Origin of the sequence: Hugenholtzia roseola DSM 9546, from assembly GCF_000422585.1 — a bacterium.
Classification (GTDB): Bacteria; Bacteroidota; Bacteroidia; order Cytophagales; family Bernardetiaceae; genus Hugenholtzia; species Hugenholtzia roseola.
Window position 1 is genome coordinate 143,057 of sequence record NZ_KE383881.1, and the last position, 91,916, is coordinate 234,972.

Here is a 91,916-nt window from a genome sequence, read left to right on the forward strand (position 1 = left end):
AAAAGAACTTTCTGAATCCTATCCTTCCAACGTGGGCTTTAAAAATGGACTGGCGATTTCCTACCAATATTTAGGTAACACGCAGAGCAGTTTGGGCAATTTGGAACAGGCTTTACAGTTTTTTGAAAAATACAATAGTTTAGAAAGAGAACTTTATGAAGCCTATCCGAGTAATGTGGGCTTTAAAAACGGTTTGGCAGTATCTTATCTTTATTTAGGTCAAACAGAAGAAAAATTAAATAATATTGCCAATGCCAAAAAGTATTATTTGCAAGGGCAAAAACTTTATCAAGAGTTGGTAAAAGATTTTCCTACTTATCACAATTTTAGACAAAACCTGCAATGGGTAGAAAACCACCTAAAAACCCTCGCATAGCCAAGTGCAGCTCCCTTGGGCGGTTGTTTTTTGCAGGGCGTAAAAAAATGTGTAAGTTTGCAGTGCTTAATATTTCACCTTATACCCTCTCCATTTTTGCGCATGGACTACAATCCGCAAGAGTACGAACCCAAATGGCAGCGTTATTGGCAGGATAGCCAAGTGTATCGCGCCGAAGATGCCAGCTCACAGCCCAAGTGTTACGTCTTGGATATGTTTCCCTACCCTTCGGGGGCAGGTCTGCACGTGGGACACCCCCTTGGCTATATCGCTACCGACATTTTTAGCCGCTTCAAAAAGCTCAAAGGCTACAACGTGCTACACCCCATGGGCTTCGATTCCTTCGGACTCCCCGCCGAACAGTACGCCATCGAAACAGGGCAACACCCCGCCCTAACCACTGCCGAAAACATCGATACCTTCAAAGCCCAATTAGCCAAAATCGGCTTCAACTATGATTGGAACAGAGAAATCCGCACCTCGAATCCCGACTATTACCGTTGGACACAGTGGATTTTTATACAAATTTTTGAGTCTTATTTTGATAAAAAAGAGCAAAAAGCAAAGCCCATCAGTCAGCTAATTGCCCTTTTCGAAAAGGAAGGCAACGCCAACGCCAATGCCGCCTGCAACGAAGATACACCTCTTTTTACTGCTCACGAGTGGCAGCATTTTTCCGAAAAAGAGCAATCGGATAGGCTTATGCACTACCGCTTGGCATATTTGGCTGATGCTTACGTCAATTGGTGTCCTGCCTTAGGTATGGTGCTTGCCAACGACGAAGTAAAAGACGGTCTTTCCGAGCGCGGCGGACACCCCGTAGAGCGCAAACTGATGAAGCAGTGGATGATGCGCATCACCGCCTACGCCGACCGCCTTTTAGAAAACCTCGAAGACTTACAATGGTCTGATGCCCTCAAAGAAATGCAGCGCAATTGGATAGGAAAATCCTACGGCTGTGAGATTGATTTTGAGCTACAAGGTGGGGTAAAACTCACTGCCTTTACCACACGCATCGATACGATTTACGGCGTTACGTATTTAGCCTTAGCTCCTGAATTAGAGATAATTAGCGAACTTACGACGGCAGAGCAGCAGCAGGCTGTTGCCCAATATGTGGCGTATGCTAAAAATAGGTCGGAAAGAGAGCGTCAGGCGGAGGTCAAGACCGTTTCGGGAGTCTTTACGGGTAGTTATGCGCTGAATCCTTTTTCGGGTGCAAAAGTGCCGATTTGGGTTGCCGATTACGTCTTGTCGGGCTATGGTACAGGCGTTGTGATGGGCGTTCCTGCCTCTGATGAGCGCGATTTTCGCTTCGCTACGCATTTCAATTTGCCGATTGTGCAGGTACTCGATAAGACGCAGGTAGATGAAAACGGCAATGTCGTAGAAGCCTATTCTGAAAAGGAAGGCAAGATGGTCAATTCTGCCTTTTTAGATGGTTTGGAAGTAAAGGAGGCGATACAAAAGGCAATAGAACACGCTGAAAGTCAGGGTGTTGGCAAAGGAAAGGTTAATTTCCGCTTGCGTGATGCCGCTTTTAGTCGCCAAAGATACTGGGGCGAACCTATGCCGATTTATTACCAAGAGGGTATTCCCAAGCCTTTGAAAGAGGAGGAGCTACCTTTGCTTTTGCCTACCATCGACGAGTACCGTCCCACAGCCGACGGACAGCCGCCCCTTGCACGCGCCAAAGATTGGAAATACAAGGGTAAATATGAGTACGAAACCACTACCATGCCCGGTTGGGCAGGCTCTTCGTGGTATTTCTTGCGCTATCAAGACCCCGACAACCGCCGCGAATTTGCAGCGCGTAGCCACACCGATTATTGGAATCAGGTGGATTTGTATGTAGGTGGCACTGAACACGCCGTAGGGCATTTGCTCTATTCGCGTTTCTGGACACAATTTTTGTACGATAGAGGGCATATTGCCTTTAAAGAACCCTTTAAAAGGTTAGTCAATCAGGGTATGATTCAAGGCAAGTCGAGCCTGATATACCGTTTGAAGGAAGAAAACAAGTATATTTCTGCCGATTTGGTAAAAAATTATACCAAAGAAGAGAAAGAAAATCTGCAACAGTTACACGTCTGGATTGAACTTGTAGAAAACGACACTTTGAACATTGCCAAGTATAAAAAATGGCGCAGCGAAGCCGCACAAGCCGAATTTGTGTTCTCGAAAGATGGCAATTTTTACTGCGATTCGCAGGTAGAAAAGATGTCGAAACGCCTACACAACGTTGTCAATCCCGACGACATCGTGCGCCAATACAGTGCCGATACGTTGCGTTTATATGAAATGTTTTTAGGTCCTTTGGAATTTTCAAAGCCTTGGGATACAAGCGGCATCGAGGGTGTGAGCAAGTTTTTGCGCAAGGTTTGGCGACTTTTCTACGACCGCGATACGCTTTTGCTCACCGAAGAAGCTCCCACCGAAGCCGAATTGAAGGTTTTGCACAAGACCATCAAAAAGATAGAAGACGACATCGAGCGGCTTTCTTTCAATACCGCAGTGAGCGGCTTGATGATTTGTGTCAATGAATTGCAGGATTTGAAATGCCACAAACGCGCTATCTTAGAACCGTTTTTGGTCTTGCTTTCGCCCCTTGCGCCACACCTTTGCGAGGAGCTATGGCAAAATGCTTTGGGCAAAAAAGATAGCATTGTATTGGCAAAATTTCCTACCTTCGAGGCACGTTATCTGGTTGAAAATCAGATAGAATACCCCATTTCTATCAATGGCAAAGTGCGCGATAAAATCACCCTTGCTGCCGACATCAGTGCTGCCGAAGCCGAAAAAATTGTACTACAATCTGAATCAGTACAGAAATGGTTAGAAGGGAAATCGCCTAAAAAGTTTATTTTTGTACCCAAAAGAATTATCAATTTAGTGGTCTAAAAAATAAGCTGCTTTGCATTTATGTAGGGACAAGGCACTGCCTTGTTCGCCTTGTTCGCCTTGTTCGCCTTATCCGTAGGCACTGTCTTGTCTGCATAGATAAGATTGAAATATAAAACTGAAAATCGTTTGTTCATTGCTATTTATATTCCCAAAAGCGATTGAAGCAAAAAAGCCCACAGACTTTTTTTTGGTCTGTGGGCTTTTTAAATGGTCTTTAAATAGGCTTTAAATCTCTAAAAACGGATATTTGTAATCGGTAGGCGGCACAAAATTTTCCTTGATGGCACGTGGGCTTACCCAGCGGAGTAGGTTGAGATACGAACCTGCTTTGTCGTTTGTACCCGAAGCGCGACTGCCCCCAAAAGGTTGCTGCCCTACTACTGCTCCTGTGGGCTTGTCGTTGATGTAGAAATTGCCTGCTGCATGGCGCAATTTTTTGATGCCATATTCGAGGGCGTAGCGGTCTTTGGCGAAAAGCGCACCCGTTAGGGCGTAGGGCGAGGTCTTGTCGGTGAGTTCCAAAACGCGCTCATAGTCGTCCGCAGCATAGACATAAATCGTCAGCACGGGACCAAAAAGCTCCTCGCACATGGTTACGTACATCGGGTCGGCTACCTTCAAGACGGTAGGCTCGATGAAATAGCCCACAGATTTATCGTAGTTTCCGCCTGCAATAATTTCTACATTTGCATCTTTTTTCGCATTGTCTATGTATTTTGCCAATTTGTCAAAAGATTTTTCATCGATAACGGCATTGACAAAAGTGCCAAATTCTTCGGGCGACCCCATCTTGATTTCGGCAAGCATGGCTTTCATTTCCTTTTCAATCTCTGCCCAAAGGTTATCAGGCAGATAGGCGCGTGAGGCGGCTGAACATTTCTGACCCTGATACTCAAAAGCTCCGCGCACTAAGGCGACGGCTACTTCTTTGGCATCTGCGCTGTGGTGGGCAACCACAAAGTCTTTGCCCCCTGTTTCGCCTACAATGCGTGGGTATGATTTGTATTTGTGAATATTATTGCCGATAGTTTTCCATATATTCTGAAAAACGCCTGTACTTCCTGTAAAGTGTATCCCTGCAAAATCGGCATGGTTGAAGATGACCTCGCCTGTATCTACGCCTTCGGTATAAATTAGGTTGATAACCCCCGCAGGCAGCCCTGCCTTTTGGAAAACTTCCATGATGACGGCAGCGGAAAAGATTTGGGTGAAAGCAGGTTTCCAAACTACTACATTACCCATCAGGGCAGGTGAAGCGGGCAAATTGCCTGCAATGGCGGTGAAATTGAAGGGCGTAAGTGCAAAGATAAAGCCTTCTAAGGGGCGATGCTCCAAACGATTCCAAATCTGGGGCGAAGAGATAGGCTGTTCGCTATAAATTTGCTGCATATAATAGGCATTGAAGCGCAAAAAGTCTATCAATTCGCAAGCCGAGTCTATTTCGGCTTGATACGCATTTTTAGACTGTGCCAATACCGTTGCCGCATTGATTTTGGCGCGATAAGGACCTGCTAAAAGGTCGGCGGCTTTTAAAAAGATGGCGGCGCGTGCTTCCCAAGCCATATCTTCCCATTCCGCTTTGGCATGCAGGGCGGCGCGAATGGCTTGCTCTACGTGGCTCTTGTCGCCTTTGTGAAAATAGCCGATAACGTTTTGATGGTCGTGAGGCGGCGCAATGGCTACTTTTTGCTCTGTTCTAACTGCCTGCCCACCAATGTACATGGGAATATCGGTAAGGGTAGCGCGAAAAGCGGCGATAGCTTCTTGTAGTGCCTTGCGTTCGGGCGAGCCTGCCCCATAATTCAAAACAGGTTCATTCTTCGGGGGGGGGATTCGGAATATCGCGTTAGACATAAAAAGCGGTGTTTTAGGTGTGTGATGGCTTCTGTGAAAAAGCGAATGACTAAAAGCAAAGGTACATCTTTTTTCACTTGCTACCAAGATAGCGGCTTCGAAGGCGTGGCAAAATCGCTTTGCGAGCTGAAAAGCAGCCCTATTAAATTCTAAAAAACAGATGAAATGTAGGACAAGGCACTGCCTTGTCCTAAATTAGATTGAAATAAAATGATGCAGGGAGGCGCAAAGTAGAGTTTAAGCCAAATTTTATTTCGTAAAAATTGACAAGATAAGGTTTTGTAAAATTTAACATTTCTGTAAATGTAGGGACAAGGCACTGCCTTGTCCGAAGTGAGATTGAAACAGAAACGGTGTATAGATTAAATAGTTTTAATAACTTTTATTGCATGGGATTGCATGCAACAAAATCGCTTCCTACAGATACTAAGTTTTTTATATTGCTGCCTAACTTTATATTTTACACTGTTACGTGCGCTGCTTTTTGCATCAAGCCAAAAAAAAGAGTATCTTTGCTTGTCATTTTGTAGATAAAAATATTGATGCCCGCCCTATGATTTTTCAAAATAGCTGCTTAATTTCTTCCTTTTTTGCCCTTTTTTTGTGGGCAGTTTCGTTTTTTAGCCTATCTGCCCAAGAGTTGCGTTGGAACGTCATCATCAACGACGGGCAGGTGCAGACCCAAGATAGGCAGGTGGTAGCACAACTCAAAAGCACCATCGAGACCTTTTTGAATACTACCGTCTGGACAAGCGACGAATTTTTGGAAGCCGAGCGCATCGATTGTACGCTGCTGCTCACCTTAGACAAAAAGACTACGCCCGAACAAGGTTTTTTTTCGGGAAAAGGGCAAATTCAGTATAGCCGCCCTATTTATGGTACAAATTACCAATCGCCTGTTTTAGATTATTTCGACAACTTTTTCGAGTTTAGCTATCGCAATGGCGACCAAATGAACTTTGTAGAAAATGCACCTTCACCGCCACTGCCTGCACTTTTGGCGTACTATGCGTATTTGATTTTGGCTCTCGATTACGACACTTTTTCGAAGTTGGGTGGCAATCCTTATTACGAAAAGTTGCAAAATCTTATCAATAATGCCCAAAGTTTGCCTACAAAAGGCTGGACAGCAAGCAGTGATGTGCGCTCGCGTTATTGGCTTTTCGAAAATCTAAATAACCCCCAATATGCAGATTTCAGAGAAGGGCTTTACACCTACCACCGCTTGGCATTGGATAAGATGGGCGAAAATCCGTTGGCAGCACGTAGCGAAATATTGAAATTGCTTAAAAAGTTTCCCAATATCGCCCGTATTCAGCCCAACTCTATTCTATTGCAGACCTTTTTCAATACCAAAGGCGAGGAATTGATACAAATTTTTATGGGTGCAGAGCCTGCCATTCGCCAAGAAGCGGCTACGGTTTTGCTGCAATTAGACCCCAGCAATGGCAACCGCTACCGCCAACTGACCAAGTAGCGTTAGAGAAAGTACATCAATTTTATTATTCATTTTTAAACAAAATCTTAGAAAATGGCAAAAACAGCTCTCATCACAGGCAGCACACGTGGCATTGGCTTGGGTATCGCACGCGCATTTGCGGCGGCAGGCTATAATGTGGTCTTTAATGGTTTGGAGGAAAATGGCGAGGAAATTGCGCAAGGCGTGGGGCAGGAATTTGGGGTAGGTACGCTTTTTTCACCTGCTAATATGCTTGAAGGGGAGCAAATTCGCCAGATGGTGGCGCAGGCAGAGGAAAAATTTGGCGGTGTAGATGTGCTTATCAATAACGCAGGGATTCAGTTTGTTTCTCCTGTCGAGGATTTCCCCGAAGCGCGTTGGGAAATGATTATCGGCATCAATCTTACATCGGCATTTCATACCAGCAAAGCCGTTTGGAAGGGCATGAAGGCGCGTGGTTTTGGTAGGATTATCAACATTGCTTCGGCGCATGGGCTTCGTGCGTCCGAATTTAAGTCTGCTTATGTGGCTGCCAAACATGGCGTGGTGGGGCTTACAAAGGTCTTGGCTTTGGAAGGTGCGCCTTACGGCATTACGGCAAACGCCATCTGCCCTGGATATGTGCTTACGCCCCTTGTAGAAGGGCAGATTAAAGACCAAGCCAAAGCGCATGGCATTTCAGAAGAGGAAGTGGTACAAAAAATTATGCTCCACAAACAGCCCGTCAAAGACTTTGTTTCAGTGGAATTATTGGCAAATATGGCGTTGCTTATCGCTTCGGAAAGCTCTAAGACCCTCACAGGGGCAGCTCTGCCCATTGAAGGCGGCTGGACGGCGCAGTAGGTAGCCCAAAAGAAGTTGCGCAAAATTGGTTTAAAAGTCGGATAAAAACAACTGCAACAAAAGACCTCATTTTTCCAAACCTTTTCGCTGCCTTTGATGCAGTGAGAAGGTTTGGTAGTAACAATTTTCGTCCTTTTGCGTATATTTTTGCGCTCGGAATTGCTTTTTTGAAAAAAATACGTAATTTTGGTATTCTCAATATGCGATTGTATAAAGGCAAATTTCTTACTTAGGCAAGAACTTTGTACCCTTTTTTAAAATTTTCACCACTTCAACCTCCGACCACCACAAAAAGCATTAGAAAATGACTAAAAATCTAAACAATCTCAATCCATACGGATACGTGAAAGACGGCAAAGTATTCTTGAAAGGCTACTTAGATTTGCCTGATAGAGAGATTGGCGTAGTTCGCGAAACAGAAGAAGCCAGTATCCAATACTTTGTAGACCGTTACGACAAGTTCAAAGAAAAATTAGAAGTTTTGGAAAGCCAACTCAAAGAAACGAGCAACAAAGGCTCTTATTTGATGAAGCTCACCCACATGCGCACACACCTACATAGCTACAATGCCTTAGGCGATTTCGTAGCCTTACTCCAGCAAATCGAGAGCATCGAGAACTACATTGTAGATTACATCAAAGACAATCGCATCAAGAACAAGCAAATTAAGGAGCAACTCTTGATGGAAGCCGAAGAACTCAAAGAGAGCAGCGATTGGGAAGAAACAACCGAGAAAATGCGTGAAATCAAGATGCGATGGATACGCACAGGAAGTATCGGTGACAATGAGGAAGCCTTTTCAGAACGCTTCGACGAGGCTATCAATCACTTCTTCAAACGCCGCAAAGACTTCTTCGAGCGCGAAAGGCAGGAATCTGACCACCGCGTAGATTTTTATACCAAGATTATTGAGGAGTTAGAACACATCAACCGCCGTCTGGAGCGTGTCGGCGAGGAGGAGCAGAAAGAAATGCGGGCGCGTGTCATTACCTTGCAGCGCGATTGGAAAACAGTAGGGCAAATTTCGAAGTGGAAATACCTCAAACTATGGAAGCGTTACAAGCGCGAAATAGACGACTTTTTCAATAACAAAGCCATGCAAGAGCAGGGCGGACGAGGTTTTGGCAAAAGGCAGCAACCGCGTCCCCACAAGATTTTCTTACAGCCCACGCCTACTACGCCTGCGGGTATTTTGAAGCGAAAAGAGGACGTTTGTAAGTTTGTCGAGGATATAAACGAAAACTTTAAGCCCATCAATCTCAAAGACATCAAGACCCTACAAGCCGAGTGGAAGCAAATGGGCATTATCCGCGACAATGAATCTGACAAGGAATACAACCACCGCTTTCATTCTACTTGCAGCGAAATCTTTACCCATGCCTTTTTGGAAGCGCAGGTAAAACAAACTTTCGAGGGCTATACCGAAAAGACGAGTTTTGAGCAGGTCAAACTCAAAATCAAACTCCTCAAAGATGCCATTCGCGACGACGAAACACAACTGCAAGAAATTACGCGCGGTGTCCAGACCGACTCTTTTGGCAGACCTCAATTCGAAATGCGCAATCCTGCCCATGAAGCCCTCAAACTTTCATACATGAACACGCTCAATAAAATCAAGACCGAAAAACGTATCTTGAAGCGTTTTCAAGCCTTACTCACCAATCACTATTATTAAGAGATAAGGTGGTTGTCGGAGGCTTTGTTCATAGCTCCAATAGAAGGCAGTATTTTTGGAAAAGCCTTTTATTGGGGCTTCTTTTGTGGTTCGGCTACAAAAACAAAGGCAACTTTTTGTTTTTTTTATCGTAGTAAAAGCCGCTAAGGAAAACCAAAACGCGCTTTTGGCGTTTATGATAAGAAAGAAAAATAACGCTTTTTGACTTTTTGGTATAAGGTTTGGAACTTTCGCTGCTCTTGCCTATCTACACAAGGAAGGAAACGAAAAAAACAAAATATTTTACACCCAAAGAATAGGTACAACTTGCTTGTGTAAGAAAAAAAGAGTATTATTCCCCAAACAATAGCTCGAAGGTCGTATCTTTGCGCACTTTATTCGAACCGCCCTGAAAAAGAGTGCCTTTTTATCTTGATTTTCCTTTTTCTATTGTCCTTATCATTTCACTTAAAATCTTGCCAACGTATGTATTGGACTCTCGAACTTGCTTCTTATTTAGAAGATGCTCCCTGGCCTGCCACCAAAGATGAGCTTATCGATTACGCTACGCGCACAGGTGCGCCGATGGAAGTCATAGAAAACCTCCAAGATTTGGAAGATGATGGCGAGCCTTACGAAAGCATCGAGGAGATTTGGCCTGATTATCCCACCAAAGAGGATTTCTTTTTCAACGAAGATGAATACTAAGCGAAAAACTAACATTTCTTTGGGAAATGTTAGTTTTTTTTAGCTCCCTACCCAAAAAGGTGCGATTTGGCGACGCTGCAAAAGCCTGCTTTCATTTTTTTTCCTATTTTTGTGAAGCCAAAAAACGCGCTCTTTTTTTATCGCTTTTTCAAAAGTAGGCGGCTTGGGCTTTTCTGTAGCTGCTCAAAAAATGCAATCATGTCTGAACAAAAAAATTCTACTGCTATTTCCAATAAGGCTGCTACAAGCCTGCAAAACGACTTGCTCCTTCGTGCTGCCAAAGGCGAACAGGTAGAGCGTCCCCCCGTCTGGGTCATGCGACAGGCAGGGCGTATTTTGCCTCAATACCGCGCTGTGCGTGAGCGGCTTTCGGGTTTTATCGAGCTGGTTACTACGCCCGAATTAGCTGCCGAAGTTACTTTGCAGCCCGTTGATATTTTGGGCGTAGATGCGGCTATTATTTTTTCAGATATTTTGGTTGTCCCCGAAGCGATGGGGCTGCCCTATGAGATGATAGAAAAAAGGGGACCTTATTTTCCCAACACAATCCAAACGGTTGAAGATTTAGACAAACTCCCCACTCAAATAGACGTTGCCGACCGCCTAAGTTATGTCTTTGAAGCGATTGCGCTCACCAAAAAAGCCTTAGCAGGGCGCGTGCCGCTGATAGGTTTTGCAGGCGCACCCTTCACTATTTTTGCTTATATGGTAGAAGGCAAAGGCTCTAAAACTTTCGATAAAGCCAAAAAAATGCTTTATACGCAGCCCGATTTGGCACACGCGCTTTTAGAAAAAATCACCCAAACGACGATAACTTACCTCCGTTTGCAGGTAGAAGCAGGTGCAGATTTGTTACAAGTATTCGATTCTTGGGCAGGTTTGCTCTCTTTGGAGCAGTATCGCATTTTTAGCTTGCCTTATTTGCAAAAAATTTGTCAGGCAATTCCACAAGTCCCCAAGACGATTTTTGCCAAAGGCGCAGTGGCGGCGCGTCAGGACATTGCTCATTTAGATTGTCAGGTGGTGGGGCTGGATTGGACAATGCCCATTGCCGAATCGCGTGCCTTAGCAGGTGAAAAGACCTTACAAGGCAATTTAGACCCTTGTGCTTTGTATGCTTCCTTTGCCGAAGTAGAAAAAATGACGCGCCAGATGCTCATCGAATTTGGCAGGCAGAAACATATTGCCAACTTAGGGCATGGCGTGTATCCCGATACGGAATGGGAAAAGGTGAAATGTTTTATCGATACGGTCAAGGGTTTTTAAGACTCGAAACCGCGCTTGCCGTTTTGCCACTGTTTGTGTTCTTTTTTTTCGACCTTCGTAAAAATTTAAACCCAAAATTAAACCCTAAGCGTCGTAAAGATACTTAGGGTTTGTTTTGGATTTTGCTTCAATCCAACTTCGGACAAGATAATATTTTCCTCTACAAATTTGGGCTACCAAGTAGCGATAACCGTTTTTCCTGCCTTCGTAACTTGCTGTAAATCAACTTCAATTTTGGCATCTAAGGGAAGAAACAAATCCACACGTGAGCCGAATTTGATAAAGCCAAATTCTTGTCCTTGCTCTACAATTTGCTCCTCTTTTACATACCAACAAATTCTACGCGCAAGTGCGCCTGCTATCTGTCGCATCAGTAGTTCTTTTCCGCTGCGGTGCTGCAATACAACAGTGGTGCGCTCGTTGTCGGTGCTTGCCTTTGGATGCCAAGCGACTAAGTAAAGACCGGGGTGATATTTAAAAAACTTTACCTTTCCTGTAATGGGGTTGCGATTGACATGCACATTGATAGGCGACATAAAAATTGAAACCTGTTTGCGTTTGCCCTTGAAATATTCAGGCTCTTCTACTTCCTCTATCACGACAACTTTTCCGTCGGCAGGAGCTAAGATTTGGTTTTCATTTTTTTCTATCACGACAGTTGGGTTGCGGAAAAATTGCAACACAACCAAGAAAAAGAACAATCCTATTCCGATGGCGATATTGTGAATCCAGACGTTTTCGGTAAAGTAGTGTGCTGCGCCAATGAGAGCGGCGAGAGCTAAGGTGGTTATCAATAAGGAGGGATACCCTTCGCGGTGAATAGTCATAAGAGTTGGGATTGGTGTAAAAAAGCAAATTCGAGCGTGCTGCCAAAAGGAGGCTAAGAATGGGGTTTGAGGCAAGTTCTTCAAAGAAAGAAGCGGCAAATTTAAGCCTTCTACAACGAATCTCAAAACATCAAGATTTAAAAAATGTAAAGGCGAGCTTTTCTTAGCCCAAAACTAAACTCATAGCTTGTAATTTTCGTTTAAGAAAAACAACTTATGCCCCAAATTGGCTACTGCGGCTGCCTTGCAGAAAGGCGGCACACTTCAAAAATTGTCTATCCTTATCTTCTCTATTACGATACAATTCGTTGATTATGAGCAACTTAACCCTGCCTCCCAATTTAGTCCAGCAGTTGCCCCTAAGTGTAGGCGTGCAGCTTTCTCAAATGCCACAGGCAGCGCAAGAAGAATTTTTCCACCTCTATACCAGCCAAGCACGTTCTACTTCGGTTTCCTATATTCTGCACCTTTTGGTCATGGGTACGCATTATGCTTATCTGAATAAATGGATTTCCCAACTTTTTTATTGGCTTACGGCTGGCGGTTTCGGCTTCTGGTGGCTCATAGATTTGGCGCGTATTCCGAGTATGGTACAAAAGTATAATAATCAAATCGCTGAAACGATTATGAAAGATTTGCTTATCAAATACGAAACCAAATCGGAAGCCTATTTGCGCAAGCATGCCTATGCGCACCCCGATAGAGAGCGCAATTTGAAAAGCACACATCCGATTGTCAGCAGCAAACCCAGCTTGCCGCCCCTGCGTCCGCGCCCTTTGAAGCCTGCCCTCAAAGACGCGCTCAATCCTTCGCTCGAACACCTGCAAATGGATAGCCTCTTAGACTACGACTTCAAAACTTGGCGGGTAGCCCAAGAGTGGCAATACGATTGGGAAGATGGCGAAAGTCTGCGCGAATTTAAGTTGGTTTCTGAAATGGAAGCCCAAAGTCTGACTCTTTACCTTAAAAAAGAAGGCGGACATTTGGAGGTCTTTGTGGCACAAAAAATAAACATTCACCTTTTAGATGAAGAATTAGAAGAGGAAATCCTAACCAAACAAAAACCGCGCAATGTATTAGCCTATAAAGAGCAGAATTTTTATAGAGAGCCGCAGCGTAAGGGCTTTTGCTTCGATATGAGCCTGCCGAACCCCGTAACCAAGCTCATGGCATGGGAATATTTCAATGAGGCACAAGACCAAATCCTACGCCTCGAAACTTACGACCAAAATCAAGGCTATCGCGCCCTTATCGGAGAGCGCGTTTCGGTTTATGAATTTAGCAATATTTTGCTCAAAGGGATTCAAGATTTTGACTAACTTGCTGCCTTTATCGGCACAGTGCCTCTTTTCTTTATCTCTTTTTTATGAGCTTTCTCAAAAAATTAGCTTCTGACACCGCTATTTATGGCGTGAGCAGCCTTTTGGGGCGTTTCCTAAACTACGTCTTAGTGCCTTTCCACACAGGCATCTTCAAACCCGAAGAATATGGTATCGTTTCGGTTTTTTATGCCTATGCAGTCCTCTTAAACGTCGTTTATACCTACGGCTTCGAAACGGCGTTTTTTCGTTTTGCTACGCTTGCCAAACAAAACAACACAAACGATACAGCAGGAAAAACAGCCTCGCCCGAACAGGTCTTCAATCTTGCCCTAACTTCGCTTTTGCTTAGTAGCCTGATTTTTTCGAGCCTTCTTTTCTTTTTTGCCCCTGAAATTGCGACTTTTTTAGGCTATCCCTCTGCCCAAAATTACCTCTATTGGTTCGCCCTGATTTTAGCCATCGATGCAGTGGTGGCGATTCCCTTTGCGCGTTTGCGCTTGGAAAATAAGGCGAAAAAGTTTGCTTTTATTAAGTCTTTCAATATCGTACTAAACGTTTTTTTTAATTATTTTTTCCTTTATTTTCTAAAAAATGCTGCCGAAGGAACTGCCTTTGAAGGGCTGAAACCCTTAGCCGATTGGCTTTATGACCCCAATTTAGGACTTGGTTATGTTTTTTTAGCCAATCTAATTGCTAATTTTTGCTTTCTGCCCTTGCTCTATGCCGAATGGCGGCGTTTTCGTTGGGTTTGGCTGCCCAATTTATGGAAAAAAATGTGGCTTTATGGCTACCCTATCCTATTGATAGGCTTGGCATATAGCGTGATGAGCGTGGCGGATAGGACATTTTTGGAGTGGTGGCTGCCGCCTAATTTTTATCAAGGGCGCAGCAGCCTTGATGCCGTTGGGATTTATTCGGCTTGCTACAAGTTTTCCATTTTTATCAATTTGGCGGTGCAGGCTTTTAAATATGCTGCCGAACCTTTCTTTTTTGCCAAAGCCGCCGACAAGGATTCGCCACAGACCTTTGCCACTATTTCCACTTACTTTTTATGGGCTTGTTTGGCAATGTTTGTAGCGGTGAGCCTTAATATTGGTTGGCTCGCGCAGTGGCTTATTTCGCGCCCTGATTATAGAGAAGGACTGGAAATTGTGCCAATTTTGTTATTATCCAATACCTTTTTAGGACTTTATTACAATATTTCAGTAGCTTTTAAAGTTTCAGACCGTACTTATTTGGGCATCTACACAACACTAATCGGCGCACTGGTTTCAATTGGAGTCAATTACGCCCTTATTCCTCATTTGGGCTATATGGGCAGTGCTTGGGCTACTTTGGGGAGTTATGCCCTGATGCTGCTAACGGCGTATTTTTTGGGGCAGCGTTATTTTCCAATTCCCTATCCTTGGGGGCGCATGTTGGTGTTAATAGGCGTTGCTTGTAGCATTATTTTATACTTTCATTTTTTACAAAGAGAAATTTATACTTCTATACAATTCGTAGATTATATTTTACCTAATTTTGTATTGCTTATTTTTGTAATAGTGAGTTATCTTTTCGTAAAAAAGTCATAAACTTGATGATAGGATACGATGATGTAAAATTCTAAAAAATAGATTCAAATGTAGGGACAAGGCACTGCCTTGTCCGAAGTGAGATTGAAATAAAAAAGGTTTTTCAAACCCAAAAATTGGGTTCAGCCCAAATTTTATTTCATTTCTAATTTGACAAAACTTTGACAAAATAAGGCTTTTTACAGAACTTAACATTACTGGGGTTTGGGGTGGGGTGCATTTAAGACTTTTATCGTTGCAACAACGCCCAGAAATTAACATTATCTTCCTTTGTAGCAGGGTGCATTTTGAACTTTTGTCGTTACAACAGCAGTCGGCAGGCTTACTCAAAAACGCTTTTGAGTACAGGCAGCGAGCGCAAAAAGTGCATTTCTTCTATTTGGCTTTTGTAGAAGCGCAAAATGCTATCCAATAAAATACGCCTTTGTCGCAGGCTAATGGGAGGAATTGCCTCCTGATAGGGCGAACGCCAAAGGAGTTCCATATAAAGCAAGCCTTCTTCATCTAAGGGAAAATGGTTGGGTGCCATCTCTAATAAATCTTGCACTTTTTCTATGCCAAATCCTAAAAAAGTAATGAGTTTGAGCAAAAATTGTAAGTGGAAATTTTCGTATTGTGTAGGCAGTTGGTCTAAGGTTGTAAAACTTTGTACTAAAAAATGGTATAAGTCGGGTTGTCTTTCTTCTTCTTGCAAGCATTTTCGCAGTACCTCTGTTAGGAAAAGTGAGATGGTAGTTTTGCGAATCTCGAAAGGCAGTTCGGCGTAGGCATACAAAATTTGGGCATCAGAAATATAGTTTAGTCCTTTATTGGGGCGGTTATAGACGACCAAATCTAAGATATAAAGCGGCTGATAGAGGGCTAATTTTTTTTGTGCCGCCTTACTTTTTTGTTTCACCCCCTTAATTAGATAGCTTTTATTTCCGAATTTTTCTGTAAAAATTTTGCAAATAATAGAACTTTCACCGTAAGGGGTATAGCCCAACACGATACCAGCCGTTTTTTCGAGCATGTATGATTTCCAAGTTAAGAGGTAAGGGGTTCGGTTGTTGTATTTTTCAAATCCTGACGATTTGCGTCCTTGTTATTCGCCTCATATTTGGCAGGTGCGTAGAGAAAGCCAAAGGCTTCGCCGCCTTCTTTGCTATGATAGCGATGATGCACGCCATGCGCTCGAATGATGCGTTTTAGGTAGGAATTTGAGATTTTAAAGCGCAGGAAAGGCACGCGATTGTGTGCCAAAACGTCGTGAAAAATGGCGTAGAAGATGCCATAAAGCGCGATACCTGCGCCAATGGGAAAGAGCCACGCCCATTCTTGCACCTGCCACCCTACTACAATAAAGGCTACCGATTGTAGGGTAAAAAAGACGGCAAAAATATCATTGACTTCCCACCAATGTTTGCGCGGCGTGTGATGACTTTTGTGAATAAACCACAAAACCCCGTGCATTAAGTATTTGTGAGTAGCCCAAGCGATTCCTTCCATCGCGACTGCGGTCAGGATAATAACCAAGATTTGAAGAGAAACTGCCATCAGAAAGTAGGGAATAAGGTTCGAATTTTTTGCGTTTTCAAATCATAGAACTCGAAACTTATTAAAAAGTTTGACTTCAATAGCCTTTCTTGAAACGCTGCGGACAAAGTACCCTATCAAAGGAGTAGGCTAAGGAGATGCCAAAAAAGTAGTAAATGTCGTTGTTTTCAGGGTTAAAAAACTGAAACTTTGGTAAGTTGGCATCAGAGGCAAAGCCGTCGATTTGGTCGGTAAAGGTAAAACGTGCGCCAAATTCTGCGCCAATGTTCCAGCCATAAGGCAGGGCGTATCGAATCCCCAAACCGTAGGGCAGGACAAGCCCCTGTGTAATTTGGGCGTTGTTGCTGTAATTGGTCTTGGTTTGCCAACGGCTTGCGCCTGCGCCCAAAAAGAGGTAGGGCGAAAGGCGTTTGGTTTCCGATAAGGCTCTAAAATTGCGGAAATTGTATTCCATACGAATGGCAATTTCTATCACATCTGCATCAAAGGCGCTACCGCGTATGGCTTGAAAATTATCGTCTGATTCGCGCTCGTCGGCGTGAAGTTTGCCTCCCAAAAGGCTTGCTTGCAAGCCAAAAGTAGGCGAAAAATTATATTTTACCCAGCCCGAAAGGGCAGGACGAGCGTCGAGGGGACGTATTTGGGGGGCTAAATCGCCTGTGTAATGCAGCGTGCCAAGCGTTGCGCCTACTTCCCATTGTGCCGAAAGCGAGGTAGGCAGCAGAAAGCCCAAAAGGAATAGGACAGAAAGGCGGTAAGTATTTTTTTTAAGCCAAGTGGTGTTATTTCTTAAAAAGCCAACAAGGGCAGCCAAAACAGAGAAGGACATCATGTAAAATGCGAATAAAATTAAAGATTACTTAAAAGAAAGTGTATAGTTTTTTCAAAAGAGGTAATATTAAGTTAGGTATAAAAAAGCGAAATTTGATATGTTTTTAGTGATTATTCTGAAAGCACCTACTTCAAAAATGTCCCTTTCGAAGATTTTTAGGGCTATAAAAAAACTTTGTCGGAATAGAAAAATAGGTCATTCCGACAAAGTCTTGAAATAGTTTTTTAAAACAAAGGCTGCAATAGAAAGGAAATGTAAAATTTTGTATCGCAAGTTTTCGTGTAGAAAATTTCTAAATTTCCTATCTGAAACGAACAGGACACCTTACGCCATGTGGCGGAATGATGTAAATAAAGTGGAAACCTGTTAGGATATACACGTCGTTGTCGCGGCTATTGCCTCTGATGCTCCAATATTGAGGGTAAGGGTCGCTACCAAAACCGTCGAAGGTCTGATACTCTCTGCCGTCGCGTTCGCCACGGTAGGTGTAAAGGTTAGGCAAATAGGCAAGTTCGCCCTGCTGATATTTTTGTTGTAGGTGCAAAAGGCGGTTGTCTTCCAAAGAGCGGTCGTGAAAGGCGCGTGCCAAGTTGTCGTCGCCAAAGACGCTCATATCTACGTACTTTTTGCTCACATCATCTAAATAGTCGGTGAGTAGGAAGCGATAAGATACTTCAAAGGCAATGTCGATGCGGTTAGAGATTTTTTTGCGAACGCCGATACCCAAAGGAAAAGCCACTTGAATAGCCGAGTAGTTTTTAGAAGGTAGGTTTCTTTCTGCCACATCTACGCCATTGTAGGTGTAATAAGTGCCTCTGCCTTGTCCCTCTGTGCCTAAGTTGCGTAGCGCAGTCCATTCGCCCGGCTCCCAATCCACAGGGTCGTCGCCTATGCCTGTTGCGGGTGCTTTCGCTTTGGGGTTGTGGTAGAAAACGCTCACCCCACCTACTAAATAGGGGATAAATTCTTTCGGACGACGGTAAAATTCTTTGTTGAGGCGTTCTGCACTCATCAAATCGAGCTGCATAGTAGCCGAAAGTTCAAATATATCATTTCTGAAATGCGCATTGCGGATATAGCGATATACGTCGTGCGAATTTGTAGGGTCTGCCGTTACTGTATCTGCCGAAAGGAGTCTGCCCCAATGGAAGGCAAGGCGCGTAGAAAATTGAGGTCGCCACTTTTTCTGCACAAAAACGGCAATGTTGGGGCGTGTAAAGCGCAGGTCTGTACTCCAAAAGCCCGGACGCGGCGTGATGTCGCCAAAATAGTTCATGGCATTGATATTCAAGCCTACACTTACATATTCGCGTCTTTTAGACCATACCCACTTGTGTCCGTGCGGACCGCGCAGGGGTGTATTTTTCTTGTAGTAATACTTTTTCCCTACCTGTGCCTTTGCAGTTTGCTGGTCTGAACCTATCATGAAGGCAAAGAGAAGGAAAAGGGAAAAAAGCAAAAAAGCTATTTTTTTCATAAATGATAAGGATTTGACGATGAAGGTGAGAGGCAAAGGTTTTGGCAAGGGGTTATGTTATCTAAACAGCAAAGTGGCTAAAAAATTTTATGCCTTCGGCAAAATTAGTTAAAAATTCTCAATGCGCAAATTGTAGAAGCCTTTTTCTTTTAAATATTGCACAAAATTAACAAAATCCTCGCGCCACCTTTGTTTGCGCCTTTTTGAATAGTATGCGCAAAAATCGGGCAAAAAAGAGAGAAAGGGCGGCTTGGAAGACGTAGAATTTTTTTTCTTTACAATCCTACCCCAAATCGCAGTAATGTTAAGTTCTGCGAAAATTCTTGTTTTGTAAAATTAGAAACGAAATAAAGTTTGGGCTGAACCTTATTTTTGGGTTTGAAAACCCTTTTTTATTTCAATCTTGCTGCGGACAAGGCAGTGCCTTGTCCCTACAGTTGAATCTAATTTTTAGAAATTAACATCACTACCCCGAATCGGTAGCAGCCTAAGATGTGGCTCAACCTTGTTTTTTGCTCTGAAAGCCTCCTTTTGTTTTAAGCAAACTTGTGATAAAATCTGTTTTTTTAAACTATTCTCTGCAACGTCAGTATTTTTTAGCCCTCTCTTAGCCCTCTCTTAGCCCTCTCTTAGTTCTTCTCTGTTTTTCGTTTGTTTTGATGTATTTGCGGTCATTTTCTGACTTTTGTTTTTTTTCTAAAAACAACTTTTTCAACTCTTGGTTTTATTTAAGTGGGGGTAGCGAACAAAAAAGCAAATGAAATGTTATGCAAGCAGCATATTTTTCAAAAAAAATTGGAAGCTATGCCAAAGTAGCGTATCTTAGCAGCGTCAAAAATATTTGTTCACCGTATCTTTTGTACGATAAAAGAAGCTACTTTTGGCTTATCAAAGCGCAAAGGCGTTTCTTTTTACCACCTTCAAATCGCATTTTAAATATGAAAATATTGGTTTGTATCTGTCATGTACCTGATACCACTGCAAAAATCAAGTTCAATGGTTCAGAATTAGATAAAGCAGGCGTACAATTTGTGATTGGTCCTTACGACGACTATGCCTTGGCACGCGCCGTAGAATTGAAAGAAAAGTTAGGCGGTAGTGTTACGGTGCTAAATGTAGGCGAAGCCGACACCGAGCCTACTATCCGTAAAGCCTTAGCGATTGGCGCAGACGACGCAGTGCGCGTCAATGCACACCCCAAGGATTCACTCTTTGTAGCCAAACAAATTGCGACACACGCCAAAGAGGTAGGCTACGACCTTATCCTAATGGGCAGAGAAGCAAGCGACTACAATGGCGGACAGGTGCATGGCATGGTCGCCGAACTATTGGGCTTACCTTGTATCGTACCCTGCATGACGCTCGAAATCGAGGGCAGTGTAGCCAAGATGGGGCGCGAAATCGAGGGCGGAAAAGAGTATGTAGAGTGCAATTTGCCTTTGGTGGCAGGCTGCCAAGAGCCAATCGCAGAGTGGAAGATTCCCAACATGCGCGGCATCATGACGGCACGCACCAAACCGCTTAAAGTGGTAGAGCCTACGGCAGACCAAGCCGCAGTAGAAACGGTTAGCTATGAATTGCCCCCTGCACGTAGCAACTGCAAAATGATAGATGCCGACGACTTAGACCAGTTAGTAAAACTTTTGAAGGAAGAGGCGAAGGTCATCTAAACCAAATCTTTCTGCTTTGTGGTTGGGTCTAATTTGTCTTTTTTACTCTTTTTAGGGAGCGGTATTTATTTCTCCACCAAAACATCGAAATCAAAATATGTCAGTTCTTGTATATGTAGAAGCCGACGGCGGGCTTATCAAAAAATCTTCACTTGAAGCTGTTGCCTATGCCGCACAGGTAGCCAATATGATAGGCGGCTCTGTGGTTGCTTTGGCTACGGATAAAGCCGACAACTTAGCCGATTTGGGCGGTTATGGTGCTAATAAAGTCTTGCAGGTGAGCGAACCGCGCTTGGAAAGCCGCCCTGTGGCAGCCATCGCTACCGCTATTGCACAGGCAGCCGAAAAAGAAGGCGTTTCTTGTATCGTCATGTCGCGCTCTTCCCTTGTAGATGCCGCAGCACCGCGCGTAGGTATCAAATGGAATGCGACAGTGGCTTCTAACGTTACGGCTCTGCCTACCCAAGAGGGCGGTTTTTCCGTACAAAGGGGCGTTTATACAGGCAAAGCCTTTGCAAAAGTGGTCTTGAATGGCGAAAGAAAAATCCTCACCATTGCCAAAAATATCCTACCTGCGAATCACAATGGCGGCAGTGCTGCCATAGAGCCTTTTAGCGTAGATTTTGGTGCCAACGATTTTGCAATCAAAGTCTTAGAAGTCAAAAAACAAGAAGGCGATATCTTACTTCCCGAAGCAGACCGCGTAGTATCGGCTGGACGTGGCTTGAAAGGTCCCGAAAATTGGGGCATGATTGAAGATTTAGCCAAAACTTTGGGAGCGGCTACCGCTTGCTCTAAACCTGTTTCCGACTTAGACTGGCGACCGCATCACGAACACGTAGGGCAGACGGGCATCAAGGTAAGCCCTACCCTCTACATTGCTGTAGGCATTTCGGGTGCAATTCAGCACTTAGCAGGCGTGAGTTCGTCTAAAACGATTGTCGTTATCAACAAAGACCCTGAAGCTCCCTTCTTTAAGTCTGCCGACTATGGCATCATAGGTGATGCTTTCGAGGTAGTGCCTAAATTGAAGGCTGCTTTGGAAAAAGTAGTGTAGCATTTTTATAGAATACCTAACAAGAGTAAAATTTTGTTAGGTATTTTTTTGTCTAATCTTGTCTAATGTAGGGACAAGACATTGCCTTGTCCGCAGTGAGATTAAAACAAAAAATGGTTTTCAGACCCAAATGTTACTTCTACTATCAAAGCTACAAAATCGTATCTTGTATTTCTTTTTTGCTATTTTTGTAGTATCTTATAACGCAAATCAAAGATTTGCCATACTGATAGGGCATAGTCGGAAAGTACGCCCAACGGGGGCTACAACAGAAAAATGTTTGCGAAGGGCGGGATTAAATAGCACTTCCCTTGCCCTACGCACAAAGTTTATAGAAAGTACAAAAGCCGAAATTTAGCACATTAGCCCGCCTTTTGGCTTCGCCGACTTTCAGTTCGCAAACATAATGTTGGCTGAATTTGTTATTCTTTCGGTGCGTAATTATCCCAGTATTCTCTTGGGGTCAAAATTTTTGTGTACTCAAACTCCGTTATCGTGAAGTCAAGCGTGTTACCTGTTGTCAAGAAGTCCGCAAAACTTACTGCTGCCAATTCTAAAAACTTGTTGTCACTTGTATCCGTCAAAATTTCTACCTTTCTGTCTGTTCGGTAGAAAGTTGAGATTTCACGTAATTTGCTCAAAACTACTTCCGCTTTCGTCTTAAAGTTAGCGAATTTTGCAAATTTATCTCGATTCAATACTTCCACATACTCGGAAAATATCTCTTCTGAAAGACAAGTTTCCACTTTCTTGGTTAGCACCAATTCATACAAAATATTGCTCGGAATAGAACTTGAAATAAGTGCCGAAACAATAATATTGGTATCAAGAATGAGTTTTTGCATCTCTTACAGCTTTTATTTCGGCGTTGATTTCGTCCATTGTCATTTTGGAAAGCCCAACCTGTTTGGCTATTTCGTTACATTCCAAAAGTGCTTTTCGGGCATACTCCCTACTTATCATCTCTACCAAATCGGTAAATTTGATTTCCTCATTTCCAAAGTTGTACTTTTGGAAGTCGGTTTCGCTTATTTTTATCTGAATTGCTCGCATATCGTATTTTTTAAAGTTTCGTTTCTTACAATTTCAGCCAACATGTAGCTATACGCAAGTTTTTGCGCATTTTCAAAGTTTTTTCGTGTTCATCATCGTGTCCAAAGGGCTTTCCACCCTTCTATAATACGACCAACGCAGGCAACTTTCGAAGCCCAAGTCTTTATATGTTTTAACAGTTGCAAATTACACCTTTTTCCAAAAAGGCGCAAGTTTTTTTTGCTTTTTTGTGATTAAAATTTGTAAGCCCCCCTTGTGCGCAGTATTCCAATAACCAAATAAGAAAGTAAAAGTTAGGCGTAGTTCTCCAACTACGCCTAATCAATTCCGCAAATCCAAGATTTGCCGCACTGATAGGGGAAACTGAAGCCTCGCGCTACGTTTTTTGAAAATACAAAATTTTTCATAGCAGGCAACGTCATTTGCTATCGCTTAACTTTATTACCTATCTACTTCACCCAAGACAATATCAACCGAGCCGATAATGGCAATTAGGTCAGCCAAAAGGACACCTTCGGCAAGTAGGGGCAGGGCAGAAAGGTTTGAGAAAGAGGGCGCACGAACTTTCATACGCAGAGGGCGGTCGCTTTTGCCGTCGCTTCGAATAAAAAAGCCCAACTCGCCACGTGGCGTTTCGCCGCTAAAATAAAAGTCGCCCATTGTGGGTTTGATGCGGCGCGGTACGGCGGCTTGTGGGTCGAAATCGCGCGTTCTTTTTTCTTTTTGGGTTAGAATTTCCAAACATTGTGCAATAATTTTCAAAGACTCCTGACATTCCAAAGCCCTCACATAAGTTCTATCCCAACAGTCGCCCGTTTTTCCCTTGATGCCTTCGCCTATGGGAACATCAAAATCTATTTGGCTATAAAAAGAGTAAGGTTTGGCTTTTCGCAAATCATAGCGCAAGCCCGAAGCGCGTAGCATTACCCCCGTAGCTCCACAATTAAGAGCCGTTTGCAGCGGCAGCACGCCTACAAGGGCTGTCCTTTCTACAAAGATTTTGTTTTCTAATAAAATTTGAGAAAGTTCTACTAATTTAGGTTTGAGATATTGCACAAATTCAAGACATTTTTCTTCAAAACCCACAGGTAAATCGTAGTACAAGCCGCCAACCCAAATGTAATTGTATAGCAAACGCACACCCGAAACCCATTCGAAGAAGCGTAAAATATGCTCTCTATCGCGCATAAGCCAAAGAAAAGGCGTTACTGCTCCGATGTCCATCGCATAAGTGCCTATCGCCAAAAAATGAGAGGCGATTCTATTGAGTTCGGCAACTAAAATACGTATCCATTCTACCCTTGGCGCGATTTTTTCCGACAAACCCAACATCTTTTCTACCGCCAAAGCGTAGATATGTTCGTTGTTCATGGCTGCCAAATAATCCATTCTATCGACGTAAGGAATGATTTGGGCATAGTTTAGCGATTCGGCATGTTTTTCAAAACAACGGTGCAAATATCCAATATGAGGAACAACTTTCACAACCGTTTCGCCGTCAGTAATGACTTCTAAGCGCAAAACGCCATGCGTAGAAGGGTGCTGGGGACCTAAATTGACCAACATCTCTTCCTTTTTCAAATCGCTTTCGCTGTGCAGCGTAGGCGCAGAACGCTGCAAATGGGTAGGGTCGGATTGATATTCAAGCGGACGCTGCAAAGGGTTCGCAGTAAAATGAGAAGGGCGATTAGAAGGCGATTTGGACATAGGCAAAATAAAATGCGAGCAAAGGGCGTTTCAAGTCTGGATAGTAAAGTTAGGCATTTTTTCGCAGACTCAGACGGAAAATAAGATTTGTCCTTTTATTTTTCGGATATGCACCTTTTTTCTTTGTTATTTTCTGGAAAAATACGTAGCTTTGAAGCCTAACCCAACGCCTTTTTCCGAACTTTTTTCTACCCTTGTATGCGAAAAATACAAATTTGGCTTCCTTTATTGATATTATTGCTGCTCATAATCGTATATTTGGTTCAAAAAAATAGCCTTGCCCGTCCGCTTACCAAACAAGACATGTTGGTGCTGGTGAGTGCCGAGCGAGAGGCAACCCAACTTTTGGACGTAAGGCGAGAGCGCACCCAAGAATTTTTAGGGGAGGTACAACAGCAAATAGAACAAAAGGGGAGCAATAGTGCCGCTATTCAATGGTTGCAAAATGCAAAGCAAATTCAAATTCTGACCAACGACTTGCTTCAAAAAGTAGGCGAATTGAAGGCAGAAGCCATCGAGCAAACAGGCGGCGCAGAGGCAGAAACAGGCATCTACAAAGGGATTTTGAGTCAGCCCAAATGGGAAAAAAAAGAGAAAGTGTTGGAATTTTATCAGGCACTTGGGCAGTACACACAAAAAATTACGACCATTGCAGGCACAGACTATATCACTCCCCTGACCCTTTCTCCACAAGGCGAAGAGATGACTTTTGAGGCTTTCTATGATTTGTATTTTGAAAGTAGCCTGCCTATCTTTTTGTATCATCTGACCAAAATCAGCGCGGACATTACAGCACGAGAAAAAGAGGCGATTACTTTTATTAGTAAAAAAATAAATTTCATAGATTTTCAATTTGATAGGGTTATGCCGCTTATTGTCGCGCAAAAACTCTTGCTTACCGAAGGCGAACGCTATGAAGCGGACATCTTCGTTGTGGCGGCTTCTTCTTCGCAGCCGCTAAAAGTAGAGCTGGAAGAAGGCACACTTTTAGAAGAAAATGGCATTTATAAAATCAAATTTAAGGCAAAAGCCGAACCCGATGAGTATGATGCCAACGGATTGGCTACCAAAATGCTCAAAGGTAAAGTCGTAGTGGCTTTGCCCACAGGCAGAGATACGACGCTTTTTTTTGAAGAACCTTATATCGTCAGAAAGCGCGTGGGCGTTGGGGCAGAAGGGGAGGCTTCGGAAAATGCGTCTGAAAACTTATCCGAGATGTCGCCTAATTTTCAATAGAAAAAATAATAGAACAAGTAGGTCTTTTATTTTTTAATATCAATACTGTTTTTTCAGGTTTTTTTATTACACCCAATTTTTACCCTAAACAATCAAGATATGAATCACCTAACAGGAAAAAGCCACTTTTTCCGACCTAAGCCGAGTATTTTTACCTTTTCAAGCCTTGCTTTGCTACTTAGCTTGCTGGTCTTGTATGCGTGTAGCACACAAAAGAGCAGCCTTTCTAAGGTCAAGCGCAACTTTGAGGAGGAAATTGTGCCACGTCAGAATTTAGAATTTACCTTCGAGCAAGACCTTGCACCTGCCACCAAAATAGGCGAATGGACGCAAGAACCTTACTTGCTTATTTCGCCCAAAGTTACGGGGCAGTTTAAATGGACAGATGCACGCACGCTTATTTTTTCCCCTGATGCAGGCTTTGCACCCGCCACCGACTATGAGGCAATTCTCAACGCCGATTTATTGAACCAATACAATAAGGATTTGAAATTAGAAAAAGAAAGCTACAAATTTCATACGCCTTATTTAAGTATTCAAGGGGCAGAAACTTTTTGGGGACTTAGCAAAAGCGGCACACCACAACTGCAAATGAATTTGCGCTTCAATTACGAAGTCAATCCCGAAGATTTAAGCCGTTTGGCAAAAATCAAGTTAGGCGAATCTGAACTGCCCTATCAGGTGCTTTCTCAAAGCCTTTCTTCTATCATTCGCATCGAAATTAAAAAAGATTTGCCCGAAGAGGAAAAGCGACTTTTGGCGTTGCAAATCGCTGAAGGGCTAACCACACCCGCAGGCACAGGAAAGGCGAAACCCTTGCGCATAGATAGCGAAATTCCCGCCCGCGACCGCTTCAATATCTTGCAGGTGCAGCATCAGCAGGGCAACGACGGCATGGCAGTGCGCGTCTTTACCAACCAAGCCGTCAATATGAAAGAGGCGCAAATCAAAGACTTGATTACGATAGAGCCAAATTTAGTCTTTCACATCGAGCGTTTAGATGATGGTTTCCTTGTCAAAGGCGACTTTTTAGAAGGTACAAATTACAAAATGACCATAGAAAGAGGCTTGACAGGCGTTTTTGGCAAAACCCTTTCTTCCGACTTCGAGCAGTACATTACCTTAGGCGAGGTAGAGCCATCTATCCAATTTGCAGACAAGAAAGCCGCCTATCTGACCAGCAAGGGCGAAAAAAATATCGCCTTTCGCGTGTATGGTTCTGACGAGGTAGAGATGACCGTTTATAAAATCTATGAAAACAATTTGCAGCACTTCCTACGCGAATCGGTAGGCTTAGGCGACTATGGCAGCAGCAATGGTTACGACGATTACTATTACGGCAATTCCAATTACGACAACTATGGCGATGTCATTTATACCGAAACCCTGCCCCTGAAAAGTTTTAAGCGTTTTGGCATGCTCTATGCTCTCAATATGAAGGACATTGTACCCAAAGACGACCGAAAATTTAAGGGCGTTTATTTGGTCAAGGTGCAATCTACAAACAAGCGTTGGATTGCCGATACCAAGATTGTGGCGTATTCCGACATGGGCTTTATCGTCAAAAGGGCGCAATCAGACGATATTACCGTCTTTGTCAATTCCATTCTAACGGCGCAGCCCATTGCAGGTGCAAGTGTTTCGCTTATTAGCAGCAGCAATCAGAAAATCCTGACGGCACAAACGAATACCGAAGGGGTAGCAGTTTTCAAAAATTTAGACAAAAATGCGCAAGGCTATAAAACCTATATGCTTACGGCGGAAAAAGACGGCGAATTTAGCTATATGCACTTTTCACAAAATCCCGTTTCTACTTCGCGCTATGAATTAGGAGGCATTGCTGTAGGCAATTATCAAACCTTCCTCTATGGCGAGCGCAATTTGTATCGCCCTGGTGAAAAAATTTCGCACAAGGCGATTGTCCGCAGCCCCGATTGGAAAAGTGTAGGCAAATTGCCTATCAAGTGGAAACTTACCCTGCCTAATGGCAAGACCTTTACTACCCAAAAAGCCGTCTTGAACGACGAAGGTACTGCCGAATTTTCCCTTACGCTGCCTGATAATGCCGTTACGGGTAGTTACACCCTTTCGGTTTATACTTCCAACGACGTACATCTCGAATCGCAGGAATTGAGCATCGAGGAGTTTGTTCCTAATAGAATTAAGGTAGAAACACAGGTAGGTGCAGAGCAAATTCAGGCAGGCGAAAAAATAGAAGTCAATGGATTGGCTCTCAACCTTTTCGGCCCGCCAGCAGTGGATAGAAAATATGAAGCCGCCCTTTTCCTTTCCAAAGAATCTTTTGCCCCGCCTAAAAATCAGAAAGAAACTGAAGGCTATATTTTCACGCTCAATAATACAAGTTTTACTTATTTTGATGAAAAAATTGTAGAAGGCAGCACCGATTCGGAAGGCAAGCTACGCGAATCTTTCCAAATTGCAAGTGAGTATCAAAATATTGGCTTGCTAAGGGGGCGCGTCTTGGTTACGGTTTTTGATGAAAATGGCAGACCTGTTCGAAGTGCTAAAAACGTGGATATTTTCACACAAAATACCTTTTTGGGCATCAAACCCTTAGATGTGTATTGGGTAGGCACAAATAAAGAACTGCGCTTTCCGCTGATAGCACTCGATACAAAGGGCAAGCCCAAAAATAGCGACGCGCTGGTCAAGATTGTCCGCTATGAATGGCAGACAGTTTTGGAAAAAAATTATTACAACGAATACCGCTATGTTTCACGCCGACGCGAAATCATCGAGCGCGAACAAACGGTAAGAATTGCGACCTCTGGCTCTTCCGTTGCCTTTGTGCCTGCTGTGTCGGGTGAGTATGAAGTGCGCCTTTATTTGCAGGGGTCAGAAAGTTATGTAGCTGACCATTTCTACGCCTATGCGTGGGGGGCAACTTCGGCAAGTTCTTTTGAAGTGGATAAAGAAGGGCATATCGATATTACCCTCGATAAGCCACAGTACAACGTAGGCGAAACGGCAAAGGTGCTTTTCAAAACGCCTTTTTCGGGTAAGATGTTGGTTACTTATGAGCAGGATAAGGTCTTGCAATACCGTTATCTCGATGTCAAAGATAGGTCTGCCGCCTTAGATTTGCCCATAGAAGCGGCGCATCTGCCCAACCTATTTATTTCGGCGACGCTCATTCGTCCGCTTGTCGATAATTCTGTGCCGTTGATGGTAGCGCATGGCTATCTCACTTTTAAAGTGGAAGACAAACCCAAGCACCACCTACCGCTCACCGTTTCTGCCCCTGCCAAGGTGCGCTCGAAGACCAAACAGACCATTCGCGTCAAGACCGAAACGCCACTTTCCGATGTCGAGGTTACGATTGCTGCCGTAGATGAGGGTATTTTACAAATTAAGGGCTATCAAAATCCCGACCCCTATCAGTTCTTTTTCCAAAAGCGCAGTTTAGCCGTTTATAGTTATGATATGTACAAGCGCATTTTCCCCGAATTTACGGCACAGATGCCCAGTTTTGGCGCAGACGGCTACGATTTGAACGGCAGAACGAATCCGATGGCGAATAAGCGCGTCAAGCCTGTGGCGTTTTGGAGTGGTACGCTCAAAACCAATGCACAGGGCGAAGTGGCTTATGACTTGGAAATTCCGCAGTTTTCAGGCGACTTGCGCATCATGGCAGTGGCGGTAAAGGGCAGCCAATTTGGGTCTAATTTTACCAATATGAAAGTTGCCGACCCGATTGTTCTTTCCACAGGACTGCCGCGTTTTCTAAGCCCCAACGACGAAGTAGTAATGCCTCTTACCATTACCAATACCACTGATAAAAATGCCGAAGCCGAAGTTAGCATCGAAGCAGGGACAGGTTTGAGTGTGATAGAAGGTGCAAAACAGACCGTTTCTATCAATGCCAATGCTGAAAAGCGCGTTTTTGTGCGTTTGAAGGCAGGCGCAATCATTGCCAATACCGACATCAAAGCAGAGGTAAAAGCCTTAGGCGAAACCTTTTCCGAGCAGACCCAAATTAGTATCCGTCCTTCTACTTCTTTGCTCAAAGAGGCAGGAGGCGGCGAGCTAAAAGCAGGCACAAGCCAAACTGTATCGCTCAAACACGACTACATGGCGGCTTCGGCAAAGGCAAAATTAGTAGTGAGCAAATCGCCTATGATTCAGTTTGCTAAAAACTTTGATTATTTGGTACAATATCCTTACGGTTGTGTCGAGCAAACGACTTCTTCTGTTTTCCCACAGCTATATGTGCAGGATTTGAGCCAAAACTTAGGGCAGGCACTTAGCTACAATCTCAACCCCAATGAAAACATCAAGATTGCCATTGCCAAATTGCAGTCCATGCAACTTTATAGTGGCGGTCTTAGCTATTGGCAAGGTGGTACAGAGGAGAGTTGGTGGGGAACGGTCTATGCGACACATTTTATGATGGAGGCGCAAAAGGCAGGTTTTCAGGTCGAAAAGGAGTTCTTTGACAAGGCTTATGAATACCTCACGAGCCAAGTAAAGTCTAAGCCTTCCCAAGTTTATTACTATTTCAATGCAAAAGGAGAACGCTTCCGACGCAGTATCCCCGACAAGGCTACCTTCTATTCGCTCTACATTTTGGCGCAGGCAGGCAAACAGGACTATGCGACGATGAACTTCTACAAGGCAAATCCTACCCAATTAGCCACTGATTCGAAGTATCTTTTGGCACTTACCTATAAACTATTGGGTGATAATGCCAGCTATCGCAAACTGCTTCCTGCCGACTTCAATGCCAATGGTGATAGGGCTGATAATGCCCTCGATGGCAATTTCTACTCACATATCCGCGACCAAGCCATTGTCTTGAACATGCTCATCGAGCAAGACCCACAAAACAGCCAAGTCCCCACTTTGGCGCGTGTCCTTTCCGAGCAGCTTCGCAGCACCCCTTTCCTCAATACCCAAGAGCAGGCATTTGCTTTCTTAGCGTTGGGCAAATTGGCACGAAAGGCTAACGCCGCTAACATTACTGCTACAATTAGTGTAGGCAGTGAGGTATTAGCCAACTTTGAGGGCAAAACCCTCAAAATAGACCAAAACATTGCGGGCAAAGAACTCTCCATCAAGACCGAAGGCGAAGGCTCGCTCTACTACTTTTGGGAAAAAGAGGGCATCTCTGCCACAGGGCGTTATGTGCAGGAAGACAAGTTCTTGCGCGTTAGGAAGACCTTTTTTGATAGAAATGGAAAGGCGATTTCCCTACAAAATCTCAAACAAAATGAGCTTATTGTTGTAAAAGTGGCGATAGAAGCCATAGAGAAGCTCGATGCGGTGCAAAATGTCGTCATTACCGACATCCTGCCTGCGGGTCTGGAAATTGAAAACCCACGCCTTACCGACAATTATAGCCTCAAATGGGTAGAAGAAAGTGCCTCGCCCGACTACATCGACTTCCGCGACGACCGCATCAATATCTTCACCACCGCGCGTGCCAAAACCCAGTATTTTTACTATCAGGCGCGTGCCGTTACGAAGGGCAAATTCAAGATGGGTCCCATTTCGGCTGATGCTATGTACAACGGACTTTATCGCTCTTATCATGGCGCAGCAGAAGTTGTGATTCAATAAATGATTTTTATTGCAATTTTTGTATAAAAATGAACACTAAAAGCCCTAAGCAACTTAAAAGGCTTAGGGTTTTTTAGTGTATCTAAATCAAAATATAGTGTAGGATATGAAAAAACTAACCTTTGAGCGTTACAAATACAAAAAAGAGTTGCTTATAGACGCAACCGACGAACTGGGGCTGAAAATAGATGAGCCTCAATTAGTGCTAAATTTTTATACAATTCTTTTTATAAAAAAAGGAAGTGGAACTTATTTTTTAAATCAAGAAAAAATAGAGATAGAAAAAAATACAGTTATTTTTATCAAACCCAACCAACAAAACGACCTATCCGAAGTTACTTTGGAGGCTTGTGTGGCTATCTTTTTTGAAAGTGATTTTTTAAATGATTTTTTTAAAGATAAAAATTTTTTAAACAAACTTTCATTTTTTACTTCTATCTCAAAAAAAGCATATCTAAAAATAGAAGACCAGCCTTTTCATATTTACTATCAAATGGCGAAGGAATTAAAGGAAGAAATAGAAGATTTGCAGGCAGATAGCAAGCACATCTTACGAGCCATCGTTTATTATTTGCTTACAAGGCTGAATCAGACCTACAAACGTAGCTATCAAAATACCGAACTTGGGGCTGAAAATCTCACCATAGTTGCTTTTCTTAATCTTTTAGAAAAAAATATTCGAACCCGAAAAGGCGTTTCCGACTACGCGGAGGCTTTGCAGATTAGCCGCGTGCAGCTTAATTTGTTGTGTCAGAAACATTTTGCTAAGACGGCACAGCAACTTATCCAAGAAAAACTTATTTTAGAGATAAAAAAAGAATTGAATTATACAACAAAAAACATAACAGAAATTTCTTATGAGTTTAATTTTTCTGCGCCACCTCATTTTTCGCGCTTTGTGCGCCAGATGACGGGTCTATCGCCACAGGCTTTGCGCGAGCAGTTATCAAATTGGTAAGTCCTTTTTCAAAAAGGTATGAAAGCGGGTGCATTTCTTTCCAACTTTGCCCTTGATAAGTTTTGATAGAAAACGATTTTCCGCTAAATTCTTACCCACTCTAATTTTACTTTCGTATGAGCGAAATTTTTGAACTTGCCATCAATAAGGCAAAAGAAGGACAAAAAGAAAACTTCCTAAACACACGCGCCAGTTTTGTCGAGGTCTTGGGCAAAGAACCCAACACGCTCAATGAGGGCAAATGGCAGCCTTTTTTCACTTTGGGTGAAATAAATTTAGAGGAAGTCTTGATAGGCATGACGCATTGGAACTCGATGCAGGGCTTTGGGCAGACCGCTGCTAAGTTGTTGCCCCAAGCCGAAGCACGCAACTATTTCGCTTCTTTCGACCCTTTGGCGTATGTCCTACTTCAAACCGCAGACGGAAAGCCCTTTGATATGGAAAGTATCAAAAAAGAGGGTACTGTTGTAGAATTTGCCATTCGTAGGGGCAAAACGCCAGAGGCTTTTGGTGCGGCACGTGAAACCTTTTTCAAATCGCTCGAAAACTATGAAGGCTACCTTTTTGCGCGTGAATTTCAAGTTTATCAATTAGACCAAAACTCGATGCCCCAATTCCAGCAGGGCGTACAGGCGGTTATCATTGTTTGGGAAAATGCGACAGCTTTTCAGAAGGCGGCAAACCCTATCTTTGGCACGCCCGAATACCAAAACTTTGCGCAAAACTTAGAAGTGAGTGCTTATTTTGCGTCAAGCCCCTTGAAATAAGCGTCGTTTGAAAATTAGAGGGGGCTGCAAACTACTTCTTTTTTCATTTCTACCTATCTTGCAGCTCTCTCTCTTTTTTTAAACCATGAATCGTAGAACATTTTTAAGAAAATCTTTAAAGATAGTGGCTTTTTCGGCTCTACCTTTCACTTTAAACGCCTCCAACATGCTCGACTCACTTGCAGACCCTCAAAGCCTGATGCCTACCCTTTTTATCGGACATGGCGCACCGCTTTACACCCTCGATGAAAATCCATATAGTTTGGCATGGCGAAAAATTGCGGCGCAAATACCCAAACCTAAAGCGATTGTTTGCATCTCGGCGCATTGGCTCACGAAAGGCACACAGGTAATGGCAATGCAAAACCCGCGTACCATTCACGATTTTGGTAGAATGGACGATAGACTCTTTCAAATTCAGTATGCAGCGGCAGGAAATCCCGAATTAGCACAAGAAATTATACAAAAAGTTCAGAAGGCACACATAGAAGAAGACCACCATTGGGGCTTCGACCATGGCACTTGGACTGTCTTGCGCTGGATGTATCCGAAAGCGGACATTCCTATTATTCAAATAAGTTTAGACTATAAAAAAGATTTACAATATCATTACGATTTAGCAAAAGAATTGGCTTTTTTGCGCAAACAGGGCGTTCTGATTGTGGGAAGTGGCAATATTGTGCATAACCTTCGCAGCTTGAAATTTCCCGAAAACAGCACTTATGATTGGGCGATTGAATTTGACCAAATTAGTAAAGAATTGATTGAAAATAGAAACCATCAAGCTCTGATTCAATATGAAAAGTTGGGAGAGGCGGCTCGACTTTCTATTCCAACTCCCGACCATTATTTGCCTCTGCTCTACATTTTGGGCTTACAAACTGAAAAGGAAAAAGCAACTTTTCCCATCGAAGGAATTTCTTATGGCAGTACCAGTATGCGTAGTGTTTTGATTGAAAGTTTTTAATAAAAAAGCATTAAATCAAAACCCAAAAAAATGGACTACTAAACAAAGCGTACCAAAGAACAGAAGGACAAGGGACAATAAAATTGTCCCTTTTTTTATAGCGTTTGCTTTTTAAACTATATAGAACTTTGCAATACAAAGCCGCTGCACTCTGCTGCCTCGCGTCCGTAGAAGGCACGCCAAACTTTTTTGTGTGGATTGAGTACGATAGCAAATTGCCAATGCTGCTCGAAAAAAATCTCTTGGGTGCGGCGGTCTGTACCCGACATAAAAACGGAAAGTTGATTGGGGTGCGTATGATACCAGCCGATAATTTGCAGGTCTTGATAAAGTGCTTCTTTTTCGGTTAGGGCATCGAAGCTATCCATCATTTCTTTCCAAACTTGATGCCCGATTTCGAGATAAGTAGTCGAGCCTTTGGCAGTGGTGGCGGCAAGGGTCTGCTGTACGATACCAAAATATAATTTTTTTTCTTGGTCGTAATAGACTTTTCCCAATAAAATACCGCCCTGCTCTACGGTATTCTCTGCTGTGGTCTTTCCCCAGCCTATGTGTTGGCTGATTTGTGCAAAGGCTTCGTGGCTTAGGTAGAGCTTGTGCAAGTGTTGGGCGGGTGTTTCCTGTGCGATTGCTTCTCTTTCTTGCGCCTGCTCTAAAATTAGACTTGCCAAATCGGACTCCACAGAAAGGGCAGGTTCGGGCAGCGGGAGCGGCTGATAGACAGGGGTAGTTTCACTATTGATTTTAAATTTTGACATCGTTTCTAATTGATTTTAAAACGCGGCTTGGAAGAAGGGGGCGTGGGCGGATTGTCAGCCTCATTTGTACCCAAGCGAAAACGGTTGCTTTTAGGTTGTTCGTGCTTGGGTTTGGTGGGGTCGGGCAAAAGTTGGGTATCGCAAGGGAAAAGCCCTGAATGGCGGTTCTGTACATACCATTGCGTTGCGACATCGTAGGCAGGGCTGTGTTCGTTGGTGATTTCGGTATCGTATTGTAGCGTGCGAATCATACGAATAATATGCTTGCCCAATGTTTCGGACATCTCCCAAGTGCCAAAACACCAGCGTCCGTTTTTAAACCAGTTGGGGTGAAAAACTATCGGCTGACTAAGCATCTCTATTTGGGGAGGAGTCTGTGGATAGCCTTCGGGTAGGCTAATGCGCAAGAGGTGTTCCTGACGGTATTCGGGACGTGCGCTGATAATGCTGCGCACGTGTATCTTGATTTCATAGACCTCCACATAAGGCACTTCGCCTTTTACCGATACAATTTCTATCATATCGCCTGAAATATTTTCCATCTCGCGGTAATCGTTGGAAAGGCGACGGTTGCGAATATTCTGCGGGGTAAAAGTCATAGCAAGCGGAATTTGATGAGGAAAAAAGGCTCACCCAAAAGGGACGAGCGAAAGTTAGCAGAGGTGGTAGCCTGCATCTGTGGCAGGAATGACGCGGAAGGTTGTCCCATGAGCCGTACCTGCGTCGCGCAAAGTCTGCTGATTAAGTAGGCGACTCCCCCCTTTGATGGCTAAATTATAGCCTTGCGGACTGTACTTGATGAAATCGTGTGAAACCAATTCGGCAATTACCTCATTGCTGGTCATCGAGTCATCGATGGTCGCATTGATAACACGACCGTCAGTAGGATGCACAAAATTTACATTTACATCTGCCATATAGCGTGGTTTATAGAAGGTTGTGAAATAAGATATGATTTATAGTATATAAAAAGAAGTTTTTTTTGAAAATCATACACGCCCAAAAATAGCAATTTGGTTTCTTTTTTCCAAATTTAGGGCTATAAAATTTGCCTCGACAAGACTATCCTAAAAAAACTATCTTAAAAACTATCCTACTTGCAGCAAAAGTTTGGCGTAGGGTTCAAAATAGTTATCAAACAGCTATCAAATAGTTATCAAGCGGACATTTTATCCGACTAACTGCTAAATCCGCCTTTGGCAGCCACCAAAAGGCTTAAATCTTTGTATCGCATATTAAACTTTTTACTTAAATACTGATTAGTCAGGTTTCCTTGATAGGCATAAACGCCGCGCGAAAAGTAGCCGTCTGTAAATACCAAATCCTCGACACTGCCCATTTCACCTGCTCGCACCAAAAGGGGCGCGAAGAAGTTGCTCAAAACCGAAGTGGCAGTACGAGCTACACGCGAGGGTATATTGGGGACGCAGTAGTGAATTACGCCGTATTTTTTGAAAGTGGGGTGCGTGTGCGTCGTGGTTTCCGAAGTTTCGATGCAGCCCCCATGGTCTATGCTCACATCTACAATCACTGAACCAGCCTTCATGCGAGCGACCATTTCTTCGCTCACCACACAAGGCGTGCGCCCTTTTTCGGGTCTGATAGCACCAATTACAACGTCCGCTTGGGTCAGAGCCGTTTGTAGGGTTTCGGTATCGAGAATGGAGGTAAAAAGATGCGGTTGCGCCAAATTGTATTTGAGGCGGCGCAACATGGCAGTATTGTTGTCAAAAATCTGCACATTTGCACCCAAACCTAAGGCGGCACGCGCTGCATATTCGCCTACTGTGCCTGCGCCCAAGATGACTACGTTGGTAGGAGCTACGCCCGTAATGCCGCCCAACATAATGCCCTGCCCCCCATTGGCACTGCTCAAATATTCGGCAGCAATGAGAATAACGGTGCTTCCCGCAATTTCGCTCATGGCGCGTACCACAGGCAAGCCGCCTTCGCTATCTTCTATCATTTCATAGGCGATTGCCGTAATTTTCTTTCGCACTAAGGCGTGCAAATATTCGGGCGTTACGCCTGCCAAATGCAGTGCTGAAATGAGCGTCTTGCGCGGTGGAATCATCTCTATTTCGCCTAAGGTAGGCGGTGCTACCTTCAAAATAATTTCCGATTGGAAGACTTCTTCGGGGTCATAACAGACCTTTGCCCCTGCCTCGCTATAAGCGTGGTCGTCGTATTGGCACTTTTTGCCTGCCCCCGCTTCTATGCGAACTTCATTGCCATTATTGACCAAGAGGCGCACCGCTTCGGGGCGCAAAGCCACTCTAAATTCGCTCTCCTCGTCTTCGGCAGGGATACCGATACTTAGGCTGCTAAGGTGGTCTTTGATGGCTAAGGCTTTTTCCTGCGGCTGTGCGTATTGAAGCAACTGTTTGGCAATTTCTGCCTGCGGTTTGTCCTTGTTTGGCTCTTTACTCATGGCGGGTCAGGGTTACGGTTCGAAGGGGAGAATCGGGGGAAGGAAGAATAGATACCACAATATAAGGCTTTGGTAGCAAAGATACAACAATTTGCGCCCATTCTATCCAACAAATTGCACCGCTATCGAAGTATTCTTCTATACCGATGTCGAGGGCTTGTTCGAGGCTTTCTAAGCGGTAGAGGTCAAAATGGTATAATTCGCGCTTATTGGGCAAAAGATAGCTCTGTACTAAGGCAAAAGTAGGACTACTGACAAGGTCGCTGATGCCCATCTTTCGGGCTAAGGCTTTGATAAAAGTGGTCTTGCCTGCCCCTAAATTGCCTTCAAAAATCCAAATTGGCGTGTTGCCAAATTTTGCCAACGCCTGAGCCGCCACTTCGTCCCAAGCCGCAAGCGTTGGTACTTGCCAAGTGTAGGTTATTGGTAAGGATTCCATATCTTGTACTCAAATTGCGGATTGTAGGTATTTGCTTATGCCTATTATTTGATGCCTTTACAACGCCAAACAACGACAAATGTACCGAAAGATATTGAAAATAGCTAATTGTTTTGTCTTTTCTTGCCAAAAAGTACCAGAGTAGCGACAAGAAATTGCCCTTTCGGAAGTGAGATTGAAATAAAAAAGGTTTGAATAATAATAAAAAATATTTTTTACACCCAAGCCCCGAATTGAAGAAGGGCGCGACTTTTTCTATTTCGTATCCCAAAAAACACTATCTTTGCGCTTTGCAAACGAACTTTACCCTACGGATAACAAAAATATATGGACACTAATATCGCGGCGAATACTTACAGCGAACTTTTCCCCAAGGTCATCTCGCACGCCAAAGAATATGGCTTTGTGTTTCAGTCTTCGGAGATATACGACGGCTTGCAAGCAGTGTATGATTATGGTCAGAACGGAGTAGAATTGCGACAAAATTTACAACAGGCTTGGTGGCTTGCCATGACGCGCCTACACGAAAATATTGTAGGCATAGAAGCGGCTATTTTTATGCACCCCACTACTTGGAAAGCCAGCGGACACGTAGATGGTTTTAATGACCCTATGATTGACAACAAGGATTCCAAAAAACGCTACCGCGCCGACCAACTTTTAGAAGAACAAGCCCGCCAATACGAACTTTCTGGAAATACGGCTAAGGCAACCGCATTGCTTGCCGAAATGAACGAGCTACTCAAAAAAGACGATTTAGAAGGCGTGCGCAATCTTATTATGGCAGAAAAAATCCTTTGCCCTATCTCCAAAACGGCAAATTGGACAGAAGTCCGCCAGTTTAATTTGATGTTTTCTACCAAAGTTGGGTCAGTGGCAGAAGAAGCGACAGAGGTCTATTTGCGCCCTGAAACTGCACAAGGGATTTTTGTCAATTATCTAAATGTGCAGAAAACGGGTAGAATGAAAATCCCCTTTGGAATTGCACAGGTAGGAAAAGCCTTCCGAAATGAAGTCGTGGCGCGTCAGTTTATTATGCGTATGCGCGAATTTACCCAAATGGAAATGCAATTTTTTATCAAACCGGGAACACAAAAAGAATGGTTTGAGTATTGGAAAAATGCACGTCGCAAGTGGCATCAAGCTATCGGCACGCCCGACGCACGTTTGCGCTTTCACGTACATGACAAGCTCGCCCACTATGCTGATGCTGCCGAAGATATAGAATTCGAGTTTCCTATCGGTTGGAAAGAAGTGGAGGGGATTCACTCGCGCACGGATTTCGACCTTTCCCAACACGAACAGTTTTCTAAGAAGAAACTTCGCTATCACGACGCACAGACAGGCGAAAATTTTGTGCCTTATGTAATAGAAACTTCTATCGGCTTAGACCGTCTTTTCTTGCTAACCCTCTGCCAAGCCTATCGCGAAGAGGAAACCACCGACGAAAAAGGCAAGAGCGAAACCCGCACGTATTTGAGCCTGCACCCTGCCCTTGCGCCTATCAAAGTTGCGATTTTTCCTTTGGTCAAGAAAGAGCCTTTGGTAGAAAAAGCACGTCAGATTGTGGATATGTTGAAATTAGATATGAACGTATTTTACGAAGAAAGTGCTTCTATCGGCAAGCGTTATGCGCGTCAGGACGTATTAGGCACGCCTTTTTGCGTTACCGTAGATTTTGATACGATTGAAAAGGAAGGCGAAACGGTTACCTTGCGTTATCGCGATAGCATGAAACAAGAGCGCGTTTCCATTGCTGATTTAAAAGAAAAATTATTATACGAAACCAGCATCAACAGAATTTTAGAAAAGTTGGTGTAGTGCCTTCAAAACCCTAAGAATTTTCAAAATTCTTAGGGTTTTTTAGGCGTTGTTAAAATGGTCAGAAGGTCAAAAAATAACTTTTTGTACCTCGAGCAACCTCCTGAACCCCCACCCTGCCCTCCCCCCAAAGGGGAGAGTTCGAAAACCAAATCAATTTTTTTGCATTTATGCGAAAAAATTGATATAAAATTGAAGCCCCTCCCTATGGGGGAGGGGTTTGGGGAGGGGTGCATTTTTTGCAAAATACAAAACAAAAAATCAAATAAATGAAAATATTTGAAGGTTTGAAGGTGATAGAATTAGCCAGCGTACTTGCAGGTCCTTCTGTGGGTCAGTTTTTTGCCGAAGGGGGGGCGCAGGTTTTAAAAATAGAAAATACAACGGCAGGGGGAGATGTTACACGCTCTTGGAAGTTGCCTAATGAAGATAAAAATAGTACGATTTCTGCTTATTTTTCTGCCGCTAATTGGGGCAAAGTAAGCCTTTCCCTCGATTTGACACAAAGCAGCGAGCGCAAGCAATTTTATAGCCTATTGCCACAAACCGACATCGTAATTGCAAGCTATAAATGGGGAGATGCTGCAAAATTAGGCGTAGATTACGATACGCTTTCAAAACTAAATCCTGCCCTTATTTATGGTACGATTGCAGGCTATACCCTTGAAAAAGAGAAAGTTGGCTATGATGCCATCATACAAGCCGAAGCGGGTTTTCTTTATATGAATGGAGAAGCCGATACGATTGAAAGAAAAGGAAAATCTGTAAAGATGCCTGTGGCGTTAGTGGATATTTTGGCAGCTCATCAGCTCAAAGAGGGCATTTTAGCGGCTCTTTGGCGGCGCGAAAAAATCAAAAATAATAATTTATCACAAGAAAAATTAGGTACAAAAGTAGAAGTTTCTCTTTTTGATGCTGCTGTTAGCTCTTTGGCAAATCAGGCTACAAATTGGCTCAATGCAGGGCATATTCCGCAGCGTTTGGGCAATCAGCACCCCAATATTGTCCCCTATGGCAGCACTTTCGAAACCGCAGATGGCAGCGAAGTTATCATTGCCGTCGGCACAGATAAGCAATTTTCAAATTTATGTGAAGTGTTAGGATTGGCAGAGTTGCCACATCAAGAGGCTTTCAAAACAAACCCAAAGCGCGTAGAAAATCGCCAGCTTTTATTGCCTATCTTAGAAAAAGCCTTTTTAAGATATGAAAAAAAGTTTTTAATAGAAAGTTTAGAGGCTAAAAATGTTCCCGTTGGCGGAGTCAATGCAATGCCCGAAGTGATGCAAAAGGCAGCCCATCTTATTTTGGAAGTGCCTCAAAATCAAAACCTTAACTTGCGCGGTGTGCGCAATTTTATTGCACGTTTTGAAGGAAACTACCTTGATGTAAGCGATTTAAAGCCGCCTCCTTTTTTGGCGCAAAGCCAAAAATAAGCAAGACTGACAAAAATCATTGTTTTGAGGCTCGCTCTGCCTGACCTTTGTAGCACACTAAATTCAAATTTTAATGGCTACTTTCTTTTTTGCCGTTGTGATGCTTCACCTATTGATAGGCTTTGGTTGGGTTTTGTATAAAATCGCTGTGCCGCCACGCCAGAAAAAATCTATTTCTGATGCCAAGAGAATAGATGCTAAGGGAATAGATACTAAGAGAATAGAGAAAGATAAGCAATAAAAGCCTCTTTTTTGTAAAAAATAAAGACGCAATAGCCTTTTTTTGTGAAAAATTAAGTCCAAAATTTTCCTTACCGCATAAAGATACTAAGCTACCCTTCGAGGGCGTTATTAGTCCAAACGTTCTTTCTTGTTTCTTAGGGTGCTTCTTTGGGGCAGCACCTACCAACTTTGTGGCATAGTTTTTTCGTTATACCCACTATAAAACTTTGTCTTGCACTTAAAACTAAAATCTTTCTTTTTCTATATAGTGAAACAATAATACATACTTTTTCTGCTGTTTTCTTCATTCATTTCAAAAACATATCCTTTAAACTTACTAAAATATGACCGTAAATAAAAAAAATATCCTACTCTTTGTATTCCTTTTTCTTTGCAACTGCTCTTTTTCGCTTTGGGGTCAGAGTTTGCGTCAGGCAAAACCTACCGAGAATGGGCTGGTGCATGTGCGCGAATACTACGATTTCGACCACCAATATTTGAAGGCTGAATACTATACTGATGCCCAAGATTCTACCTTAGTGGAAGGCATGTACCGAAAATATTACGTTACGGGCGAGCTTATGTCAGAAGTAGTTTTTAAAAATGGTCAAATACAAGGTCAGCTTTTAGAACTATATCCTGATGGCAAGCCCAAGACAAAGGCAGCCTATCACAACGGTTTGAAAGAAGGCAGGTTTGAAGAATATTATCCAAGTGGAGCAATTAAAACTTCTTACCTTTGTAAAAATGATAAAAAAGAAGGCGAAGTTTTAGTTTTTAACGAAAACGGAAAAGTGGTGCAGCGCGGTTTTTATGTACAAGACGTGCTACAAGATAGTTTTTATACTTACTATGATGAAGGAAATATCAAATCGCGTTTGTATTTTAAAGATGGTGTTTTGTCAGATACGGTGCGTTATTATTATGAAAATGGCAATTTAAAAGAGCTTATTCCCTATCAAAATGGAAAACAAACAGGAATAGAGCAAACTTTTTACGAAAATGGCAATTTGAGAACGATTTGCGCCTACGAGGAGGGCGAAATGAGTGGCGATTTCAAAAGTTTTCACCCCAACGGAATTGTGGAGATGGAAACCCTCAATATGCATGGGCGTAAAAACGGCTATTTTCGACGTTTTTCTGCTGATAGCGTACTTTTGCAGGCGGCAAACTATAAAAATGGGGCATTGCATGGCAAAAACGAAATTTTCTATGCCAATGGAAAAATAAAGCAAATATTAGACTATCAAAATGGATTGCCTCAGCAAGCAGTTTTGTATGATGAAAATGGCAATTTGATACAAGAACTAAAATATCTTACCGAAAATCATATCAAAACAAAAGAATATTATAACAACGGAAAGTTAAAATTAGAAAAAGAGGAAGTGAAAAAAGTGCCTTTTGGAGTTTGGAAATACTATTTTTCCAATGGCAATTTACAAACCAAAGAAGAATACAATGAAAAAGGCAAACTAACAGGCACACGCTCTACTTATTACAGCAATGGCAAGAACAAGACCAAAGAAAGCTATGCGCATGGTTTTCAAAATGGTGAAACCACTACTTGGACTGCCGAAGGAAAGTTGGAAAGCAAAATCAATTACAAACTTTCTATGAAGTGGGGCTATGCCGTCTTTTATCACCCAAACGGAAAAATAGCCAGCGAGGGCTTATTTTATCGCAACTATAACTATGGAAAATGGTATTATTATGATGAAAATGAACTATTAAGCCGTCGTGAAATTTATAAAAGGGGAGCTTTGAAGGAAGCACGTACTTATAAAAATGGTAAGAAGCGCAAAAAAAATCCTATTAAAGTTCCCAAATAAAATCCTATCTTTGCAGGATAAAAAGGAAACTTACCTTTTTATCCTGTTTTTTTTATCTCTTTTATTGCTCAAGATATGAAACTTGTTTTTCTGAAAAGCCTCCTATTTGCTTTTTTATTTTTACTAAATAAAGAGGCAATTTTAGCACAAGCCACAGCTTCCTGCACCGAAAAAATTACTTGGGTTACGCCTTTTGAAGCGGGAAAGCCCAAAAAAAGAATAAAACAACATTGGAAAAAGGTTTGTGAAAACAAAAAGACGAAAGAAATATATACCAAAATAGAAGAAGAACAGGAATGGGATTTCTCTTCGGGGGAATTAGGACGTGAATTGCAGTATGCGCAGCATTTTTATGATGCACAAGGCAGGCTACGAAAAACGGTATACCGTCATGGTTATGAGGGAAATGATGGGGGCGAAGGCGAAATAACCTTTGATTATCAGGGAGATACCTTAATAGAGAAAGGCAAAACCGCAACTTTTTCTTTCCATGTTCAAAAGATTGAACAGAAAGGGACACAGCCAGAAAAGCCGCTTTTGCGCTTAGTGGAAGCCCGTTATGAGAGCGAACTTTTGCCACAATATAATTATTGGGCAATAGAAAGAGAAGAAAATGAGTTTTTAGAAGAAAACAACCTACTCAAAAAAACAACTAAAAGCTACAAAAAAATATATAAAGACGCAGAAGAGAAAGAATACGATACCGACCAAAAGGAAGAAATTAGTTATTCTTATCGGGCAGACCTTAAAATTGAGAGCGAACTGCATAGCTTTTGGCAGGAAGATAAAAAAACAGATACAGAAAAGAAAACGTACTTTTATGATACGGCGCAGCGATTGATTCGCGAAGAAGTATTTTCTTTGACAGAAAATAGCCTTTTAAATAAAAAAACTTATACTTATTTAGGGCAAACAGATAGCCTGCTTCAACAGCAGGAGGTTCGCTTTAAGGAGGAAAAACCCCTTTGGCGTGAGTCTTTGCAACGGGAATATGATGCCCAAAATCGTTGTGTGAAGGAATATTTTAGCCGTTTTAAAGAAGAACAACTTATTTATGAGGCTATTTGGGAATATACCTATTTGGAAGGTGGGGGAAAGAAAATACTAAAAAATGAACGATTTTATTATGGACAAGGCGGGGCGATGAACTCGGAAGAAGTAATTTTGACTACCTACCAGGCAAATGAGGAGTTAGGTTCTGTTTTGCGCAACATTCGTTTTTTTGAAAATAGCAAAACTATATCGGAAACGATTGATAAACAAGAGGTTAGCTATACAAAATTGCCGCCTTATCGAATACAAACTTCTATTTATACACACCATCGAAAAGAAAATGAGCTTGTGATAGAAACAGAAAAATACACGATTCGTAATTTTTTTAGTATAAAAGATAAAACGGTTTTGCTCAAAACGGATACTGCCGATAAGGACGGCAAACTGATAGAAATTACCGAGTTTGAGGAGAAATAATCAAAACCCAAACGCTTAGAACAAGTTATGTAGGAGGCAAAACGTTTTTTATTTTGCCTTTCTTCCATTCTTAAAAAAATGCAACATGATTTTTGAAAAAATAGAAAAAAAACATCAACTATTTTATACAAATTTTAAACTTTCTGAAAAATGGGCGACCAAATTTCAGGCTCTAATTTTGGTAATGCACCTTGCAGGGGCTATGGGGCTGGCTTGGGAGGTTTCGCGTCCGTTTTTTACTTGGGCTACGCCCTTTAATTTATTATTTGCTTCTTCTATTTTGTTTTTATTTCATCAAAAATGGGAGCAAAAGTTTTTTCTTTTTTCTCTGCTCTGTTTTTCTACGGGCTATGCAGTAGAGGTTTTGGGGGTGCATACAGGGCTTATTTTTGGCACGTATTGGTATGGCGAAACATTGGGTTTCAAGATTTTGGAAGTGCCACTTACGATAGGTTTAAATTGGTTTGTACTTACATATTGTTTTAATTTTTTAGTAAGTTTGATTTTTAATAGATTAAAAAATAGAGAAGATAATCTAAATAAAAAACTGATTGTTTTAAAAGCTCTTTTTGCGGCTTCTTTTATGGTCGGTCTGGACTATTGGATAGAACCGATAGCGATACGTTATGATTTTTGGCAATGGTCAGAAAATATAGTTCCTTTACAAAATTATATTGCTTGGTGGATTGTGAGTTTCTTTCTATCTTATGTATATCATAAAAAAGAAATTCAGGCTAAAAATTTATTAGCTTTAAGTTTGCTTTTTGCACAGATTTTATTTTTTGTAATAGGTCATTTTATTTGAAAAAGGACAAAGGTCTTTTTTTTGCTTTTCGTTTGTAGCCATGTTATTTTTGCTGCGGCTAAGGCGCAAGGGTTATCTCCTATTTTTGTAGTCTTTCACTACTAACAGCAAGATAATAATACAATAGTTTATCCTTTTACTACATTTTACATGCTTATTCTTAACGCACAAATCGTCAATGAAGGTAAAATCTTTGAGGGCGACATCTGGATTCAGGAGGGCAGAATTGCCCAAATTGGTACTAATTTATCTGGAAAAAATGATAAATTAGTGATTGATGCAAAAGGTAAATTTGTGATGGCGGGGGTGATTGACGACCAAGTGCATTTCAGAGAACCCGGTCTGACACATAAAGCGCAAATTTATACCGAAGCGAAGGCAGCAGTGGCAGGTGGCACTACTTCTTTTATGGAAATGCCCAATACCAATCCGCAGACCTTGACGCAGGATTTATTGGCGCAAAAGTACGAAGTGGCAAGGCGCGAATCCTTAGCAAATTACTCTTTTTTCATGGGAGTTTCTAATAATAATTTAGAAGAAGTGCTAAAAACAGATAGAAAGTCGGTTTGCGGACTCAAAATTTTCATGGGTAGCTCTACGGGCAATATGTTGGTGGATAACCGTCAGATTTTAGAGCGGGTCTTTGCCGAAACAGATTTGCTTATCGCAACGCATTGCGAAGATGAACCTACGGTTCGAAAAAACTTGGCAGACTACCAAGCGCGATACGGAGAGGCAATTTTGCCTAAGCATCACCCCGAAATTCGCAACGAGGAGGCTTGTTTGCGTTCCTCTACGATGGCGGTAGAATTAGCAAAAAAATACAATACACGCCTGCATATTTTACATATTAGTACGGCAGATGAAATATCTCTTTTTACCAACGAAATTCCTTTGGCGGAGAAACGCATTACGGCGGAAGCCTGCGTGCATCATTTGTGGTTTGATAGCGACGACTACGAGCGATTGGGCAATCAAATTAAGTGCAACCCTGCGATTAAAAATCCGAGCCATAAGCCCAAAATTTTAGAGGCGGTACTTTCGGGCAAAATAGACATTATTGCCACAGACCATGCGCCGCATACGTGGCAGGAGAAAAGTCAAGCCTATAACCAAGCTCCTGCGGGCGTGCCTTTGGTACAACACTCTTTACTTATGATGTTAGATTTTTATCATCAAAATAAAATTAGTTTGCCACAAATTGCAGAAAAAATGGCACATAACCCTGCTATTTGTTTTCAAATGAAGGAGCGTGGTTTTATTCGCGAAGGGTATTGGGCAGATTTGGTTATTTTTGATACGACTGCGCCTACGCAAGTGAGCAAAGAAAACATTTTGTATAAATGTGGTTGGTCGCCTTTTGAAGGTTATACTTTTGGTTCAAAAATCACACAAACGATTGTATCAGGGCATTTAGCATACAACGAAGGTGTTTTTGATGAAAGCAAAAAAGGAGAACGCCTCTTTTTTGAACGCTAAAAAAATGCTAACTTTCGCCCACTGAAAGAAGTAAGTACCTTTCTTTCAAAGCGTTGATAAGAATGATTATAGAAAAATCTATAATCATTCTTAAACTTATTTTAGAAAACACAAAACTAATAAAAATAATTTGAACTTTCCATATTTTATTGCCCAAAAATTAGATAAGCAAAAAGGTAGCAGTTTTTCTACTTTTATTAGTAGGATTGCGATTGGCAGTGTCATGATAGGAATTGCGACGCTTCTGATTTCCTTTGCCATCTTTTCAGGCTTTCGCCAGACGATTTTAGACAAGATATTTTCCTTTACAGGGCATGTCGAGCTTATCAAATACGACCTTAATTACAATACTTATGAATCTTTACAACCAATTTCTATCCATGATGCCTTTGTGCAGGCGGTTGTGAGTGATGCGCGAGTGGCGAGTTATCATACCTTTACCAAAACGCCTGCTTTGCTCAAAACCGATAACGAGGTCTTAGGGCTAATTTTAAAGGGAGTGGGGGGAGATTTTCAGTTGCCATATTTTGAAAAAAACTTGGTAGAGGGGCGTTTTTTGGACACCCAATCTGATACCACAGCGGAGGGAGGAAGCAAGGAAATTGTGATTAGCAAACGAACTGCCGATAAATTAGAACTAAATTTGGAAGATGAAGTCATTGCATTTTTTATCAAAGAACCTCCACGACAAAGAAAGTTGAAAGTTGTAGGCATTTATGAAACGGGAATAGAAGATTTTGATGATAGATTTGTGTATGCAGACCAAAGATTGCTACAAAAATTGAATAATTGGGAGGATAGCTTGGTTGGCGGCATACAGTTGCGGCTTCATCAATTTGATAATTTGGAAGAAGACTATGACGAATTAGACGACCTTAGTGGTTCGTATTTATATTTAGATAGAGTAACTTTAAGTTACCGTCATTTCTTTGATTGGTTTAAAATGTTGAATCAAAATGTATATATTTTTCTTGCCATTATCTTATTTGTGGCTTGCTTTAATTTGGTTTCGGTGCTTTTGATTTTGATTACCGAAAGGACAAGTATGATTGGAACATTGAAGGCTTTGGGTGCGAAGGATATACAAATTCAGCGCGTTTTTTTCTATAAAGGGCTAAAACTTACGATAAGGGGGCTTCTTTTGGGAAATTTATTGGGCTTGGGTCTTTCTTGGATACAACTCTTTTTTAAGGTAATTCCCTTAGACCCTGAAAATTATTATATGCACCATGTTCCGATTCGCATAGAACTTTTACACGTTATTTTTATTAATTTTGTTGTTATCTTTTTAATAAGTTTTGTTTTATTTCTACCCTACATTTACATCAAACGTATCAAACCCATCAGGGCAATTCGTTTTGATTAGACTTGGTCAGAAATAAGAGAGGCGATTGAAAATACAAAAAATCTTGTATCTTTGCTTGTGAAAGGCTATCTTGCTTCTTGTAAAATTTTCGAACCCTATTTTTAGATTGTATGACTGATGATGCTCTGCTTACCGTCCATAATTTACAAGTGCGCTTCCAGACCGAGCGGGGCGAACAAACGGCTGTTCAGGATTTGAGCTTTCGCCTACAAAAGGGCGATACGTTGGCGATTGTGGGCGAATCGGGGTCGGGAAAGAGCGTTTCCCTGCTCTCTATTTTGCGCCTGTTGCCCCAAGATACGGCACGCATGCAGGGCAGTATCGTCTTTGGCTCGAAGTCTTATGGGCAGATAGACCTTATGTCGCTTTCGCGCGAAAAGCTGCACCACCTTCGAGGCAATGAAATATCGATGATTTTTCAAGAACCGATGTCTTCTCTCAATCCTGTTTATACTTGTGGCGAGCAGGTGATGGAGGTGATTTTAAGGCACGACGAAAAGTCTTCGCGCCGTTCTGCAAAAAATCGCGTCTTAGGGCTTTTCGAAAAAGTGCGCTTTTCAAATCCAGAGCGCATCTTCAAATCTTTTCCGCATGAGCTTTCGGGCGGTCAGAAGCAGCGCGTGATGATAGCGATGGCATTGGCTTGTAAGCCGCTTTTGCTTATTGCTGACGAGCCTACAACTGCGCTTGATGTAACGGTGCAGGCAACGATTTTAGATATTTTAAAATCTTTGCGGCAGGACGAAAACATGTCTATCATTTTTATTACGCACGATTTGGGCGTAGTGGCAGAGATTGCCGATAGGGTTTTGGTCTTGTATCAGGGCAAAGCAGTAGAGGAAAATGGCGTTTTTGAGCTTTTCAATAACCCCCAACACGCTTACACCAAGGGGCTTTTGGCGTGCCGTCCGCGCTTAGATGTGCGTTTGAAAGTGCTGCCAACGGTTTCTGATTTTATGCGAACCGACGAGACGGGAAATATTGCCGAGCTTGCCGAAGTGAAATTCAAAGATGTAGGGCAGGCGATTATGTTCAATTATCAAACGGAATCAGAAATTATTAAAAAGCGTGAAAGATTATACCTAAAAAATCCTATCCTAAGTATTAAAAATTTATCAAAGCACTACGAAGAGCAAGAGGGCGGCTTTTTTTGGAAACGAAGCAAGACTTTTAAAAAAGCTGTCGATGACCTTTCTTTTGATGTTTATCAGGGCGAAACCTTAGCCATTGTAGGCGAATCGGGCTGCGGTAAGACTACTTTGGGGCGCACCATCTTGCGCCTGATAGAGCCAACGGCAGGAGATATTATCTTTGAGGGGAGAAAAATTCATGAACTTTCGCAAAAAGAGTTGAGAATGGTTAGAAAAGATATGCAAATTATCTTTCAAGACCCTTATAGTTCGCTCAATCCGCGCCTGACCATAGGCGAAATTATTTCCGAGCCGATGCGCATTTACCAGATTGGGGCAAGCGAAAGGGCGCGACGAGAGCGCGTGATGGAAATTTTAAATTTAGTCAATCTCAATCCTGCTCATTACCATCGTTATCCACACGAATTTTCGGGTGGGCAGCGGCAGCGCATTGCCATTGCGCGTTCATTGGCATTAGAACCCAAGTTTATCATTTGTGATGAATCGGTTTCTGCCTTAGATGTGTCGGTGCAGGCGCAGGTCTTGAACCTTTTGAATGCGTTGAAGGAACAATTTGGACTTACTTATATTTTTATTTCGCACGACCTTTCTGTGGTTCGATTTATCGCTGATAGGATTATGGTAATGCAAGATGGTAAAATCGTAGAATTAGATTTTCCTGAAAATATTTATGACAAAGCCCAAAATGAATATACCCAAACGCTCATCAATGCCATTCCGAAAAGCGACATAGAAAGTGTCCGAAAGCACATGATTCAGCGAAAATTGCAACGAAAAGAGCAGCCCGATTGAGCCTATAAAAGTGAGGTTTGTAGGGTTTGGTCTATTAAACTTTTGATTTTCAAATTTTTAAAATAGACTAAACTCTATTGTAGTATTTTGTAACATTTCTTAAACTTTATCTAAAATTTTAAATAAAGTTTTATTTATAATTTTTATCCTATAAAATCTTTTTCAAAAGGCGGGCATGTGAAGTTGTATTTGCCAAAGAAGAAACATTAAACAAAATCACGTCCGTAATATCGTGTTCTTCTACCAACTTGCTGATACTGCCTTTAAAATAGCGATAGTCTATCACAAAGACCTTTTCAAAATGGGCAGGTAGGTAGGTTGTGAAAGGGTTTCCGTAGGAATTTTTTAGAATAATCGCTCGCCTACCCGTCTGAATTTGAGGGGAGTCTATCCGCATCATAGGAAAATCTGCCCCTAAAAAAACGCCATAACTATTCGCGCCTTTGGCATATAGTTCAGAATAAAGACTGCATTTCCTACCTTTTACCAAATTAGTAGCCGAAAAAGCCTCTGCCGTTGTCGTGTAAGGAATTTTGTAATAAACTACCGAATCGCCTTTTTCTTTTAGGCGACTGTCGCGCGTCATTCTATACAAAGAGCCTAAAAAGTTTGGAATTACTTTTCGCTCCAAACTGTCTAAGGGTAAGGCACTTAGCTTTGCAGTTTTGCAAAAGGCACGATAAGCATAGTAAGCCCCTAAGCCTGTCCAGTGGTGGTCGGTATTGAAATATAGGTACTCATCTTTATGCGGACGCATCTCCTCTAAGGCGGAAACGGTCTGTATGTTTTCGTTGAGTTTTGAATAAATATAGTTGATATTTTTGCTTTCCGAGCGGCTATGTTTGCGGTAGTTATCGGGAAGATAAAATTCAGCATGAATTGGTACGATTAAACTATAAATAGTTGCTTTATCTCCTATTTTTTCGTAATAGGCGTTAGAAGCCTCAATAAAAGTCTGTGCTGTTTTTTCTGTTCCCCCGAAAAGTTGGATTGCCATGCCGTTGTAGATAAGCATGCCATGACTGCGCGTAACCTCGCTTTCTTGTGCAATAACTTCCTCATTTTCAACGTTTTCCGCGCTTGTGCTGTCTTCTAAGCGAAGTTGGCGCAAGGTATCTGTGCTTTTCTCGGCGGCAAGTAGGCTGTCGGCTTCGTTTTTTAGGTTTTCCTCTAATTCAGGATTTAGTACAATTTCACCTCCATAAAAGCCAATCTCTTCAGACCTAATGCCCTTGTTTTGCTTAATCTCAAAGGCGAAGGCTACAAAATTTTCACGAAAAGGGAAGTTATCTGCAAAATATAGGTCTATGCTATCTAAATATTTCCCCGAAAAGAAATTGCTCACACTTAGGCTCGGCATCTGGGCAAGTTTTCGCTTTTCACTTTCCGAAACTTGGGGGCGTTTCCCAAAAAGAGGGCTTGCAAAAAATAAAATCCCTAAAAAACCTAATAAAACAGAAAATAAAATGCTATTAAAATAAAGGGCGTACCGTTTTTCAAGTTTTTGGGTCTTTGTGGTAGCACTCAAATTGGCGTTTGAATTAGACATGGATATAAAGTTGAAATAAAACAACAATAAATTTGAAAAACAAGAAAACACAAAGAAAAAAGAAAGAGAAACAAAGCAGCAGGAGGGCTAAAAAGGACTTGCAAAACTACTCATTTTTAACGAATTTTGATACAACGTCAGGGCAAGAACTTGCGTATTAGATGGGTATTCCTAATCTAAACCCCTTTCTCAAATGCTTCTTGATACTCAAAACTTCAATTTTAGCCAAGAACTTGCCCAAGAAAAACAAAAAATGGAGCAGGATTTAGCTACACTTGACAAAGACGAGCAGGCAACCGTTCGCCAAACGGTAGAATACGCAGAGCTGACCGACATTCCCAAAACTGCCTTGCGAAAAGGAGCAACTATTCCCAATTTTTCCTTACCCAATCACGAAGGCAAGCAGGTAGCGATTCGCGATTTATACCAAAAAAAGCCACTTGTCATTACCTTTTATCGAGGACAGTGGTGTCCTTTTTGCAGCCTTCAACTTCGCAGTTTGCAGCAGCATTTGAGTCAAATCGAAAATGCGCCCGCTCTTTTGGTTGCTATTTCTGCCCAAACGCCCGATTATACGCTTTCTACCAAAGAAAAATTTAATTTAGGATTTGAAGTTTTAAGCGACAAAAATGCGGAGGTTGCACATCTTTTTGGTATTAGATACAAAATTCCAAATTATTTATACGAGGTCTATAAAAAATTCGGAATTGATTTAGAACTATATAATGGTACTACCCCTGACGTTGTCGCCCTACCTGCCTCTGCCACTTATATTGTAGATACAAAAGGCAAGATTATCTTCGACTTTGTAGCCATTCACGATTACGACAAATTAGACCCTAAAATTGTTGTTGATTTTTTGAAAAAACAAGCTAATTTTTAAATTCAAAATTAAAAGCTCCTATTGGAGCTTTTTTTATATTTTTTCGTGCTATTTTATTTATATTTTTGTTTTAGTCTACTTTGCCACAAATAGAATAGTAGGTATAAACATAGTTTCATAAGCTATTATTTATCAATACATTAGTTCTTTCTTTGAGCTGTTTTTTCAATTCAATAATGGCTTGTACTTCATTGCCAATTCTCACAATTTCATTTTTATCTTTGTGAATAGGCAACTGCAAATCCATAATCCTATTGCCCAAAGTGGAAAGTGTAGCCTGCACGAAAGTAAGCATTTCTACTTGTTTTTGTACTATGTTTGAGTTGAGCAAATAGAATAAATAAAATGGATTTAATTCGTTCATTTGTAATACCCTAATTTTTCGCAAATGACTTTGAATGATGCACTTTGTGTCGTTTCTGGTTAAAATTGCGCTTCTACCAATTAAAAAAGTACCATCATTGACAAACAAAATATCATTTTCTCTTACATCTTGTTGTTTTTTGTATTGAAGATAAATTTCTTCGGCTACTGATTTTATGGGATTTGCCTTAATTTCCCAATTCACAATATCGGTAGTTCGCACAAAAGGCACATCACCTGTTCCATAGTATTTTGAGCCTATTTCATTGCCCCTTTTGATTTGTAAAATCCCTCTTTCTACCAAATCTCCTACTTTTACTAAATCATACAAACCACTTTTTTTAATTTGATTTAATATTTGTTTTACTTCGGGCTTATAGGTTTCAGGAATATAAATATGATTTTCAGTTTCTGTGGTAGGTACTGCAAAACCTAAAACGCTTTCTTCTTCTAAATTTCCACTTAAAAACTTTATAAAATTTTGAGCAATTTCGGGGGTTTCATCATCAAGAATTTTGTTGCCTTGCTTGTCAAAAATATATGAACCATCTTTATTAAACTTAAAAGTTGGTTTTCCATTTTTATCGTGTCCTATATTTTTGGCGATTGCCATAAACACTTGACTGCGATTATTTGGCTTTTTTTCTAAAAAAACTACGCTTGTTTTGGTGTGCGTACTGGGTTGGAAAGTTTCTTGGGAAAGCGAAATAATACCCAAAATAGAACAATATTTTTTCACATATTCCCAAACATAACGGTCTGACGGATTACCAAAAACGCCTTCGGGCAAAACAATACCTGCCCTTCCGCCATTTTTCAGAAGTTGTATAATGCGTTCAATAAACAAAATTTGAGGTGGTTGTTTTTCTCTTAATTCTTTGGTTATTAGATATTTACCCTTGTTTTGGTCTATTCCGCTTTGTATATTATTTTCTTGCCAAAAGTAGCCTAATTCGTATTGTTTCAATAGATTTTCGCCAATGACAGGAATTTTTGCTCCAAAAGGTGGGTTTGCTAAAATTAAATCAAAACTCCCTAATTGAATATTATTTTGCGTTTCAGGTTTCCACAAGGTAGGCACTTCAAGACTGTTTTCACAAAAAATATGATATTCACTTTCACCCAAAATAGTCAGATAAATTTTAGCTAACTTAGATAAAAATAAATCTTTATCAATACCTGAAAGATAATAATTTGAGGCTTTATTTTTAATTAAATGTTGTAAAATATGGGCAATAAACCCCCCTGAACCGCAAGCGGGGTCTATAATTCTTTCGCCTGATGTGGGTTGTAAAACATCAATCATCATTTGCACCACATTGCGAGGCGTAAAAAACTGCCCTTCTCCACCACGAAACGAAGTACCTATCAATTCTTCAAAAGCATCAGCAATAATATCTCGGTCTGCGTTTAAAATAGAATGTTCTTCCATTTTAGACACAATAAAAGATAAATCATTTGCTTGAATTTCTAATTCTTCTTCTGTTTCAAAAATATCGGTATATTGGTTTTTTACATTTTCAAAAAGGGTAAAAATTCGTTTTTGAAAATCTGGCAAATTCTCATTAGGTCTATTTGCAAAATTGACTAATTGCTCCTTTTCTGTATATTTTTCATCATAAATTTTACAAAAAAGCAAACGCATAATATTTTGAGCAATTTTTTCATCTCTGGTTATGCCCGTTACGTTTCCCGCAAAATAATCTCTTATCTCCCTAAAAACAACTTTTAGGTTATTGATAGGCGTAAGGTCTTGCTTGTAAATCAATTTTTTCGGCTTATTGAGTTCGGCTGAGATAAAAATGTCCATCGGTTTATATTCGGAAATTAGGAACTTGCTTTTTTTGGAATTGCCCTACGCACAAAGTTTATAGAAAGTACAAAAGCCTAAATTACACACATTAGTCCGCCCTTTGGCTTCGCCGACTTTCAGTTTGCAAACATAATTCATCTGTTTTATTTTTTCAGTTCAGCACGTAATTTTTTGATGTAATCAACTGATAAATCTGTCATTTGATTTATAAAGTTATCATCAGAACCAGCCAAAATCATACGTTTTGCAATTTCAACCTTATTTTCTTCTACTGCCGTTTCCATAGCTGTTTCAATAGCACTTTTCATGCCCCAATATTGAATGAGGTTTTCTTCATAAATGGCACGCTGTTCTGCACTCAAACCTGCTAATTCCGCAGTTTCGAAAGCCTTTTGAAAAATAGGCTCATTAAGAATGTTTGGAATATGGTCAAAACTTTCTAAATTTTTCAGAAAGTAACACCATTTGTCAAACTTAGTTTCTAATTCGTTTTCCTTTTTGTTGAATAAGGGCATTTGCAAAAATTTGAAATGTAGTTTGTCGAAAAACAAATCTCCATCTTGGTCTTTCAACGCAACATCACGCCTAAATTTGCGTTTTTCCTCCGCTTCGTCATATTCAAAGTCAAGAACAGCCACAAAATAAATAGGTTCTAACCTGAAATTCCATTCACCTGTTTGGGCTTGGTCGCGGATTGGAAAAGTTACATAAAATAAACTTCTATCTTTGAAATATTTTACCTTCGCCTTTTGCATTTCTACGATAAATCTTTCACCCGAAAGTGCCTTGCAATGAATATCAAAAATAGCTTTTCTTTCTGCCGACAAATCTGCCAAATTTTCAACATTGCGAAAATTTAAGTCTGCAATTTGGTGATGGGCAGGCAAAAGTTGGTTCAAAAAATCAATCAAAAGGTCTTTATTTGCTTCCTCGCCAAAAAGTTTTTTGAAGCCAAAATCTGTATAGGGATTGATGTACTTTGCCATTGTCGTATTTCGTTAGGTGCTATCACAAAGTTACGAATTTTGGGCTATTTTTGAGGATTTTTCTTTTAAAATTGGTAGCAACATTTTCGGGCTTTGCGTTCGGGCGGGTTTCGGAGCACAAAGCTGCCAGCCAGCACTGAACTTAAATAGAAGCACAATGCTCCAAGTTTGCACGTCAGCCCGCTTGACGCAAAACCCGTGTTATAAGCCGTTTTTCTTGTCAAATCAAATGTCATTGTCGTGTTAGATAAAGATTGTAACCTTCTTGTCTCGCTTTCATCATTTTTTCCGACCAACCATTGTTATTTGATACATAAGAGGATTTTAGAATTAATTTGTCCTTTGATAATTTTACTATTCCTAATGTCATAATCATATCGTATTCAGTTACACTTATTTCATTCTCCCAAATGCGATATGAATAGCCATTGCATTTATTTGTCGAGTCTTTTGGATAAATGTCAAATGTTCCATTAGGATTAAAGGCAAACTTTGTCCCTGGATACAAGTCATTGCAAAAAGATGGCATTCGAGTCGGTATTATGTCGGAAGAGTCAAGTACCCAATTTCCGTTAAGTAGTTTTTTTGTCGGGTTAGTTTTGATAAATCTTTCTATGTCCTCTTGTTCATACTCATTCCAACGGCTACAATGGAATACTTTGTTGTCAGTAGTAACAAGTATTATGCTATTTGAATCTAAAGAAAATATTGAATATTTAAGCTGTCCATTATCAAACACTTTATTGTCTTTAAAAGTTAGTGAGCTGTCAATTAATTGACTCTCGCTGTAGTGAGAAAGTCTCCCAAATTTGTCATTAGGTGTGAAATAAACTATATCCTGAACAAATTCTTTTGAACCATATAATGAATCTAACATCCACTGATGAACTAAAAATTCCTTTGTCAGTGGAACTTTGCTTTCATAAGATGCTGTCTTGTCAGAATTACAACTTAAAAGTCCGATTGCTATTAGAAATAATATTGTCTTTGTCGTCTTCATTAAAATGGCTTATAACATATAGTTATACGAACTTCAGTTCGCATTTCCAAAATTTTTTCGTACCCAAAGGACTTTGCACCCTTCGATAATACGATTCAAACAGGCAACTTTTGCAGCCCAAGCCCTTATACGTCTCTAACAGTAGCAAGTTACACCTTTTTTCCAAGGGGCGCAAGTTTTTTTTACTTTTTTGTTGTCAAAACTTGCAGGACTATTGGTAATTAAGTCGTTTTCTGTTTTTTACAAAGATACAAAAAAAGTAAGTCTGAAAATCGGGAACTTGTTTTTTTTAAGCTGTGCCTAACGGCTTATAACTGCTCGAAAGTAGCGATTTTGAAAGGTCGTCTTACCTGCTAAAGCTAATTATGAAGCAAAAATTTTGCTGGTAGCTGTTTCTTCGTATTAAATCACATACTTTATTTTATAAATTTTTTATTTTTAATAAATTTAATAATTCATTTATCGCTTTGGTTTTGTAAAGCGGCTTTATCCAGCCACCTGAGGGAGGAGAATTTAGAAATCCATATTTAACTTCTGGCACAAAGCTAAAAAATATTATATTATTTTTTTTATTATATATTGTTATAAATTCAGTTTTTTCTCCGATTAAACTCACAACATAGTCAGGAGTTTCTCCCGGGTATTCAGTCGTTGCTAATGTAAATTCAAGGTTGTTCCAATATTCTATTTCTTGCTGTGTCAATTCAATAGTTTCCTGATTATTGACGGACACAGAGTTTATACTTGAAACTTGTGTCGATTTAAGCTGCTCAGGCGGCACTTTATACCCTACCACTATTAAAACAACTATTCCCATTAAAAAAAATAGTATGATAATATATATAGTTTTTAGTTTCATTTTAATATATTTTAATGGTTTGTAATTATATAAAAATAGCAATTTTAAAATAACACTTTATCTGCTAAAGTCAACTATGGAGCAAAAACCTTGCTGGTTTTTGTTTCTTAGTCCTAAAGTATATGCTTTGTTATCGGAAGTTTTTTATTTTTTATCATAAATTATTAAATTAAAAATAGAATCGCACTGTGCATTTGGTCTTAATATTAAAGTTGTCATGCCGCTTCTAATAATATATTCTGAGTCAATTCCTGTCATACAAGAATTTGACATTTTTTTGTCTAAATCATTATTTTTATATGCGTTTTTTATGAACGATTTTAATAACTCTTTCTTTTTCTCCATACGAACAAAAGTCTGATAGTCTGTCCCTTCGTTAATAATCAATAATAATTCATATTCACCCTTTTTCAAGTTGAAAATCTGTTCGGAATATCCACCAAATCCTCCATAGATATTTTGTTGGATAGTTAGTTCCTCAGAATTTAATATTATATTGAGTTTTTCTTCGTCCGTTTGCTCACAGCTTGAGAAAATCAATATGCCAAGTACGAAGAAAAGTGATTGGATTTTTTTATTGGTTTAAACATGCTAAAATATTTTTTGCCATTATAACATTAAGTGCGGTTTTTACGCTTTCGTACTTCGTAGTTGCTCTATTTGTTCAATTGTCAATTCTGTTGCCTTTGCTATAAATTCGTTGTCTGAACCCAACGAAATTAAATTTTTTGCAACTTCAAAGTTTCGTTCCTGCTTTGCCTCCAACTTGGCAGTATATTCCACACTCATTTCAATGCGCCTATTTTCTTGAAAGCGGTCATACATTTTCTTTTCTTCTTCTGTCAAATTTTCGTAACGCATTTTCTCTTTTGCCTTGTCCAAACCTTTTGCCTTGAAAGTATCTTTTACCTCACTGTTTTTCAGAAAATACACCCACTCGTCAAGCGTATCTTTGGCAGTATTATTAAAATTATTTACTTTCAAAATAAAATATTTTGGGAAAATATCAGCTACTTTTTCTACTTTGAAATCCTGTTTTTGCAAAGTTGTGGGCGTTAAAATATCCTTTTGATGCAAGCCTACAAATTCGCCCTTGTATTCATAGACGTAATCCTTACCTTGCCCCAAGCCAAAATAAACGATATTGACGGAGTATATTTTTTTGATTGTGCCATAAGGTTCGCCCTCTTTAATGTACTCTGTAACCAATTTGGATACGCCAAAAAGCATCCTGTGGAAATAGTCAATTTCAGAATCGTTTTGTACTTCCACAAGCATCAACTCGTTATTTTGACTTTTTACCAAAATATCCACCCGATTATATTTATCATATTCATCTTGTTTATTTCCTTCACTTTCTAAAATGCTCTCAATCGTTACATCAAAACGAAGCAACTCGGATAAAAAACCCTCCAAAATACCAAAGTTGGCTTTGTTACGTAGCAATTTTTTCATTGCCCAGTCGAAACGAATTAGTTTTTTGCTCATAGTTTTCTGTTTTTTACAAAGATACAAAAAAAGTGTTAGCACTCGTTTTATTGCTTTTTGTGGCGTAATTGCTCTATTTGCTCAGTCATCAAACCTGTCAATTTGGCTATTATTTGATTATCAAAACCTTCTTTTATTGCATTTTTAGCCATTTCAAGTTGCTTTTTAAGTTCTGCTTCTTGTACAGCCTCTTCTACTGCTTCTTGTATTCTTGAATTTTCGTCGAGGTAATGTTTTTGTTGGGCTTCGTAATATTCACGTTCCTTTTCGTTCAAGTACATTACCTCCAATTTTTCACTTGCCTTTTTGATAGACTCTATTTCTGCCAATTCTTTTGGAAGGGTGTTTTTGGAATAGACATCTGCATTGTTCAAAAATGCAGCCCACCTGTCTAAAATAGTCGTTATAGTTTTATATTTATGTTCAAATTTTTCCAATTCCACAAAATACAAATCTAAATAGTCTAAGTCAGGGTGAATTTCGTTTGTTTCTCGGTCTTTCAGCGTAAAACAGCGATGGTACTTATCATCTTCGAAAAATTCAAAATCCATTAAACTAATGACAATACATTTGTGAAGCTCGAAGTAGGTTTTGCGTTTTTTCCTTTCTTGTTCTTCTTTGGTAAGATAATCCATTTGCGAACCAAACATTTTTGCCCAATAGTACAAAGTCCTTTTACCATAAAAATTTGAGCCTTTCAGTTGCATTTCTATGTCGTACAAATTCCCTTGTTCGTCTTCTGCTTTGATGTCCAAAATGGATAGTTTGCCTTCGGCATAGTCCGACACGTTGTAAGGATTTTTTAAGGTAATTTCGGAAACTTGCTTTTCTGTGGGCAAAATAGCATTAATCAAAGACAATAGAATGTCTTTGTTTTCCTCTGAACCAAAGAGTTTTTTGAAAACTAAATCTATTTTTGGATTGACTTTGCTCATCTTCCGCAGGGTTTTGTTAGGCTGCAAAGTTACAAATTTTGTTAGAATTTTCTCGTTTTAGTGTCGTCTTTTAAAATAGGGGCTAATGAATTTGGCAGCACTTTCCTCGCCCTACGCACAAAGTTTATAGAAAACACAAAAGTTCAATTTAGCACGTCTGCCCGCCCTTGCCACAAATGCAATGTTGTCATTAGTTTTTATTCTTTTTCGTTGTTATTTTATAGTTAAAATAACTTTCTTTCTAATTTTTTGTATTTTCCAATCGTCTTTGACTAATTTCAAAATACTCTTTTTCTAATTCGAAGCCTATAAACTTGCGTTTGAGTGTTAAACAGGATACACCTGTGCTGCCACTTCCCATAAAAGGGTCTAAAACAGTTTGATTTTCAAAACTTACTAATTTAACCAAATGGTGCATCAGTTCAATAGGCTTTAAAGTAGGATGATGATTAAAATCTTCTGCTTTTTGGCGAACTTTTGGTACAGCAAAAAACTTATCATAGCCGTCATCTAACTCATCTGTACGAATAATATTGGCACTTACTCTGCCATTTGGATGTGGATTATGACCCACTTTTCCTTCGCCTTTGGCATAAGGAATACGACTTTGCTCGATATTTAATGCTCCTGTGCCATATTTAATTACATTTTGGGCTACATTTAAGCCTTTTTCAATAGGCTTTTGCACTAAAATAATGGGTTCGTAGGCAGGCTTTAAGCCCAAACCAGCTCCCTTATATTGTATGCCTAACTCTGAATTAGGCTCGTATTTTAGTTTTTCATTATCCGAATAATAATTTTCTGCCCCCCCCTTTTTGTAGCCCTGCACATAGTTATATTTTCCTACTACTCTACTTTCTATGCCCAATTCTTTATCAATATCTAAGGCTACATCTCTACTTTTGGGCATACCATTCAGATAAGCCCAAAATAGTACATCTTTGATAATAAATCCGCTATCTTCTAAATCAACCATCAAACGGTGCATGAGCCTGACAGAGGAAAATACCAAACCAAAGGCACCACTTTTTAGTACCCTTACACTATCTTCCCAAATTTGTCTTTGCGGCAGAGCCTTGTCCCATTCGTGATTTTGGTAAGAAATCCCATAAGGTGGGTCTGTAATCAGGGCATCAACCGTATTTTCGGACAAAGGCGAAAGACCGTAACACGACTGATTAAATATCGCGTAAGGTTTTGATGTTGTCAAGTTCGACATAATCTAAAAGAGTTTTACTATAATTGACTAAAAGTTTTAAAACGTATTCTTTGGTCTTGTCGGGCAGAAAAATGTTTGCGAAAGGTGAGCTTGATAGCACTTTCCTACGCACAAAGTTTATAGAAAGTACAAAAGCCTAAGTTAAGCATATTAGCTTGTCTTTTGGCAAACATAATGTTGTGGGCTGTTTTTCTGTTCTGTTAGAAAAAGGTCTTTATTGTAAATTCATCGTCTTCTGGGATTAGAATTTTTAAAAGAAAATCTAAAAGCAATTCAGAGTTTAACATAAACGCCTGTTTTTCTTGATTATACATAAATACTTGCTTTTTTGTTAAAAACTCTTTTGAAAAGACCGATATAACTATTGGTAATGTCTTGGATATGAAAACATAGTAATCATAAGTACATTCATCAATAAGTTGGTTTACGCTATGCGACCAATTATTTGCCCAAGTAAATCTACTTTCTTTCCAACTTTCACTTTCTAAAATTCTAATTGGCTGATAATTACCAAATGGTCTTCTTGAAAAACGCCAATGTGTATATGGATTATTTACGAACACCAAGTTATCTCTAATAAGAACAGATATAATTTCTGCATTACCAAATATTTCTGATAATTCAGTACCGTTTAGTATAGCACCATTGTATTGTATAGGTATATATGCAATATCTTTTTGCCAACTAACGCCAAACTTATCTACTCTTATACCTGATATTAGACCGCCAACTCCGTTTGTAATTGTTGGTTTAACATACTTATAAGACTGAATAACACTACACATTGATATTAAAATCTGTTCGTCTGTTTGTTCAGAATTTCTAATTTCGTTATAAAATTCTTGTGTATGTTTGATAAATTCAGCATCAATAGTACCACTGTATGCGTCTTCATAAACAAGATGCTCTTTATAGCCCGAAGTACCGTTTGCATTAACTGAAATTAGAACAGGTTGCTCGTTTTCAACGAAACCTGCTATAATTGATATTTTTCGGTAAGTATTATAAATATACTTAAAACTGCCACGTAAATCGGGTTGCTCATTTACCTCCAATACCATTTTTAACCATTTAATGGCTTCATAGGCTTCTGAAACATTGCCTGCAAATGCTAATATCAGTTTATTGTTAAAGTTATAAATTTTCAACCATTGTTCTTGAACAACCTTGTCATTTCCAATAATGTGAGTTTCTCCAAAAGTGGACACATCACTCCAAATTTTCGCATTTTCTAGACTTTCCTGCTCATAGGTTATCGCACTGTCTGCTGCAATAAAAACTGATGTTTGGTTTCGCCAACCTGTTATGTATGTCATTCAGTTTACTGTTTTCGTTCTCTAAAATTGCCCACAATGAGTGGATTGGCGCAATAACTTTTTCTTTTTCTCAGCAGCATAACTATTTGATTATCAATAAGTTATTGCCGCCAATCTATGTTATACGAACATCAATTTCGTATAACATGTAGTAATACGCAGTTTTCCGCGCATTTCCAAAATTTTTTCGTACCCAAAGGACTTTTCACCTGCGATAATACGATTTGCACAGGCAACTTTCGCAGTCCAGACCTTTGTACGTCTTTAACAGTCGCAAGTTACTCCTTTTCTCCAAAGGGCGCAATTTTTTTGAAAAAAAATGGGCATCAGCCTATAAAAAACAGAGCGGAAAACTTTTGTGTTTTACTCAATTTTACTAATTTTGTCAGACTTTGCGAATTGAACTATCGCTTTTCGCTATTCGTTTCGTTTTTATTTAATTTTAGATGCTTGTGGAAACAAAATTGCTTTCGCTTTTAGCTAACGAGCTGCAAATTAGGCTCGAGCAGGTAGAAAAAACAGTCCTACTTTTAGATGAGGGTGCGACCGTTCCCTTTTTGGCGCGTTATCGCAAAGAGCAGACAGGACACTTAGACGAAGTGGTCATTACCCAAATTCGCGACCGCATCTTACAACTTCGGGAATTAGAAAAAAGAAAAGAGGCGATTTTGAAAAGTATAGACGAACAAGGCAAACTTTCAGACTCCCTCAAAGAGCAGATAGCGGCAGCCCCCACGATGGCAATTTTAGAAGACCTTTATCTGCCCTACAAACCCAAGCGCAAAACTCGCGCCTCCATTGCACGCGAAAAAGGCTTAGAACCTTTGGCGCAAGCCCTACTCGCCCACCTCGACCCCGATTCAGACGACAAAAACATAGATTGGAAAGCCTTAGCCGAAAGCCTTATTGATGCCGAAAAAGGCATACTTTCTACCGAAGATGCCCTTGCTGGCGCACGCGATATTATTGCCGAAACGGTCAATGAAAATGCCCAAGCACGTGCTTCCTTGCGCAATTTATACGAAAATAAAGCCACTGTCAAGACCCGCCTCATAGAAGGAAAAGAAGAGGAGGGCAAAAAATATAGCGACTATTTTAATTGGCAGGAAGACCTCAAACACGCACCTTCGCACCGCATCTTGGCACTTCGCAGGGCGGAAAAAGAGGGCGTTTTGCTTTTAGATATCGAACCCGACGAGGAAGCGGCAATCGAGCTTTTAGTGCATAAGTTTATTCCCGTCCAGACCGAAAGTGAAAAGAAAACGCAGCTGCAAATGGCGGTCAAAGATGCCTATAAAAGGCTTATGAAGCCCTCTATGGAAACGGAAATCCGCCTCGAATCTAAAAAAAGAGCCGATACCGAAGCCATCACCGTCTTTGCCGACAACGTCCGCGAATTGCTTTTGGCTGCCCCCTTCGGCGAAAAGCGCGTTTTGGCGATAGACCCCGGCTTTCGCACAGGTTGTAAAACGGTAGCCTTAGATGCACAGTGCAAACTTTTAGAAGAAAGTGTTATCTATCCAAATGAGCCACAAAAGCAAATCGAAAAAGCCGCTCAAATGCTCAAAAAATGGGTAGAAAAGTACCAAATTGAAGCCATTGCGATAGGAAATGGAACGGCGAGCCGCGAAACCGAACAGTTTTGTAGAAGTGTAGGGCTGCCTGCTCAGGTGCAAATTGTAGTGGTGAGCGAAAATGGAGCTTCGGTCTATTCCGCTTCCGAAGTGGCAAGGGAGGAGTTTCCCGACCAAGATGTTACGGTAAGAGGAGCAGTTTCCATCGGCAGACGTTTGATAGACCCCTTAGCCGAACTGGTCAAGATAGACCCTAAATCCATCGGCGTAGGACAATACCAACACGATGTAGACCAAAAAATGCTCAAAACTGCCTTAGACGATACCGTTATGAGTTGTGTAAATGCCGTAGGCGTAGAAGTCAATACGGCAAGTAAGGAACTTTTAAGCTATGTATCAGGCTTGGGGAGTGCATTGGCAGGCAATATTGTAAAATATAGAAACGAAAATGGTGCTTTTCGTAGTAGGAAAGAACTTTTAAAAGTACCACGTTTGGGGGCAAAGGCTTTCGAGCAGGCAGCAGGTTTTCTTCGTATCCGAAATGCCAAAAATCCTTTGGATAGCAGTGCGGTACACCCCGAAAGTTATGGGATTGTAGAAAAAATGGCAGCAGATTTAAACTGTTCTGTTGCTGATTTGATGGAAAAAAAGGACTTGCGCCACAAAATTCAGGTGCAGAAATATGTAACAGAAACGGTAGGCATGCCTACTTTGCAGGATATTCTCAAAGAATTGGAAAAGCCGGGGCGCGACCCACGCCAAGAGTTTGAAGCCTTCCACTTCGACGACCACATCAAAACCTTTGATGATGTGCGTGTTGGTATGAAATTGAAAGGAATTGTGAATAATATCACTGATTTTGGTGCCTTTGTCGATATTGGCATCAAAGAGGGCGGACTTATCCATGTTAGTCAAATGTCAGATGTTTTCATAAAACACCCAAAAGATATATTAAAATTACAGCAAAAAGTGGAAGTTACCGTCATCGGGATTGACGCAAACCGCAAGCGTATCTCCCTAAGTTTGCGACAAGACCCAACAGCACCGCCTAAGCGAAATCCCGAAAAAAATAAGACCGAAAAACACCTTGATAAATATGCTCAAGGCGAGTCGCAGGTTGAGGGTCAGGACTGGCGCATGCAGTTGAAAAACAAGTTTAAAAAGTAAGCATATTTATTTTGCTTATTGCTCTATTTTCAAATCCTATGGGCTTTTTGTGCCTATAGGATTTGAGCAGCAGAGTGGAGGTCTTGTTTTTTTCGGTCTAATATAAAAACAAAAAAAAACGCCACAATATTCTATAAAATTTCTATGACTTACGCCGAAACACTCACCTATCTTTATGCCCAACTGCCTATGTTTCAACGCATTGGTGGGGCAGCCTACAAAGCCAACTTGGATAATACTTGGGCTTTGATGGCGCATCTGGGCAATCCTCACGAGCGTTTTCGCTCCATTCATGTAGCAGGTACGAATGGGAAAGGCAGCACTTCGCATAGCTTGGCGGCGGTTTTGCAGGCGGCAGGTCTGAAAGTAGGACTTTATACTTCGCCTCATTTGAAAGAATTTACAGAGCGGATTCGGCTCAATGGCGTTGAGATTGAGCGCGAGTTTGTTGTGCGCTTTGTGTCTGAAAATCAGGACTTTATAGAAAAAATAAAGCCTTCTTTTTTTGAACTTACCGTAGGCATGGCATTTGCTTATTTTGCAGAAAAGGCAGCTCAAAATTTATTAGATATTGCAATTATTGAAGTAGGTATGGGAGGAAGGTTGGATTCTACCAATGTAATTTTGCCTCAAATTTCGGTTATTACCAACATCAGCTACGACCATCAGGCATATTTGGGCGACACGCTGCCTAAAATTGCAGCCGAAAAAGCGGGCATTATCAAACCCAACGTGCCTATTGTAATTAGTAAAAAACAGCCTGACTGTCAGCAGGTTTTTATAGAAAAAGCCGAGCAGCAGGGCGCAGCGATTTATTTTGCAGAGGATTTGTGGGACTTAGAAGTCTTAGAAAACGGCAATTTTTCTATTTACGATAAAATAGAAAAATCTTACTTTTTATCTGATTTTGAATTTGAACTGAAAGGTAACTACCAGCGCGATAATATTTTAGGTATCATCACAACTTTAAAACTATGGGAAAAAAGCAATACACCCATTCCAGCGCAGGCTTGGCGCGAAGGACTTTCGAATCTCACCCAACTGACGGGCTTGAAAGGCAGGTGGCAAAAGTTGTCTGATGCCCCTTTGACCCTTACTGATGTAGGACATAACCAAGATGCTTTTGTATGGATTGCAGCACAACTTTCAGAAATTTGTAGGAAAAAGGCGATTAAAAAACAGCATTTAGTTTTAGGTGCGGTAAATGACAAAGACTTAAAAATGTTTGATATTTTACCTAAAAACGCCACTTATTATTTTTGCAAGCCCGCTGTAGAGCGCGGATTAGAAGCAGAGGTATTGCGACAAAAAATGCAAACCTATGGTTTGCAAGGGGCGGCTTATCCTTCTGTTTTGGCGGCTTGGCAGGCAGCAAAGGCAGCCGCTACCCCCGAAGATTTGATTTTCATTGGGGGCAGTTCGTTTGTGGTGGCAGAGGTGGTGTGAGGGTTTCTTAATAAAAAAACTAATCAAAAGAACTTTCCGATACTAAATCGTAGCTATTTATTCCCCATTTTGCACCAAGTGATTTAAGTTTTTTTCTACCTTCTTTGCTGAAACCGAAGATATACTTACCACAATCTTCACCGCTATTGCAATTCATTAACTTATCAGTATACTCCTCTGCTATTTTGAGTTGGAACGGTCTTGTTTCTAAGGTATTGCAGCCAAAGCAAACTTCTATCGAGCCTACGATTTTTCCCTTTTTGTAAAAAACAACGCCCCAATGTGGGTCAAAACAAGCCGCAGCTCCACCACCATAGCTTTTTTCATCTAAAACAATATTCAGAAGTGCATTTATTTCTTGGGCAGATAAGACCTTACCTTTGTTGGTTGGGACATGTTTATTGAGGGTATAATCCTCTTCTACAATAGATAACACTGAAAACTTATCAGGCACTTGATAAGAAACGACTTTGTCATATTGCAGTTTCAGAAAGGGATTCTGTTGCGTTTGATTTTGGCAGTGAATAACTTTTGGCGCAAGAGTAGGTGCAGGCAATAAAAAAAGCAAAAATAAACTTAAAGCAAAAATATAAGTTGTTTTCAAAATCATAATTGTAGCGTGTAAGAAATGAGTAGTCGTAAAGTTACACAATATTCACCAACATTCGGCTTGCGCTGTCCCATTTTCCCAAAAAACTTTTTAAATTTGTAGCAGTTAGGAAAAGTACATCTATCAATACGCATATCAACACGCAACTTACGCACAAATGAGTACGAATAACCCCCCTGTTACCCTGCCTTATGTGGCACAAAATAAGATTCGCGTCGTTACGGCGGCGGCACTTTTTGATGGTCATGATGCTGCTATCAATATCATGCGCCGCATCATACAAGCCTCTGGCGCAGAGGTTATCCATTTAGGACACAATCGCTCGGTAGAAGAAATCGTTAATTGCGCCATTCAGGAAGATGCGCAAGCCATTGCCATTACTTCGTATCAGGGCGGACACGTGGAATTTTTTAAGTATATGCACGATTTGCTCAAAGAGCGCGGCGCACCTCATATCAAACTCTTTGGCGGCGGCGGTGGCGTAATCCTACCCTCCGAAATTGAAGAACTGCACGCCTACGGCATTACGCGCATCTATCACCCCGACGACGGCAGAGCTATGGGTTTGCAAGGTATGATAAACGATTTGCTGCAAAAATCCGATTTTCCCACAGGAAAAGACCTACAAGGGCAGGAAATTGTACAAATTAAAGATAAAGATTCTAAACATTTGGCGCGTCTGATTTCGGCGGTAGAAAACTATCCCGAAGAAAACAAGCACCTTCTTAGCCAAATTCGCCAACTGATTCCTGAAAAGTCTGCCCCTATTTTGGGCATCACAGGCACAGGTGGCGCAGGCAAATCTTCTATGGTAGATGAATTAGTCAGACGCTTTCTTATCGACTTTGAAAATAAAAATATCGCCATCGTATCCGTAGACCCTTCGCGCAGACGCACAGGCGGCGCACTTTTGGGCGACCGTATTCGCATGAACTCTATCACCAATAACAGAGTCTATATGCGCTCGCTTGCCACACGTCAGTCTAATTTGGCTCTTTCTAAATATGTTCAAGACGCGCTCGATATCCTAAAAGCCGCCGAATTTGATTTAATCATCTTAGAAACTTCGGGAATCGGACAATCTGATACCGAAATCATCGACCATTCCGACGCTTCTCTCTACGTCATGACTCCCGAATATGGGGCGGCTTCACAATTAGAAAAAATCGATATGATTGATTTTGCCGATGTCATTGCATTGAATAAATTTGATAAAAGAGGCGCGTTAGATGCCTTGCGCGATGTCAAGAAGCAGTACAAGCGCAACCGCAATCTTTGGGACACGCCCGACGAAAAGTTGCCCGTTTATGGTACAATCGCTTCACAATTTAATGATGCAGGTACAAATACGCTTTATCGTGCCATTATTGATTTAATCAATGAAAAGACAGGTTCTAATTTTGAGTCATCTTATGAAATGACTGCCGAAATTTCGGAAAAGCAGTACATCATACCCCCTGCACGTGTGCGCTATCTTTCTGAAATTAGTGAAAATAATCGCCGTTATGACATTTGGTCGGAAGAGCAGTCAAAAATTGCGGACAAACTCTACGGTTTGCAGCAATCTATCCAAACCGTTTCCGACAACAAAGACTTGCCCCAAGACCTTAAAGATGCCGTTTTGCAGGGTTTGAAAGACACCTTCGAGCAGGTCAAATTAGGTTTAGATGGCACAAATTGGAAAATCATAGAAGAATGGGAAAGCAAAGTAGCTGCCTATCAAGCCGATGAATTTATTTATCAGGTTAGGGGCAAGGATATTAGGGTGCAGACCTACACCAAGTCGCTTTCACATTCTAAAATACCGAAAGTGGTGCTGCCCAAATATCGCAGTTGGGGCGATATTTTAAAATGGTCGTTGCAAGAAAATGTACCCGGTGAGTTTCCCTACACCGCAGGCGTTTTTCCCTTCAAGCGCACAGGCGAAGACCCTACACGCATGTTTGCAGGCGAGGGCGGTCCCGAGCGTACCAATCGCCGTTTTCACTACCTTTCCAAAGGTATGCCCGCTGCCCGTCTTTCCACAGCCTTCGATTCGGTTACGCTTTATGGCGAAGACCCTGATTATCGCCCTGATATTTATGGTAAAATTGGCAATTCGGGCGTGAGCGTGTGTTGCCTCGATGATGCCAAAAAGCTCTATTCGGGATTCAACCTTTGCCACCCCAGCACGTCCGTTTCTATGACCATCAATGGTCCTGCGGCGGCGGTTTGTGCCTTTTTTATGAACGCTGCCATAGACCAGCAGTGTGAAATTTACATCAAAGAAAATGGCTTAGAAGCCGAAGTCGAAGCCAAAATTGCGGCAAAGTATGCCCAAAGTGGAAAGCCGCGTCCGCAGTATCAGGGCGAACTGCCCGAAGGCAATGGCGGTTTGGGTTTGATGCTTTTGGGGGTTACAGGAGATGAAGTTTTGCCAAAGGAAGTCTATGAAAAAATTAAAGCCAAAACCCTTTCGCAGGTGCGCGGAACGGTACAAGCCGATATTTTGAAAGAAGACCAAGCCCAAAATACCTGCATTTTTAGCACAGAATTTTCGCTCAAACTTATGGGCGACATTCAGCAGTATTTCATCGACCACAAGGTAGAAAATTTCTATTCCGTTTCTATTTCGGGCTATCACATTGCCGAAGCAGGGGCAAATCCGATTACACAACTTGCCTTTACCCTTAGCAATGGCTTTACCTTTGCCGAATATTATTTGAGCAGAGGCATGCACATCGACGATTTCGCGCCTAATTTCTCCTTTTTCTTTTCCAATGGCATAGACCCCGAATATTCTGTGATTGGGCGAGTGGCGCGTAGGATTTGGGCAAAGGCGATGAAATACAAATACGGTGCAAATGACCGTTCTCAAAAACTCAAATACCATATCCAAACGTCGGGACGCTCTTTGCACGCACAAGAAATCGACTTCAACGACATCAGAACGACCCTACAAGCCCTTTATGCCATCTACGACAACTGCAATTCTTTGCACACCAACGCCTATGATGAAGCCATCACAACGCCTACGGAAGAATCCGTCCGTCGTGCCGTTGCCATTCAGCTTATCATCAACAAAGAGTTAGGGTTAGCGAAAAACGAAAATCCTTTGCAGGGTTCGTTTATCATTGAAGAGCTAACGGATTTGGTAGAAGAAGCCGTTTTGAAAATTTTTGACCAAATTACCGAGCGCGGTGGCGTTTTGGGTGCAATGGAAAGGCAATTTCAGCGCACTCAAATTCAGGAAGAAAGTCTGCACTACGAAATGCTCAAACACACAGGCGAGTATCCGATTGTAGGGGTCAATACCTACCTTTCTTCTAAGGGTTCGCCTACGATTATCCCTGCCGAGGTCATTCGTTCTACCGAAGCGGAAAAGGAGTTTCAAATCCAGACCCGCAACCATTTGCAAACCTTCGATGCCGAAAAGAGCAAGCAGACCCTACGAAATCTTCAAAAGGCTGCCATACAAAACCAAAACCTATTCAACCATTTGATGGAAGCCACCAAAATTTGCACTTTAGGGCAAATTACAAGGGCTTTGTTTGAAGTGGGGGGACAGTATAGGAGGAATATGTAGCTTTTAGACTTCCAAACCTATAAGATTTTTAAAATCTTATAGGTTTTTTTCTCTTTATTGCGAAGGAGTTTTTTCACTGCCCATTCGAAACGGATTAGTCGCTTGCCCATAGTATTCTGTTTTTCACAAAGATACGAAAAAAGCAAGTCTGAAAAGTGGGAGCTTGCTTTTTGATTAGGAAATTTTGTGTTTTTTAAGTTGCATCTGACGGTAAGTTTGACAAAAATAGGGAGTATTTAGCACTTTTTTATCCCACCAGCCTATCCGTTTGTTTAGTTTTCAAATGTTTATATTTGCTCATCAGTCCCATTTTTCGTTAAACTGATGTTACAAGCAGGCATTATTTATTTTACTGTAATTCGTTCTAATTAGCAAGTTAGTTTTGGGTCCATTCACAGTATATTCTATGTAAAAATTAAACTTGTCTATAAAATAATATTTTCCATTATGTCTATCAAGTTTGCAAATGTGTTCAGAGCCTTTTAATTCGTGTTCGTTGTTTTCAAAAATAAGAGTTTGGAATAAGTTACCTTTTGTAACGCCATCGTTTAATATTATATCTATTTGATTATCTACTATTTTGTAGATGTATTCACGAGTAAAATTTATTAATTTATTTATTTTCTTCAATAAGAGTTTTCCATTTTCTACATAATATAGGGAATCAATTTCATCAAGGCTTGATTGAGAAAAAGAGGCTACTCCACTCGCTGTGTTTATCTCATTGAGATTTAAGTCTTTAATTATCCTATTTAAAGTCCAATCTCCTTTCAAATTTTCAAATATGTTTCTTGCTCTTTTATCCATTTTATGCTTTCTGCTAACTTGGGTGTTGTTACAACCTTCAGGCTGCTAAAAAAGGCTTTTGCTCATATCTTAGCGTTTCAAAACCAAAAGAAACGCAGATGTGTTTCCAAAAGCCTCAACAAAGATAGCAAAAAAAATCTTTCTTACCAGCCTACTCAAAAAAATAGCAGACTTTTTTAAGATTGCGCCTCGAAAAAAAGTTGAAAATCTTTTAAAGAATATAGCTTTTCTTTTAAACCTAAAAATTCGGAAAAAGACTCAAATACAAAACTTTTTCCTACTTCGCCACGCGCTCTTTGGTGATAGATGGCGGCTGCACCTGCCGACTTAGAAAGTTTGTCACCCTTTAAATCGTGCATAAGTCTGTGATGTAAGAAAATAGTGTTTTTGAACGAAAAAAAATCGGAAAGTAAGGACGCAAGTGCCATTTGTGCCTGCGTAGAAGGTATCAAATCGCTACCCCTTACAATGAAATTGATTTGATTTTCAAGGTCTTCTATCAAAGAAACTAACTGATACGCCGCCCTATTTTGTTTGCTACGAAGAATATAGTAAGGCATTTCTCTATGTACTAAATCGCCCTTAAATTGCACTTTTTTGTCTTCTCTGCCTTTCCAATCATATTCAAAATAAGCATAAGTTTGGGCAATCAATTTTTGGGTTTGCAAACGCCAAGCGCATTTTTGGTTTTCTTTTTGTATAAAAATTTCATTTTCTTTTTGAAAAAAATGCGTCTTTTCAGAAAGCAAACTACTTAGACAATTTCCATTATAAATTCCCTGATATTTTTCTATAATCTCCCTGCGCGAACAAGTACAGGGAAAAAGCCACTGCTGCGCAAGACGGCTCAAAAAGGAGTCGTAATGTTCAAGTCGGTGCTGCTGTGAATAAAATTTATAGAAATCATCTACATTTTGCGCACCCTCGTCGTAATCAAGTCCAAGCCAATCGAGGGTAAAGAAGATGTCCTCCACGTATTCGGGGCGGCTTCTACTTGCGTCTATATCGTCGATGCGTAAATAAATTTTTCCACTTTCCCTTCGCGCCAAAAGCCAAGTAAGCAAAAAAGAAAAAACATTTCCCAGATGAAGAAAGCCCGAAGGAGTAGGCGCAAAGCGCGTTTTGAGCGGCATTTTTTGAAGATTTTTGTCTAATTTTTGAGCTATATTTTCCATTTTTTGTTTTTTTGCACAAAAATAGAAAAATTAGACTTTCAAACCTACAACTAACACGTCATCGAGCTGTTCGCGCTTTTGCTTCCATTCTACAAAATAACTTTCAAGTCTGCGCCCTTGCTCTGCAAGCGGCAAGGCTTGGTTTTTTTCAAGCAGTTTCCTAAAATTTCGTCCAGAAAGTTTTTTGTCGTCCTTTCCTCCAAATTGGTCTTTATAGCCGTCTGAATAGAGATAAATAAGGGTTTTCCCTATTTGAAAAGGCAACGTATAATTTTCAAACTCTACCTTTTGGCGTAGTTTGTACCCTCCAATATCACCTCCGACAGAAAGATTTGTCCCTTTAAAAACTTGGACTTGCGCATTTTGAATAATTAAAGCATTGCTTTTTGCCCCTGCAAAGGTTATTTTTTTCGCGCTTTTATCGACCAAACAAACCCCTACATCTGCGCCATCTCTATTCAAAGTCCCCTCCTGACGAAGCGTACTTTTTACGTGCAAATCTAACAATTTGAGAATTTCGGCAGGCGCGTGAATACCCCTAACCTTTACAATCTGATTCAATCCATCGTTGATTATCAGGCTCATAAAAGCACCCGGAACACCATGCCCTGTACAATCGGCAACAACGGCTAAGGCTTTTTCGCTCTCTTTTTCCTGCCTTTTATCGGTTTCCTCCGTCTTTGTTTCTAAATCGGCAAACCAATAAAAATCGCCACTTACTACATCTTTCGGACGAAAAAAGACAAAAGATTCGGGAAATAACTGCTTAATTTCTTCTTCTTTCCAAAGCATTGCTTCCTGAATACGCTTGGCGTAATTGATGCTATCGGTGATATGAATATTTTTTTTCTTGATGGTATTGGCTTGCATTTCGGTTTCGAAGATAGCCGCCTTAATTCTATCTTCCAACATTTCATTTAAAACGCGCAATTCCTCACTATTCTGACGCAATTCTTCCTCTGTGGCAATAAGCGAGGCATTGAGTTCGAGTAGGTTTTGGTTTTTCTCGTTTAGTTCGGATATGGTACTTTCTAATAAATTTTCTAATGATTTTTTTTCTCTTTCCATGCGCTCAAACTTGAAATTAGCCATCGCCAAAGCACGCTCGATACTTTTGAGCTGTTTGAGCCAAAAATCCTGCTCCTCTTTGGGCAGAGCAAGCTGTTGCAATTTTTCGCGTAGGTGTTGGAAAGATTGGGCAAAATCGGAAGCGGATAAGCTCATAAGAAGCAAAAACTTTTTTGATAAAAGTAAAAAATAAAAAACTTTTTCTATCTCTATCAAATATAGCAAATTTGAAAATGCCTAACTAATGCCTTTGAAATTCGTTTTTGTGAAATGGCTTGTTTATCGTTCAAATAAGCAGATACTTAATAGAGATAGCATTTTATTTGAAAAATCAGTTGCTTTTTTCTTTTAAAATCACAACCGAAGAAGTTTCATTATGAAAATCGCAATTCTGGAAGCCTACTTTGCAGCCCAATTCGCCGTATGAGAAAAGCCCGACAAGGGGTGCCTGCCAAAGGTTTTGGAAGCCTGCAATTTCATCTTCTACCATCATACCCAAAGCCAAATGGCGTGCCTTGCAAGAAAAAAGTAAAATCGCTTCCGCTTCGGGTAGGTTTGTTTGTAAGGTGGCGACATCTTCTATGGCTTGGTCTATGACGGTAAAATCGGGAGGCATAGAAAATCGTACCTTCGCCCCCTGTGGTATTGCACCTGCAAAAATCAGGGCTTTTTCCTGCGACATAAGGGGCGCACGCAAGACGCTCGAACCGTCAGGACGCTGCAAATGAAAGGGGTGATTCGTGCCTAATTTGACAATAACGTCGGCTTTTTCGTTTTCGTCGATGTCCTCATATTTAAAATATTTGATGAAAACATCGAGAGCGGGTTCGTCATCGATGGTATAAATGACATTGCCAGCCGCCTTTGTAATGGTGCGCTCTGTGCCTACGGGCTTCCAACCGCTGGTAGCCAAGCCTTCTACGCTTACCCTTTCGGTGTCTAAGGCTAAAAAAAGAAGTCCGTTGTCGGTCTGTGCCGTTTGGTTGAAGACAAAAGTACCGCTCATTTTGAAGTCGTCGCCTGCCAATGCGCCAAATAGTTTCGGATTGGGTATGATATTTTTCACTCCCTCTACAATATCATCACCATTTGTAGCCAACCCTGCGGAGGCGACCAAAAGTGCAGGCTGCGCAAAGGTTTCCTGCGCTACTTGTGCCAAATTTTGAGCATTTTGGCGCACCCCTTCCTGATTTTGTGCCATCAATAGGCGAAAAGCGTCAGGGTTGAGATTGAGCAACATAACAGCAATGGCATTTTCTAAGACGCTATCATTTAAAATTTCGCCTGCCGTTGTTGCCCCAAAAAGGGCAATGTCGCGCTCTGCAAAACAGTGGCTTATGCCCTTCAAATCTTGCTCTACCGAGCAAAAGAGGAACGCCAAAGTAGGTTTGAAATCAGGCGATTGCGCCAAAAAGCGGTCTATTTTTTCTGTAAGCTCCGCCAAATTTTGGGCAGAAAAAGTTTGGGTTTGCATAAAAGGTAGGAAACAAAAAGATAGAAATTTTGCAAAAAAAGAGGAAGTTCAAAACATATCTTGCCTCAAACTTCGAACAACAATTTTTAGAACTCAATCCTACTACCCCCGAAAAAAAGCGTGTGCAGGATAGAAATTGAGGCGGTCGGCGCGAAGGCGCAAAGATAGCTCAACGCAAAGATAGCCCAAAGGGTAGGAAAACAGAGCCTCGTTCGATGCGTAAAGATACTACCTTTTGTCCTTTCTGACAACAAAAAGAAAAGCAAAAATCTTAAAAAGTAGGAATTTGTATCGTTAAAGACAGGGCAGAAAGGCTGCTACCTTTCCTTTCTCACTTATTCCTATGCTTTTTTTTATTTTTTTTATTTTTTTTATTTTTTCTATTTTTTCTAAATTCAGCCCCTCGCCCGCCTTTGTGTTGTAATAGAAGCCTTGCTTTCGAGAAAAAATAACGCACAAAAAATAACGGCACAGGCGGCACTTTGGCGTTATTTTCCCAACAAAGACTTATATTTGCCCTACTAAGCGACAAAAATCTGCGCTTTTGAGATAGCCTTCTTATTGGCGTTTTTTGTGCTTAAAATTCTATACCTTTCTTTATTTTCTTTTATTTTCTCTATGCAACTTATTGAGAATCAGTATCAAATTCAGGGTCTATCTGTTTCAGACCTTTGCGCTGCTTATGGCACGCCTTTGTACGTGTATGACACCGAGGTAATGCTCGCCAAATTGAAGGAACTTAAAACGGCTTTCAAGGGCGTGGATTTGAAGCTCAAATATGCAGCCAAAGCCCTGACGAATATTTCGGTTCTCAAATTTTTCAGACAACAAGGCATAGGCTTAGATGTGGTATCCATCGAGGAGGCGCGATTGGGTCTTTTGGCAGGTTTTGCCGCCGATGAGATTTTATTTACACCCAACTGCGTTTCTTTGCAAGAAATTGAGGAAGCCGTCGAGCTGGGGGTTCGCATCAATATCGACAACATCTCCATTTTAGAACAATTCGGACACAAATTTGGCAATACTGTACCCTGTTGTATCCGCCTCAATCCGCACATCATGGCAGGGGGCAATCATAAAATTCAGGTAGGACACATCGATTCCAAATTTGGCATCTCTATCTTACAGCTACGACATGTCTTGCGCGTTGTGAAGGCTAACAATATGAAAATCAATGGCTTACACATGCATACGGGGTCGGATATTTTAGATGCTGATGTCTTTTTGAGGGGGGCGCAAATCCTTTTCGAGGCGGCAGAGGATTTCCAAGACTTAGAATTTATGGATTTCGGCAGTGGCTTTAAAGTTGCGTACAAAGAAGGCGATATTACGACAAACTTAGCCGATTTGGGGGCAAAATTGCGCCAAGCCTTTCAAGATTTTTGTAAAAAATATGGCAGAGATTTGGAACTTTGGTTCGAGCCGGGCAAGTTTTTGGTCAGCGAATCGGGGACATTTTTTGTGCAAACCAACGTCATCAAACAAACACCTGCCTCCCTTTTTGTAGGGGTCAATTCGGGTATGAACCACTTAATCCGCCCTATGTTTTATGATTCCTATCACCAGATTGTCAATGTTTCGAACCCTACGGGTGCAAGTCGGGTCTATGCCATTGTAGGCTACATCTGCGAAACAGATACCTTTGGTTGGGATAGAAAACTAACCGAAGTGCGCGAAGGCGATATTTTGGCTATCAGAAATGCGGGGGCTTATGGTTTTATGATGGCATCAAATTACAACTCACGCCTACGCCCTGCTGAAGTCTTGATACACCAAGGGAAGGCTTACCTGATTCGCGAGCGCGAAACCTTAGAAGATTTGCTCAAAAACCAAATTTTGGTAGAGCTACCCAGCGAGGCAGCCATTTTTGAGTAAAGCGAAAAAGATAAACCTATGTAGGGACAATGACTTGTCCCTACTTTTTTGGCTGCACTCTATTGCTTTTCTTTTTAAAAGTCCATTTTTTGCTCCCTAACGCCTATTTTCTACTTAGAAAAAAGCCCTACGCTAAACAAAATCCGATAAAAATGCTTTTTTAGAAAAATACAAAATCATATTCCATGGAACAAAAAATAGTCGTGATAGGCTCTGGCTTTGCAGGGCTTTCCGCCGCCGCTTGTTTGGCACAAAAAGGTTTTTCAGTAACGGTAGTTGAAAAAAATGACCAATTAGGCGGCAGAGCGCGAATTTGGCAGCAGGAGGGTTTTACCTTCGATATGGGACCCAGTTGGTATTGGATGCCCGATGTCTTTGAAGACTATTTCGCTCTCTTTGGCAAAAAAGTTTCTGATTTTTACGATTTAAAACGCCTTTCGCCTGCCTATAAAGTCTTTTTCAATGAACAGGAAGTCATAGATGTTCCCGCTTCTTTGGAAGAACTGTACGCGCTCTTCGAATCGAAGGAAACGGGGAGTTCTGCCAAATTGAAAGAATTTTTGAAGCAAGCCGAATACAAATACAAAGTAGGCATGGGCGACTATGTTTTTCGCCCTTCACACTCCATCACCGAATTTATAGACCTGCGCTTTATCACCGAAAGTTTCCGTATTCAGATGCTCAATTCTTTGAGCAAACACGTGCGCAAGTATTTTTCAAATCCCGAACTTATCAAGATTTTAGAGTTTCCCGTTTTGTTTCTTGGGGCAACGCCACAAAATACGCCTGCCATGTATAGCCTGATGAACTATGCCGACTTAGTGTTGGGAACTTGGTATCCGATGAAGGGCATGAATGAAATTGTCAAGGCAATGGTAAAAGTGGCTTCACAGCAAGGCGTAACCTTCCTGACCCAAACAGAGGTTTCGCAAATTGTGGTAGAGAATGGAAAAGCGAAAGGCGTGCAGACCAATCAGGGTTTTATCGAAGCCGATGTCGTAGTTTCCAGCGGCGATTACGAACATACCGACCAAAAACTATTAGAAAAACCCTATCGCAATTACAGCGAAAAATATTGGGATAGACGTGTGATGTCGCCTTCAAGTCTGCTCTTTTATTTGGGGGTGAATAGAAAAGTCAATACGATTTCGCATCATAACCTGTTTTTTGATGAAGATTTCGAACTGCATGCCGAAGAAATTTATACAAACCCCCAATGGCCTTCGAAGCCTTTGTTTTATGTCTGCGCCCCTTCTAAGAGCGACAAAACCGTTGCACCCGAAGGCTGCGAAAATATCTTCGTACTCATTCCGATTGCGCCCGATTTGGAAGATTCCGAAGAAATGCGCGAAAAATATTACCACATGGTCATGCAGCGTTTAGAGCGTTTCACAGGTCAGAAAATACGCGAGCATGTTATCGTAAAAAGAAGTTACTGTTTGGAAGATTTCAAACAAGACTATCATTCCTTCAAAGGAAATGCTTACGGATTGGCAAATACGCTGCGACAAACGGCATTTTTCAAACCGAAGCTCAAATCTAAAAAGGTAGAAAATCTATACTATACAGGGCAACTCACCGTACCCGGTCCGGGGGTTCCGCCCTCGATTATTTCGGGGCGTGTCGTGGCAGAAGAGATTGGCAAAATTTGGGGAAAAAGCCAAAAGAACGCCGCTAAACTTTCTACCACAGTCTAATTTTTCGTTGTTCGAATGTAAAAACGTAGCATTAGGCAGGAGTTTCATAACTACCGTCTGAATGAGCGACGTTATTTCAATCCAACTTCGGGCAAGGCAAGTTCTTGTCCGAAGTTAGTGAAAATTGGGATTGAAATAGTTTTAAATATCATTTCTTATTTTTTGTTTTTTAATTTTACGAAAATGAATACTACTCCTTCTTTTACGCTCGAAGATTGTCAGATGGCACTCTTGGGCGTTGCGTTGGCTGATGCTTTGGGCGTGCCTTACGAATTTCGAAGCCGCGACCAAATGCAGGAAAATCCTGCGACTACTCTGATAGGTTATGGCTCACACCATCAACCCATCGGCACTTGGTCGGACGATAGTTCGCTGACTTTCTGTTTGGCAGAAAGTTTGGCGGAGTTAGGTTTAGAAGATGAAACACAATTTTTAAATCATTTGGCTCAAAATTTTTGTAAATGGCTTTATCAAGCCCATTGGACGGCACATGGCAAGGTCTTCGATGTAGGCAACACAACGCGCAGAGCCATAAGAAAACTCAAAGACGGAACAGCCCCCCTTTTGGCAGGGGAAAGCACAGAAGATAGCAACGGCAATGGTTCATTGATGCGCATTTTACCTCTCCTTTTTTATGTACAAAATTTGCCTATTGAAAAGCGTTTTGATTGGACAAAAAAAGTATCTTCTCTCACACACGCACATATTAGGTCGGTAATGGCTTGTTTTTATTATATAGAATTTGCGAAAAAAATTTTAGAAAAGAAAGAAAAAATGCAAATCTATCGAGAATTACAGAAAGAGCTACCTGCCTTTTTTCAAAGTCAGGGCATAGACCCAAAGGAGATTGCTATTTTTGATAGGCTTTTAAAAGAGGACATCACGGCGGCAAACCCCGATAGCATTTTAGGCACAGGCTACGTCTTGCATAGCATAGAGGCAAGTGTTTGGTGTCTGCTCACGACAGAGAGTTTTACACAAGCAACCCTTCAAGCCGTTAATTTGGGAAAAGATACCGACACAACGGCGGCTATCACAGGCGGCTTGGCTGCCCTTTACTACGTTTCAAACCCCGAAAAAGGGCTACCCCCCGATTGGCTTATGCAGTTGGTAAGCAAAGAGGAGATTAGAAATTTGGGTACAAAATTATATCAAAACACTTTATCTTATTAGATGCACTATTAAAAACTTGATAAGTAACCACTTAGCCTAAAACGCAGTGCTACTGAAAAAATGTAACTGATTGATAATCAGCTATTTAATCCTTCAAAGTGTCAAAGTCAAGAAAACCTCTTAACTAAAAAGCAAATTCCTACTTTTGAAACTTGCTTTTTCTTTTTTTCGTATCTTTGTGAAAAACAGAAAATAATGAGCAAGCGACTAATCCGTTTCGATTGGGCAGTGAAAAAACTCCTTCGCAATAAGGCTAACTTTGTTGTGTTGGAAGGTTTCCTATCCGAACTTTTATTTGAAGACATCAAAATTGAAAAAATTTTGGAAAGCGAAGGCAATCAGGAAACTGAACAAGATAAGTACAATCGCGTCGATATCTTGGTGCAAAACGCTAAAAATGAGCTTGTTATCGTAGAAATTCAAAATACGTATGAAATCGATTATTTCCATCGCATGGCATATGGGGCTTCGAAGGCTTTGACTGAAAATTTGAGTTTAGGGCAATCTTACTCGGAAATCAAAAAAGTAATTTCTGTCAATATCGTTTATTTTGATTTAGGAAAAGGTAAAGATTATGTCTATAAGGGGACAACTAACTTTCAAAGTTTGCGCGAAGAAACTTTTACCAAACAAAATATATCGGATATTTTCCCCGAATATTACATTATCAAAGTAAATCAATTTAATGATGTAGCCAAAGATACTTTGGACGAATGGGTATATTTTTTGAAAAATAGTGAAGTAAAAGATAGTTTTAAGGCAAAAGGTTTGGCAGAGGCAAAGGAGGTTTTAGATGTTATGCGTTTGAATCAAGAACAAACTTATGGTTACAATCGTTACTTAGATTATTTACACGTAAAGGCAAGTGAGGCACTTTCTTTGAAAATCCAACAAGAGGAGCTGATGGAGAAGAAAATAGCAGAAGCGAAGGAGAAAGTACGGAAAGATGAGAAAATTGAAATTGCGAAAAATTTTATTTCATTAGGTTTGGATAATACCACAATAGCGAAAGGAACAGGCTTGACTGCTGAACAAATAGAGCAGTTGCGTAGCGAAAAAGAGTAAAAACTGTGCCTAACACTCTTTTTACAAAAAGGCGAGCTAATGTGCTTATTTAGACTTTTGTACTTTCTATAAACTTTTATGCGTAAGGTAAGGGATTGCTATCAATCTCGCCCTGCAAAAACATTTCTCCATTCTATACCATTAAAAAAATGAATACGTTAACATTCAAAATACTACCAAGTGAAGTGTCTAACGACCGTCAGGTGAGAATCGAAATTGATGGTCAAGACCTTTTAGGCAGCGGTTTCTTAGGAATAGACCCGTCACGTTTTTTTAGACAAAAAAACTTATTTAGAGGCGGTGAGATTCTAATTGGAAGATGTGACTGCGGATTCGAAGGGTGTTGTGATTACGTTGCTGATGTTGAGATAAGCGAAAATAAAGTTATCTGGAATATTAAAACAAAAAGATTTGAGTTTGATGAATATGAATATACCGATTATATTCATGAAAAAGGAGATAGGTTTATCTTTGGAAAATTTAGATAAAAGAACAGATAGATTTATTTCAGAAGAATTGAAAAACACTGTGTTTTATACCAACTTGTGTTACACTCAAAGGCTTTGTTACAAGGGTTAGAATGTCAAAAAAACGGGGTTTTGTGCTTTGTGCAAAACCCCGTCTTTGAGGCTTTTGTCGTTCCAAAAACGCCAAAAATAATGAAAATTGATAATAATTTTATGTTTTCAAAAAACGAACTAATAGTCTAAACTGAACCGCCACTTTTGGGTAGGTGCTATTACCAGCTGTGTTTCCTTGTCAGTCATTTGTCTTGTTATCTATTCTGCTTTTGTTGATTTGAGTGGCAACATTAAGTTCAACATATACAAGTCCGCATATAATAGCTATTTCCCCTAAAAAATATGCCATCCCAAGAGTTGTAAGTTGATGGTGATAGAAAACCACAAGACTAATTGTCGAGATGCAATAAAGTAGGTTAGCAATACTAATACCCTTAATAAATATTATCCAGTTCGTTTTAATAACAAAAAAACAAATCGTTGAATAAATAAAGAAACAAGCCGCAATAATAGAAAGGTAGGTCAATATTTTTTCAGGCATTCCAAAATATTCGTTCAAATTTCTCAATACCGCAAACAATAAAGATGCAGTAGTCAAAGCCCCAATACTGTCTATGAGGAACAGTTTTTTGGGGTTTGAGGATAATTGTTTTATAATCTTGCTTACAGTATTTATCATATAAATTACAAATTATAGTTTTGTCAAGCGTTTACAAGTCGTGTTAGGTGTTTGCGCCGTCTTCTAATATAGCTGGCAACGGAAAAATGTTTGCGAAGGGCGGGATTTAATAGCACTTTCTTTGCCCTACGCACAAAGTTTATAGAAAGTACAAAAGCCTAAATTACACACCTTAGTCAACTTTTTAGCAAACATAATGTTGGCTGATGTTTTATTTGTCCTGTATCTCAAATTTCGCACTTTTCAGAAGTTCTATGCTATTGTAGTTGTTTTCGTCTGCAAAACCGAACTCCCACAAAGAATAAACGTCTTTCCGTTTTTCAAAGAAAAGTATGTTTACCTTTTTCTTGGTGTGAATTTGCCACTGACGAAATGGATAATACAACTGCCTGATAATTGTGTTTTTAGTTGCCGAATTTTTGGCTTCTATCAAAACGATTTGATTTCTACCTTCATAACCCGCATCAACTTCTGTTTGCACACTTTCAGTTATGATAAGTTGCTTATGCTGTCCTGCATAAAACTCAAATTTTGGCGTATATTTTCTGCCCCGAATAGTCAAAACCAAACTTTCATCTTCCAAAAAACTACGCACCAAACTTGACGCATACGCAAAATCTAAGTGTTGCATTTCAGAGTTTCCGATTTGCGAAGTTTCTAACTCAAAATCAAGTTTGGACTTGTAAATACTTGCTTGTGTAGTTATTTCGGGAACATCAATATAGCCTTCCCCTTGCAAAATACTGTAAATACCATTTTTGATAGGCAAAATAAACAAGTTATTATCCACAAAAACCTGCGGTCTGCTCTCTCTTGTATCCTGTTTACACAAAACACGAACTTCTCTTTCGGTGGTGCTTGTAAAATGTGCAGTCGCTTTTTTGATTTGTTCGGCTGTCAATGTAAGCGGACTCTGCGAAAAATCGTGTTCGTGAATTTTGTATGTATCAAAAATTGATTGCCAAGGTTTGTGGTTCATATTGATAGTTCGTAATTAAAAGTTCGTTGATTTTACCACGTTTTTCGCCATTGCAATTTACTGCTCTACTTGCCGAAACCCTAAAAATATTGTAGCCCGAAAATGCTCTTTCAAAAAAGTCATCTTCGGGGTTTTCGTTCTTGGGGTCTGAATTGGAAAGCATTAGTTTTGCTCCTTTTTCTTTATCTAATTTTTGAAAAAATTGAGCTAATTGTAGTTGCTCTTTGTCCTTAAATTCCGCCCCTGTGTAAGTCGTAAAACTTGCCGTTTGGCTGATAGGTCTGTAAGGCGGGTCAAAGTAAACAAAAGTATTTTCAGTTACTTTATCAAAACAACTTGTATAGTTAGCCTGTTGAATTTCAACGTTTTGTAATACTTTTGAAACTGCCAAAATATTAGGCTCGTCAAAAATCATTGCGGTTTTGTACTTGCCATAAGGCACATTAAACTCGCCTTTTGAGTTAAGACGAAAAAGTCCGTTAAAGCAAGTTTTATTCAAGAAAATAAATTGTGCTGCTCTTGAAATCCAATTATCAGATAACTTTTTATAATTTATCTCAAAGCGTTGCAAGTTAAAATGCTTACGCACTGCCAAAAATAAATCATTGCGTTTTTCTTGTTCGGTTTGGTCGTAATTTTTTTGATACTGTTCCAAAAAGTCAAGTAAATCGTTAGGGCTTTGTTGAATGACTTGGTAAGTCAAAACCAAATCTTTGTTTAAGTCTGATAAGTAAGCATTTTCAATTTTGTAATGTTGCGAAAGAGCAAAAAACAAAGCACCACCACCTAAAAAAGGCTCAACATAATTTTTGATGATGCCTTTTCTAAGTTCATTGGGGTAATAATTTTCAAACTGTTCTAAAAGTTGATTTTTACCACCTACCCACTTTATAAATGGTCTTGCTTTTGTCATATTGTTTGTTTTTCGCAAAGTTACGATTTTTTCGGGTTTTCGTTCTCAATATATCAGCCAACGGAAAAATGTTTGCGAAGGGCGGGCTTAATAGCACTTCCCTTGCCCTACGCACAAAGTTTATAGAAAGTATAAAAGCCTAAATTATACACCTTAGTCAACTTTTTAGCAAACATAATGTTGGGCATAGTTTTTATTTTGTCGTCAATTAAAACATTACGCCTGTGGTTTCCACTCTACTGTTTCCACTTTCAAGTTCAGATTTAGTCTGTCGGAAATCTCTTGCAAACGACTAATCTTGTTTTTAGTGTCGCTGTGTACCATCACAAAAACACCTTTTTTTACTTCATATTGTTGGTAATTGGCATTTTTTTGATTGTCTATTAACGGTAATCCATTCAAAGTTAGTCCCAAAAGTTTAACTCTATCTATTCCTATTTTTTCTATTGTTTTTACAAATGTTTCACTTGCTTTCTTCTCATAAATACTCGTGTTATCTGTAAAAGTAACCTTTATCAAGGTTTTTGTTTTTTTAGTGTTGGTAAGACCTGTTTGACCTTCACTTGTTGCGATTTCTGCTTTACCAGTATCTTGCTGAGCTTTTATAGGCGTAGTAATATCAAAAAGTTCACTAATTTTGCCTTCTACAAAGTTCTCAATATCCGAAAAATCTATCAAGAAGTTAGGGTTTTCTGTATTTACCTTATCCCTTACAAATGAAGAAACTAACTTTACAAGGTCTTGCGAGGTTGGACAAACAGTAGTCCAAGTACTTTCCAAAAGCATGATTGTCTGAATACTACTCTCCAATTTTTCAATATTATCGTAAGAAATAGTAATCAGTTTCTTAATAGTATTGCCAAAATTAGTATCATCTTTCTCTAAATCCGCTATCCAAACAACCCTTTCGCTTGGGTTTCTTTGAAATGTATTGAAAAGTAGCCACTTTATACCATTAGTCAAGATACCAAAAGAAATTCCCATATTATAGGAATATCCTGCTAATTGGGATATAATTTTATCGTCTTTAAGTTCAACAGTTAGATTTTTTGCTTCAACGACTAAAACGTTCTTCTTCAATTTCAACAAAGTGTAATCAGGGATTTTACCCAAGTCGTTTGGTGCGTTGTGTCTTACAAAGTTAGGGTTTGCTGTATTCCAACCTAAAATATTCAATATAGGGTTGATTAACTGCTCTCTAACAGCAATTTCGTTTGTTGCATAGTACGACCTAAATTCTGTCGCTAATTGCAATATTTCACTGAGTTTTTTTTCTAACTGTTGTTGCATTATGCAATTTTTTGGTTTATATTTTTCATTCTTAAAATGTCAGCCAACATGCAACTACACGAACTTCAATTCGCATTTTTTTAGCTCATCATAGTACCCAAAGGACTTTTCACCCCTCGATAGTACGATTTACAAAGGCAGTTTTGGCAGTCGCAAGTTACACCTTTTTCCAAAAGGGCGCAAGTTTTTTTTACTTTTTTGTTGTCAAAACCTATAAGGCTATTAGTAGGTAAGTAGTTTTCTATTTGTATGAAAATGCAAAAAAGAAGAAAGCAAAATAGAGCTTACGAACAAGGCTTGTTAGATAGATTTAGCCTGCACTAGGCAGTCTATTTTACAAGTTATTCATAAACTCTATCATTTAGATTGGTTTGAATCAGCCTTTTTGTGCCAATTCTTCTTCTCTAAACCATGCCTTTGCGTCGGGAATGTTGCCAAAGATGCGCATATAAAAACCCATCTTCACCATAGCTGGGTTTGCAGCCAAATCTTCTGCCGAAAGTTGCGTAAAAATATCTGAACTCATAATAAAACCTGCATAACGCAGTCCCATTTGCACACAGGCAGGTATCCATTCGGTAGCAAAGTATTCGTTTGCCCCATCAAAAGGACCTTCAAACTGACGCGCATCGGAAATCCAATACTTGATTTTGAGGTCTTTCATATAGGTTAGAAGTGCTTTATGCGATTGGATAAGTTCCTCAGTAGTGGCATAACCAGACCACTCCCCCTGCAATGCCTCAATTTCGGGCAAATGGTAGAGTTTTAAAAAAGGCTTGCCTACGGTGTCGTTGAAAGTTTGTAAGTGTTTCATGGTAAAAAGGGGATTTTCGTTTCGTGAGAGGCTATTATTCGTATGTAAAAACAAACATACAAAAATTTTGTTTTTCATACAAGTTAAGAAATGCCTTTTTTCTTACTCCCTTGCTTTTTGTGCTTACTTTTCAAAAATGGTAATAAGGCGCGTAGAGGTTTGGGGTTCGAAGGGCGCATTAAGGTCGTACTCGCCCAAAAGGTGGGTGCATTTCCAAGGCTCTCCTATCCATTTTTTCATTTCCTCGACGGTAAAGAAATACTGCCTTTCACTATCTTGCAACCTTTGTGTTTCGCCTTCGGGGTTGGTAAAAAAATAGGAATATTGCGTGTGGCGCATCTGATTTTCAAGCCTCCACTGCCGCTCTATTTTTATCTTCCCACTGCTATCTTCTGCCTGATAAGTTGCGGTTTGCGTTTTAGAATAACGTAAAAAATTAGCTTGGTCTATGACTATCATCTTTTGACTTCGCGCTTTTAGCCACTCAAAAAAATGCTGCTGTCGCTCCTTTGTGAGCAAATAATTAACGGTACTCCATAAACAGATAGCCACTTGGTAGTCGGTTTCGAGTTGCATCTGACCAAAATCGGCTTCTATGGTAGGCAAATCGGGTGCTTTTTGTTTTAAAATTTGTAAGGCTTTGGTAGAAATATCCAAAACTGTTACCTGATACCCTGCTGCCCACAAGGGCAGAGCCTGCATGCCAACGCCGCCACCCAAGTCGATGAGGCTGCCTACTTCTTGTGGCTCGCCTAATAGCTCTTTGAGAAATTGAACCTGCTTATCGGGAATATGAGGCGAATCCTGAAAGAGTGCCTTGCGCCAAAGTGCGTAGAGGTCGGCGCGGTCGGTGTAAATAAGGTTTTTTTTCATAAAAAAGTAGATAATATTTTGTGTTTGTATCTTAACTTAATAGTTGCCCAGTCAGATTTCTATCTTTGGTATTAGGAAAAGAAACAAGCCATCAAGTAGTTTGTAGGCGCGAAGCTCTAACTTCGCGCCATTTTTGCCTGCAAAATAGGGCATCGGGCTTGTATATTGCTTTGCTTTTCAAGCACTTACAAAAATACCAAACCTATTTTACAGCTGATTTACAAACCCTATTTCTTAACCTGCTTCAAAAGCTCTTCTACGGCACGTTCTAATTGTGCATCTTTGCCTTCGTAGGTAGGTTTAGGCAGGTTTTTGACCTGAATGTCGGGTATCAATTCCGTATTTTCCATATACTTGCCATCTTTGCGCACCATACCTACCTGCGGAATACCGAAATAGAGGGTAGGGTCGAGCAAAGTTTCCCACCAAACGGCTGTGCCAGTACCTGCAACAGGCATGCCAATCAGTTTGCCTACGCCTAAGTGTTGATACACGTAAGGGAAAATATTAGCATCAGAATAGTTGCCTTCGCTTATCAAGACGACAGAGGGACGCTCCCACTTATTCATCGGCTCTACGCCCACTTTTTCTTCGCGTGGTATGATGTCAAAATACTTTTGTCCTGCCAAAAAGGTAGCCAAATCGTCGTGCAGCCAGCCGCCGCCATTGAAGCGTGTATCTACGATAAGAGCCGCTTTGTCGGCATGTTTGCCTAAGGTTTTGGAATAAACTTCGCGGTAGCTTTCGCTATCCATGCCACGCACATGAACGTAACCTACCTTGCCCATAGAAAGACGCGCAACTTGGGCTTCACAATTTTTTACCCATCGCTGATAGCGCAATTCGCTTTCCGCGCCTTGTGAAATAGGCTTGACTACAATCTGGCGAGAAGCACCTGTTTTGCTTTCCAGAATCGTAACCAAGACGCGCTGCCCCGCTTTTCTATTGAGCAGTTCATAGTAGTTGCGCGAAGGCACAAGCTCGATGCCGTCTATGTGGGTAATGACATCGCCACTTTGAGGCGGATTTTCGGCATAGGTAAAAGGGCTTTTTTCTATGATTTCTACAATCTTCAAACCTTTTTCGCCTTTTTTGCCCCAATTTGGGTCGGTGAAAATGCCCAAAGAAGCCGTTTGGTCGCTTGCAGGGTCGTAGGCGCGATAGCCACTTCCTGTGTGTGAGGCGTTGAGTTCGCCTAAAAGTTCGCTCGCCATTTCTGCAAAATCATAGTTGTTATTGATATGTGGCAAAAACTTGGCGTATTCTTTTTTGTAGAAATCCCAATCTACGCCATGCAAATCGCTCACATAAAACTTATCACGTGCCTGCCTCCAAAGGTGTTCGAACATATATTCGCGTTCCTTTTCTGCACGAAGGTTCATTTCTACACGAAACGTAATCGGCTTGGGCGCAAGAGTCGTGAGGTCTATTTTTTGTAAATTTCCGTCCGCCAATACGAAAAGGTGCTGCCCTTCTTTGTCCATTTCCATAGCTGCCGCATTTGCACCTAATTTAAGCACCAACTTGGTTTCATTTTCTATCAAATCTTGCAACCAGAGGTCAAGTCCGCCCTCAAAGGCAGCCAAATAGTAGAGTTTTGTGCCTTCGGGATTGAGCCAAAAGTCGCCCATGCGAGAGGCATGACGGGTGAGGCGTTTGAGGCGTTCAGGCGCATTTAGGGTATCGAGCGAGAGCAGTTGTGGCTTCTCTTCTTCGGCTTTTGGATTATCCTTTTTGTCGCCTTTCTTATTCGTTTCTTGGGCAGCCGCTTTTTTATCGGCTTCTTCCTTCTCTTTTTCGTCTTTGCTTTCTTTCCAAAGTGCGTATTCGTCCTTATTCAGACTTGCCTTTTTCCAAGCCGCTTCTGTGAAATAGAGTGCAAAAACATCATATTCTGACCCCCAACTGCCATGTGAGCGATACCCTTCCCTATCGGTGAGCCAATACATGGCTTCCCCTTTGATGCCCCAACGCGCAAAGGCGTTGTTGTAGCCGCTTTGGGTGAGATTGAAAATAGGGGCGTTTGCTTCTGCCTTTACAAGCCCTATTTGGGTGATGACCCAGCGCGTATTGGGGTCGTATCCTACCAAAAACCACTGACTATCGGGTGACCAAGCATAGAATTGGTCGCCGTCGGAATAGGAATAGGAAAGTTTGTCGGTAATGGTGCGAATTGTTTTGCTTTTCAGATTGAGTACCCTTAATTTTTTCCTATCCTCGATAAAGGCTACTTCTTTGCCGTCGGGCGAATAACGGGCTTCGAAGGTTTCCTGTGGTGTTTCTACCAAAGGCGTTTCTTTTAGCAAAGTGGCGGCATAGAAATATTTTTCCTTTTCAGATACGATTTCCACTTCATACAAATTCCAACTTTTATTTCTTTCCCCTGCAAAGAGCAATTTTTTGCCATCGGGAGAAAAACTGATGCTGCGCTCCTGTTCGGGCGTGTCGGTGATGCGCTTGCTCATCTTGCCTTCTACCGAAGTTACGAAAACTTCGCCTCTAACAACAAAAGCCACTTCTTTGCCATTGGGCGAAACGGCAAATTCGGTAGCTCCGCTGGTAAGGGTTTTGATTTGGCGTTCATTGTATAAATTGTCGGTATAAAGTTCGATGGCTACCTTTTTTGCTGCCTGATTCGGAAGTTGGGTATAAATTTCACCATCATAACCATAACAGAGCATTTCGCTATCGGCAATGGTAAGAAAACGGATAGGGTGCTTTTCGTTCTGACTTATCTGAACGGCTGCCCCTTGCGGATTTTGGCTATCCATTTTCCAAATATTGAACGAACCGCTGCGCTCACTTAGAAAATAAAGGGTTTTGCCATCTGCCCCCCAAACGCCTTCGCGGTCTTCGGCGGCATGGTCGGTGAGTTGGGTATGAAGCTCGGTTTCGAGGTCGTATAACCAAAGGTCGCGCGTTACGGAAGAGGTATGATGCTTGCGCCACTTATTTTCGTATCCTTTTGCATCATAATACAAAATCTTTTTCCCACTTTTATCCAAACGCGCCATTTCCATCGTATGAGGCACTACCAATTCTGGCTGCCCTCCCTCGATACTTACGCGATAGAGTTGGTGGAAAAGGCGTGAGGGGAAATTGACATCAGTAGCAATAGGCGTGCGACTTGAAGTAAAGTATAAATATTTGCCATCGGGCGAAAAGCAAACAGGCATATCGCTTGCCGAATGAAAGGTAAGGCGTTTGGGCATGCCGCCTTCTGCCGCAAGCAGAAAGACATCGAAATTGCCAAATCTATCAGAGGCGAAGGCAAGCATTTTGCTATCGGCAGACCAAATCGCTTGAAAATCATATCCAGCATGGCTTGTCAGCATTTCCGCCTTGCCGCCTTCGCTTCCTACCTTAAAAAGATTGCCTTGATAATTGAAAACAATCGTCTTGCTATCGGGTGAAATAGCAGGGTAGCGAAGCCAAAGTGGAGCTGTGTCGGGGCTTTGGGCAAACGCCGCCGTCAGCGGTAAAAAGCCCAAAACAAAATGAAAGATAAGCGATTGAAGCTCGCCTATTCCTAACTTGCGTTTTTGATAAGACATAAATGTTTTGATATTTTGAAAAAAACAAGAAGTATTAGGGGTGGATATAAAAGCCGCCTTGGGTGCAACCCTGCGGGGTGTTTGGTAGGAATATTAGATTTTGTAAAAATCATTTTTAGATTTTTAGCAAAATAAAATTTGGCTTAAACCATTCCTACAAGAAGAAAAAAGGATTATTGCCATTTTTAAAAGGCGAATCCTGTTGCAATGCCAAAGCGCGGCACTACCCCCACAACGGGAAAGGGAATATCTGCCTCTTCTACCGTATTGTCTTGATAGGTAATGCTAAGGCGGCGCACATCTGCACCAAAGCCGCCTAAGCCCAAAAATAAATCGAGGGCAAAGCGGTCTTTTATCAAAAATTGATGCCCGAAGGTGATACCGCCCCCATAAGAGGTGAAACGGTTGCGGCTAAAACCTGTCGTCGCGGGCGTTCCGCCATCTACATCTACTTCAATGTTGATAAAAGAAAGGTTTAGGTAAGGCGCAAGGTAAAAACCTTTGAGTGCCTGCGCTTCCGCTCCCAAGTAGGTGCGAAATTCGGGCGTAAAGCCCAGACTGCGCAAGCGTGCATCTGCATTGCTATTGTCTATATCGACGCTTCTATTCCAAGCCCAATAGGAGGCTTGAAGTTGAACGCTATTTTTGGGCGAAACAGCCACTTCGCCATTAAGGGAAAATTTCCCGATTGCCAAATTGAGTAAGTGCGTCTTGACGGCTGCCTTGCGCTCGTGTGTCGGCTTTTGGGGGCTATATTTTGGGTAGTAACCATCAGGACGAACAAGCTCAACTCCCCGATTTGATGCCAAATCTTGCGCCTCTACCGTAGAAAAGCAGAAAAGCAAGCCACAAAAAAGAGCCGCCTTCTGCATAAAATTAGAAAAAACCTGTTGCATAGAAAAAAGAAATGAAAATTATCTAAGCCAAAATGAACTTTTGGCACTTCGGATAGCAAGATAGCAAAAAAATAGGCAGCGCAAGAAAAAATCTTTGCGTTATTGGCTTTTTTGGGCGTTGCTACAAAAAAAATGTAATGATTATCTAAAAAATAGTTTAATAAAAAATAAAAATATTGTATTTATGTCATTCTTACGCAAAATTTATTTGCAAAAAAGCAATCAGGTCTTTTTCTGTATCTTTTTTGGGGCTTTTGCTGACCTATTCGCATAGGCGAACAGAAGCCTTTTTTGATATGATGACTGTTTTAATATTAGAGTTTATGAATAATTATAGCCGTATGACTTTTCTTTTTAGGGCAAAAGTTTTCCTGAAATTGTATAGTGCTACGGCTATGGTGAATACGGTTTCTTTTGTTTTGTCTATGTAAGTTCTGATTCGTTCTTTGACAATTCGTAATGCTTTTAGGTGTGCAAACGCATTTTCTATTCTTACTCTTTCTTTACTTTGTAGTCTATTTTGAACTTTTTGTATTTTGGTAAGTTCCTTATTTTTGGGCTTCTTGTGGGGCATAATAAGTGTTGTTTGTGGAAGTTTCCAGCCATAAAACCCTAAATCTGTTAATAAAATACACTTTTTCTTAATTGGTAATAGGTCGGCTAATGT

73 protein-coding genes are annotated in these 91,916 nt (G+C 40.8%); 34 read left to right on the top strand and 39 right to left on the bottom strand.

The window, feature by feature from the left end; translation table 11 throughout:
• Together G500_RS26040 and leuS are read left to right on the top strand one after the other, a co-directional pair.
• A partial coding sequence (locus G500_RS26040; protein ID WP_211220163.1) for a hypothetical protein occupies positions 1–376 on the top strand: 376 nt, incomplete at its 5' end.
• 102 nt (positions 377–478) lie between these two features.
• Complete coding sequence (gene leuS, locus G500_RS0114255) at positions 479–3,277, top strand: leucine--tRNA ligase (protein WP_027003043.1); 2,799 nt, start codon at positions 479–481, stop codon at positions 3,275–3,277.
• On the opposite strand, the gene G500_RS25760 is transcribed toward leuS, so the two are convergent.
• A complete protein-coding gene (locus tag G500_RS25760; protein ID WP_154657167.1) occupies positions 3,274–3,414 on the bottom strand; it encodes a hypothetical protein in 141 nt (46 codons plus the stop codon). The genes leuS and G500_RS25760 overlap by 4 nt on opposite strands.
• Before the next feature lie 91 nt (positions 3,415–3,505).
• Positions 3,506–5,134, bottom strand: coding sequence for an L-glutamate gamma-semialdehyde dehydrogenase (pruA, locus tag G500_RS0114265; protein WP_027003044.1), 1,629 nt, complete (start codon positions 5,132–5,134; stop codon positions 3,506–3,508).
• A gap of 601 nt (positions 5,135–5,735) precedes the next feature.
• Between pruA and porD the strand changes: the two genes are divergently transcribed.
• From porD to hemE, 5 genes are all read left to right on the top strand, one after another.
• Complete coding sequence (porD, locus tag G500_RS0114280; protein WP_027003045.1) at positions 5,736–6,611, top strand: type IX secretion system protein PorD; 876 nt, start codon at positions 5,736–5,738, stop codon at positions 6,609–6,611.
• A 54-nt stretch (positions 6,612–6,665) separates the two neighbouring features.
• Complete coding sequence (locus G500_RS0114285) at positions 6,666–7,436, top strand: 3-hydroxybutyrate dehydrogenase (RefSeq protein WP_027003046.1); 771 nt, start codon at positions 6,666–6,668, stop codon at positions 7,434–7,436.
• 304 nt (positions 7,437–7,740) lie between these two features.
• Positions 7,741–9,111 carry a DUF349 domain-containing protein gene (locus G500_RS0114290; RefSeq protein ID WP_027003047.1) on the top strand — a complete coding sequence of 457 codons (1,371 nt, stop codon included), beginning with the start codon at positions 7,741–7,743 and terminating at the stop codon, positions 9,109–9,111.
• Positions 9,112–9,576: 465 nt separating this feature from the next.
• Positions 9,577–9,798 carry a DUF2795 domain-containing protein gene (locus G500_RS0114300; RefSeq protein ID WP_027003048.1) on the top strand — a complete coding sequence of 74 codons (222 nt, stop codon included), beginning with the start codon at positions 9,577–9,579 and terminating at the stop codon, positions 9,796–9,798.
• 198 nt (positions 9,799–9,996) lie between these two features.
• Positions 9,997–11,064 (top strand): uroporphyrinogen decarboxylase, encoded by a 1,068-nt coding sequence (hemE, locus tag G500_RS0114310; protein WP_051203653.1) that lies wholly within the window; start codon positions 9,997–9,999, stop codon positions 11,062–11,064.
• Positions 11,065–11,237: 173 nt separating this feature from the next.
• Here hemE and G500_RS0114315 read toward each other — a convergent pair whose 3' ends face one another.
• Positions 11,238–11,891 carry a phosphatidylserine decarboxylase family protein gene (locus G500_RS0114315; protein WP_027003050.1) on the bottom strand — a complete coding sequence of 218 codons (654 nt, stop codon included), beginning with the start codon at positions 11,889–11,891 and terminating at the stop codon, positions 11,238–11,240.
• Between the two features lie 314 nt (positions 11,892–12,205).
• Here G500_RS0114315 and G500_RS25160 point away from each other — a divergent pair, with 314 nt between their 5' ends.
• Positions 12,206–13,210, top strand: a complete 1,005-nt coding sequence (locus G500_RS25160) for a DUF4178 domain-containing protein (RefSeq protein ID WP_051203656.1) — start codon at positions 12,206–12,208, stop codon at positions 13,208–13,210.
• A 47-nt stretch (positions 13,211–13,257) separates the two neighbouring features.
• Positions 13,258–14,787 carry an oligosaccharide flippase family protein gene (locus G500_RS23610; RefSeq protein WP_035757493.1) on the top strand — a complete coding sequence of 510 codons (1,530 nt, stop codon included), beginning with the start codon at positions 13,258–13,260 and terminating at the stop codon, positions 14,785–14,787.
• Between the two features lie 322 nt (positions 14,788–15,109).
• Here the strand turns inward: G500_RS23610 and recO are convergent, their stop codons facing one another.
• From recO to G500_RS25165, 4 genes are all read right to left on the bottom strand, one after another.
• On the bottom strand, positions 15,110–15,799 hold the full coding sequence (recO, locus tag G500_RS0114335; RefSeq protein WP_027003051.1) for a DNA repair protein RecO: 690 nt from the start codon (positions 15,797–15,799) through the stop codon (positions 15,110–15,112).
• 14 nt (positions 15,800–15,813) lie between these two features.
• Positions 15,814–16,323 carry a sterol desaturase family protein gene (locus tag G500_RS23615; protein ID WP_086047923.1) on the bottom strand — a complete coding sequence of 170 codons (510 nt, stop codon included), beginning with the start codon at positions 16,321–16,323 and terminating at the stop codon, positions 15,814–15,816.
• 76 nt (positions 16,324–16,399) lie between these two features.
• Positions 16,400–17,155, bottom strand: a complete 756-nt coding sequence (porG, locus tag G500_RS0114345; RefSeq protein ID WP_086047924.1) for a type IX secretion system protein PorG — start codon at positions 17,153–17,155, stop codon at positions 16,400–16,402.
• Between the two features lie 301 nt (positions 17,156–17,456).
• Complete coding sequence (locus G500_RS25165) at positions 17,457–18,632, bottom strand: DUF6089 family protein (protein ID WP_027003053.1); 1,176 nt, start codon at positions 18,630–18,632, stop codon at positions 17,457–17,459.
• A gap of 938 nt (positions 18,633–19,570) precedes the next feature.
• Here G500_RS25165 and G500_RS0114370 point away from each other — a divergent pair.
• Both G500_RS0114370 and G500_RS0114375 read left to right on the top strand, forming a co-directional pair.
• A complete protein-coding gene (locus G500_RS0114370; protein ID WP_027003054.1) occupies positions 19,571–20,302 on the top strand; it encodes an electron transfer flavoprotein subunit beta/FixA family protein in 732 nt (243 codons plus the stop codon).
• A gap of 97 nt (positions 20,303–20,399) precedes the next feature.
• A complete protein-coding gene (locus G500_RS0114375) occupies positions 20,400–21,359 on the top strand; it encodes an electron transfer flavoprotein subunit alpha/FixB family protein (protein ID WP_027003055.1) in 960 nt (319 codons plus the stop codon).
• A 422-nt stretch (positions 21,360–21,781) separates the two neighbouring features.
• Here the strand turns inward: G500_RS0114375 and G500_RS0114380 are convergent, their stop codons facing one another.
• The 3 genes from G500_RS0114380 to G500_RS0114390 all read right to left on the bottom strand — a co-directional run bounded on the left by G500_RS0114380 (position 21,782) and on the right by G500_RS0114390 (position 24,119).
• Positions 21,782–22,204, bottom strand: a complete 423-nt coding sequence (locus tag G500_RS0114380) for a putative toxin-antitoxin system toxin component, PIN family (RefSeq protein WP_027003056.1) — start codon at positions 22,202–22,204, stop codon at positions 21,782–21,784.
• On the bottom strand, positions 22,185–22,412 hold the full coding sequence (locus G500_RS0114385) for a hypothetical protein (protein WP_027003057.1): 228 nt from the start codon (positions 22,410–22,412) through the stop codon (positions 22,185–22,187). The genes G500_RS0114380 and G500_RS0114385 overlap by 20 nt, the downstream gene beginning before the upstream one ends.
• Positions 22,413–22,853: 441 nt before the next feature.
• Complete coding sequence (locus tag G500_RS0114390; protein ID WP_051203658.1) at positions 22,854–24,119, bottom strand: NADH-quinone oxidoreductase subunit D; 1,266 nt, start codon at positions 24,117–24,119, stop codon at positions 22,854–22,856.
• 198 nt (positions 24,120–24,317) lie between these two features.
• On the opposite strand from G500_RS0114390, the gene G500_RS0114400 reads away from it, so the two are divergent.
• The 5 genes from G500_RS0114400 to ygiD all read left to right on the top strand — a co-directional run bounded on the left by G500_RS0114400 (position 24,318) and on the right by ygiD (position 33,627).
• A complete protein-coding gene (locus tag G500_RS0114400; RefSeq protein ID WP_027003060.1) occupies positions 24,318–25,355 on the top strand; it encodes a hypothetical protein in 1,038 nt (345 codons plus the stop codon).
• A gap of 99 nt (positions 25,356–25,454) precedes the next feature.
• Entirely contained in the window at positions 25,455–30,935 is a 5,481-nt protein-coding gene (locus tag G500_RS0114405) for an alpha-2-macroglobulin family protein (RefSeq protein ID WP_051203660.1), read from the top strand.
• A 106-nt stretch (positions 30,936–31,041) separates the two neighbouring features.
• Positions 31,042–31,893, top strand: a complete 852-nt coding sequence (locus G500_RS0114410; RefSeq protein ID WP_027003062.1) for an AraC family transcriptional regulator — start codon at positions 31,042–31,044, stop codon at positions 31,891–31,893.
• 116 nt (positions 31,894–32,009) lie between these two features.
• Positions 32,010–32,660, top strand: coding sequence for a hypothetical protein (locus G500_RS0114415; RefSeq protein WP_027003063.1), 651 nt, complete (start codon positions 32,010–32,012; stop codon positions 32,658–32,660).
• A gap of 166 nt (positions 32,661–32,826) precedes the next feature.
• Positions 32,827–33,627 carry a 4,5-DOPA-extradiol-dioxygenase gene (ygiD, locus tag G500_RS0114420; RefSeq protein WP_035757499.1) on the top strand — a complete coding sequence of 267 codons (801 nt, stop codon included), beginning with the start codon at positions 32,827–32,829 and terminating at the stop codon, positions 33,625–33,627.
• 116 nt (positions 33,628–33,743) lie between these two features.
• Here the strand turns inward: ygiD and G500_RS0114425 are convergent, their stop codons facing one another.
• The 5 genes from G500_RS0114425 to tsaE form a co-directional block, all read right to left on the bottom strand.
• Positions 33,744–34,385, bottom strand: coding sequence for a Mov34/MPN/PAD-1 family protein (locus G500_RS0114425; protein WP_027003065.1), 642 nt, complete (start codon positions 34,383–34,385; stop codon positions 33,744–33,746).
• Between the two features lie 5 nt (positions 34,386–34,390).
• A complete protein-coding gene (locus tag G500_RS0114430) occupies positions 34,391–34,984 on the bottom strand; it encodes a ubiquitin-conjugating enzyme E2 (protein WP_027003066.1) in 594 nt (197 codons plus the stop codon).
• 54 nt (positions 34,985–35,038) lie between these two features.
• Positions 35,039–35,302, bottom strand: coding sequence for a hypothetical protein (locus tag G500_RS0114435; RefSeq protein WP_027003067.1), 264 nt, complete (start codon positions 35,300–35,302; stop codon positions 35,039–35,041).
• Positions 35,303–35,562: 260 nt separating this feature from the next.
• Positions 35,563–36,816, bottom strand: coding sequence for an alanine dehydrogenase (locus G500_RS0114440; protein ID WP_027003068.1), 1,254 nt, complete (start codon positions 36,814–36,816; stop codon positions 35,563–35,565).
• Positions 36,809–37,255: a tRNA (adenosine(37)-N6)-threonylcarbamoyltransferase complex ATPase subunit type 1 TsaE gene (gene tsaE / locus G500_RS0114445; protein WP_051203662.1), complete on the bottom strand. Its 447-nt coding sequence runs from the start codon at positions 37,253–37,255 to the stop codon at positions 36,809–36,811. The genes G500_RS0114440 and tsaE overlap by 8 nt, the downstream gene beginning before the upstream one ends.
• Positions 37,256–37,582: 327 nt before the next feature.
• Between tsaE and G500_RS0114455 the strand changes: the two genes are divergently transcribed.
• The 9 genes from G500_RS0114455 to G500_RS0114505 all read left to right on the top strand — a co-directional run bounded on the left by G500_RS0114455 (position 37,583) and on the right by G500_RS0114505 (position 49,623).
• Entirely contained in the window at positions 37,583–39,076 is a 1,494-nt protein-coding gene (locus tag G500_RS0114455; protein ID WP_035757503.1) for a glycine--tRNA ligase, read from the top strand.
• A 269-nt stretch (positions 39,077–39,345) separates the two neighbouring features.
• On the top strand, positions 39,346–40,509 hold the full coding sequence (locus tag G500_RS23625; protein WP_051203664.1) for a CaiB/BaiF CoA transferase family protein: 1,164 nt from the start codon (positions 39,346–39,348) through the stop codon (positions 40,507–40,509).
• A 73-nt stretch (positions 40,510–40,582) separates the two neighbouring features.
• Positions 40,583–40,750, top strand: coding sequence for a hypothetical protein (locus G500_RS25765; RefSeq protein ID WP_154657168.1), 168 nt, complete (start codon positions 40,583–40,585; stop codon positions 40,748–40,750).
• A 325-nt stretch (positions 40,751–41,075) separates the two neighbouring features.
• Entirely contained in the window at positions 41,076–42,560 is a 1,485-nt protein-coding gene (locus G500_RS0114475; RefSeq protein ID WP_027003072.1) for a toxin-antitoxin system YwqK family antitoxin, read from the top strand.
• Between the two features lie 75 nt (positions 42,561–42,635).
• Positions 42,636–44,030 carry a hypothetical protein gene (locus G500_RS0114480; protein WP_027003073.1) on the top strand — a complete coding sequence of 465 codons (1,395 nt, stop codon included), beginning with the start codon at positions 42,636–42,638 and terminating at the stop codon, positions 44,028–44,030.
• A gap of 85 nt (positions 44,031–44,115) precedes the next feature.
• Positions 44,116–44,835: a carotenoid biosynthesis protein gene (locus tag G500_RS23630; protein WP_086047925.1), complete on the top strand. Its 720-nt coding sequence runs from the start codon at positions 44,116–44,118 to the stop codon at positions 44,833–44,835.
• A 150-nt stretch (positions 44,836–44,985) separates the two neighbouring features.
• Positions 44,986–46,314, top strand: coding sequence for a dihydroorotase (locus G500_RS0114495; RefSeq protein ID WP_035757506.1), 1,329 nt, complete (start codon positions 44,986–44,988; stop codon positions 46,312–46,314).
• A gap of 130 nt (positions 46,315–46,444) precedes the next feature.
• On the top strand, positions 46,445–47,680 hold the full coding sequence (locus G500_RS0114500; RefSeq protein ID WP_027003075.1) for an ABC transporter permease: 1,236 nt from the start codon (positions 46,445–46,447) through the stop codon (positions 47,678–47,680).
• A 110-nt stretch (positions 47,681–47,790) separates the two neighbouring features.
• Complete coding sequence (locus G500_RS0114505; RefSeq protein ID WP_027003076.1) at positions 47,791–49,623, top strand: ABC transporter ATP-binding protein; 1,833 nt, start codon at positions 47,791–47,793, stop codon at positions 49,621–49,623.
• Between the two features lie 148 nt (positions 49,624–49,771).
• Here G500_RS0114505 and G500_RS23635 read toward each other — a convergent pair whose 3' ends face one another.
• On the bottom strand, positions 49,772–51,172 hold the full coding sequence (locus tag G500_RS23635; RefSeq protein ID WP_051203667.1) for a DHHW family protein: 1,401 nt from the start codon (positions 51,170–51,172) through the stop codon (positions 49,772–49,774).
• A 193-nt stretch (positions 51,173–51,365) separates the two neighbouring features.
• Between G500_RS23635 and G500_RS0114515 the strand changes: the two genes are divergently transcribed.
• Positions 51,366–52,055, top strand: coding sequence for a peroxiredoxin-like family protein (locus tag G500_RS0114515; RefSeq protein WP_027003077.1), 690 nt, complete (start codon positions 51,366–51,368; stop codon positions 52,053–52,055).
• Positions 52,056–52,170: 115 nt separating this feature from the next.
• On the opposite strand, the gene G500_RS0114520 is transcribed toward G500_RS0114515, so the two are convergent.
• From G500_RS0114520 to G500_RS0114565, 9 genes are all read right to left on the bottom strand, one after another.
• The gene (locus tag G500_RS0114520; protein ID WP_027003078.1) at positions 52,171–54,228 is read right to left on the bottom strand and encodes an N-6 DNA methylase; all 2,058 of its coding nucleotides are present in this window, start codon (positions 54,226–54,228) and stop codon (positions 52,171–52,173) included.
• 146 nt (positions 54,229–54,374) lie between these two features.
• On the bottom strand, positions 54,375–55,217 hold the full coding sequence (locus G500_RS0114525; protein WP_027003079.1) for an Rpn family recombination-promoting nuclease/putative transposase: 843 nt from the start codon (positions 55,215–55,217) through the stop codon (positions 54,375–54,377).
• Positions 55,218–55,449: 232 nt separating this feature from the next.
• The gene (locus G500_RS0114530) at positions 55,450–56,217 is read right to left on the bottom strand and encodes a hypothetical protein (RefSeq protein WP_027003080.1); all 768 of its coding nucleotides are present in this window, start codon (positions 56,215–56,217) and stop codon (positions 55,450–55,452) included.
• A 421-nt stretch (positions 56,218–56,638) separates the two neighbouring features.
• A complete protein-coding gene (locus G500_RS0114540) occupies positions 56,639–57,076 on the bottom strand; it encodes a hypothetical protein (protein ID WP_027003081.1) in 438 nt (145 codons plus the stop codon).
• Positions 57,077–57,220: 144 nt separating this feature from the next.
• On the bottom strand, positions 57,221–57,616 hold the full coding sequence (locus G500_RS0114545) for a hypothetical protein (RefSeq protein ID WP_027003082.1): 396 nt from the start codon (positions 57,614–57,616) through the stop codon (positions 57,221–57,223).
• A gap of 90 nt (positions 57,617–57,706) precedes the next feature.
• Entirely contained in the window at positions 57,707–58,564 is an 858-nt protein-coding gene (locus G500_RS0114550) for an Rpn family recombination-promoting nuclease/putative transposase (protein WP_027003083.1), read from the bottom strand.
• A 47-nt stretch (positions 58,565–58,611) separates the two neighbouring features.
• Positions 58,612–59,526, bottom strand: coding sequence for an Rpn family recombination-promoting nuclease/putative transposase (locus G500_RS0114555; protein ID WP_154657169.1), 915 nt, complete (start codon positions 59,524–59,526; stop codon positions 58,612–58,614).
• 214 nt (positions 59,527–59,740) lie between these two features.
• Positions 59,741–60,718 carry a DNA-methyltransferase gene (locus tag G500_RS0114560; RefSeq protein WP_027003085.1) on the bottom strand — a complete coding sequence of 326 codons (978 nt, stop codon included), beginning with the start codon at positions 60,716–60,718 and terminating at the stop codon, positions 59,741–59,743.
• A 200-nt stretch (positions 60,719–60,918) separates the two neighbouring features.
• The gene (locus G500_RS0114565; protein WP_027003086.1) at positions 60,919–62,034 is read right to left on the bottom strand and encodes a hypothetical protein; all 1,116 of its coding nucleotides are present in this window, start codon (positions 62,032–62,034) and stop codon (positions 60,919–60,921) included.
• A 452-nt stretch (positions 62,035–62,486) separates the two neighbouring features.
• Here G500_RS0114565 and G500_RS23645 point away from each other — a divergent pair, with 452 nt between their 5' ends.
• Positions 62,487–64,775 (top strand): Tex family protein, encoded by a 2,289-nt coding sequence (locus G500_RS23645; RefSeq protein ID WP_425402043.1) that lies wholly within the window; start codon positions 62,487–62,489, stop codon positions 64,773–64,775.
• A 144-nt stretch (positions 64,776–64,919) separates the two neighbouring features.
• Positions 64,920–66,221, top strand: a complete 1,302-nt coding sequence (locus G500_RS0114575; protein ID WP_027003087.1) for a bifunctional folylpolyglutamate synthase/dihydrofolate synthase — start codon at positions 64,920–64,922, stop codon at positions 66,219–66,221.
• Between the two features lie 19 nt (positions 66,222–66,240).
• Here the strand turns inward: G500_RS0114575 and G500_RS0114580 are convergent, their stop codons facing one another.
• Entirely contained in the window at positions 66,241–66,831 is a 591-nt protein-coding gene (locus G500_RS0114580; RefSeq protein WP_027003088.1) for a hypothetical protein, read from the bottom strand.
• Between the two features lie 157 nt (positions 66,832–66,988).
• Between G500_RS0114580 and G500_RS0114585 the strand changes: the two genes are divergently transcribed.
• Entirely contained in the window at positions 66,989–70,396 is a 3,408-nt protein-coding gene (locus G500_RS0114585; protein WP_027003089.1) for a methylmalonyl-CoA mutase family protein, read from the top strand.
• Positions 70,397–70,723: 327 nt separating this feature from the next.
• Here G500_RS0114585 and G500_RS0114595 read toward each other — a convergent pair whose 3' ends face one another.
• The 4 genes from G500_RS0114595 to G500_RS0114615 all read right to left on the bottom strand — a co-directional run bounded on the left by G500_RS0114595 (position 70,724) and on the right by G500_RS0114615 (position 74,920).
• Positions 70,724–71,203, bottom strand: a complete 480-nt coding sequence (locus tag G500_RS0114595) for a DUF6314 family protein (RefSeq protein ID WP_027003090.1) — start codon at positions 71,201–71,203, stop codon at positions 70,724–70,726.
• Positions 71,204–71,379: 176 nt separating this feature from the next.
• Positions 71,380–72,378, bottom strand: a complete 999-nt coding sequence (locus G500_RS0114605; protein ID WP_051203670.1) for a glutamate--tRNA ligase family protein — start codon at positions 72,376–72,378, stop codon at positions 71,380–71,382.
• 30 nt (positions 72,379–72,408) lie between these two features.
• Positions 72,409–73,602 (bottom strand): SpoIIE family protein phosphatase, encoded by a 1,194-nt coding sequence (locus tag G500_RS0114610; RefSeq protein WP_154657170.1) that lies wholly within the window; start codon positions 73,600–73,602, stop codon positions 72,409–72,411.
• A 175-nt stretch (positions 73,603–73,777) separates the two neighbouring features.
• Positions 73,778–74,920 (bottom strand): FIST signal transduction protein, encoded by a 1,143-nt coding sequence (locus G500_RS0114615; RefSeq protein WP_027003093.1) that lies wholly within the window; start codon positions 74,918–74,920, stop codon positions 73,778–73,780.
• Between the two features lie 618 nt (positions 74,921–75,538).
• Between G500_RS0114615 and lysA the strand changes: the two genes are divergently transcribed.
• The 5 genes from lysA to G500_RS0114655 all read left to right on the top strand — a co-directional run bounded on the left by lysA (position 75,539) and on the right by G500_RS0114655 (position 81,218).
• Positions 75,539–76,795: a diaminopimelate decarboxylase gene (gene lysA / locus G500_RS0114630; protein ID WP_027003094.1), complete on the top strand. Its 1,257-nt coding sequence runs from the start codon at positions 75,539–75,541 to the stop codon at positions 76,793–76,795.
• 185 nt (positions 76,796–76,980) lie between these two features.
• The gene (locus tag G500_RS23650; protein ID WP_035757518.1) at positions 76,981–78,492 is read left to right on the top strand and encodes a phytoene desaturase family protein; all 1,512 of its coding nucleotides are present in this window, start codon (positions 76,981–76,983) and stop codon (positions 78,490–78,492) included.
• Positions 78,493–78,675: 183 nt separating this feature from the next.
• Positions 78,676–79,665 carry an ADP-ribosylglycohydrolase family protein gene (locus G500_RS0114645; protein WP_051203681.1) on the top strand — a complete coding sequence of 330 codons (990 nt, stop codon included), beginning with the start codon at positions 78,676–78,678 and terminating at the stop codon, positions 79,663–79,665.
• A 195-nt stretch (positions 79,666–79,860) separates the two neighbouring features.
• Positions 79,861–80,730, top strand: coding sequence for an Rpn family recombination-promoting nuclease/putative transposase (locus G500_RS0114650; RefSeq protein ID WP_027003096.1), 870 nt, complete (start codon positions 79,861–79,863; stop codon positions 80,728–80,730).
• A gap of 149 nt (positions 80,731–80,879) precedes the next feature.
• Positions 80,880–81,218 (top strand): hypothetical protein, encoded by a 339-nt coding sequence (locus G500_RS0114655; protein ID WP_027003097.1) that lies wholly within the window; start codon positions 80,880–80,882, stop codon positions 81,216–81,218.
• 271 nt (positions 81,219–81,489) lie between these two features.
• Here G500_RS0114655 and G500_RS0114660 read toward each other — a convergent pair whose 3' ends face one another.
• The 9 genes from G500_RS0114660 to G500_RS23660 all read right to left on the bottom strand — a co-directional run.
• Positions 81,490–81,930, bottom strand: coding sequence for a hypothetical protein (locus tag G500_RS0114660; RefSeq protein WP_035757521.1), 441 nt, complete (start codon positions 81,928–81,930; stop codon positions 81,490–81,492).
• 211 nt (positions 81,931–82,141) lie between these two features.
• Positions 82,142–82,909: a type II restriction enzyme gene (locus G500_RS0114665; protein WP_027003099.1), complete on the bottom strand. Its 768-nt coding sequence runs from the start codon at positions 82,907–82,909 to the stop codon at positions 82,142–82,144.
• On the bottom strand, positions 82,878–83,822 hold the full coding sequence (locus G500_RS0114670) for a DNA adenine methylase (protein ID WP_027003100.1): 945 nt from the start codon (positions 83,820–83,822) through the stop codon (positions 82,878–82,880). Before G500_RS0114670 ends, G500_RS0114665 begins: the two co-directional genes overlap by 32 nt.
• Before the next feature lie 216 nt (positions 83,823–84,038).
• Positions 84,039–85,112 carry a type I restriction enzyme HsdR N-terminal domain-containing protein gene (locus G500_RS25170; protein ID WP_027003101.1) on the bottom strand — a complete coding sequence of 358 codons (1,074 nt, stop codon included), beginning with the start codon at positions 85,110–85,112 and terminating at the stop codon, positions 84,039–84,041.
• Between the two features lie 376 nt (positions 85,113–85,488).
• A complete protein-coding gene (locus tag G500_RS0114680) occupies positions 85,489–85,926 on the bottom strand; it encodes a hypothetical protein (protein ID WP_154657171.1) in 438 nt (145 codons plus the stop codon).
• Between the two features lie 123 nt (positions 85,927–86,049).
• On the bottom strand, positions 86,050–86,799 hold the full coding sequence (locus tag G500_RS0114685) for a class I SAM-dependent methyltransferase (RefSeq protein WP_027003103.1): 750 nt from the start codon (positions 86,797–86,799) through the stop codon (positions 86,050–86,052).
• Positions 86,800–87,026: 227 nt separating this feature from the next.
• Positions 87,027–90,353, bottom strand: a complete 3,327-nt coding sequence (locus G500_RS0114695; RefSeq protein ID WP_051203672.1) for a S41 family peptidase — start codon at positions 90,351–90,353, stop codon at positions 87,027–87,029.
• A gap of 185 nt (positions 90,354–90,538) precedes the next feature.
• Positions 90,539–91,249, bottom strand: coding sequence for a DUF3575 domain-containing protein (locus tag G500_RS0114700; RefSeq protein ID WP_027003105.1), 711 nt, complete (start codon positions 91,247–91,249; stop codon positions 90,539–90,541).
• A gap of 331 nt (positions 91,250–91,580) precedes the next feature.
• A partial coding sequence (locus G500_RS23660) for a transposase family protein (RefSeq protein WP_154657172.1) occupies positions 91,581–91,916 on the bottom strand: 336 nt, incomplete at its 5' end.

Bases quoted from the DNA above. Each gene is read 5' to 3' on its own strand.
- leuS (WP_027003043.1), top strand. From the start codon at position 479: ATGGACTACAATCCGCAAGAGTACGAACCCAAATGGCAGCGTTATTGG.
- G500_RS25760 (WP_154657167.1), bottom strand. From the start codon at position 3,414: ATGAACAAACGATTTTCAGTTTTATATTTCAATCTTATCTATGCAGAC.
- pruA (WP_027003044.1), bottom strand. From the start codon at position 5,134: ATGTCTAACGCGATATTCCGAATCCCCCCCCCGAAGAATGAACCTGTT.
- G500_RS0114285 (WP_027003046.1), top strand. From the start codon at position 6,666: ATGGCAAAAACAGCTCTCATCACAGGCAGCACACGTGGCATTGGCTTG.
- G500_RS0114290 (WP_027003047.1), top strand. From the start codon at position 7,741: ATGACTAAAAATCTAAACAATCTCAATCCATACGGATACGTGAAAGAC.
- G500_RS0114300 (WP_027003048.1), top strand. From the start codon at position 9,577: ATGTATTGGACTCTCGAACTTGCTTCTTATTTAGAAGATGCTCCCTGG.
- hemE (WP_051203653.1), top strand. From the start codon at position 9,997: ATGTCTGAACAAAAAAATTCTACTGCTATTTCCAATAAGGCTGCTACA.
- G500_RS0114315 (WP_027003050.1), bottom strand. From the start codon at position 11,891: ATGACTATTCACCGCGAAGGGTATCCCTCCTTATTGATAACCACCTTA.
- G500_RS25160 (WP_051203656.1), top strand. From the start codon at position 12,206: ATGAGCAACTTAACCCTGCCTCCCAATTTAGTCCAGCAGTTGCCCCTA.
- G500_RS23610 (WP_035757493.1), top strand. From the start codon at position 13,258: ATGAGCTTTCTCAAAAAATTAGCTTCTGACACCGCTATTTATGGCGTG.
- recO (WP_027003051.1), bottom strand. From the start codon at position 15,799: ATGCTCGAAAAAACGGCTGGTATCGTGTTGGGCTATACCCCTTACGGT.
- G500_RS23615 (WP_086047923.1), bottom strand. From the start codon at position 16,323: ATGGCAGTTTCTCTTCAAATCTTGGTTATTATCCTGACCGCAGTCGCG.
- porG (WP_086047924.1), bottom strand. From the start codon at position 17,155: ATGATGTCCTTCTCTGTTTTGGCTGCCCTTGTTGGCTTTTTAAGAAAT.
- G500_RS25165 (WP_027003053.1), bottom strand. From the start codon at position 18,632: ATGAAAAAAATAGCTTTTTTGCTTTTTTCCCTTTTCCTTCTCTTTGCC.
- G500_RS0114370 (WP_027003054.1), top strand. From the start codon at position 19,571: ATGAAAATATTGGTTTGTATCTGTCATGTACCTGATACCACTGCAAAA.
- G500_RS0114375 (WP_027003055.1), top strand. From the start codon at position 20,400: ATGTCAGTTCTTGTATATGTAGAAGCCGACGGCGGGCTTATCAAAAAA.
- G500_RS0114380 (WP_027003056.1), bottom strand. From the start codon at position 22,204: ATGCAAAAACTCATTCTTGATACCAATATTATTGTTTCGGCACTTATT.
- G500_RS0114385 (WP_027003057.1), bottom strand. From the start codon at position 22,412: ATGCGAGCAATTCAGATAAAAATAAGCGAAACCGACTTCCAAAAGTAC.
- G500_RS0114390 (WP_051203658.1), bottom strand. From the start codon at position 24,119: ATGTCCAAATCGCCTTCTAATCGCCCTTCTCATTTTACTGCGAACCCT.
- G500_RS0114400 (WP_027003060.1), top strand. From the start codon at position 24,318: ATGCGAAAAATACAAATTTGGCTTCCTTTATTGATATTATTGCTGCTC.
- G500_RS0114405 (WP_051203660.1), top strand. From the start codon at position 25,455: ATGAATCACCTAACAGGAAAAAGCCACTTTTTCCGACCTAAGCCGAGT.
- G500_RS0114410 (WP_027003062.1), top strand. From the start codon at position 31,042: ATGAAAAAACTAACCTTTGAGCGTTACAAATACAAAAAAGAGTTGCTT.
- G500_RS0114415 (WP_027003063.1), top strand. From the start codon at position 32,010: ATGAGCGAAATTTTTGAACTTGCCATCAATAAGGCAAAAGAAGGACAA.
- ygiD (WP_035757499.1), top strand. From the start codon at position 32,827: ATGCTCGACTCACTTGCAGACCCTCAAAGCCTGATGCCTACCCTTTTT.
- G500_RS0114425 (WP_027003065.1), bottom strand. From the start codon at position 34,385: ATGTCAAAATTTAAAATCAATAGTGAAACTACCCCTGTCTATCAGCCG.
- G500_RS0114430 (WP_027003066.1), bottom strand. From the start codon at position 34,984: ATGACTTTTACCCCGCAGAATATTCGCAACCGTCGCCTTTCCAACGAT.
- G500_RS0114435 (WP_027003067.1), bottom strand. From the start codon at position 35,302: ATGGCAGATGTAAATGTAAATTTTGTGCATCCTACTGACGGTCGTGTT.
- G500_RS0114440 (WP_027003068.1), bottom strand. From the start codon at position 36,816: ATGAGTAAAGAGCCAAACAAGGACAAACCGCAGGCAGAAATTGCCAAA.
- tsaE (WP_051203662.1), bottom strand. From the start codon at position 37,255: ATGGAATCCTTACCAATAACCTACACTTGGCAAGTACCAACGCTTGCG.
- G500_RS0114455 (WP_035757503.1), top strand. From the start codon at position 37,583: ATGGACACTAATATCGCGGCGAATACTTACAGCGAACTTTTCCCCAAG.
- G500_RS23625 (WP_051203664.1), top strand. From the start codon at position 39,346: ATGAAAATATTTGAAGGTTTGAAGGTGATAGAATTAGCCAGCGTACTT.
- G500_RS25765 (WP_154657168.1), top strand. From the start codon at position 40,583: ATGGCTACTTTCTTTTTTGCCGTTGTGATGCTTCACCTATTGATAGGC.
- G500_RS0114475 (WP_027003072.1), top strand. From the start codon at position 41,076: ATGACCGTAAATAAAAAAAATATCCTACTCTTTGTATTCCTTTTTCTT.
- G500_RS0114480 (WP_027003073.1), top strand. From the start codon at position 42,636: ATGAAACTTGTTTTTCTGAAAAGCCTCCTATTTGCTTTTTTATTTTTA.
- G500_RS23630 (WP_086047925.1), top strand. From the start codon at position 44,116: ATGATTTTTGAAAAAATAGAAAAAAAACATCAACTATTTTATACAAAT.
- G500_RS0114495 (WP_035757506.1), top strand. From the start codon at position 44,986: ATGCTTATTCTTAACGCACAAATCGTCAATGAAGGTAAAATCTTTGAG.
- G500_RS0114505 (WP_027003076.1), top strand. From the start codon at position 47,791: ATGACTGATGATGCTCTGCTTACCGTCCATAATTTACAAGTGCGCTTC.
- G500_RS23635 (WP_051203667.1), bottom strand. From the start codon at position 51,172: ATGTCTAATTCAAACGCCAATTTGAGTGCTACCACAAAGACCCAAAAA.
- G500_RS0114515 (WP_027003077.1), top strand. From the start codon at position 51,366: ATGCTTCTTGATACTCAAAACTTCAATTTTAGCCAAGAACTTGCCCAA.
- G500_RS0114520 (WP_027003078.1), bottom strand. From the start codon at position 54,228: ATGGACATTTTTATCTCAGCCGAACTCAATAAGCCGAAAAAATTGATT.
- G500_RS0114525 (WP_027003079.1), bottom strand. From the start codon at position 55,217: ATGGCAAAGTACATCAATCCCTATACAGATTTTGGCTTCAAAAAACTT.
- G500_RS0114530 (WP_027003080.1), bottom strand. From the start codon at position 56,217: ATGAAGACGACAAAGACAATATTATTTCTAATAGCAATCGGACTTTTA.
- G500_RS0114540 (WP_027003081.1), bottom strand. From the start codon at position 57,076: ATGAAACTAAAAACTATATATATTATCATACTATTTTTTTTAATGGGA.
- G500_RS0114550 (WP_027003083.1), bottom strand. From the start codon at position 58,564: ATGAGCAAAAAACTAATTCGTTTCGACTGGGCAATGAAAAAATTGCTA.
- G500_RS0114560 (WP_027003085.1), bottom strand. From the start codon at position 60,718: ATGTCGAACTTGACAACATCAAAACCTTACGCGATATTTAATCAGTCG.
- G500_RS0114565 (WP_027003086.1), bottom strand. From the start codon at position 62,034: ATGACATACATAACAGGTTGGCGAAACCAAACATCAGTTTTTATTGCA.
- G500_RS0114575 (WP_027003087.1), top strand. From the start codon at position 64,920: ATGACTTACGCCGAAACACTCACCTATCTTTATGCCCAACTGCCTATG.
- G500_RS0114580 (WP_027003088.1), bottom strand. From the start codon at position 66,831: ATGATTTTGAAAACAACTTATATTTTTGCTTTAAGTTTATTTTTGCTT.
- G500_RS0114585 (WP_027003089.1), top strand. From the start codon at position 66,989: ATGAGTACGAATAACCCCCCTGTTACCCTGCCTTATGTGGCACAAAAT.
- G500_RS0114595 (WP_027003090.1), bottom strand. From the start codon at position 71,203: ATGGATAAAAGAGCAAGAAACATATTTGAAAATTTGAAAGGAGATTGG.
- G500_RS0114605 (WP_051203670.1), bottom strand. From the start codon at position 72,378: ATGGAAAATATAGCTCAAAAATTAGACAAAAATCTTCAAAAAATGCCG.
- G500_RS0114610 (WP_154657170.1), bottom strand. From the start codon at position 73,602: ATGAGCTTATCCGCTTCCGATTTTGCCCAATCTTTCCAACACCTACGC.
- G500_RS0114615 (WP_027003093.1), bottom strand. From the start codon at position 74,920: ATGCAAACCCAAACTTTTTCTGCCCAAAATTTGGCGGAGCTTACAGAA.
- lysA (WP_027003094.1), top strand. From the start codon at position 75,539: ATGCAACTTATTGAGAATCAGTATCAAATTCAGGGTCTATCTGTTTCA.
- G500_RS23650 (WP_035757518.1), top strand. From the start codon at position 76,981: ATGGAACAAAAAATAGTCGTGATAGGCTCTGGCTTTGCAGGGCTTTCC.
- G500_RS0114645 (WP_051203681.1), top strand. From the start codon at position 78,676: ATGAATACTACTCCTTCTTTTACGCTCGAAGATTGTCAGATGGCACTC.
- G500_RS0114650 (WP_027003096.1), top strand. From the start codon at position 79,861: ATGAGCAAGCGACTAATCCGTTTCGATTGGGCAGTGAAAAAACTCCTT.
- G500_RS0114655 (WP_027003097.1), top strand. From the start codon at position 80,880: ATGAATACGTTAACATTCAAAATACTACCAAGTGAAGTGTCTAACGAC.
- G500_RS0114660 (WP_035757521.1), bottom strand. From the start codon at position 81,930: ATGATAAATACTGTAAGCAAGATTATAAAACAATTATCCTCAAACCCC.
- G500_RS0114665 (WP_027003099.1), bottom strand. From the start codon at position 82,909: ATGAACCACAAACCTTGGCAATCAATTTTTGATACATACAAAATTCAC.
- G500_RS0114670 (WP_027003100.1), bottom strand. From the start codon at position 83,822: ATGACAAAAGCAAGACCATTTATAAAGTGGGTAGGTGGTAAAAATCAA.
- G500_RS25170 (WP_027003101.1), bottom strand. From the start codon at position 85,112: ATGCAACAACAGTTAGAAAAAAAACTCAGTGAAATATTGCAATTAGCG.
- G500_RS0114680 (WP_154657171.1), bottom strand. From the start codon at position 85,926: ATGAAACACTTACAAACTTTCAACGACACCGTAGGCAAGCCTTTTTTA.
- G500_RS0114685 (WP_027003103.1), bottom strand. From the start codon at position 86,799: ATGAAAAAAAACCTTATTTACACCGACCGCGCCGACCTCTACGCACTT.
- G500_RS0114695 (WP_051203672.1), bottom strand. From the start codon at position 90,353: ATGTCTTATCAAAAACGCAAGTTAGGAATAGGCGAGCTTCAATCGCTT.
- G500_RS0114700 (WP_027003105.1), bottom strand. From the start codon at position 91,249: ATGCAACAGGTTTTTTCTAATTTTATGCAGAAGGCGGCTCTTTTTTGT.